Source organism: Catenuloplanes sp. NPDC051500 (assembly GCF_044454585.1).
Classification (GTDB): Bacteria; Actinomycetota; Actinomycetes; order Mycobacteriales; family Micromonosporaceae; genus Catenuloplanes.
In genome coordinates this window covers 55,680-170,702 of record NZ_JBITDX010000010.1, presented here as the reverse complement: position 1 = coordinate 170,702, position 115,023 = coordinate 55,680, and the positions used below count along the sequence as shown (strand labels likewise).

Sequence of the window (115,023 nt, the reverse complement as noted above, 5' to 3'; positions counted from 1 at the left end):
CGGCGGCGGCCTGAACATCGCCAACGCCAAGAACGTGATCATCCAGAACCTGAACTTCCGGAACGCCTCCGACGACTCGATCAACGTCCAGTACTCGACGAACGTCTGGCTCGACCACCTGGACATGGCCAACGGCTACGACGGGCTGCTGGACATCAAGCGGACCAGCAACTTCATCACCGTGTCCTACGTGCACAGTCACGACCACGACAAGAACATGCTGCTCGGGCACAGTGACGACAACGCGAGCGAGGACAACGGCAAGCTGAAGGTGACGTACCACCACAACTGGTTCGACGGCACCAACCAGCGCAACCCGCGGGTCCGCTTCGGCAACCCGGTGCACGTGTTCAACAACTACTACAGCAACGTCGGCTCCTACGGCGTGGCCTCCACCGAGGGTGCGGGCGTGCTCGTCGAGTGCAACTACTTCGAGAACGTCGAGGACCCGTACCACCTGGGTGAGGGCGACTCGGGCCCCGGCACCCTGGTGGCGCGCAACAACCAGCTGGTCAACTCCGGCTCCGGCCAGACCGGCGGCAGCGTCGCCTCGATCCCCTACTCCTACACCTGCGACACCCCGAGCTCGGTGAAGTCCATCGTCACCGCGCAGTCGGGCACCGGCAAGATCTAGAACCCTTCCACGGTACGGGGTGGGCGTCGCCCGGACGCCCACCCCGTCTCCGTGCCGATCCTATCGGCGGCTCACGGCAGCGAGGCGGCGATCTCCGCGATCGAGCGGCGGCGGCCGGTATAGAACGGGACCTCCTCGCGCACATGCCGGCGTGCACCGGACGCCCTCAGGTCACGCATCAGGTCGACGATCCGGTACAGCTCGTCCGCCTCGAACGCCAGCATCCACTCGTAGTCACCAAGCGCGAACGACGCGACCGTGTTGGCCCGCACGTCCGGGTAGTCGCGCGCCATCTGCCCGTGCTCCTTGAGCAGCGCCCGCCGCTCCTCGTCCGGCAGCAGGTACCACTCGTAGGACCGCACGAACGGATAGACGCACAGGTAGGGACGCGGCTCCTCCCCCGCCAGGAACGCCGGAATGTGGCTGCGGTTGAACTCCGCCGGCCGGTGCAGCGCCATCTGCGACCACACCCCGCTGAAGTGCCGCCCGAACGCGGTGCGCCGGAACAGCGAATACGCCTCCTGCAGCGCGTCGCTCGACTCCGCATGCCACCAGATCATCAGGTCGGCGTCCGCACGCAGCCCGGACACGTCGTACGTGCCCCGAACCACCACACCCTTCGCCTCCAGCTGCGCGAACAGCTCGTCCGTCTCCGCGATCAGATCGTCGCGCAGCGCCGGGAGCGGCGAGTCGGCCTTGAAGACCGACCACATCGTGTACCGGATCGAGGCGTTCAACTCCTTGATCCGCCCCGCGTTCGTCTGCTCGCTCATGCGTTCTCCCTGCTCATCATGCTTTCCTGCACATCCGTCCGCACCAACCCCACCGCCGCACTGCCCCACCGCCGCACTGCCCCACCACCCCGCGCCGGTCCCGCTGCCCTGCCTCGGGTCGCTGCCCTGCCTCGGGTCGCTGCCCGGCCTCAGGCTGCTGCCCGTGCTGGACCCGCTATCAGCACCGGCCCGTTGCCGCACCGAATCTCGTTGCCCGCGCCGGGCTTGCTCGCTACACCTGGCGCCTTCGCCGCACCTCGTCCGCCACCTCGTCGCCCGCGGTCTCCCCGGACCGGACGCAGAGCGGAATGCCGACCCCGTCGAAGCCCGCCCCCGCCAGCACAAGAGTCGGGTGCGAGGCCCGCAACAGTTCCCGGGCCGACGCGATCCGCTGCCGGTGCCCCGGCGTGTACTGGGGCAACGCCCCACCCCACCGCTGCACGATCGTGTCGACCGGCCGGGGCAGAGGCGTCCCCAGCAGTGCCGAAAGTTCCGCGTGCGCGGCGCCCGCCAGTTCCACGTCGTCACGGTGGAGCAGGTGCTCCTCGCGGTACCGCCCGATTGACGCCCGCACGTGCACCACGCCGTCCGCCCGCCGCAGGTGCGGCCACTTCACGCCGAAGAACGTGGCCGCCTTGATCAACAGCCCTTCGACCGGCGGGACCAGCAGCCCGGAAAGGCCTGGCAGCTCGGCAGCGGGCAGCGCCAGGTTGACAAGCGCGAGACTGGCGTAGTCCAGCCCGCCGATCACCTGGGCCACCCCCGGTTCCACCTCTTTGAGCAGCCGCGCCGCCGGTTTCGCAGGCAACGCCAGCACCACCGCGTCGAACCGGAGCCGCTCTCCCGCATCTGCCGCGTTCGCCGCCCCGACGGTCAGGATCCAGCCGTGATCACCGGCGCGCTCCAGCGCCCGCACCGGCAGACCCAGCCGCACCTCGGCCCCCGCCGCGGCCGCCACCGCTTCCACAAGCCGACTCAGCCCACCATCGATCGTCGCGAAGACCGGCGGCGCTCCCGCCGCCCGCGCACCCGGCCCACCCTGCTCCCGGCCACCGCCCCCGGCTCCAGCTCCGCCCCCGGCTCCAGTTCCGGCTCCGCCCCCGGTTCCGGCTCCAGCTCCGGCTCCAGCTCCGCCCCCGGTTCCGGCTCCGGCGCCGTTCTGACCGTGCGGCCCCGGCCCGGACTCTGCCTGGCCGCCGCCGATAGGGCCGGAGGACTGTGCCGACCCGGCCGACGCCTGTGCGGCGCGGGCGCGGGCGGAGGCGGCCTTCGCCGCCGTGACCGCGCGGGCCAGCGTCGGCTCGGTGCGGGCGGTCCGGGCGAGGGCCGGGACGGTCATCTCCAGGGACAGTTCGTCGGCGCGGCCTGCATAGACGCCGCCAAGGAGCGGGTCGACCAGGCGGTCCACCACCTCGTCGCCGAAGCGGAGGCGGGTCAGCGCGCCGATCGCCACGTCCTCGTCGTCGCCCAGCAGCGGGCGGCCGGAGTCGGCGTCGCGGCCCGCTGTCACGCGTGCCACCGAGGCCACCCGGGCCGGGTCGTCGGGCACGCCCATCAGCGTCCCGGCCGGAATGTCCGTCAGCGACCCGCCGATGACGAGCGCGGCCTGTGTCGTGCCGGGGTGCACCAGGCGGCCGCCGAGCCCGACCCGCCGGGCCAGTGACATCGCCGCGGACTCCCCGCCGGCCGGATCTCCGGCCAGGAACGTCTCCGCACCCAACTCCTGCGGCGCGCCGGCCAGCTCGCCGGTCCGCAGCTTGCCGCCGAGCGCGGCGCCCTGCTCGAAGACGGTGATCGTCGCGCCCGGCCCAAGCCGCTCCCGCAGGCGCAGCGCCGCCGCGAGCCCCGCGATGCCGCCCCCGACCACCGCAACCCGCTCGTCGCCCATGCTCCACAGCTTTTCACCTCGTCCGGCCCACCCGCCGGGCCGGGTGACCCATCTCCCCCGTGGCTTTCGGCCCGCGACCGTCCGGACGACCCCGCCCCGAACGCCCACGGACCAGTCCGGCCGGACAGCTCCCAGCCGGCTCACCAGCACGACCAGCGCGCTCAGGACCGGGACCCAGGCCAGCCGTCCCATGCCTACCGAAAGGACCGTGCCGACCACCGGCCCGGCCACGATCCGGACCGCTCGCCGCCGCCTCCAAAGGACCGTGCTGGCCACCGGCCCGACCAAGATCCGGACCGCTCGCCGCCGCCTCCACCCGCTTCGTTCATCGACCACGACTCATACCCTGCCGGGCGCGGCCGGTGTGTCGCCATCCCTGTGGACAACCGCGAAACACCGTGACCGATCGCGCCGCTCCGCACGCCGCCGAACGGCGTGACACATGTCGTTCCTGCCACGGCGGGACCGGCTCCGGAGCGACGTGCGGAGCGCCAGCGGAGCCCGGCGCTCCGGTTGGCCCGCGGGAGCATGCGGGCCGGACCACCGCGGGAGCGGGAAGACCGGTTCCTGGTTGGCAGTGGAAACGGGACGACGAAACGGTCAGGCGAGCCGGTGGTACCCGCTGGCGTGGAAGACCAGCGGCGGCCGCTCCGGTGCGGTCGCGACCGCGTGCAGCCGCAGCACGACGATCTCATGGTCCCCGGCCGGCACCCGCTGGACGACCTCGCATTCCAGCCACGCGGTCGCGCCCTCGACGAAGACCGCCCCGCTCGCCGACGCCTCCCAGGGCACGCCCGCGAACCGGTCGGCGAGTCCGCGGGTGGCGAGGCGGCGGCAGATGCCGGCCTGGTCCTCGCTGAGCACGCTGAGACCGAGGCGTGGCAGGCCGGCCAGGCGCGCCCAGGTAGCGGACCTGACGTGCGCGTTGACCGAGACGAGCGGCGGGTCGAGCGAGACGGACGTGAACGAGCTGGCGGACATGCCGACCGGGCGGCCGTCGGCGAGCGCGGCCACGGCCACGACGCCGCTGGGGAAGCGGGAGTAGGCGGCGCGCAGCTCAGGCTCGTCGCCGGGCACCCGCGGCAACTCGACCATGGCCGTGGCTACCGGCCGGAGGCGGTGTGGACCAGCTCGACGACGCGGGTGAGCACGTCCGGATCGGTGTCCGGCAGCACGCCGTGGCCGAGGTTGAACACGTGCCCGGGCGCGGCGCGGCCTTCGTCGAGGATGCGGCGCACGTGCTGCTCGACGACCGGCCACGGTGCGAAGAGGACGGCCGGGTCGAGGTTGCCCTGCACGGGCTTGCCGGGGCCGATCTGGGTGAGCGCCTGGTCCAGCGGGGTACGCCAGTCGACGCCGACCACGTCCGCCCCGGCTTCGCCCATCGCGCCGAGCAGCAGCGACGTGCCGACGCCGAAGTGGATGCGGGGGACGCCCGCGGACGCGAGCCCGTCCAGCACCTTGCGGGAGTTGGGCAGCACGTAGTGGCGGTAATCGGCCTCGGAGAGCGCGCCGGCCCACGAGTCGAAGAGCTGCACCGCGGAGACGCCGGCCGCGATCTGCACGCGGAGGAACTCGAGCGTGATGTCCGCCAGCCGGTCGAGCAGCGCGTTCCATAGCGCGGGCGCGCCGTACATCATGGCCTTGGTCTTCGCGTAGGTCCGGGACGGCCCACCCTCGACCAGGTAGCTGGCCAGCGTGAACGGTGCCCCGGCGAAGCCGATCAGCGGCGTCGCGCCCAGTTCGGCGGTGAGCAGCCGGACGGCCTGGTCCACGAACGAGACGTCGTCCGGCGTGATCGGCCGCAGTCGCTCCAGGTCGTCTGCGGTACGGATCGGCTCCGCGATCACCGGACCGGTGCCGGCGACGATCTCCAGGTCGATGCCGGCGGCCGCGATCGGGACCACGATGTCGCTGAAGAAGATGGCCGCGTCCACGTCGTGCCGGCGGACCGGTTGCAGCGTGATCTCCGCCACCAGCTCGGGGCGGCGGCAGGACTCCAGCATCGGGATGCCGGCCCGGACCTTGCGGTATTCGGGGAGCGAGCGGCCGGCCTGGCGCATGAACCACACAGGCGTGTGCGGCACCGGCCCGCCCCGGCACGCGCGCACGAAAGCGGAGTCTGCGGTGGCCGGGACCTGGGAGGAGGCGTGGGCGGCGCCCGATGCTGTGGTCGTCATCCCCTCCATGCTCGCACGCCCCGGTGACCGGCCCGGCCACGCCCGGCGTTTCCCAGTGGACGGCCGCGGGGATCGGACCGGCGGTGCGCCGACCGCGTACAACGGACTCGTGCGACGTGATCGACGCCGATGGCCCCGGCGCGCCGGACCGCAAAGCGGTAAGGCCCGCGCTTAGGCTGCGGGCATGGCACCCTCGACCGTTCTCCCGGAGACGTTCGCGCGTGCCGTAGCCGGCCTGCGCGCCCCCACCCCCCGCCCGGAGATCCTGCTGGAGGAGGTCACCGCTCCACAGCGGCTGGCTCCTTACGCGTTCGCGGTGAGCGCCACCGTGCTGCGCGACGGCGACGAGGTGGCGACCGGGCGCCTGGTGCTGCTGTACGACCCGGCCGGCCACGAGGCATGGCAGGGCAGGCTGCGGCTGGTCAGCTACGTCACCGCGGAACTCGAACCGGAGCTGGCCGCCGATCCGCTGCTGCCGGCCGTGGCCTGGACCTGGCTGACGGACGCGCTTGAGACGCAGGGCGCCGGGCATGCGGCGCTGGCCGGCACGGTCACGCAGACCACGTCCACCCGGTTCGGCGACCTGGCCGGGCCACCGGCCACGGCCGACATCGAGCTGCGGGCGTCCTGGACTCCGCTCGACGATTCCGCTCACGACCTCTCCGTTCATCTCTACGCCTGGTGCGCGCTGCTGTCCTCAACTGCCGGTCTGCCGCCGCCCGGTGTGACCGCTATCGCCCCCTTCAACCGCTGATCCGCCGCTTCCGGGAGCGTTTTCGACGCGCCGACGCAGAGGCAGAGGCGGGTTAACGTCCGGCAACCCGTAGGGTTACAAGGTGACCGACGAATCACCCCTGCACCGTCGGGACGCTCCACGCCAAGCAGGGGACGGACCGCACAACCCAGCCGACGACCGCCCGGTGGCGGAGTCAGACGTGAGGCCCGACCCCTCCAGCGGCGGGGCGGTCCCCTTGCTCGTGCCCCGCGACGGCACGCCCAAGCCCGTGGAAAGCGGTAAGGAGCTGGACGACGCCGTCGCCCGGTTCGCCGCCGGCACCGGGCCCGTGGCTGTCGACGCCGAACGCGCGTCCGGATATCGCTACAGCCAGCGGGCCTACCTGGTGCAGTTGCGCCGGGCCGGCGCGGGAACCGTGCTGATCGATCCACTGCCGCTCGGCGACCTGCGCACCCTGGACACCGCGATCGCCGACGCGGAGTGGGTGCTGCATGCCGCCAATCAGGACCTGCCATGCCTTGCCGAGCTGGGGATGCGTCCTCGCCGGCTGTTCGACACCGAGCTTGCGGCGCGCCTCGGCGGGTACGAGCGGGTCGGCCTGGCCGCGCTCACCGAATCGCTGCTCGGCTACTCGCTGGAGAAGCACCACTCCGCGGCGGACTGGTCCAGCCGGCCGCTGCCGGAGTCGTGGCTGACCTACGCGGCGCTCGACGTGGAGATGCTCACCGATCTGCGCGACGTCCTCGCGGACGAGTTGCAGCGGCAGGGCAAGGCGGAGTGGGCGGCGGAGGAGTTCGCCGCACTTGTCGCGTCCGGCGGGCAGCCGCCGAAGGTGCGCACCGATCCGTGGCGGCGCACCTCGGGCATCCACCGGATCCGTGGTCAGCGGGCGCAGGGACGGGTGCGGGCGCTCTGGTACGCCCGGGACGCCGTCGCCTCCCGCCGGGACTCCGCACCGGGCCGGGTGCTGCCGGACGCCGCGATCGTTGCCGCGGCCGAGTTGGACCCGCAGGACGAGCGCACGCTGCTCACCGTGCCCGGCTTCGGTGGCCGTTCGGTACGCCGGCTGGCGAAGACCTGGCTGGACGCGCTGCGTGAGGCGCGCGAGCTGCCGGAGGCGGAGTTGCCGGTGGCGCCGCCGATCGAGGGCCCCCCGCCGCCGCACCGCTGGGCGGATCGGGACCCGGCCGCCGCCTCCCGGCTGGCCCGCTGCCGTGAGGTGGTGCTTCAGGTGGCCGGTGAGCACAACCTGCCGCCGGAGAACCTGATCTCGCCGGACTCGATCCGCCGGCTCGCCTGGACGCCGCCGGAGGAGGTCACCATCGCGACTGTCGGTGACACGCTGCGCGGCTACAACGCGCGGAACTGGCAGGTCGGCCTGCTGGCGGCCGGTCTGGCGGAGGCGTTGCCCCCACAGGAGTGACGGGTGCGCCGGCGGCGGGAGTCCGCCGCCGGCGCCATCGTTGCGAGGTGTGGGCTTGACCATAGGAGAGTTGGCCTGCGAGCCTTCGTTACCGGCGAGTAGCATTGCCGCACACGTTGTGATTTCGCGAGGAGGCCCGCTGTGCCCCGTCAAGTTCGGGACGTCGTCTTTGTCGACGGTGTCCGCACTCCGTTCGGCAAGGCGGGTGGCATGTACGCCGACACCCGCGCCGACGACCTCGTGATCCGCTGCATCCGGGAGTTGCTGGCCCGCAACCCGCAGCTGCCGCCGGAGCGCGTCGAGGAGGTCGCGATCGCGGCCACCACCCAGATCGGCGACCAGGGTCTCACCATCGGCCGCACCGCCGCGCTCCTCTCCGGCCTGCCGAAGAGCGTGCCCGGCTACTCCATCGACCGGATGTGCGCCGGCGCGATGACCGCGGTGACGTCCGTGGCCGGCGGCATCGCGATGGGAGCCTTCGACATCGCGATCGCGGGCGGCGTCGAGCACATGGGCCGGCACCCGATGGGCGAGGGCGTCGACCCGAACCCGCGGATCCTGGCGGAGAAGCTTGTCGACCCGTCCGCGCTGGTCATGGGCGCGACCGCGGAGAACCTGCACGACCGCGCGCCGCAGATCACCAAGGAGCGGGTGGACGCGTTCGGCCTGGCGTCGCAGGAACGGACCGCGAAGGCTTATGCGAACGGCAAGCTGCAGCCCGACCTGGTCACCGTGGCGGTCCGCAACCCGGAGACCGGCTGGGGCCTGGCAAGCGTCGACGAGGCGCCGCGGGAGACCAGCCTGGAGAAGCTCGCCACGCTGAAGACGCCGTTCCGCCCGCACGGCAAGGTCACCGCCGGTAACGCGGCCGGCCTTAACGACGGCGCCACCGCCAGCCTGATCGCGGCCGAGGACGTGGCCCGCGAGTTGGGCCTGCCGGTCGGCATGCGGCTGGTCTCCTACGCGTACGTCGGCGTGGAGCCCGAGGTGATGGGCGTCGGCCCGATCCCGGCCACGGAGAAGGCGCTGCGCATCGCCGGCCTGGACATCGCGGACATCGGCCTGTTCGAGCTGAACGAGGCGTTCGCGGTGCAGGTGCTGGCGTTCCTCGACCACTTCGGCATCGCGGACGACGACCCGCGGGTCAACCAGTGGGGCGGCGCGATCGCGATCGGGCACCCGCTCGCCTCGTCCGGCGTCCGGCTGATGACCCAGCTGTCCCGCCAGTTCGCCGAGAACCCGCAGGTCCGGTACGGCCTCACCGCCATGTGCATCGGCATCGGCATGGGTGGATCGGTTATCTGGGAGAACCCCGCCTGGGAAGGTGGCAAGTAGATGACAGCCCTCTCCTTTCCGAACGAGGTCGTGACGAAGTCGCTGCTGCGGCTGATCCGGGTGCCGGGCGTCGACCGCCAGGTCGCGCTGATCACGCTCGACAACGGCTTCGACCACAAGAAACCAAACACCTTCGGTCCCGGCGGCCTGGCGTCGCTGGAGACCGCGATCGACGAGGCGCTCGCGGCGGACCCGGCGTTCATCGCGGTCACCGGCAAGCCCTACGTCTTCTGCGTCGGCGCCGACCTCACCGGCGTGCCGCTGCTGGAATCGCACTCGCAGGCTCTGGAGCTGGGCCGTTTCGGCCACCGCGTCTTCGCGAAGCTCAAGGACAGCACGGTCCCGACGTTCGCGTTCGTGAACGGCGCGGCGATGGGCGGCGGCCTGGAGCTGGCGCTGCACTGTCACTACCGGACGCTCTCCTCCGGCGCGGCCGCGCTGGCGCTGCCCGAGGTCTCGCTCGGCCTGATCCCCGGCTGGGGCGGCACCCAGCTGCTGCCGAACCTGATCGGCCCGGCCAACGCGGCCACGGTGATCATCCAGAACCCGCTGATGCAGAACCGCATGCTCAAGCCGAAGCAGGCGGCCGAGATGGGCATCGCGGACCTGCTGCTGGAGCCGGCCGACTTCCTGGAGCGCTCGCTTGCCTGGGCGGCCGGCGTGGTGAACGGGGCGGTGAAGGTCGAGCGTCCCGAGGTCGACCGTGACTCGTGGGACGGCGTGCTCTACTTCGCCAAGGCGATGCTTGACAAGCGGCTGCACGGCGCCGTCCCGTCCGCGAACCGTGCGCTTGAGCTGATCGGGCTCGCGAAGAGCGCCACGTTCGCGGAGGGCACCGCGATCGAGGACCAGGCGCTCGCCGACCTGATCTTCAGCGAGGAGCTGCGCAGCGGCCTCTACGCCTTCGATCTGGTGCAGCGCCGGGCGAAGAAGCCGGTCGGCGCGCCGTCGTCCGCGCTGGCGAAGAACGTCACCAAGGTGGGCGTGGTCGGCGCCGGCCTGATGGCTTCCCAGCTGGCGCTGCTCTTCGCGCGCCGGCTGCAGGTGCCGGTGATGCTGACCGACCTGGACCAGGAGCGCGTCGACAAGGGCGTCGCCTACGTCCACGCGGAGATCGAGAAGGCGGTCGGCAAGGGCAGGATGGACGCCGGCACCGCGGCGAAGCTGCGCGCGCTGGTCACCGGCTCGGTCGACAGGTCCGTCTTCGCGGACGCGGACTTCGTCATCGAGGCGGTCTTCGAGGAGCTGTCGGTCAAAAAGCAGGTCTGGGCCGAGCTGGAGAAGATCGTCGCCCCGGACGCGGTGCTGGCCACGAACACGTCCTCGCTGTCGGTCTCCGAGATGGCCGCGGAGCTTGAGCACCCGGAGCGGGTGGTCGGCTTCCACTTCTTCAACCCGGTCGCGGTGCTGCCGCTGCTGGAGATCATCCGCGGGGAGCGGACCTCGGACGCCGCGCTCGCCACCGCGTTCGCGGTCGGCAAGCAGCTGCGCAAGAGCTGCGTGCTGGTCAAGGACGCGCCCGCGTTCGTCGCCAACCGGGTGCTGGTCCGTTTCCTCTCGGAGATCCAGTCCGCGATCGACGCGGGCACGCCGCTGGAGGTCGCGGACGCCGCGCTCGACCCGCTGGGCCTGCCGATGCGACCGCTGGCGCTGCTGCAGCTGGTCGGGCCCGCGATCGCGCACCACGTCACGGAGACGCTTCACGCGGCGTTCCCGGAGCGGTTCCCGCTCAGCGCGAACCTGAAGGCGCTCGCGGACGCGCGGCTGCCGCTGCTTGTGGATGACGAGATCAACCCGGAGGTCACCGCGCTGCTGACCGTGGGTGACGCGCCGCTCTCCGCCGACCAGCTGCGCCAGAAGGTCCTCGACGGACTCGCCCAGGAGATCCGCACGCTGCTCGACGAGGGTGTGGTCGCGGAGGCACAGGACGTCGACCTGTGCATGCTGCTCGGTGCGGGCTGGCCGTTCCACCTCGGCGGCATCACGCCCTACCTGGACCGCACCGGCACGTCCGAGGCGGTCACCGGCCGGCGGTTCCTGCCGAAGGGCACGGCCTCGCTGGTCTGACGCCTCATCCGGCCGCCCGTTCCCACGCCCTCGGCGCGGGCACGGGCGGTTGCCGTTCGGCGACCGGTACAAGCCTCCACGGTGGAACGGAGGGTGACTTTTTCCGGTTTCGTCAAGAGCGACACGCCGAACGACGTGGAGGTACTTCGCTCGGAAACAATCCCGGTCCAGGATGTCTCCGACATAATGACGGATCTTGTCGCCGACGAACGGAGCGAACCCGGTGACCCTCTCCCAGCTTCTCCGCATCCGCTGGGCGGTCCGCGCCACGCTGCTGCTGGGTGTCGCCGCCTCGGTGGTCGCCAACGTCCTGCACGCGGTCGACAACCCGATCAGCCAGGTCATCGCGGCCTGGCCGCCCTTCGCGTTGCTGCTCACGGTCGAGCTCATCTCACGCGTCCCGGTCCATCGGAAGTCCCTCGCGTTCATCCGGGTGCTCGCCACCGCGGCCATCGCCGGCATCGCGGCCTGGATCTCCTACTGGCACATGGCCGGCGTCGCCGCGAAGTACGGCGAGACCGGCGCCAGCGCCTACCTGCTCCCGATCTCGGTCGACGGCCTGATCCTGGTCGCCTCGATCTGCCTGATCGAGCTGGGCGGCCGGATCGCCCTGGAGCAGGCCGCGAAACGGGCGGCCGCCGAGACCCCGGCCACGCCGGCGCCGGCACCCGCCGCCCCGGCCCCGCAGCGCGCGGAGGACCAGTTCTTCGACGACAAGGTGCCGGGCATCGCGGCGCTGGTTCCACGCCCGCTCCAGGCCGGTGCCGGGAACCTCGACGCATATCCGCAGTTCACCGCCGCGGAAGATGAGTACGACGCCGGCCGTTCGCTCGCGGACCGCACGGCGGCGGCCGGGGCGATGGCCGTCGCCGCCGGGGAGCGCCGCGACCGGGACCCGCTCACCTCCACCGGCTCCCAGCCGATGATCACCTCGGACGTGGCCGCGGCGATCGAGGCCGCGCTCAGCGGCCGGGAGGTCAACCGTGGCGTGCGTGGCGGCGCCAGCCCACGCAACCGGGGCGGCATCTCCGCCGCCAGCGGTTCGCTCGCCGGTCGCCCGGCCGGGCAGGAGGGCCCCGAACCGGACCAGGTGCCGGACGCGGCCCCGGAGATCGCGCTGACGCCCGTCCCGGCCCAGCGCACCGGAGCCGGTGACAGCGCCGCCCGCCGGCCCGCGCGCACGTCCGCCGCCACCTCCACCACCCGCCGCACCACCACCGGCCGTGTCACCGCCCCGGCCGGCGCCGCCCGGCCCGCCACGACAGAGACCAGCACCCGGGAGACCAGCGGCGCCGAGGAGACAAGCGGTGCCGGGGAGGCCGGCGGCGTGACGCGCACCCGCCGGTCCGCGACCGAGACCGCCACGCTGGCCGCCGCGATCGAAGCCCGCAACCCCGGGATCTCCGAGGCCGCGGTCGCCGACGAGCTGGGCATCACGGCCCGCCGGCTGCGCGACATCCGCCGCGCCACGGACACGCTCCCCGCCTGACGCACCGCCCCGGCCGGGCAGTAACCGCCCGGCCGGGGGCTCAGGGTGTGCGGGCGCGGCAGGACGGCGAACAGCTGCGCGGATGTCGCCGCCAGCCCTGCCGGTGCAGTGCCACTGCCACCTCATCGGCCACCTCGCACGGATGCCGGAACACGTCGGCGCCGTCATAGCGCAACACCCTTCCCCGTAACGTCCCGGGCGTCGGCGCGGTACCGATCGCCACCCGTTCCCTCAGCTCACCCAAGGCGCGTGCGGACGCGCCCGGATAGACCGGCCGCGCGCCGAGGTGCACGCTGGTGCCGAACGCGGGGTACAGCACCACGCCCTCGCCCCAGTCCGCCTCGCGCTCCGACGGCGGCCCGCACGGCCACCGCTCCCCTTCCGGCAGCCCGTGGGCCCGCTCCACGTCACGCAGGTAGCGCAGCTCCAGCACGGACCGGCAGCCGGTCTCCACGTCCCGCAGGACGGCGAGCAGCTCCGGCCGGCGCCGCACCCGCCCCCGCTGCCCCAGCGCCAGCACCAGCCGGTCCGGAGAGGTCAGCGAACGCCCGCAGGCGGCCGCGACCCAGCCGAGCGCCTCGTCCAGGTCGTCGGACGCCTCCCACAGGTCGAGGACCGTCTCCTCGACGCGGGTCTGTGGCAGCGCCCGGTGCGGGCGGCGGATCCAGGGGGCGCGGCGGGAACGGTGGACCACGACGCCGGGCATCCGCTGCGGGTGCCGGCCGGCCGGCACCGTGACGTGGATCGGGCCGCCGACCGCGGCGAGCCCGGCCACCTCGGCCGCGGACTGGTGGCTGAGCATGGCGCCGGAGCCGGCCGCGAGCACCGCGGCCCACAACTCCGCCATCCGGCTGAGCGGGCCGGGGGAGACGGCATAGACGCCGGAGGAGAGGCGGCGCCACCGGCCGGTGGCCAGCCGCCGCTCGATCGCCGACCTGGTGTAGCCGCCGGCCAGCGCCTGCCAGCGCGCGACCACGCCGCGCTGCCGCCTACTCCATTCATCGAACACGCCTCATACGCTGCCGGTCCCGCCGGGCGTGTCACCAGCCCTGTGGATAACCGCGAAACAGCGTGACGGATCAGGCCGCCGGCAGCGTGACCGTCACCTCGAGGCCGCCACCGGGCCGGGCCACTGCCGCCACGGTCCCGCCGTGCGCCTCGCACACGGCCTGCACGATCGACAGCCCCAGCCCGGAGCCCCGGGCCCCGGTACGCTCCCGCCCGCCCCGCCGGAACGGCTCGAACAGGCCCGGCACGTCCACCTGGTCGACCTCGAACCCGGTGTTCCCCACGACAAGCCGCACCACGCCGCCGCCGGGTGATTCAGTGCGCGCCCACAGCCGCCCGTGCAGGTGGTTGTAGCGGACCGCGTTCTCAATCAGGTTGCCGGCCAGTCGCTCAAGCAGTCCGGGGTCGCCCAGCACCACCGCCGGGCGCAGCTCCGTGTCGACGTCCAGCTTCAGCCGCCCGACCTCGTTCTTCTGCGCGGACAGCGCCGCGTGCACCCCGTCTGCCAGGTCGGCCTGCACCCGACGGGCCAGCCGCCGGTCGGTCTGCGCCTCGCTTCGCGCCATCACCAGCAACGCGTCGACAAGGCCGTTCGCCCGCTCCGACGCGTCACGCACCACGCCCGCCATCCGGCGGAACTCCTCGAGATCGGCCTCGTCGTCGCTCAGCGTCACGTCGATCTCGGTCCGCATCACCGCGAGCGGCGTCCGCAGCTCGTGCGACGCGTTCGCCACGAACCGTTTCTGCGCCTCGAACGACTCGGCCAGCCGGTCCAGCATCGCGTCGAACGTGGCCGCCAGCTCCGCTACCTCGTCGTTCGCACCGGCGTACCGGATGCGCTGGTCCAGTGTCTCCTCACCGAGCCGCTGCGCCATCGCGGTGACCTGGTGCAGCGGCCGCAGCGCACGCCCGGCCACCACGTAGGCAGCGGCGGCGCCGAACAGGCCGATGACGACCAGCGCGACCAGCCCCTTGGCCAGCAGTTCCGCCCGGGACGCGGCGACGAGCAGGTCCTGCCAGTCGCTCACCGGCAGCCGGGTGCCGTCGCTCAGCTCCACCTCGGTGCCGGGCAGCAGCGAGCCGGTCGGGTGCAGCACGTTGTCGATGCTCAGCCATGCGACGGCCAGCATGATCGCGCCGGCACCGATCAGCAGGATCCCGTTCAGCAGCGTCAGCCGCAGCCGCAGCGTCGGCCGCATCGACCGCGGGAACCCGCTCATGACGCGGCCGGCGCGTGCAGGACGCGGTACCCGGCGCCGACCACGGTCTCGATCAGCGGCGGGTCGCCGAGCTTGCGGCGCAACGTGTTCATGGTGACCCGCACGGTGGTGGTGAACGGGTCGGTGTTCGCGTCCCAGACGCGCTCCAGCAGCTCCTCCGCGGAGACCACGGCGCCGCGCGCCTTGAGCAGCTCCTCAAGCACGCCGAACTCCTTGTTGGTCAGCTCCAGCAGCGTGCCGGCCCGGGTGACGACCCGGCGGGCCTGGTCGAGCACCAGGTCGGCGACGCTGAGCACGGGCGGGGCCGGTGGCGTGGCGCGACGGCCGAGCGCCTGCACGCGCGCGACAAGCTCGTCGAAGGCGAACGGCTTGGGCAGATAATCGTCCGCGCCGAGCTGCAGGCCCTCGACCCGGTCCGCGACGGTGACGCTTGCGGTGAGCATCAGCACCCGGGTGAGCGCGCCGGAGCGGGCCAGGTCGGCGCAGATCTGATCGCCGTGGATGCCGGGCAGGTCACGGTCGAGCACCACCACGTCGTAGCGGGTCACGAACGCCATCTCGTGCCCGGCCGACCCGTCGTAGGCGACGTCGACGGCCATACCCTTGCGGCGCAGGCCACGCACGATCGCGTCGGCCAGGTTCCGCTCATCCTCGACGACCAGAACCCGCATGATCCTCCGCCAATCACTGAAGTCGCGCCGATCCGCAGCCAATCAGGCCCGGTGTTAAACCACGGTGAGGTTCAGGAGGTCACCGGCAGCCGCCGCATCAAGGCCGCGCCGTCCGGCGTGCGGCAGAACAGCACCGTACCCTCGGCGTGGCAGCTGTCCTTCACGGCGTCGACCTGCCCGATCACCCGCAGCGTAAGCGCCCGCAGGTCCAGTTCCGCCACGAGTACGGCGGTGCGCTCCGCGTCGACGGACGTGACCACCGTGTACGCCGGATCGGGCTCGGGTTCGTAACGGGCAAGCGTCCACGGCCCGAAGTCCCGCAACGTCTGCCCGGTCCGCGGGTCGACGGCGGCCAGTCCGTCACGCTGGTCCGGGCTCCACCGCCCGTCGGTGAGCAGCACCGGGCCCCACTGCTCGAAATACTCGTACGTCCGGTTCTCCCAGAGCACGTCCCCGGTCGCCGGGTCGAGCGCGGACACCACCGCCGGCTCGCCGGTGCGGAGGCAGACCAGGCCGGCACCGCAGCGGCCCACGATGTCGACAATGCTGCCGAACTCGCGCGTCCACGTCTTCCGCAGGTCCGGCATCGAGTACCCGATCAGCGTGGTGCCCGTGGCCGTCGCGTCCGAGGCCAGCCCGACCGTCTCGAAAACGGAGAGTGGTGTCTCCAGGGACAGGTCGGCGGTGCTCAGCATCCGGTTGGTGGCCGTGTCCCAGATCTCGGTCCGGCCGCCCGGCAGCGTTGCCAGCATCCGCTGGTCCCCGGTGTCCCACACGTTCATCGGCTGCGACGACGTGGCGGGCGGGAACTCGCGCCGCCACAGCCGCTCGCCTGTCGACGTGCGCACCCGCTCCCAGACGACCGGGGCGCTGTCGACGCCGGGCTCCGCGACGAACAGTACGGAGTCGTCGTCGATCAACTGTGGCGAGGCGCCGGCGCGTTCCCAGAGCGGCTTGGCGGTCCGGCTGTCCAGCGCGACGACCTTCTGGTCGTCCGGCCGGGCGCCGGTTGTCGCAAGCAGCACGTCGCCGGCCGCGGTGAGCCACATCACCGGGGCGGAGGTGTCCAGCGGGTGCTGCCACTGCCGCTCGCCGCCGGGCACTGTGAACGCCGTGATCGTCCTCGGCAGTGTCGTGTAGGAGTCCGCCTCCGGCCCCACCACGTACAGCGTGTCGCCGGCGACGAAGAGCGCGTCGTGCGGGCCCATCGGCACCCGTGCCTCGACGGGCCGCTCGTGCACCGGCGCACCGGACGCGCCGAGCAGTCCTCCGGCCAGCAGCAGGGCGGCGGCCGACGCTACGGTGCGCCAGATCCCCGGTCCGGGCCGGGAGGACGGCGGCGCCGGCTGCTCGTCGGAGATCACACCGAGATCGATAGAGACCGTCACGCTCTCAGCGTGCCGTGTCCCCCGGCAGAAAGCCACCGGATCAGCGGGCCGCCGCCAGGTCCCACATCCCGATCGCGCCGTCCGTGAATCGGCAGACCAGCACGTCGCCCACCGCGCTGCAGTCCTGGTCGGTGTCGCGGACCTGCATCAGCACCCGCACCGTCAGCGCACGCGGATCCAGCTCGGCGATGATCGCGCCGGTCCGGGCGCGGTCGTAGCTCGCCACCATGATCGATTCCCCCGCGCTGTCCGAGGTCTCGAAGTCGATCATCTGCCAGCGCCCGAAGTCCTTCAGCGCCCGCCCGGTCCGTGGATCGACAGCGGTAAGCGGGCTGAGGGTGAGCCCCGCGCTGACCGGGTCCGCCCCGACCCCGAGGAGCACCGGCCCGGCGCGGAACACCCAGGAGTACGCGTCCGACTCCCACATCAGGTCGCCGGTGTCCGGGTCAAGCAGCCGGACCATGTCCTGCCCGTCCGTCCCGGTACAGAGCACCTCCGGACCGCACAGCGAGTTCAGCTGCAGCCCGGGCGGGAACTCGCGCTGCCACAGCGGTTCCAGGCCGGGCAGCGTGTATCCGGTCACGACGACGCGCCCGAGCTCGGTCTTCACCGCGAGCGCCCGGTCCGCGTCGACGCTGATGCCGGTGTCCTCCGGGAGCCGGGCCGAGGAGAGCATCCGGTTCGCCATCACGTCCCAGAGCTGGACCTGCTGATCCGGAAGCGTCAACAGCGCCCGGCCGGGCCTGCCCGGCAGCCCCGCCCCGTACGACAGCGGCGGGAACTCGCGCCGCCACACCGGCTCGCCGTCCGAGGTCCGGACCGCCTCCCAGACGACAGGCGTCCGCTCGTCTCCGTTCTCCGCGCTGAGCACGACGATCCCGTCGCCCTTGGACATCGGCCACCCGGATGTGCGGGTCCACCGGGTCTCGCCCGTTGCCGGGTCGACCGCCATCGCCTGCTGCCCGTTGGATCCGTCCTGCATCATCAGCAGCAGGACGTCGCCGAGATCCTCCACCCACATGACGCCGCGACGGGGATCAAGCACTCGCTGCCATAGTTGTCCACCGCCCGGCACGGAGTACGCCGTGAGCGTCTGCGACTCGGCCGGCGACGCCAGCACCAGGAGGCTCTTTCCGGCCCGGAAGTACTGGTCGGAGCCGGTCACCGACAGCCGCACGCCCGGCACCGCGCCGCCCGCCACCCGGTCGGACGCACTGAGCAGCCCGCCGGTCAGCGCGAGGCAGGCCACGATCGCGGCGGTGCGCCACGACCTCGGCGAAGAACGCGGAGGTTCCCGGGGCTGCTCCTCGGACATCACGCCGAGGTCGATGGTGACCATCAGGCCGCCTCGGCCGGGGAGATCCAGTGCATCAGCGCCCGCGCCGCCTCCAGCACCAGTTCACGGTCGTGGGTGAGCGCGTACTCGAAGCGCCGCTCCGGCTCGGTCCCGCCGGTGCCGAGGTCGCGCGCGGTGAGCGCGGCCGAGAAGTAGGGCCCGACCACGATCACGTTCCACTCGCCGCGCAGTGGGTCGTCCTCGCTCAGCCGCGCGCCGCGCACGCCGGTCGCCGGCCGCTCGTCCAGCCCGACGCCGAGCACCGCGACGAACGCGGCGGTGCCTGCGGTTGCCGCGAACCGCTCCGCCACGGCCGAGGTGAAGAACCGGGCCTCCTGGAAGCAGGCGAGCAGCACCGGCGGCTCGATCTCGTCGCGCGCCTTGGACTCCAGGAACCGGCTGATCGGCGCGAGCCGCGCCTTGGTGGTCTGCAGCACCGGCCGCGACGCCGCGACAATCTCAAAGGGCGTCTTCGGGGGTACGGACACCGGCCCGATCCCGTCCGGTGAGAGCAGCGGCACCCCGCCGGCGCACACCGAGGACGGCATCGGCAGCGGTGCCGGCGCGCCGAAGAGCAGGCCCTGCCCGAGCGTGGCCCCCATGGTCCGGGCCATCTCCAGGTGTTCCTCGGTCTCGATCCCCTCCGCGAGGATCACCGCGCCGGTGCGCTCCGCATACGCTATGGCCGCGTTGACCACGTGTGCGACCTCGGCCCGGTGCGGGTTGTGCAGCAGTCCCATGTCCAGCTTGACCACGTCCGGCCGGACCAGCGGCATCAGCGCCAGCGAGGCCGGGTCGCTGCCCACGTCGTCGAACGCCACGCCCCACCCGATCGCCCGGCAGGCCGCGGCCGTGCTGAGCAGCGCGGACGGGTCGTCCGCGATGGCCCGCTCGGTGATCTCGGTGACCACCCGCAGCCGGCCCTGCGCCGCGACCGTGACCGGGAACAGGTCGTCCGGGCAGGGCGTACGCAGCGCCATCGGCTCGATGTTCACGAACAGCGTCATCGAGTCGTCGAGCCCGGCGGCGAGCGCGGCCTGGTAGGCGCGGACCCGGCAGATCCAGTCCAGCTCGGCGGCGCGGCCGAGCTCCCGGGCCGCCTCGAACAGCGCCATCGGGGCCTGCCAGGGTGTGCCGGCCGGGCCGCGGCTGAGCGCCTCGTAGCCGACCGGCTCGCGACGGTCAAGGTCGACGAGCGGCTGGAAGAGCGTGGTCACCGCGCGCGTGTCGATGATCTCGTCGACGGTGCGGGCACGGGAGCCGGTGACGGTCACGGCCGCACCCCCTCCAGCTGCCAGATCCTGATCTCCCCCACCGCGGTACGGCACGCGATCATGCCGACAGTGGACTGACAGTCGAGCACCGCCGGCGCGAGGCTGCCCAGTTCCCGCGGCCCGCCGGAGCCGGACAGCGCGGCCAGCCAGACCCGGCCGTCACCGGCCCGGGTGAGCAGCACCGGCGCGGCCGTGCGATCGGCGACGGCGGGACTGGCCGGCACAAGCGTCCAGCCGGGCAGCGCCTCGGGCGTGCCGCCGGGGGCGGGCGCGATGCTCAGGTCCTCGACGCCTGAGTACGGCACGAGCAGCGTGCGGCCGCCCTGCCGGTACACCGAGCCGGCGTTCACCTCGTAGGAGACCGCGCCGGTCGCCGGGTCCAGCATGCGCAGCTCGGAGACCTCTGTCGCGCACGGCACGTCGGCACAGCCGGTGACGACCATGTTCCCCGGCATCCGGACGTGCCAGGCCTCGGCGAGCGTGTCCGGCCGGTACGCGTACGTCTGCCCGCCCCGTCGCCCGGACTGTTGCGCGATTATCAGCTCGTCGGAGACCGAGAACCCCTCGATGGCGAACCCGCCGGTGAGCGCGACCGATCGCAGCACGCCGCCGGTCCGCCCGTCCAGCACGCGCACGCCGGCCTGGTCCGCGACCACCACCTCGGTGGTGCCGGGCCGGGCCGCCTGCCGCGCGCTGCCGCCGAACTCCTGGGTCCAGAGCGTGTCGCCACCGGCCAGGTCGACCGCGCTGAGCGTGGTGGAGTCCGGCGCGGGGAAGAACCTGTTGCCGTTGGAGTCAAGGAACTCAGGCGCGTTCTCGACAGCGGTGCCGGTGAAGGATGTCGTGGTGATCAGCCCGGTGCGGCCGTCGGCCAGCGGCTGGACCTGGGCCCCGAGTGACCAGCGCTCGTCGCCGGTGAGCGCGTCGACGCCGATCGTCTGTGCGGTGCCGGACCGGTTCACGTTGATCAGCAGCGTGTCGCCGGCCTCCTGCAGGTACGCGCCCTCGCGGAACCGGGACGCGGTCTGCCAGAGCCGCTGCCCGGTCAGCGTGTAGGCGGCAAGCGTGGGCGCGTCACCACCGGTGATCACATAGAGCCGGCGGTCGCTGAGCGTCATCGAGGCGCCGGCCGGCACCTGCAGCACCGCGGTCCGGCTCAGGTGCCGGACGATCGCCACCGAGCCGGCCAGGCCGAGCAGTAGACATAGAGTGACGGCAGTTGCAACCCAGCGTGACCCACGTATCACGTCTCGTGGAGCCGGCATCTGCTCCTCGTGCAGATCCAGCTCGATCATGCCGGCGCCCCCACGCCCAGCACACGCTCAGTCAAGCGCCCACACCCCCAAGATCCCGCCCCCCTGACGGCAGGCCAGCACACCGCCGCCGGCGCGACAACCACCCGACGCCGCGGGGATCGCGCCGAGGACACGCACCGACCGCCGATCGGAGGCCACCGTGGCGACGAGCGTATCGCCGCGAGCCGGATCAGGGTGAGCCAACACGACGGCATCGGTCACACTGGTTACCTGCTGCCACTCGCTGAGGTCGAGCAGTGACCCACCGGTCATCGGTTCGACGAGTGCGAGCTGCGCGTCCACCCCGGTCGGGCGTCCATACGCGACCGTCACGTCACCCCAGGTGAGCGCGCGCCGCCAGGACTGGCTGACCCAGGCGTTGGTGCCGTCGCCGGGGCGGAGCGCACGTACGCCGATCGTGGTGCCCAGGCAGATCAGGCCGCCGCACTCGTCCACGCTCTGCAGGCCGCCGACCGTACGGGACCACAGGCGTTCCAGCGTGCCCAGGTCGTACCCGCTGATCCGGCTGGTGTTGTCGCCGGGGTGCCGCAGCACGATCATGCCGCCGACGAGCAGCGGATTGTCAGGCGCGTACGCGGCGGGCGGGAACTCACCGGCCACCAGCACCCCGGCCCCGGACGCCTCCCGAACCTCCACCGTGCCGTCGTCGCGCACCAGGAGGAACCGCCCGGCCCGCAGGAACCGCCCGTCCGGCAGGATCGGCCCGTCCCGCAGCGGCATCGCGACAGCCGTCGAGGGAAGCGGAATCGACCAGCGGCGCATCCCGAACCCGTCCAGGCCGTCGATGCGCCCGGTGACCCGCTGGCCGGCCGCGGAGACGCTCGCCACGTCCGTGACGGCAAGCAGCACGTCCGAGCCGGGCACAGGTATCAGCCGCCCGTCGTAGCGCCACCGGATCCGCCCGGTCGGGGCGTGCACCACTGTGCTTTCCAGCGCGCGGCCGATTCCGTTGAGCGTGCCGATCACCAGCAGGTCGCCGATGCGGGCCAGCGAGTGCCCCTCGGCGTGCGCCACCGGCAGCGTCCAGACCGGATCCAGGTCCGGCAGCCGGTACGCCGTGACCGACGACGTCTCGGCCACCACAAGCAGGTCTTCGGCAAGCGCGAAGTCGTCCCCGGCCGCGATCGTCAGCTGGCCCGCGCGCCACCCGGTGGAGCGGACCGGACCGGAACCCGCAACGGTGAGCAAGACCAGCACCGCGAGCAGTAACGCCAGCATCCCGCGAGACGGCCGCGGTGACTCGCCGGCGCCGCCGGGGCCGTCCGGCTCGTCGATGGGAAAGCCCAGGTCAATGGTCACCGCAGCCGGCACGAGGCGAATGTACCGCCCGCAGATGACAACACATCGAAATTAGTGGATGTGAACGTTACGAAGGTACAGAAAAGGCCCCGCTCCAGCGGAGCGGGGCCGAGAAAAACTCAGTGGGTGCGTGCCGGAACCACCCGCGACGCCCAGCCCACCACGTCCCGCGTGACGTCCTGCGCGGTGATGCCCAGGTCGGCCAGGATCTGCGCGCGGGTGCCGAAGGAGTGCCAGTCGTTCGGCACGCCGATGTCACGCAGCGGCACATCCACCTCCGCGTCGCGCAGCGCCTTGGCCACCGCGTCGCCGACGCCGCCGTTGCGCACGCCGTCCTCGAGCGTGACCACCAGGCGGTGCTCGCGGGCCAGCGCGACCAGCTCGATCGGCACCGGCCGGACCCAGCGCGGGTCCACCACTGTGACGCTGTAGCCCTGCTCGGCCGCGCGCGCCGCCACCTCGACGCCGAGGTGCGCGAACGCGCCCACCGCGACGATCAGCACGTCCTTGCGGCCGTCGTCGGCGGTGCCGTGCTCGGCCAGGATGTCGACACCGCCGGCCGAGCCGTCCGCGCCACCGACCCGGCGCAGCGCCGGGAGGTCGGCCGGGACCGAGCCGGTCGGGAAGCGCAGGATGGTCGGGCCGTCGTCCACCGCGACCGCCTCACGCAGCTCCTCGCGAAGCGTCGCCGCGTCGCGCGGGGCGGCGATCCGCAGGCCGGGGACCACGCCGAACACGGACATGTCCCAGACGCCGTAGTGACTCGGCCCGTCCGGCCCGGTGATGCCGGCCCGGTCCAGCACGAACGTGACAGGCAGCCGGTGCATCGCCACGTCCAGCAGGACCTGGTCGAACGCGCGGTTGAGGAACGTGGCGTAGACCGCGACCACCGGGTGCAGGCCGGCCAGCGCCAGCCCGGCCGCGGACGTCGCCGCGTGCTGCTCCGCGATGCCCACGTCGTACACCCGCTCGGGGTGCTTCTTCGCAAGCTTCGCGATGCCTGTCGGCTCGGCCATGGCCGCGGTGATGCCGACCACGTCCGGCCGCTCGTCCGCGACCGCCACCAGCTCGTCCGCGAAGACGCCGGTCCACTTGACGGACGAGGAGGCGAGCATCTTGCCGCTCTCCGCGTCGAACGCGCCCGGGCTGTGCAGGCAGTCCGCCTCGTCCTCCTCGGCCGGGCGGTAGCCGAAGCCCTTCTTGGTCACCGCGTGCACGATCACCGGGCCGTTGAAGCCCTTGGCGCGGCGCAGCGCGGTCTCGACGGCGGCCTGGTCGTGCCCGTCGATCGGGCCGACGTACTTCAGGCCGAGGTCCTCGAACATGGACTGCGGCGCGACCGCGTCCTTGATGCCGCGCTTGACCGCGTGAAGCACCTCGTAGACCGGCTTGCCGACCAGCGGCGTGGCGCCGAGCGAGTCCTTGACCAGGTCGAGAACCTTCTCGTACCCGGGGTTCAGCCGCAGCGTGGCCAGGTGGTCGGAGAAGCCGCCGATCGTCGGCGCGTAGGAGCGGCCGTTGTCGTTGACGATGATGACCAGCCGGTTCGTGGTGGCGGCGATGTTGTTCAGCGCCTCCCAGCACATGCCGCCGGTGAGCGCGCCGTCGCCGACCATCGCGACCACGTGCCGGTCCTCGCCCCGCAGCGTGTACGCCTTCGCCATGCCGTCCGCGTAGGAGAGCGCGGTCGAGGCGTGCGAGTTCTCGACGAGGTCGTGCTCGCTCTCCTCCTGCGACGGGTAGCCGGAGAGGCCACCGCGCTGCCGCAGCAGGTCGAACCCGTCCTGACGCCCGGTCAGTATCTTGTGCACATAGGCCTGGTGGCCGGTGTCGAAGAGGAACCGGTCACGCGGCGAGTCGAACACCCGGTGCATGCCGAGCGTGAGCTCCACGACCCCGAGGTTCGGCCCGAGGTGCCCTCCGGTGCGGGAAACCTTGGCCACCAGGAAGTCCCGGATCTCCGCGGCCAGCACCGACAGCTCTTCGGCCGTCAGGCGCTTGAGATCCTGCGGCCCTGCGATCGTGCCGAGAAGCCGACCGTTCGTGACCTGATCCTCTTCAACGCTCATGACGTGCCAGTCTACTGGCGGACGCCAGCGGTCCCGTCATCCGAGACCATCGCGTGATCAACGAACACGGCGAGACGCATCACCCGGCCGGATGACCAAAACCCCACAAAACACCCACGGGGGTACGATGAGACGAGCTTTTTATCCAGAAGGTCGGTTTCATGAACGCTCAGTCGTCCGCACAACCTTCACCGAACCTCCCACTTCCCAACCGCCGGCCGACCACGCCACGCACCTTCGACGAGACGCGTTCCATGTCTGATCAGAAGCCCGGCTGGGACCCGCACCCGGCCCCCCGCGACCTGCGCGGCGCACCCGCGGCCGCCCACCTTCTCGGCATGATCGCGATCGGCGTGCTGTGCGTCGTCCTCGCGCCGATCGCGATCCCGGTCGTGCTCTGGATCCGTTACCGCGACCGGCGCCGCTGACCTCACCGCTCCGGCGGGACCAGCAGCCCGACGCACTCCACGTGGTGCGTCATCGGGAACAGGTCGAACGCACGCAACCCCGCCAGCCGCCAGCCCGCCGCCCGGAACGTGGCCACGTCCCGGGCGAACGCGGCCGGATCGCACGCCACGTAGGCCACGGCCCGCGCCGGCGTCCGGGTGATCGCCTTGACCACCGCGGCGCCCGCGCCCGAGCGGGGCGGGTCCAGCACGATCAGGTCGACCGGGCGCGGCAGCCGGTTCTGGCGCAGCGCGGTCTCCACCTTCGCCGCGACCACCGCGACGCCGGGCAGGTCGGCCAGGTTGCGCCGGGCCGCGGCCACGCCCTGCGGCGCGGACTCGACAACTGTCACCGGGCCGGTCGGGCCGACCGCCTCGGCCAGCGCGGCGGCGAACAGCCCGGCGCCACCGTAGAGGTCCCAGGCGGCCTCGCCGGGCTGCGGGGCCAGGAACTCAAGCACGGCCGCGGCAAGCGTGTCCGCGGCGGCCGGGTGCACCTGCCAGAAAGCGTCGCCCGGGATCATCCACTCGCGGCCGGCCGCCTTCTCGCGGACCTCGCCGGAGGCGGCAGCGCCGTCCAGCACGTCCGTCTCCTCGCTGAGGGACACCGCGCGGCGCGGGGTGATCAGCAGGTCGCCGCCGGCGGACGCGACCACGTGCACCTCGTCCGCGTCCGGCCAGGTCCGGGAGGTGACCGGCGCGGCCTGGATCGCCGGGTGCGCGATCAGGCACCTGTCGATCGGGACCACCTCGTGCGAGCGGTGTTTGAGCAGGCCGGCCTGGTCGCGGCCGTCGACGGCGTACCGGACGCGGGTGCGCCAGCCCAGGCCGTCGCCGGGGAGCGGCTCCACCCGTACCCCCAGAGCCTTGATCTGGTCTTCCGGCATGCCGCCGAGGCGGAGCAGCTGTTCCGCGACGACCGACGCCTTCCAGTCCAGCTGGGCCGGCGGCGCCACGTGCTGCAGGTCACAGCCGCCACAGCCGTTCGGGTGGGCGAACGCGCAGGGCGCCGTGACCCGGTCCGCGGACGGCGACAGGATCTCCACCGCGTCCGCGCGCGCGAAACCCCGGTGTACCTCGGTGACAAGCGCGACCACCCGCTCGCCGGGCAGCGCGTGCCTGACGAACAGCACCGGGCCGCCGTCGCCGCCGACCCGGGCCACGCAGTGCCCGCCGTGCGCCACCGCGCCGACCGACACCTCGACGCGCTCGCCCTCGCCGGGCATCTCCACCTGCTGTGTCACTGCGTGTTCTCCGGATCCGATGACGATGTCGTGGCGCCGGCCCGCGGGCCGCGTGCGGGACCGCGGGACAGCGCCTGGTCCAGCCGGTTGAGGTCGCGGCCGGCGCTTGACTGCAGCTGCCACGGCACGCTCGTGACCATCACGCCGGGCTCGAAGAGCAGCCGGGTCTTCAGGCGCAGCGCACTCTGATTGTGCAGCAGGTTCTCCCACCACTTGCCGACCACGTACTCCGGGATGAAGACCGTGACCACGTCGCGCGGCGAGTTCCGGCGCACGCCCTTCACGTAGTCGATGATCGGCCGGGTGATCTCCCGGTACGGCGAGTCGACAACCGTGAGCGCGATCGGGATCTCCCGGGCGTCCCACTCCTCCTGGATCTGCCGGGTGTCGTCCGGGTCCACGCCCACGGTCACCGCGGTAAGCGTGTCCGGCCGGGTCGCCTGCGCGTAGGCCAGCGCCCGCAGTGTCGGCATGTGCACCTTGCTGACCAGCACGATCGCGTGGTTGCGGGACGGCAGCACGTATCGTTCCGCGGTCGGCGCCAGCTCGGCCGCGACCCGGTCGTAGTGCTTCCGGATGCCCAGCATGAGCACGAAGATGAACGCCATCGCCGCGATCGCGATCCACGCGCCGAGCAGGAACTTCGTGATCAGCACGATGATCAGCACCACACCGGTGAGCACCATGCCGAACGTGTTGATCGCCTTGGACCTGTGCATCCGCCGGCGCGCGGCCGGGTCGCGCTCGGTCAGCAGATGGCGCTTCCAGTGCCGGATCATGCCGGCCTGGGAGAGCGTGAACGACACGAACACGCCCACGATGTAGAGCTGGATCAGCCGGGTCACCTCGGCCTGGAGCGCCACGATCAGCACCACGGCCGCGACCGCCAGGAACACGATGCCGTTGGAGAACGCCAGCCGGTCGCCGCGGGTGTGCAGCTGGCGGGGCAGGTACCGGTCCTGGGCCAGGATCGAGCCGAGCACCGGGAAGCCGTTGTACGCCGTGTTCGCGGCCAGGAATAGGATGAGCGCGGTCGCGCCGGCCACCACGTACAGCAGGACCGACCCGGAACCGAAGATCGTCTCGGCCAGCTGGGTGGTCACCGTCTTCTGCACGTAGTTCGACGGGCCGCTGACGATCTGCCGCGTCGGGTCCTCCACGTACTGCAACCCGGTCGCCTGGGCCAGCCAGATGATGCCGACAAGCATCACGATCGCCATCGACCCGAGCAGCAGCAGCGTGGTCGCCGCGTTCTTGCTCTTCGGCTCCTTGAACGCGGGCACGCCGTTGGAGATCGCCTCCACGCCGGTCAGCGCCGCACAGCCGGACGAGAACGTGCGCAGCAGCAGGAACACCAGGAACACGTTGGAGAGGTGCTCCTCCTCCGCAACGATGGTCAGCGACGCGCTCGGCGCCTCGAGCGGCTGTCCGAGCACGACGATCCGGACCAGTCCGGTGAGGATCATCCCGACGATAATGATCATGAAGCCGTAGGTGGGGACCGCGAACGCGTTCCCCGACTCGCGGATGCCGCGAAGGTTCAGCGCGGTCAGTACCGCCACCGCGATCAGCGCGATCGCGACCTTGTGCGTGTCCACGTACGGCACGACCGAGCCCAGGTTCGCCACGCCGGACGAGACGGACACCGCCACCGTCAGCACATAGTCGACAAGCAGTGCACTCGCCACCGCCACGCCGTACTTCGGCCCGAGGTTGACCGTCGCCACCTCGTAGTCGCCGCCGCCGGACGGATAGGCGTGCACGTTCTGCCGGTAACTGGCCACCACCGTCAGCATCACGACCACTACCGCAAGCGCCACCCACGGCGAGTACAGGTACGCCGCCGCGCCCGCGATCGACAGCGTCAGCAGGATCTCGTCCGGCGCGTAGGCCACGCTTGACAGCGCGTCGGAGGCGAACACCGGCAGCGCGATCCGCTTGGGCAGCAGCGTGTGCTGCAACCGGTCGGACCGGAACGGACGCCCCAGCAACAGGCGCTTCACGAGGGAGGTGGGACGGGCCACAACGGGTAAGGGTACGGCCACCGGATCATCGCGGCGACGGGCGCGCCCGATGCGCCCGCGCAGACCGCCCATGGCACGCTTCCACTCGGACGCGTCACTGATAGGGGGCCTCGGTGCACATCGTGATCATGGGTTGCGGGCGGGTCGGTTCGACCCTTGCTCACAACCTGGAGGAGCGCGGCCACTCGGTCGCCGTCATCGACCAGAATGCGGACGCGTTCCGCAGGCTCGGCCCGGAGTTCGGCGGCGTGATCGTCACCGGCGCCGGCTTCGACCGGGACGTGCTCCGCGAGGCCGGCATCGAGCGCGCGGACGGCTTCGCGGCCGTCTCCAGCGGCGACAACTCCAACATCATCTCGGCCCGGCTTGCCCGCGAGACGTTCGGCGTACCCCGGGTCGCCGCGCGCATCTACGACCAGAAGCGCGCGGAGGTCTACGAACGGCTCGGCATCCCGACCGTCGCCACCGTGCGCTGGACCGCGGACCGCATCCTGCGCCAGGTGCTCGCCACCGGCGACCTGGAGGTGTTCCGCGACCCGACAAGCACCGTCTCGATCATCGAGGTGCCGGTGCACAAGGGCTGGATCGGCCGCAAACTCACGTCGCTTGAGACAGCGGCGGGCGCGCGCACCGCGTACCTGATGCGCTTCGGCCTCGGCCACCTGCCCACCGCGTCCACCATGGTCCAGGACGGCGACCAGGTGTTCATGCTTGTCACCGACGAGATCGCCGCTGACGTCCGCCGCCGCACCGGCGCCGCCCCGGAAGGAGCGCACTGACATGCGCGTCGCCATCGCCGGAGCCGGCAACGTCGGCCGGTCCATCGCCCAGGAGTTGATCGGCAACGGCCACGAGGTCATGCTGCTCGAACGGGACCCGAAGATGCTCCGCCCCGAGCGCGTACCGCAGGCCGAGTGGGTGCTCGCGGACGCCTGCGAGGTCGCCAGCCTGGAGGAGGCCGAGATCGCCCAGTGCGACGTGGTCGTGGCCGCCACCGGCGACGACAAGGTCAACCTGGTCGTCTCGCTGCTCGCCAAGACCGAGTTCGCGGTCGGCCGCGTCGTCGCGCGGATCAACCGCGCCGAGAACGAGTGGCTCTTCACCGATCAGTGGGGCGTCGACGTCGCGGTCTCCACGCCGCGCCTGATGGCCGCGCTTGTCGAGGAGGCGGTCACTGTCGGCGACCTGGTCCGGCTGATGACGTTCCGCCAGGGCGAGGCGAACCTTGTCGAGATCACGCTCCCGCCGGACGCGCCGTTCGTCGGCCGCCCGGTCCACTCGGTCCCGCTCCCCCGCGACTCCGCGCTCACCGCGATCCTGCGCGGCAAGCGCGTCCTCGTCCCGCGGCCGGACGACCCGCTTGAGGCCGGCGACGAGCTGATCTTCGTCTGCACCGCCGAGGTCGAGGACGCGGTCCGCGCGGTCATCCTCACCCCGGACCCCACCCAAGACCTTTAAACCGATGTTCCCGCTTCCGCCGGGGTCCGGCCCGCACGCTCCCGCGGGCCGCGGCTCCGCGGCGCACGGTCAACACCCGGCCGGCGTGCCGTAGGTGGGCGGTCAGGCGGCCTCGGTGGCGGCCTGTGCCTCTTCCGGATGGGCCCGCATCGTGCGGCGGACCGCCCACACGGTAAGCGCAAGCATGCCCACGTAGATCGGCCAGCTGACCGCCAGCCGCGCCACGCCCAGCAGGTCCGGCTGCTTCGCGATGTACAGCGCCGCCTGCACGCCCGCCCGGACCACGAGCGACGCGGCCCAGGCCAGCGTCAGCCACTGGAACGTGCGGAACAGCGCCGGGTTGTGCCGCCAGTCGTGCTTGCCGCCGGCCGAGATGATCGCCCAGATGTAGCCGATCAGCGGCTTCCGTACGCCGACCGAGATGACAAGCGCCGCGGCCTGCGCGAACGTCAGCAGGATGCCCGGCAGGTAGAAGTCGCGGGCCTCGCCGGAGCGGGCCGCCAGGTACGCGCCGAGCGCGATGCCGAACAGCCCGTTGACCGCGTGCCGGACCGGCTGCTTGCGGATCAGCCGGTAGATCGCGATCCCCACCGCCGTGCCGACCGCTCCGAAGATCGCCGGGTACAGGTCCCACACGAAGTTGAGAAGCACGAACGCGCAGACCGGAATGCTCGTCTCGATCAGCCCGCGGATGCCACCGAGCTGCTCCGACATCTGCTCGGAGATGGTCGGGATGCGCTCCTCGTCCGGCTCCGGCTCCGGCTCGCCCGCGCCCGGCGCCGGTGCGCCCGACACGATCGCCCGGACCGCGTCGGGTGAGTACGGATCGGTGGCCGAGTACCTACCGGCTGCCGCGACGTCCTCGCCTGCGGCCTGCTTGTCGGTTGCTCTGTCAGGACCGGTCATGCTCACCTGGGCGCTTCCAGCTCGTAATGCGGGTTATAAATCACTTTACGGTCATCACGGACGGCGATCCGCCCGCGGGCCGTCAACTGCCGGCCCGGCTCGATCCCGGCGATGTGCCGGCGACCGAGCCAGACCAGCGTGATCACGTCGCTGCCGTCGTAGAGGTCCGCCTCAAGCGTCGGCAGGTTGGTCCGGGGCGTGTAGACCACAGTGCGCAGCCGGCCCGAGACCGCGGCGGTCTGGCCGCGGTGGCAGACCCCGACCGGGGTGGCGCCGCACTCCGCGCTCTCCCGCTGCAGCTCCTCCGCATCCAGCTCCGCCTCCGAGGCCGTGAGCCGCTGAAAGAACCGGCGCAACGTCGACCGTCGTTCATCGATCGTCATGTCGCGGGTGTCACCCCTTCTCCTGGTCAGATGAACCCGCAGCGCGCACGCTGGTCCGACCAGAGTACGCCCCGGAAGCGGCGGCGACAGGGACGCGACCGCGCGGCTACGACCGCGGACGTGGTGACGGCCTCCGGCGCGGCTCCTCGGTGGGCGGCTCCGCCTCTCCGGCCGCCGCCGCGCTCCCCTGGGCCGCTGCCCCCTGTGCGGCGACGTCCTTCGGCAGCCGCAGCGGCAGCGGCTCCTTCACCGGCTTCGCCTCGTTGCCGCGGTCCACCACCAGGCCGCGCAGGCACTCACCGAGCAGTGGCGCGCTTGACGGCGTGATCGCGACCGGCCCCTGGAAGACGGCCTGCACCATCCAGCGGGGCCCGTCGATGCCGGCGATCCGCAGGTCGACCGGCCCGTTCGGAGTGGGCACCCGGGCCAGCAGCTCCACCCCGTACGGCCCCTCGGTCTCCTGCAGCTGCCCGCCCTGCGACGTCAGCGACGCGCCGACCTCCTCCCGGACCTCGTCCCAGATGCCCTCGCTGCGCGGCGCCGCGACCACGATCAGCTGGAGCGTGCTCGGCCCCTCGCCGAGCACGACCTGCTGCACCACGCCCTCGTTGCCGGCCTGGACGCGCACCTCGACGCCGGGCACTGCCGGAATCTGCATGCTGCCCAGGTCCAGGCGCTGCACACCGTCCGGCGCGTCGCTCACGTCGTACGGCCCGCTGGTCGCGGCCGACTCCACGGCGGTCGGAATCGGGGTTTCCTCGGCACGCGCGTGACGCCCGCCCCGCGAGAAGATCGCCATGATCACCTTTCCGGATGAACCGATTGTCGAAAAAACCTAGAGAGCCGCGTGCCCGCCGGTCGACCCGTGCCCGCCGGCCCCGCGCACGGAGTCCGGCAGCTCGTCGACGACCTCGAAGACGGCCCGCGACACCCGCTGCACGACCAGCTGCGCGATCCGGTCGCCCCGCGCGATCTTCGCGGTCTGCTCCGGGTCGTGGTTGATCAGATTCACCAGGATCTCGCCCCGGTAACCGGCGTCGACCGTACCGGGCGCGTTCAGCAGCGTCACGCCCAGCCGGGCGGCCAGTCCGGACCGCGGATGCACAAGCCCCACGAAGCCCTCCGGCAGCGCCAGCGCCACGCCGGTCTTCACAAGCGCACGGTGGCCCGGCAGCAGTTCCACGTCCTCCGCGGCGTACAGGTCGGCGCCCGCGTCCCCCGGGTGCGAGTAGGCGGGCATCGGCAGATCCGGGTCGAGCCGCCGCAGCGGCACGGGCACGGTGTCGGTCACGGGTTCGGGTCCTCATCGTCGGCGGCACTGCACGGGCCCCCTCATCCTGCCGTGCCGCCCCGCGCGAAGCACTCGTACCCTGGCTGGCGTGGCACCCCCCGGCACCCGCACCCCGCAGACAGTCCTCCATCGTGAGCGCCTGAGCGTCACCTGGTGGCTCTGGATCCCCGCGCTCGCGGCCGCGGCCGCGCTGGCCACCGAGGTCTGGATGGGCGCGTCAGGCATCCGCGCCTGGCTGCCGTTCGCCGTGCTCCTGCCGCTGACCGCGCTCGGCCTGTGGGCGATGGGCCGGATCCCGATCGCTGTCGCCCCCGGCCCGGACGGTGCCCCTGAGCTGCAGGTCGACGACGCACGCCTGCCGGTCCGGTTCATCTCCGAGGTGGTCCCGCTGGACGCGGAGGGCCGCCGCGAGATCCTCGGCGTGGCCGCCGACCCGCTGGCGTTCGTGGTGCAGCGCCCCTGGATCCCGGGCGCGGTGCAGGTCCTGCTTGACGACCCGGCAGACCCGACCCCCTACTGGGTGGTCAGCACGCGTCACCCAATCGCACTGGCGCAGGCCCTGCTCGACGCCAAAGAACAACCAAAGCACTGACCACCATCCGGGGTACGGGTCAGGAGCGCTTCTTCCCGTCCGTACCCTCGATCGACCTGGGCCTGCCCTTGATCTCCGGGCGGTGGCGGCGCAGATCCTCGCGGAGGCGGTCGCCGAGCCCACGGGTGGCCCGCCGGTTCAGATAGCTGGCCACGGCCGCGCCGGTGAGCAGCGGCCCAAGCGTGGTCAGGTTCCGGCCGAAGCGCTTGAGCAGCGTCTCGCGCAGTTCGCGGCGCGCGGCAGTGCCGAGCACCGCGCCGACACCGGCGCCGGGCAGCAGCGGGTTCACGCCACGCTGGGTGGACCAGGAGTGCAACATCGAGACCGCGCGCTCGCTGGCGCTCCCGGCGACCGGCTGCCCGTAGATCTCGTGCAGCTCGCCGATCAGCTTCAACTCCACCGACACCACAGCGACCGTCTCGGTGGCCAGCAGCACGGGCGTGGTGAGCAGCGTGGGCGGCACGGCCCACTCGATCGCGGAGACGCCACCCCCCGCCGCGCCGATGCTCGCCGTGGCCCGGGACGCGTTGCGCACCAGGCGGTCGGCAAGCTCCTCGTCGTCCAGGCCCGGGTGATGCCGGCGCAGCGTCTCCAGGTCGCGGACCGGCACGTACGGCGCAATCTGCCCGACCGTGTCGATCATCCACTGGATCGCAACCTTGGGCCTGATCATCCGGCCGGCGCCGCCGGTACGCACCTGCTGGACGAGGCGGCCGAGCAGCCGGCGGCGGACCGTCGGCGGCAGCTCCTCCTCGGCCAACTCCGCCAGGGCCTGACTCAGCCGTTCCGGGTCGCCGGTCTCGGCCGGCGGCACGCCCGGCTCGGTCACCGGCTCAAGATCGTCGGTGTCCCTGCGCTGCTGGTGGCTGGCGTCCGTCATCTCGCCTCCTGCCTCGATCCGTCGACCGGTACTACCCACGCGGAGCGCGCGGCAACCGGCCACGGCGGTGGATCGAGTGAAACAGATCCGCGCCACAGATCCCTCTGAGTCCCCGCCCCACGGCCGGAACCGAGGACTCGCCGCCTCACGGACCGCCACCCCTCAAAACCCGCCCCACACCGCGGAGTCGCAAAACCCTGCCCCGCACCGCGAGGCCGAAGAAGCGAAGGACTCGCCGCGTCGCGGACCGCCACCCTCGGCCCGCAACGCGGTGTGTGCCCTATTCGGTTGTGCTGTTGATGGTCCAATCCCCCGCTGAGGGGATCAGGCGCACTCGTGGCAGATCAGCTCGCCGTTTCGCTCAATGGCAAGCTGGCTGCGGTGATGCACCAGGAAGCACCGCGAGCAGCGGAACTCGTCCTGCTGCATCGGCAGCACCTTGACAGTCAGTTCCTCGTCGGCCAGGTCAGCACCGGGCAGCTCGAAATTCTCAGCTACCTCGGCCTCATCCACGTCGACGGCGCCGGACTGCGAGTCGACGCGACGTGCCTTGAGTTCCTCAAGGCTGTCCTCGCCGAGGTCGACCTCGTCGCGACGCGGGGCGTCGTAGTCGGTGGCCATCGGTTGTCACTCTCCCGTATCGATGTGTCGTCCGGCGTCTGTAACGCCGAACGGCGATGTTCGGTTCCCTGGGGACCAACGTTGGCACGAACTGCCACTGTGACGTCACCCTCAGCGACGATGCTGATAGTGACACCACGACGTCAGCTCTCCAAGAAACTCCCCCCAGCGAGCGCGGTACCTTACCGCTCTCGTGCGTTGCTTGTACGCCCCGGCCCGCCCAGATGTTCCCAATGTGATTCAGGCGACACCAAGGTAGGGGGTCGTCCGCGTCGATCATCGTCGGCGCGCCGGGACCGCTCATCACTTTCCCGGGCCGGCCGTGCAGGCGATAACCTCAGCGGGACATCCGGAAACTACCGGGCGCAGACTTTCCGCGGGGAGCCTCCACCAACATGAGCTATGCGCGCATGCGGGCGCTCATCGTCCTGAGCGTGCTGACCGTCGCCGCCGTCGTGTTCGTCGCGGTCGCGTTCGTGCGGGACAGCCAGACCGAGGCCACCGTGGCCGAGGAGTGCCCGGCCGGCTTCGTGCGCGCGAACGTCGCGCTGCCGGAGCCCAAGGACGTGAAGCTGAAGGTGTTCAACGCGGCCGGCACGGACGGTCTGGGCAGCCGGGTCAGCACCGACTTCGCCAACCGCAAATTCCAGGTGGAGAAGCCGGAGAACAGCGACAAGACAAGCGACGCGGTCGCCACGCTGCGGTACGGCCCGAAGACTGTCGGCGCGGCCCACCTGCTCCGGGCGTACTTCCTCGACAACGCCCGCACCGAGTACGACGAAGCCCGCGAGGACGACATCGTCGACGTGGTCATCGGCACCCGCTTCGAGCAACTCGCCACCACCACCGAGGTCAACCAGTCCCTGGTAGAACTCGGCCAGGCCAAGCTTCCGCCCGGCAGCTGCGCTGAGTAGCTGGTCGTCGCTTCGCTCCTCCGGGCTCGGCGCTCGCCTTGTGGTCGTCGCTTCGCTCCTCCGGGCTCGGCGCCACTCCCGGCGATGACGGGCGATTTTCAGACGAAGAGCGTGTCTGAAAATCGCCCATCATCTCTGGTCGAACGCGCCTCACGTGGGCGGTGCCGTTTGTGGGGGGACCGGAGAAACTGCAGCACAACCCTGGGCGGCGGGCCGCGCCCGAGCCCGCGCCCGCGCCGATGTCACTTCCGAGTTCAGACGGAGAGTGTGCCTGCGGTGTTTGGCCGGCTGAGTCTCGGGTGGGTGTGGGGATTGGCCGGCGGCGGGGAGGGTCAGGCTCCGCCGGAGGCGTTGAGGGTTACGAGGTGGGCGTGGAGTGGGGGGAAGAGGGCGGGTGGGGCGGCGATGACCATGGGGAGGCCGGGGGCGGCGCCGTTGAGGCCCTCGACGGTCAGGCCGGCCTCGCGGGCGATGAGGGCGCCGGCGGCGTGGTCCCAGGGGTTCAGGCCCTTTTCGTAGTAGGCGTCGATCAGGCCCTCGGCGGCGAAGCAGAGGTCGAGCGAGGCGGCGCCCCAGCGGCGGATGTCCCGCACGTGCGGCAGCAGGCCGGTGAGCACGCCAGCCTGGTGCAGGCGCCGCGCGGCGTCGTACCCGAAGCCGGTTCCGACAAGGCTCTGGGCCAGATCGGTCTGTGCGGAGCCGCGGATCGGCCGCCCGTCGTGGAACGCGCCGCCGCCGAGCGTGGCGGTCCACTCGTCGCCGGTCGCGGCGTTGCGCACCACGCCTGCCACCACGACGCCGTCTAGTTCCGCCGCGAGCGAGACCGCGTACTGCGGCAGGCCGTAGAGGTAGTTCACGGTGCCGTCGATCGGGTCGACGATCCATCGGACGCCGGAGGCGGCCCCGGCTGCGGAACCCACCGCGTCCGCTGCGTTCTCGCCGTACTCCTCGCCAAGCAGCGCGTCGCCGGGCCGCAGCGTGCGCAGCTCCTCGGCGACCTGGCGCTCCACGGCGCGGTCGGCGGCGGTCACCACGTCGGTCACGGTGCTCTTGGTGTCGATGGTCGAGCTGACCGCCTCGGCCCGCATGCGACTGGCGGTCTCGGCGGCGCGCCGGGCGATCTCGACCGCGGTCTTGAGCAGGTCCCTGAAATCCGGAGAAGTCTGTTGCACGCACTCCATACTGCCGTCCCGGCCGGATCGTGCGGCGGCCCGGCGGGGTAGCATCGCTGGCAAACCCCGTCACCACCTACTTCCTGCCCCTCACGCCGTCGCCGGCGGCGCGGGGCGCAAGCTGTTTGCCTCAGACAGCGTTACAATTCACGCTGCCCACGTGACACGGACGGTCGCCACGCCGACCAGCCCGCGGCACAGGGGCCACAACATCACCGGCCTGCAGTCTGCTCGCGCTGCCCGCCGGATCGGCCGTGCTCGTTCTTCGCCTCCGGAAGGTCATCCGTGTCAGAAGCCCGCCACACCGGCGCCGACGTACGCTCGCTCACCGACACCCTGATCGCCAACGCCGCTAACGCCGGTGGTCAGTTGACGTCGGCCGAGCTCGCGCGGAGCGTCGAGGCTGCCGAGGTGACCCCGGCCCAAGCTAAGAAGCTCTTGCGAGCGCTGGCGGAGGCCGGCGTAACCGTCGTGGTGGACGGCTCGGCCAGCACCCGCCGCCCGCGCGTCGCCGCTGCCCGCTCGGCCACGCCCGCCTCCAAGGCCACCACCGCCAAGACCACCAAGTCAACAGTTGCCAAGAAGGCCGCGCCCGCCGCCACCCCGAAGCAGGCCGCCCCCTCCGCTGCGCCCGCCGACGCGAACGGGCTGACGCCGGCGAAGCGCGCCGCGAAGGCTGCCGCGCCGAAGACCGGCCCGGCCGCTAAGGCGGTGCCGGCGAAGAAGGCCGGTGCGAAGACCGGCGCCAAGGGGCCGGACGGTGAGCCGCTCGAGGATGAGATCGATCCCGAGGAGCTGGCCGCCGAGCTGGAGGACGTCGTCGTCGAGGCGGCGCCGGCCGAGGTCGCGGCCGCCACCGCCGACGCCCAGGCGGACAGCAACGACTTCGAGTGGGACGACGAGGAGTCCGAGGCGCTGAAGCAGGCGCGCCGCGACGCGGAGCTGACCGCGTCCGCCGACTCCGTCCGGGCGTACCTGAAGCAGATCGGCAAGGTTCCGCTGCTCAACGCGGAGCAGGAGGTCGAGCTCGCCAAGCGCATCGAGGCCGGGCTGTATGCGTCGGAGCAGCTGCGCGTCGTCGACGAGGGCGGGGAGAAGCTGGCGTTCCAGCTGTCCCGCGACCTCAAGTGGATCTCCCGCGACGGTGAGCGCGCCAAGAACCACCTCCTTGAGGCGAACCTTCGGCTCGTGGTGAGCCTCGCGAAGCGCTACACCGGCCGCGGCATGGCCTTCCTGGACCTCATCCAGGAAGGCAACCTCGGCCTCATCCGCGCCGTCGAGAAGTTCGACTACACCAAGGGCTACAAGTTCTCCACCTACGCCACCTGGTGGATCCGACAGGCCATCACCCGCGCCATGGCCGACCAGGCCCGCACCATCCGCATCCCGGTGCACATGGTCGAGGTCATCAACAAGCTCGGCCGCATCCAGCGCGAGCTGCTCCAGGACCTGGGCCGTGAGCCCACGCCGGAGGAGCTGGCCAAGGAGATGGACATCACCCCGGAGAAGGTGCTGGAGATCCAGCAGTACGCCCGGGAGCCCATCTCGCTGGACCAGACGATCGGCGACGAGGGCGACAGCCAGCTCGGTGACTTCATCGAGGACTCGGAGGCCGTCGTGGCGGTCGACGCGGTCTCGTTCTCGCTCCTGCAGGATCAGCTGCAGCAGGTCCTGCAGACGCTCTCCGAGCGCGAGGCGGGTGTGGTGCGGCTGCGGTTCGGCCTGACCGACGGCCAGCCGCGCACGCTCGACGAGATCGGCCAGGTCTACGGCGTGACCCGCGAGCGGATCCGCCAGATCGAGTCGAAGACGATGTCGAAGCTGCGTCACCCGTCGCGGTCGCAGGTCCTCCGCGACTACCTGGACTGACCTGCCCGACCGTTTCAGCCGACGGCCGTGCCCCGCGGGGTACGGCCGTCGTCCGTTTTCCGCCTATTTTCGGGGGACACCCGAACGGGCGATTTCATCTGGCCGAACCGGCGAAGGACCCGAATGCGACAAACGGACCATCGGGCGCATAAGATGCCGGAGTACCGTAAAAATCGCCCGGTCCAGCTGTGCGCCCAACGATCAATTATCCGGATGCTGACTTCAGAGTCAACTTTCTGTGCCTGTTTGACCACCACCCGTACATCCTTCGGTGGTGATCGAAGAGTTGTGGGGTTGTGATCGTTGACGTGGCACCCTTGGGGCACGGCACACTGTCCATACCAGGTGTGACCTCGGTCCCCCGAGGGCACCATGGGAAGGCCGCATCCGACGAGGGTGTTGGACAATGGGTGAAGCACAACCGAAGAACCTGTTCATCGGTGACGACCCGAGGAGGTAGGCGATGACCCCGACCCTCACGCCGCCGCCAGAAACGGCGGCGCCCCCAGCCGCCGATGAACGCTGCGATCGTTGCAGCGCGGCGGGCAAGTTGCGGGTGACCATTGCCGGCGGCAGTGAGCTGGTGTTCTGCGGACACCACGCGAACCGTTACGCCGACGATCTCGTCAAGATCGCAGTGCAGTACGTGGCCGAGCCGGAATTCACCTGGCGCGGCGCGGACATGATGCGCCGCTAGGACTGGCGAGGTCACACCGGTCCCGCCGCCCCCGGCGGTGCCCGGCACAACCGAACGAGTCGACCCGATGACGGGGGCGCCCAGGTGTGGGGCGTCCCCGTTACCACTTCCGGCTCCAGGCGTCACACCGACAGCGCCTGGACCCGTGCGGGTCGTCAGTTACGCGGGCCTTGACATCGGCCCCGGCGCGTCGGCGGCGCCCAGCGCGGCCGACACGTCCCGCGCGGCGGCGATCACCTCGGGCGCGCGCATCTCGAGCGAGCTCATGGTGCTGTCCATCGCCAGCGTGGAGATGGAGATGCCGCCGAGCACCTGCCCGGTGTGGTCGAAGACGGCCGCGCCGACGCAGCGGATGCCGGGCTCGTTCTCCTCGTCGTCGACGGCATATCCCAGCGCCCGTACCCGGGCCAGGTGTTTCAGCAGATCTTCCTCACCGGTCAGTGTGTGCCGGGTGCGCTGGACCAGGCCGGTGCGCCGGCAGATCGCCAGCACGTCCTCGTCGCCCAGCTGGGCCAGTACGGCCTTGCCGATCGCGGTCGTGTGCAGCGCCACGCCCATCCCGATCCGGGACGGCATCTGGTACGGCCGCCGCCCCTCCTGCTTGTCCACGTAGACCGCCTCGTCCGCACTGCGGATCGCGAAATGCGTGGTGTACCCGGTGGCCTCACTTAGTGCCCGCAGCGCGCCGGACGCCTGCCGGGCCGGGTCGAAGCGGTGCATCACCCTGCCGGCCAGCGTCAGGATGCGCGGCCCGGGCTCGTAGCTGCCGAGGCCGTCCGGCCGGGCGAATCCCCACAGCACAAGCGCCTGCAGGATCCGGTGCACGGTCGACTTCGAGACGCCGGTCGCCGCGGCGATGTCGGTGACGCGGTGATGCTCGGCGAGCGCCTCCAGCACCGCAAGCGTCTTGTCGATGGAACTGCCTTCCCTGGCCATGAGATTCAGCTTAGGTCCTGTATCGAGGTGGACGGTCGGCGCGAGACGCGGTCCAGGTGGCATCCGGGTGTACGGCACGAGCGCCCGAATCTGGCGTCTGCGGCGCGTCGCAGCCCGGCCGTGCACCTCGATCCAGGACCGGATGGTGGTTACCGTGCCAGCCAGCCTCCGTCCACCGCGAGCACGTGGCCGTTGACGTAGTCGGACGCGTCCGAGGCGAGGAAGACGGCCGCGCCGGCAACGTCCTCCGGGCGGCCCCAGCGACCGGCCGGGATGCGTGCTCTGATCTCGGCCTCCCGTGCCGGGTCCGCACGCAGCGCCTCGGTGTTGCCGGTCTCGATGTAGCCGGGCGCGATCGCGTTGACCTGGACACCACCGGCGGCCCACTCGCAGGCCAGCGCCTTGGTCAGCCCGGCGATCGCGTGCTTGGCCGCGGTGTAGCCGGGGACCCGCATGCCGCCCTGGAAGGACAGCATCGAGGCCACCGAGATGATCTTCCCGTGTCCCCGGGCCAGCATGCCCGCGCCCACCGCGCGGCTGAGCAGGAACACCGCGTCCAGGTCGACGTCGAGCACCGCGCGCCAGTCCGCCCAGCTGTGCGACGCCGCCGGGGCCCGCCGGATGATGCCCGCGTTGTTGACCAGGATGTCCACCTCCGGCAGCCCGGCCACCGCGTCCGGGATGACGGCGGTGTCGGCGAGGTCGAGGACCCACCGGGTGCTTCGGCGGCCGGCCGCACGGACGTCCTTCTCGGTGTCGCCGAGATCGTCCGTGCGGCCGTGCAGCACCAGGTCCGCGCCGGCCTGTGCGAGCGCCACCGCGATCGCCCGTCCCATGCCGGTACGGGCGCCGGTGACAAGCGCGGTCCTGCCGTGCAGCGCGAAGGGTGTGGTCACCGCAGCGCGCCGATCGGGACCGGCTCCACGTCCTCGTACGCCTGGTTCTCCCCGCCCATCGCCCACACGAACGCGTAGCTGCGGGTGCCGAAGCCGCAGTGCACCGACCAGGACGGCGAGATGACCGCCTGTTCCGGCGCGACGATCAGGTTGCGGGTCGCGTCCGGGCGGCCCATCAGGTGTACCACCCGGTCGGCCTCGGGCAGGTCGAAGTAGAAGTAGACCTCGGTCCGCCGCTCGTGGGTGTGGCAGGGCATCGTGTTCCACATGCTGCCCGGCGCGAGGACCGTGACGCCGAGGACGAGCTGGCAGCTCCGGATGCCCTTGACGTGGATGTACTTGTAGATCGTCCGCTCGTTGGACCCCTCGGGTGTGCCGAGCCGGACCGGTTCGGCGTCGTCACGCGTGGCCTTCACGGTCGGATGGCTCTCGTGCGCGGGCGTGGAGACCAGGTAGAACCGCCCGTCGAAGCGGACCTCGCGGGCGCCGCGGCCGACGTACAGCACCTCCTTCGCGGTCAGCTCGTGCCGGACGCCGTCGACAGTCACCGCGCCGGCCTCGCCGATGTTCACCACGCCCAGTTCGCGGCGCTCCAGGAAGTGTTCCGCGCGCAGCTCGTCCGGGCAGGGCAGTTCCGTCGCGCCGTCCGTGCCGCCGACGATGATCCGGTCCTCGTGCGTATAGGTCAGCCGCACCTCGCCGGGCGCGAACAGATCCTCCACCAGGAACCGCCGTCGCAGCTGCGCGGTGTCCATGCCCGGCAGCTGGTCCGGGGCGGTGGCGTGGCGTGAATCCATGAAACCCTCCTCAAACGGCGCGAACCGGCTCCGGGTCGTCCTCAAGCGAGTCGATCAGGTCGTCGCGGTCCGGCGTCCGCTCCGGCCGGAGCAGGCCGATCGCCACGTAGAGCACGAGCGAGGTGACCAGCGGGACGCCGACCACCATGGTCTGGCTGGTCTCCTCCAGGACCCACTTGACCACCACCCAGACGCTCAGCCCGGCGGCCCAGGAGACGAGCGCGGCGGTCGGGCCGCTGCGCCGGAACCAGGGCAGCAGGCCGAGCATCAGCGGGATCGAGATCGGCCCCATGGTCGCGGCGACCAGATCGATGACAATCTTGAGGACCACGCCCTGGCCCTTCGTGCTGATCGCGATGACCATGCTGATCACCACGAACAGGAACGTGGTGACCCGGGCGAAGGTCAGCTCCGCCTGCTCGCTGAGGGTGCGCACCGCGCGGACCAGCACCGGCGCGATGTCCCGGGTGATCACGGACGAGATCACGTTGGCGTCCGAGGACACCATCGCCATCGTGTGCGAGAAGAAGCCGGCCAGCACCAGCCCGATCAGGCCGGGCGGCAGCAGCACCTTCGCCAGCTCGACGTACGCCTGTTCCGGCTCGGCCAGGCCGGGGACGATCAGCGGCGCGGCGAACATCGGCAGGAACAGGAACAGCGGCCAGACCAGCCAGAGCCCGCTGGACAGCAGCGCGGACCGCCGGGCCGCGGAGCCGGACGGCGCGGCCATGTACCGCTGGGCGAGGTTCCACATGCCGCCGTTGTACTCGAACGTCTTGATGAACAGCAGCGCCAGGAAGAACGTCAGCGTGTACGGCCCGCTGAACCAGTCGCCGTGCCCCGGTGGCAGCTCGTCCCACATGGTCCACAGCGTGGAGACGCCGCCGAGGTGGGACAGGAACGCGACGAACATCGCGACACCTGCCACGCCTTGGATCACGAACTGCCCGAAGTCGGTGAGCACGTCCGCCCAGAGCCCGCCAAGCGTGATGTAGACGAGCGTGACCGCGCCGGTGAGCAGGATGCCCCAGACGATCGGCACTCCGGCGAAGCCGCGCAGCAGCACCGCGATCGCCACCCACTTGGCCGCGATGTCGACCACCTTGAGCAGCGCGCCGCTGTAGGCCAGCGCCTGCTGGGTGGGCAGGTTGTAGCGGCGGGCCAGGTATTCGAGCGGGGACGCCACGCCGTGCTTGGAGCGCAGCCGGTTCCACCGGGCGGCGAAGACGAACGCGCCGATCCCGACGCCGAGCCCGATGGTCAGCGCCCACCAGACGTACATCGCGAGGCCGACGTTGTAGGCCACCGCGGCGAACGCGACGAACATGACGGCGCTGTATCCGGACATGTGGTGCGAAATCCCCGACAGCCACCAGGGGATCATGCCTCGTGCGGTGAAGAAGTCGGCGACGCTGTGGACGCGTCCCTTGGCCCACAGGCCGATGCCGACCATCACCAGGAAGTACCCACCGAGAATCATCCAATCGAGCGTGGTCATGTGCGCGCTCCCTCCGGCGCTGTAACGCGGGCGTTACACGATGTTCCGTTACACGGAACAGGCTGTCAATACATGAAACACATCGGAGTTCATGCATGCAGCGGTCACCCAACATGGGCAGCATGGAGACGCACAGCAGTCGGCAACGAGCCAACCTGTGCAGGTTTTAAAGATCTAGATCAATACCCAACACATCGACGTGGGTACGGATGAGAGCCCTCTTGACGGCGTTCCGTTGTACGGGACAATGTTCTCGCCAACGAAACAGGGAGGGTCCATGCCCAACATCACGGTGGAGCTGCTGTCCGGCCGGACGCTTGATCAACGGCGCGAGTTCGCCGAGGCCGTCACCGCGGCCGCGGTCGAGATCCTCAAGGCGCGTCGGGCCTCGGTGCGCATCCGCTTCGACGAGATCGAGCGCGAGGACGTGGCGAACGGCGGCACCCTGGAGTCCGACCGCACCGAGTGAGAGACGGGCCCGCCGGGCGCCAAAGGTCGCCCGGATGCGCGGACGCCCTCACAGAGTGGGCGTCCGCGCCTCAGCGCCGCCCCGATGACAGACCTTTACATCGTCTGGATGGTCGCGATGCGCTCTTCGAGCTGCTCGATCGTCGCCTGGGCGCTGGGCGGGCCGCCGCAGAGGCGCCGCAGCTCAGCGTGGATTTTGCCGTGCGGCAGGCCGGTCCGGTGGTGGTGCGAGGCGACAAGCGTGTTGAGCTTCCGGCGCAGCCCGACCCGGCGCTCCCCGGCTGTGAGCGGCACGACCGGGGCCGGGGCCGCGGGTGCGTCGTCCTTCTGCGCGGCCTTCCGGCGCTTCTGCGCGGCCAACTGATCGGCCTGGCGCTTGTTGAGCAGCGTGGAGACCTGCTCCGGGCTGAGCAGGCCCGGCAGCCCGAGGTACTCCTCCTCCTCAGGCGTGCCCGCCTGGGCGCCGGTGCCGAAGGACGCGCCGTCGTAGATGACCTGGTCCAGCTCGGCCGTGGCGGAGAGCGCCTGGAAGCGCTTCTCCAGCTCGCCGGACGCGTCCTCCTTCTTCTGCGCCCGCTCCAGCGCGTCGTCGTCGAACCCGTCGTCCTCCTTCGGCGCGCCGAGGACGTGGTTCCGCTGGGCCTCCATCTCGCTGGCCAGCCCGAGCAGGTGCGGCACGCTGGGCAGGAAGACGCTCGCGGTCTCGCCCTGCTTCCGGGCGCGCACGAACCGGCCGATCGCCTGCGCGAAGTAGAGCGGCGTGGACGCGCTGGTCGCGTAGACGCCGACGGACAGGCGCGGGATGTCGACGCCCTCGGACACCATCCGGACCGCGACCATCCAGCGCTGGTCGCCGTCGGAGAAGGTGGCGATCCGCTTCGAGGAGTCCGGGTCGTCGGAGAGGACCACCACGGCCCGCTCGCCGGTGATCTTCTCCAGCACCTTCGCGTACGACCGGGCGGTCTGCTGGTCGCTCGCGATGACCAACCCGCCGGCGTCAGTGATGCCGTGCCTGCGGATCACCGTGAGCCGGTTGTCCGCCGCGCGCAGCACCTGCGGCATCCAGTCGCCGGCCGGGTCAAGCGCGGTCCGCCAGGCCTGCGCGACCAGATCCTTCGTCATCGGCTCACCGAGGCGCGCCGCCAGCTCGTCGCCCGCGTTCGTCCGCCACCGCGTCTCGCCGGAGTAGGCGAGGAAGATGACCGGCCGGACCACGCCGTCGCGCAGCGCGTCCGAGTAGCCGTACGACGAGTCGAACTTGGACTGCTGCAGGCCGCTGTCGTTGCGCTCGTAGAGCACGAACGGGATCGGGTTCTCGTCCGACCGGAACGGCGTACCGGTGAGCGCCAGCCGCCGCACCGCGGGCTCGAACGCGGCCTTCACGCCGTCGCCCCAGGTGCGCGAGTCGCCCGCGTGGTGGATCTCGTCCAGGATGACGAGCGTGCGGCGGGTCATGGTGCGCCGCCGGTGCACGTGCGGGGCCATGCCGACCTGCGCGTAGGTGACGACGGCGCCGTGGAAGTCGGCGGCGGAGTGCAGGTCCGCGTTGCGGAACGCGGCGTCCAGCTGGATGCCGACCCGGGCCGCGGCATTCGCCCACTGCGTCTTCAGGTGCTCGGTCGGCGCGACCACCGTGACCGCGTCGATCGTGCCGTCGACGAGCAGCTCCGCCGCGATGCGAAGCGCGAACGTGGTCTTGCCGGCGCCCGGCGTAGCGACCGCCAGGAAGTCCTCGGAACCCTGCCGGAGGTATTTGACAAGTGCCTTGCGCTGCCAGGCTCGCAGCGGGGGGAAGGTCTCCAGCACCGGCGCCTTCGGACTCAACCCGCTCGCTCCCCCACCTGACACTGACGCTCAGCAAACGTCTGATTACACAAAAATGCCCCCGCGTCAACCGGCGCGGCGGCCCGGACCAGCATAGCCCTGAGCGAGGTCCTCGGGCTGGCCGGAAGGAGACAGATCACCGCCGTGCCGCGCGACGGTCAGGCCAGTGTCGGCGGGACCGGCGCGGACCAGGACCGCAGCAGCGCCACCACCCGGATCACGAAGATCAGCACCGCGGGTACGGCGAGTGTGAAGCCGTCGTGCTGCCCGGTCCGGACCAGCACCGCCACCAGCACCGCGCCGGCCAGCGCGGCCACCGCGTAGATCTCCCGCCGGAGCACCACCGGGATCTCGCCGAGAAGCAGGTCGCGGCCCACGCCGCCGCCGATGCCGGTGATCATGCCGGCCAGACAGGCGCCGACCGCCGGCAACCCGGCGTTAAGCGCCTTGAGCGTGCCGGCCACAGTGATCAGCCCGAGCCCGGCCGCGTCGAGCAGCAGCACGCTCCACCGGAGCCGGGAGAACTGCGGGTGCAGCCAGAACGTGGCGCCTGAGGCGATCGCGGCGGTGATCGCGTACCGCCAGTCCGCGAATGCGAGTGGCGGCGCGGCGCCGATGATCAGGTCACGGACTATGCCGCCACCGAGCGCGGCCACGAAGCCGACGAAGATCACGCCGAAGAGGTCGAGGCGTTTCGCCACCGCAGCCGAAGCCCCGGACGCGGCGAAGACGGCCACGCCGGCCAGGTCGGCGATCAACAGGGCGCTGGGGGTGCTCACCGCCGCAGAGTAGATCAACTCAAAGGCGGTGCCAGAGAACCGCGCCGGTCACGTGACCGTCCCCCGGCGATCCGGCGCGGATCAACTCGATCTTCCTGTCAATCCTGCAGCGACTCGTAGATCTCTTTACATGCGGGGCACACGGGTGAGCCCGGCTTCGGAGTCTTGGTGACCGGGAACTTCTCACCGCAGAGCGCGATCACGTAGGTGCCCATCACGGCACTCTCCGCAATCTTCTCTTTCCGGACATAGTGAAACATCTCCGGACCGGTATCGGCTTCCTTGATCTCTGGGCGCTCAAGGATCTGGGTCGTCATTTTGCCTCACACCTCCAAAGGTCCCAGTCTGACAGCTCACTCGGGCCCGGTCCACCGGACTACGCGCAACCGCAGGTCCGTACCGTGGTGATCGTGAAAAACTCATCACTTCGCCACGGTGCCGAGGTGGCTGACGCGCTCCGCGACGGCCGCCCGGTGGTGGCTCTGGAGAGCACGATCATCTCGCACGGGCTGCCGCATCCGGACAACATCCGGGTGGCGGGCGAGATCGAGGACGCGGTCCGGGCCACCGGTGCGGTGCCGGCGACCATCGGCATGATCGGCGGTGAGCTGGTCGTCGGCCTGGACGCCGCGCAGATCAGCCACCTGGCGAGCGCCGAGGGCGTGGCGAAGCTCTCGGTCCGGGACCTGGCCGTCGCTGCCGCCCGCCGCGCGGACGGCGCCACCACTGTCGCGGCCACCAGCGCGATTGCGGCCGCGGCCGGAATCGGCGTGTTCGCCACCGGCGGCCTGGGCGGCGTGCACCGCGAGGCGAACATCACGTTCGACGAGTCCGCGGATCTGACCACGCTCGCCCGTACCCCCATCGTCGTGGTCTGTGCGGGTGTGAAGTCGATCCTCGACGTGCCCGCGACGCTTGAGCGGATGGAGACGCTCGGCGTGACAGTGGTCGGCTACCAGAGCCGCCGGTTCCCCGGCTTCTTCATCACCGACAGCGGGTACGAGCTGGACTGGGCCGTCGACTCGCCGGAACAGATCGCCGAGATGATGGCCGCGCAGTCCGCGCTCGGGGCCACCAGCGGCGCCACTGTCGTCGCGAACCCGCTCCCCGCCGACGAGCAGCTGGACACCGCGCTTCACGACCGGACGCTTGCGGACGGTCTCGCGCTGCTGGAGCAGAACAAGGTCACCGGCAAGGCCGTGACGCCGTTCCTGCTCTCCTACTTCCACTCCGCGACCGACGGCGCCAGCCTGGCCACCAACGTCCGGATCATCCTGCGCAACGCGGACCTGGCCGGCCGGATCGCGGTCGCCGCCGCCACCCGGTCCTGACCGTGGGCCGCGTCCTCGTCGTCGGCGACGTGATCACCGACGTCGTGGCCGTGCTCGACGGCCCGCTCGCGGCCGGCTCCGACACCTCGGCGGCCGTGCGCGTCGCCGGGGGCGGGCAGGCCGCGAACACCGCCGCCTGGCTGGCCGCCACCGGCACCCCGGTCACGCTGGCCGGTGTGGCCGGCGACGACCCGGCCGGCGACGCGCGGCTGGCCGAGCTGACCGCCGCGGGCGTGACAAGCGCGGTGCGCCGGGCGGCCGGCGCGGTCACCGGCACCATCATCGTGCTCAGCACCGGCGCGGACCGCTCGATGATCAGCGACCGGGGCGCGAACCTGCTGCTCCGGCCCGCGGACGTGGACGCGGCGCTCAGCGCGGACGTCGTACACCTTCATCTGTCTGGTTATGCCCTGCTTGACGCCGCGTCGCGGCCGGCCGCGGCACACGCGCTCCGCACCGGCGTCCCGGCCAGCGTGGACGCGGCCTCCGCCGCGCCGCTCCGGGAGATCGGGGCGACAACCTTCCTGCAGTGGGTACGCGGATGCGCGCTCCTGCTTGCGAACGCGGACGAGGCGTCGGTGCTGGCCGGCCCCGGCCACCCGGCCGATCAGGCCCGGACCATCGCGGCCGCGACCGGCGGCACCGCAGTGGTCAAGCGCGGACCGGCGGGCGCGGTCTGGGCGGCGGCGGACGGCACCGTGGTCGAGTTGCCGCCCGCACTCGCGGTCGAGGTCGATCCGGTGGACCCGACCGGCGCCGGCGACGCGTTCGCCGCCGGGCTGATCGCGGCGCTTCTCCGCGGCGCATCCCCGCTGGACGCGCTGGCCGCCGCCCACGCGCTCGGCGCCCGCGCGGTCACCACTATCGGCGCCCGCCCACCCCGATAGCGCCCCCGATCGGCGCGATATGGGTTCCGGCCACGCACGGGTCCGGAAGGGAGGAGCGTCAGCGACGACCGTTGCCCGCGGGAGCGTGCGGGCAGCACCACCCGCAGAATGGGTAAAAGGTTTGAAACTCGTGCCCTTCGGGAATTGCCTTTCGATTTCGGAACCGTCAGGGCTCGTAGTCGATCGTGCGGGGGGCCTGCTCGGCGGGCAGCGCGGTCTGGCTTGGCTCGACGCGGTCGGTGGGGCGCCGCATGCGGTGCTTCTCCTTGGGCGGGCCGTCATTCGCGAGGATCACCGCGAGCCAGGGCAGGATGACCATGCCAGCCGCGCAGAGCGAGAGCCAGAGCGGCAGCCACGGCGCCTGCACGCTGATCAGGACCCCGCCCACCACCAGGCATAACGTGCGGATCAACATCATCACGACGTAGCGGATCTGGCGGCGGCGCAGGTCGTCCGCGGGGTTCGGCGGTGCGTCGGTGATCAGGCTGGGCCTGCGCTCGTAGCGTCCCACCGAAACCCTCGATTCCGCGGGCGATCATCTCCCGCGATCCCATCCTTGCACTTCTGCCGGGCGGTCACCGCCTGGGCCGCCGCCGTGAAACTTTTCTCCATTCCATGCCACATTCCAGCGTTTGCGAACACGATTCTTTTTGCATGTATAAAACACGACTCACCCGATTTAGGACCGTTTCTGGGTTCCGATCATGGGGGCCCATGGGCATTAATTGGACGCAGCGGCCAATCGGTTCGCTATCGCCTAAACCGGGAGAAATACATGCGTATCTCGAAGATCGTCGCTGGCGTCGCTCTGGCCGGTGTCACCACCTTCGGTGGCTTCGCTCTGGCCGCTCCGGCCATGGCCACCGGCGGCAGCGGCGGCGGCGGCTCGACCAGCACCTCGCTTGTCGACATCTCCGGCATCAACATCCTGAACGGCAACGAGGTGACCCTGCTGCAGAACGTGTCGGTGCCCGTCGCGGCCGGCCTGTGCGGGATCAACGTCAACGTGCTCTCGCAGCTCATCGACAACAACCAGATCTCGGACTGCTCGCCGTCCTCCAGCAGCACCATCCTCAACAACGCGCTGTTCAAGAACTTCAAGATCAAGAAGCACTGATCACGCACTTTCCCCCCGCGTGATCAACGCATCCCCCACCGAGGGCCCGGCACTCCCAGTGCCGGGCCCTCGGCCCATTCCCACCCCGAAAGTGGCACGGGGCGGCCGAAACAGGGAATCATCGGTAGCGTGCACGGCGAAACGGAGGCCCACATGAGCGCAGCGACTGTCGGCGCCCAGATGCCACCCGACATCACGCTCGCCCACGTCGCCGCGATGGCGGACGCTGACGAGCACCACCGCTATGAGCTCAGCCGTGAGGGGGTTCTGTCGATCATGCCGCCCGCATCACCGGAGCATGCACTGATCGTTTCCCGGCTCGTGCACTGGCTCTACCTGCACGGCTTCGGACCCGAGGAGATCACCTCCGACTGCGGCATCGACGTCGGCGGCGGCGGCCAGCCAGACCTGACGATCTGGGCAAAGGGCAAACCACCACGCCGCGCCCGCTCCAGCTACGCCGGAATCGACGGGCTACTCGTCGCCATCGAGGTGATCTCGCCGGACAGCGAGATCATCGACCGCGTGATCAAGCGCGGGGAGTACGCGGCCGCGGGCATCCCGCGTTACTGGCTGGTCGAGCGCGACGAGGCCACCACGGTGCAGATGCTTCGCCTGTCCAGCGGCGGATACGAACCGGAGCAGGAGCCACGTCCGCTGACCTGGCTGCTCAACGGCCCGATGATCGAGCTGATCTAGGGACCACGGGAGTCAGGGCTTCGCGGCGGCCTTCACCGACTGCTTGTACTCGCGGACCTGCGCCAGCGACACCTGGTCGACGATGTCCGCGACCGAGCGGCGGGAGCCGTCCTCGCCGTAGACGCCGGCCGCCTCGCGCCAGCCCTCCGGCGTGACGCCGAACTGCTTGCCGAGCAGCGCCGCGAAGATCTGCGACTTCTGCTTGCCGAAACCGGGCAGTTCCGCGATCCGCTTGACCAGGTCCTTGCCGGTCGCCGCCTCGTTCCACAGCCGCGCCGGGTCGCCGTCGTAGCGCTCGACAAGCATCGCGCACACCTCCTGCACGCGGGCGGCCATCGCCTTCGGGAAGCGGTGCAGCGCGGGCGTCCGGCCGAAGATCTCGGCCAGCGCCTCCGGCTCGAAGCCGGCCAACTCCGCCGCGGTCGGCTCGTGCCCGAGCCGCTCCACAAGCACCCACGGCGACGAGAACGCTTTCTCCAGCGGGATCTGCTGGTCCAGCACCATCGCAGTCAAAAGCATCAAGCCATTTCGATTTAAAAGCTTGTTCGCCTCAGGGGCAATGGGCAGCGAGAGGGCCATGACGTCATTCTGCCAGCCAGCTCCCTCACACCAAGATCGATAGGTCAATGAGCACCGCTTACCGGTGAGTACTTGACGTACTTGACGTACTTCGCGCAACAGGGGCAGACTTGAGGCGAAGGAAGGTGGCGAGATGCCGACGGTTCACTACGAGAGCTACACGCAAGCCCGGACCCACCTCAAGGCCCTGCTGGATGCCGCCGAGCGCGGGCGTGTCGCGACGGTCCGGCGAGATTCGCGGACGACCGCCATTGTCGATCAGGAACGACTCCGCTTCTTTCTCGCGTCCGTGGCACCCGCACGGGCCGAGATTGTGGCCGAGGATGGAGGCTGGTCGGTTCTCATGCCCGACCTGCCCGTGGCCGCCGACGGATCGACAATCGACGAGGCTCTCGACGAGACGATCACCGCCCTGCGCGAGTACGCCGAGGATTGGCAGGATCACCTGCTGGACGCACCCAACCACGCCGCCAACTGGGGTCTGGTCCAGCTGATCTGCCTCAGCAACGACGAGCAGCTGCGACATTGGCTGGTAGGAACGGGACAATGACCTGGCCCCAGCCGACACGCCAGTTGCACGAGACGTTCTGCGAGACCGAGGGCTGGGATCGCGTCCGCGACGCCCGCGGACGGACCGGCACTCATCACATCACGTACGAGTTGCGACTTCGGGACGCCCGCATCCTGCGCACCAGAATCTCTCACCCGGCCGATCGGACCACCTACGGACCGCGCATCTGGAACCACATCCTGCGCGACCAGTTGGAAGTGAAGGCTGCCGAGTTCTGGCAATGCGTCCAGGACGGCGTAAAACCCGCCCGCGGCGCCCCGGAGACTCCAGCCGAGTCCCTTCCCCTCGAACTCGTCTATCTCCTCATCAACCGTGTCGGCCTCACCGAAGCGGAGGTGGCCGCCATGACGAAGGATGAAGCCGTCGCCCGCCTGGGCCGGTTCTGGGCCGAGGGCTCCTGACCCGCTGGATCGCCTCGGCGGCAGGTGGTATCAACTGCGCGCAGCCCCGAGAACGGGAAGAATGATGGAATGAGCAGGTCGTCGATCGTTGCGGAGCTGGATCTGTCGCCGCATCCGGAGGGTGGCTGGTACCGGCAGACCTGGCGCAGCGGGCACGAGTTCACGCCGGCCGGCTATCCGGGTCCGCGCGCGTCCGCGACCGCCATCTACTTCCTGCTGCACCCGGGCGAGGAGGCGCGCTGGCACCAGGTGCGCTCGGACGAGCTGTGGCTGTGGCACTCGGGCGGGCCGATGACGCTGCGGATGGGCGGTACCGGCGACGGGCCGAGCGAGTTCGTCAGGTCGCTCGTGCTGGGCTCGGACCTGGTCGCCGGCCAGCGGCCACAGGGCCTCGTGCCGGCCGGAACATGGCAGGCGGCGTCGCCGGCCGGGCACGAGCCCGCGCTTGTCACCTGCATCGTCGCGCCCGGTTTCGAGTTCGACGACTGGCGGCTCGCCTAAGCGATCACGCCGATGAGGAACAATGAGCGCCGTGACCGACATGCTCCTTTCCGACGACGGCGTCCAGCAGCTCCGCGAGGCGCTCACCCGCACCGGCTACACCTCCAGTGGCATCGCGGACCGGCTTGGGCCGGACGCGACCGCGGCGGTGGGGCGCAACGACTTCCGGGCCGCGTTGCGCGTGACGGAGGACCGCGACCCGCTGGCCACGCTGATCCGGCTGTTCGTGTGCGGGCAGACCGAGTCGGAGCAGGACGTGGCCCGGGTGCTGCCGCCCGAGGCACTGCGGGCCGGCTTCGTCGAGAAGGACGGCGACGGTCTCCGCCAGGGGATCGACCTCGAGCCGTACGGCGACGACTACTGGATCGTCGCGGACGTGCCGGCGCGCCTGGGCCGCCCGCTACCGGCCGATCACGTGCTCGGCGTCGGCGGCGCCTCGACCACACTTGCGGCCGCGACCATGCGCCGCCGGGTCGGCACCGCGCTTGATCTCGGCACCGGCTGCGGCATCCAGTCGCTGCACCTGCATGAGCACGCGGAGCACGTCACGGCGACGGACCTGAGCGAGCGAGCGCTGCGGTTCGCCGCGACCACCGCGGCGCTCAGCGGCCAGAGCTGGGAGCTGCTCCGCGGCGACATGCTCGAGCCGGTCAAGGGCCGGAGATTCGACCTGGTCGTCAGCAATCCGCCGTTCGTTGTCGGGCCGGGCGTGGCCACCCACACGTACCGCGACTCCGGCCGTCCTGGCGACGCGATCTGCCGGGAGCTTGCCGAGAAAGCTCCGAGCCTGCTCAACGAGGGCGGCACCATGCAGTTCCTGGCGAACTGGGAGCACATCGCGGGCGAGGAGTGGGAGGACCGGGTCGCGGGCTGGCTGGCCGGCACCGGGCTGGACGCGTGGGTGATCCAGCGCGAGGTAGCGGACCCGGTGGCGTACGTGGACCTGTGGCTGGCCGACGCGTCCGACGGCGGCGACCCGCACCGCAAGGCCGCCTGGCTGGACTGGTTCGACGCACAGCGGATCGAGGCGGTCGGGTTCGGCCTGATCAGCCTGCGGCACACCGGCGCGGCAGTTCCCGCGGTCCGGATCGAGGATCTCCGCCAGCAGGTCGAGGGCACGCTCGGCGAGCGGGTACGCGAGTGGTTCGGCCGTCAAGACTGGCTGCGCGACCACGACCGCGCCGGGCTGCTCGCCGCCCGCTACCGGCTGGCCGAGGGCACCCAGCTGCTCCAGGAGGCGACCATGGGCGACGAGGGCTGGCTGGTGGACCGCCAGGTGCTGCGCTTGACCCAGGGCGCGCGCTGGTCCGAGGAGGTGGACCCGCTGGTGTTGGCGCTGGTCAGCGGCGCGGACGGCCGGGTGCCGCTCCGCGAACAGCTGTCCGTGCTGGCGCTCGCGCACGAGGCCCCGGAAGAGGATCTCGTCGATGCCGTGCTGCCACTGATCGGTCACCTGGTGGAGCGCGGCATCGTGGTGCCCGAGTCGTAGCGAGCGAAAGCCTTGCGACCGGCGGATACTGTGCCTGACGGAGCCAGCCCGGGGACACCCCGGACCCCGCCAGACACAGATCCTACGGAGGACGTCGTGGTCTTCAAGCGGTTCATGCAGGCCCTCGGTGTGGGCGGCCCATCGGTCGAGACGGTGCTTGCCAACCCGAACGCCCGTCCCGGCGGTCACCTCGAGGGCCAGGTGCACGTCCAGGGCGGCGATCACGCCGCCGACATCGAGTACGTCTCGCTCGGCCTGGTCACCCGGGTCGAGGTGGAGAGCGGCGACAGCGAGTACGACACCACGCAGGAGTTCCACAGGCAGCGGCTGACCGGCCCGTTCCGGCTGGAGGCAGGCCAGCGGTACGACATCCCGTTCCGCTTCGACGTCCCCTGGGAGACGCCGATCACGCACGTCTACCACCAGTACCTGCACGGCATGACCATGGGCCTGCGCACGGAGCTGGAGGTGGCCCGCGCGGTCGACAAGGGCGACCTGGACCAGGTGGCGGTCTTCCCGCTGCCCGCCCAGGAACGCATCCTGGACGCGTTGCAGCAGCTCGGTTTCCGCTTCACCCGGGCGGACGTGGAGCGGGGCCGCATCCACGGCGTCGAGCAGACTCTGCCGTTCTACCAGGAGATCGAGTTCTACCCGCCGCCGCAGTACGCGTCCGGCATCAACCAGCTGGAGCTGACATTCGTGGCCACCGCCCGGCAGCTCCAGGTGGTGCTGGAGATCGACAAGCGGGGCGGGCTCTTCACCGAGGGTCACGACGCGTTCGGCCGGTTCACCGTCGACTGGGCCACCGCGGACCAGACGAACTGGGCCGCGCAGTTGGACAACTGGCTGCGTCAGTCCGCCCAGCGCCGCGGCCTGTTCTTCTAAACAAGATCAAAATCTTGCCACGGTACGGCCCGAGCGCCCACGATCCCGTCAGAGGTCGAGGATCAGGGTGTTCGGGCCGGCGTTGACTGACTCGACCATCATCTGCGTCCGGAACCGCCCGGTCTCCACCTTGGCACCCCGGTCGCGCAGCGCTTCCACCACAGCGGTGAAGATCGGCTCCGCGACCTCGGCCGGAGCCGCCGCCGACCAGGTGGGCCGCCGCCCCTTCCGAGCATCGCCGTAGAGGGTGAACTGGCTGACCACGAGGATCCCCGCTCCCAGGTCGGCCGCGGACCTCTCGCCGGGCAGCAGCCGTACCTCATGGATCTTCCGGGCCATCGCCTGTGCGACCGCCGGCGTGTCCGTGTGGGTCACCCCCACCAGGACCAGCAGCCCCTCCCCGATGGCGCCTATCACCTCTCCACCCACAGTCACGCTGGCCCTACTCACCGTCTGAATCACCGCTCGCATGGCCGCCACCCTGCCATAAAGCCGACTGAGGACTCCTCATCTACGGCGAACGCAGGGAAGCTCTCCCGGATTAGTGCCACAAGGGGTTCGCCTTACCTCCGCTTAACGGGGTTTGGAGAAAGCTGTCTCTCACCGGCACGACGTGTTGGTAACGCGCCACTTGTTGGAAGCGGGGAGGGGACTCACAGTGGTCCTGCAGATGATGACGGAGAACACGATCAGCCCGGTCTTCACGGCCGGTGAGAAAATCACCGCGGCGGAGGACGTCGTGGACATGGTCGTCGACCTGGACGCCACCGACGAGCGCGGCGTCTCGGCCGACCTGGTGCGCGCCTACCTGAACGGGATCGGCCGCACGAAGCTGCTCACCGCCGTGCAGGAGGTCCAGCTCGCGAAGCGCATCGAGGCCGGGCTATACGCCGAGGAGCTGCTCGGCGCCACCGCCGGGCACGCGCAGGCCGCGGAGCTGACCGTCATCGTGGCCGAGGGCCGCAAGGCCAAGGACCACCTGCTTGAGGCGAACCTCCGGCTGGTCGTGAGCATCGCGAAGCGCTACACCGGCCGCGGCATGGCCTTCCTGGACCTCATCCAGGAAGGCAACCTCGGCCTCATCCGCGCCGTCGAGAAGTTCGACTACACCAAGGGCTACAAGTTCTCCACCTACGCCACCTGGTGGATCCGACAGGCCATCACCCGCGCCATGGCCGACCAGGCCCGCACCATCCGCATCCCGGTGCACATGGTCGAGCAGGTCAACCGCATGGTCCGGGCCCGCCGCGAGCTGTCCGTGTCGCTGGGCCGCGAGCCGTCGGTCGCCGAGATCGCCGTTGCGATGGGCGTGCAGGAGTTCCAGGTCATCGAGCTGATCTCGTACGACCGGGAGCCGGTCAGCCTGGACCAGGCGGTCGGCGAGGACGGCGAGAGCGCGCTCGGCGACTTCGTGGCTGCGGCAAGCGTCCAGCCCGGCGAGAGCTCGTCTCCCGGCGAGCTGCGCAACGAGGTGGAGATCGTGCTCTCCTCGCTGTCCCAGCGCGAGCAGGCCGTGATCCGGCTGCGCTTCGGCCTGGACGACGGCCGGCAGCGCACGCTTGACGAGGTGGGCCGCGAGTTCGGCCTGTCCCGCGAGCGGATCCGCCAGATCGAGAAGGTCACACTGCTCAAGCTGCGCGACCCCAGCCGTGCCTCCCGCCTGGAGGCCTACGCCTGCTGAGCGGGCCGAAGACGGCGGCAGGCCGGTGGATGAGGGGGCTCGGTCCACCGGCCTCGCCGCTGATGCGCGTCGGCCGCCGGTCCGATCGGGGGGAGTGATCGGGCCGGCGGCCGCCGCGAGGTGCGGCTCCCGGGTGAGGTCGCGGGGGGAGGCGAGTCGCCCGGGGCCGCGGTTGCGGGGAGTGTGGACTGTGGATCAACCGGTCGGCGCCGGGCCGGGGACACGGACGCCGCGGACCAGTTCCGCGCGGACCAGAACGTTGCGGACCTCGCCCTCCGCGCCGGACGGATCGAGCTCGACGCCGGTCAGACCGAGCCACTCCAACGCCGGATACGCCGCCGGGTCCGCGCCGAGCCGCGTGATGCGCAGCGTCAGCGGCCCGTTGCCGTAGCAGTAGTCCGTCTGCTTGATGCGCAGGACGTCACCCATGCCGATCAGATGATCGGCGGCCGGCAGGCGCAGCTCCAACTCGATCCGGACATCATGGTCAATCATCGCGTCGTCCTTCAGGCAGGCCGATGCAGCTGATGCAGTCGTGGACTTCAGACCCGGGCGGGCCGGGATTGCCGGTTTGCGCCACACGTCACAACGCGACGGGGGTCTCTCCGTCCACTATTTACTGACTATCCCGCGTAAACAAGTGGTCACGATGAGTCGATCAATGCGACTTTGAGCGCGTGGTGCACACAAAACGTGGAAGTTGCAAATTGCACCTCGTCCGGGTGTCAAGATCCGTCGCGGAGACGTCTCGGACCCGGATCACCGCGCTCCGACGGGCTGCCGACCTGCACCGACGCGTGCAGCACGGCGCAGCCGTCCGGGCGGGCGAGCACCGGATTGAGTGACAGCGAGCGGATCTCCGGGTGCTCGTCGACAAGCCGGCCGACGCGCACCAGCAGATCGGCAAGCGCGGCCCGGTCCACCGGCGCGGCCCCCCGGAAACCACGCAGCAAGGGTGCGCTGCGCGGCTCGTCGACAAGCGCGGCCGCGTCCAGATCGGTGAGCGGCGCGGCACGCCAGGCCCGGTCACCGAGCAGCTCCATCGCCACGCCACCAAGTCCGAAGCCGACGATCGGGCCGAACTGCGGGTCCTCCACCACCTCGACCACGCACGCGACCCCGGGCGCCACCATCGGCTGCACGATCACCTCCGTGCCGAACGGGGACAGCTCGCGGTAGGCGCGGTCCACGTCGGCCGCGGAGCCCAGGTCCAGCCGGACCGCGCCGAGGTCGATGCGGTGCCGCATCCCGCCGCCGGCCGCCTTCAGCGCCACCGGGTACCCGTGCAGGCCCGCGGCCGCGACCGCGTCAGCCGCCGAACGCGCGGTGACGGACGGCACCAGCGGGATGCCGTACGCCGCGAGCAGGTCGCGCACGCTCGGCGTACCCCCGGCGATCATCTCTGTTGCCTTGGAGCGGTCGATGTCGTGCAGTTCGGGGAGCACGCCTGGCGGGCGGCGCAGCCAGTCCGCGTAGGTGACGACGCGGGACAGCGCGCGCACCGCCTCCTCCACGGACGGGTAGGACGGGACGCGGGCCGGCAGCGTGCCGGCGAGGAACATCGCGACCGTGGGCTTCTCCCCCGCGAGTGCCACGCTCGCGACCGCGGAGGCGAAGTCCGCGTCCTCGTCCGCGTGCTGGCCGGGCAGCGGCGGCGCGAACACCGCGACCAGCGCGTCGACCCGGTCGTCAGTGGCCGCGTCGGCAAGCGTGTCCGCGAACTCGTGCGCGCCGGCGACCGGCGGCACGTCGTGCGGGTAGCTCTCCGCGAGCGTCAGCCCGGACGTGTGCACCGCCGCGGCCGCGAGCGCGGTCAGCGCGGACGAGTTGCCGACCACGCCGATCCGCCGGCCGGCCGGCAGCGGCTGGTGGGCGAGCAGCACGCCCACGTCGAACATCTCCGCGACTGTGTCCACCCGGATCACGCCGGAGCGGGCGAACAGTGCGGTGACCGCGGCCGGGTCCAGGCCCGGCACGTCCGGCGCGAGCGCGGGCGGGCGCCGCGACGACGCGACCGCCACCACCGGCTTGGTACGGCCGGTACGGCGCGCCAGCCGGGCGAACTTGCGCGGGTTACCGAACGTCTCCAGGTAGAGCAGGATGACGTCGGTCGCGGGGTCGTCCTGCCAGTACTGCAGCAGGTCGTTGCCGGAGACGTCGGCCCGGTTCCCGGCCGAGACGAAGCTTGACAGCCCGAGCCCGCGCCGGTCCGCCGCGTCAAGCAGCGCCACGCCGAGCGCGCCGGACTGGCTGAAGAAGCCGACCCGGCCCGCGGTCGGCAGGTGCGGCGCGAGCGTGGCGTTCAGCCGGACCTCTGATGACGTGTTCGCGATGCCGAGACAGTTCGGCCCGATCAGGCGCATGCCGGCGTCCCGGGCCGCGCGCAGCAGGTCCCGTTGCGCGGCGGCGCCGTCCGGGCCGGTCTCCGCGAAGCCTGCCGAGACCACCACAAGTCCCCGCACGCCGGCCCGTGCCGCGTCCGCGACCACCGCGGCGACCGACTGTGGTGGCACCGCGACCAGCGCGAGGTCGATCTCGGTGGCCGCGTCCACCGCGCTGCGCAGCGCGGGCAGCCCGGCCACCTTCGCGGCGGTCGGATGGATCGGCAGCACCGGGCCGGTGAAGCCGCCGTCGCGCAGGTGGGCCAGGAGCGCGGCACCGATGCCCTGGCCGCTGGCGCTGGCGCCGTAGACGGCTACCGCGCGCGGGGCGAGCAGCGGGACGATCGAGCGGGCCTCGGTACGGTGCTCGCGCCGCTCCTGCACCTCGACGGAGAGTTCGGTGGGCGCGATCGGGAACGTCAGGTGGACCACGCCGTCTTCGTACTTGCGCGCGATCGAGTAGCCGGCGTCCGCGAAGACGCGGAGCATCGCGCCGTTGGCCGGCAGCACCTCCGCGACGAACCTGGTGATGCGCTCCTGCCGGGCGGCCGCGGCCAGGTGTTCAAGCAGCACCGAGCCGATGCCGCGGCCCTGGTGCGCGTCCTCCACCACGAACGCGACCTCGGCCTCCGGGGAGTCGGCGCCGAGGCGCTCGTACCGGCCGACCGCGAAGATCTGATCGCCCTGCGTCATCACCAGCGCCTCGCGGTCGTGATGGTCCACGGTGACGAAGCGGCGCAGATCCCGCTCGGGAATCCGGGGGTACGGGCTGAAGTAACGCAGATAGCGGGTGCGCTCGGAGAAGCGGGAGTGCATGGCCACGATGGCCGGCCCGTCCTCCGGCCTGATCTGCCGCAGGCGGGCGGTGCTGCCGTCGCTGAGCAGCACATCCGCATCGCGGGCCGGGTCGGTCATCAGTCCCTCGGGTCGTGCGGGTCCAGGCCGTGCAGCGGGAACACGGCGCGGCGGGTGGCCATCACGGCCCGGTCCACCGCGTCCGGCTCGCCCTCCGGCTCCCAGGGCACGTAACCCGGATCGATGTCGTCGGTCATGGTCTCCGGGATCTCCGCGTCACCCAGGTGGCCCTGCGCGATGCGCTGCCGGGCGAACGCGCGCCACTCCGGCGGTGTGGGCGAGGACGGGTCAAGCGGCGCGCCGGTCGCGATCGCCAGCAGGTGCGTCCAGGCACGCGGGACCACCTCGACAAGCGCGTATCCGCCGCCGCCGGTGGCCAGCCAGCGTCCGCCGCACAGTTCGTCGGCGAGCCGGCGGAACGATTGATAGGTGGCCCGCTGGCCGTCCACGGACAGGCGCAGGTCGGCCAGCGGGTCCAGCCGGTGCGCGTCCGCACCGCACTGGGTGACCAGGATCTGCGGGCGGAACGCACGCAGCAGACCGGGGACGACCGCGTGGAACGCGCGCTGCCAGCCGGGATCCGTGGTGCCGGGCGGGAGCGCGACGTTGACCGCGTAGCCCTCCGCCCCGGGCGCGCCGGTCTCGTCCGGGAAGCCGGTGTTCGGGAAGAGCGCGAGCGGCGTCTCGTGCAGGCTGATCGTGAGCACCCGAGGGTCGTCGTAGAACGCGGCCTGCACGCCGTCGCCGTGATGCACGTCCGCGTCCACGTAGGCGATCCGCTCCGCGCCCAGGTCCAGCAGGCGGGCGATCGCGATGGCCGGGTCGTTGTAGACGCAGAAACCGGCCGCGCGGCCGGGCATCGCGTGGTGCAGGCCGCCGGCCACGTTGACCGCGCGGGTCGCCTCGCCCTTCCAGATCGCCTCGGCAGCCGCGACGGTGGCGCCGGCGATGCGCGCGCTGGCCTCGTGCATGTTCTCGAAGACCGGGTTGTCCGGGCTGTTCAGCCCGTACCCGGAGAAGAACGGGTCGTGGATGGCGGTGCGGACCGCCTCGATGTAGTCCTTGGTGTGCACGCGCTCGATAAGCGCGTCGTCCGCGATGCCCGGCGCGATGATCCGCACGCCGGGGCGGCGCAGGATGCCCAGCTCGCGGGCGAGCGCCATGGTCAGCTCCACCCGGACCGGGTTGAGCGGGTGGTCGCCCAGGTCGTACTGGAGAAGGGACTCGTCCCAGACGACGGCCGTGCCGGCTGAACCTGATGTCGGGCTCTCCATGCGGCAATCGTCGCACGGGGAAAAGCTGAGCGCCGGACCAGCTGTGAGCTTTCCGCCGGGCAGTTCTCCCCCGGCGGGCGTGTCGACTCCTTCGATGGGTCCACTGTCACGGGCCGGGCGGCCCGATTCACAGACCCCGATGACCGGCGGCCCGGAGCGCGCCGTCGAGCGCGCCGAGCGCCTGCCCGGTGATCACGGCGCGGTCCTGCTCGGGATAGCCGCGCTCGGCCCAGCGCAGGCAGGCAGTGTCCAGGAAGCCGAGGTAGCCGTGCAGCGCGTAGTCGAGCCGGTCACCGTCGGTCTCGAGCATCGCGCGCATCAACCGGACGTAGTAGGCCCGGCTCTCCGCGCGCAGCTCGGTGGCGACCGGGGGCTCGCCGCCCGGCGACAGCAGCGGCGTCACCCAGCCGACCGCCCAGGTGGTGACCGTGTCCAGGTAGACGCGGATGCTCTCGGCCAGGCGCTCGCGTGGGGTGGCGTCCTCCGCGAGGGCGGCGTCCGCCACGCGCTGGCGGTCGAGCAGCAGCCGGACCGCCTCGCGCACGGTGGCCAGGTAGAGGCCGCTCTTGCTGCCGAAGTAGCGGTGGACCAGGGCCTCGGAGGCGCCGGCCGTGTCGGCGACCCGGGCCACGGCGACCTGGTCGTACGGATGGGCGGCGAAGGCCTGGCCGGCGGCCGTGAGGATGGCCTCGCGGCGGGCCGCCTCGCCGAGCCGCTGCCGGGGACGGCGATCGGTGCGGGTCACGGTACCCACCGTACCGCGTTATTGAGTTAGGCTCAGTAGGATCGTGAATCTTTCTTCGGTACATCTGAGAGGGCGCCATGGGCTGGGTCGAGCACGCGATCTTCTGGCACGTCTATCCGCTCGGCTTCACCGGCGCACCCCGCGCGGCCGGGCCGGGCGAACAGGTCGTGCACCGGCTGCGGCACCTGGAGGGCTGGCTGGACTACCTGATCGAGCTGGGCTGCAACGGCCTGCAGCTGGGTCCGGTCTTCGCGTCGTCCACGCACGGATACGACACGGTCAATCATCTCCTGATAGATCCCCGCTTAGGCGATGATTCCGATTTCGACGGGTTGATCGCCGCCTGCCGGGATCGCGGCATCTCCGTGCTGCTCGACGGCGTCTTCAATCACGTCGGGCGGGACTTTCCGCTGTTCCAGGCCGCGCTGACGGGGTCGGCGGGCGCGGCGGACTGGTTCCGGCGCGACGGGAACGGGTGGGCCACGTTCGAGGGGCACGACGCGCTTGTCGCGCTGAACCACGAGTCGGAGGCGGTCCGCGGCCATGTGACAAAGGTGATGAACCACTGGCTCGACCGGGGCGCGGCCGGGTGGCGGCTGGACGCTGCCTACGCGGTACCCCCGGAGTTCTGGCGCGCCGTGCTCCCGGCCGTGCGCGACCGGCACCCGGACGCCTGGATCGTCGGCGAGGTGATCCACGGACTTGAGGAGTACCGGGAGAAGGCCGGCCTGGACGCGGTCACCCAGTACGAGCTGTGGAAGTCGATCTGGAGCTCGCTCAACGACCGGAACATGTTCGAGCTGTCCTGGACGCTTGAACGGCACATCCCGGACACGCTCACGTTCGTCGGCAACCATGACGTGACCCGGCTCGCGTCCCGGCTGCAGAATCCCGCGCACATCGGGCACGCGCTTGCGGTGCTGTTCACAGTTGCGGGCGTGCCGAGCGTCTACTACGGGGACGAGCAGGCGTTCCGTGGCGTCAAGGAGGAGCGGGCCGGCGGGGATGACGAGATCCGGCCCGCCTTCCCGTCGACGCCGGACGAGCTGGCGCCGTTCGGGGCGGAGGTGCTGCGCACGCATCAGCGGCTGATCGGGCTGCGGCGGCGGCATCCGTGGCTGGCCCGTGCGCGGACGACGGTGGCCCACCTGACGAACCGGCAGATCGCGCTGCGCGCCACAGACGGGCGGTCGGTGGTGGTGACGCTGCTGAACACCGATGACGCGCCCTACCGGTTCCCGGGCGTGGACGGCGGGCTGAGCGTGGCCGAGTCCTCCGGGGCACACGCGGATCCGCATCTGGTGCCGGGGCATGGGTGGACGGTGCTCAACTCCTGAACGAGGACGGGCTCCGAGCGGGCGGTCGGGCGCGCTGCCGTACCGATGACGGATCTTGATTTTGATCTTTTGCCTGGTAGAACGGGCCGTCCGGTGGGTTAGCGGAGCCGGGCGGCCCGGGTAGCGTCGCCCGGGACCTGTTTTCGGCGCGAGGAGCGGCATGGCCGGGTATGTGGTGATCGGGGCGGGGATCGTCGGGCTGGCGACCGCGCACCGGCTGACGATCGAGTACCCGGACGCCACGGTGACCGTGATCGACAAGGAGCCCCGGGTCGCGGCGCACCAGACCGGGCACAACTCCGGCGTGATCCACGCGGGCGTGTACTACAAACCGGGCAGCCTGAAGGCGACGCTGTGCCGGGCGGGCAGCGCGTCGATGGTCGCGTTCGCGGAGGAGCACGGGATTCCCGTGGAGACCTGCGGGAAGCTGATCGTCGCCACGGAGGCGGGCGAGCTGCCACGGCTGCGGGCGCTGTTCACCAGGGCGACCGAGAACGGGCTGCCGGTGCGGATGCTGTCCGGCGAGGAGGCCCGGGAGTTCGAGCCGCACGTCTCCGCGGTCGCGGCGATGCGCGTGGCGTCGACCGGGATCATCGATTACACCGCCGTCTGCGAGACGCTGGCACAGTTGATCACCGCGAACGGTGGGCGGATCCTGCTCGGCGCCACGGTCACAGGTGTATCGCGCGGCACAGTCACCACCGACAAGGGCGACATCGCCGCGGATTTCGTCGTCAACTGTGCGGGGCTGCAGTCCGACCGGATCGCCCGGCTCGCCGGGATCCGGCCCGCCGCGCGGATCGTGCCGTTCCGGGGCGAGTACTACGAGCTGCGCGAAGACCGCCGGCACCTGGTCAACGGCCTGATCTACCCGGTGCCCGACCCGCGCTTCCCGTTCCTCGGCGTCCACCTCACCCGGATGATCGACGGCAGCGTGCACGCCGGGCCGAACGCGGTGCTCGCCACCGCGCGCGAGGGCTATTCGTGGAGCAGGATCAACGCGCGCGACCTGGCCGAGGTGGCGGCGTTCCCCGGCATGTGGCGGCTCGCGCGCCGGCACCTCAGGTACGGCCTGACCGAGGTGCGGCGGTCACTGTCGAAGCCGCTGTTCGCGCGCAGCCTGGCCCGGCTCGTCCCGGAGATCACCGAGGCGGACCTGGTGCCGTCCGAGGCCGGCGTCCGGGCGCAGGCGATCCTGCCCAGCGGCGAGCTTGTCGACGACTTCCTGATCGAGTCGCGCGGCGGGCAGGTCCACGTGCTGAACGCGCCGTCGCCCGCCGCGACAAGTTCACTTGAGATCGCAAAACACATTGTTTCGCAGCTCGCGGCCGTTTCGCCGAATTAGCGGAGTGGCGGGACTTTCGTCCGGGCCGCGCACCCCGTACGGTTTCCGCGACAACCGTGATTGTGAGGAGTGGACGTGCGCAACCGGTTCACGGCGGCGACGCTGGGCCTATTGCTGACCACCGCACTGCTCACCGGCTGCAATCAGTCCGAAGAGGGCACGGACGCGGGCCCGCCGGTGCGGGCGCGGGTGGACGACTCCCAGGCGGAGATCGCGGGTGGCGCCTGCGAGCTGCTCAACTTCGGCGTCGTGCACGACTTCCTGGACGTCGAGTTCAATGTGTCCGCGGCCGGTGAGCAGAAGGAGACGATCACCTGTGTGCTCCAGCAGGGTGACGCTCCGTGGCCGGACCTGAGACTCGCCGTCAGTGAGACATCGGCCGATGCGGACGTCTTCGCGTCCGATGTGAAGCCGGACGGTGCGGCGGTGGTGAAGGGCCTCGGAAAGACCGCCTATCAGATCGTCGCGGACCCGTCCGGTGAGCACGGCCCGTCCGCGGAGATCGGCTGGCTGTCCAGCAACGGTCGCATTCTGATGCTGCGATACACCTTCGCGAAAGATCAGCAGAAGGCCGCGGCCACCGAAATCGCGCCGGTCCTGGTCGACATGGCGAAAGACCTCGACGCCACGCTGACCACCGATTGATCCGGTCAATGCGAAACCCCCGGCGCGTCACCGCAACCGGGGGTTCTCACTGTCATGCAGCGACTCAATTACGCAGCGGCGACGAAAACGCGCGACGCCACCTCGCGCGGAAGCTTGATCTTGTCGCCGGAACGGTCGATGGTAACCGCGTCCCGTTCCTGTGCCACTGTCACGACCGCGCCCGGATCGACGCCCGCGGCGTGCAACTGACGCAACACATCCGCATTCGTCTGGACGCTCTCGCAGATGCGCGAGACCACGACGTCGCCGGTCAGCCCCGGGAACGCGAGGTTGCGCTCGCCCGGCCGCGCCACCTCGTCGGACGGCCCGTCACCAAGCGCCTCCAGGCCCGGGATCGGGTTACCGTACGGCGAGCGGCTCGGACGGTTGAGCAGCTCGAAGACCCGCTTCTCCACGGCGTCGCTCATCACGTGCTCCCAGCGGCAGGCCTCCTCGTGGGCCTCCTCGTAGGGCATGCCGATGATGTTGACCAGCAGAAGCTCGGCCAGCCGGTGCTTACGCATGACCGACACGGCGTGGTGACGCCCCGCGTCCGTCAGGTGCAGATGACGGTCGTTCTCCACCCGCAGCAGCCCGTCCCGCTCCATGCGGGCGACGGTCTGACTGACTGTGGGGCCGCTCTGGTGCAGGCGCTCCGCGATTCGCGCACGAAGCGCGGGCACCCCCTCCTCTTCGAGCTCGAGGATGGTCTTCAAATACATTTCGGTGGTGTCGACTAGGTCGTTCACGACGGCAGCCCTCCCTGGGTGGCGATTCTACCTTGCGAACCCGGCACCGGACTTGGCCGAAGAATGGTAAGGGCAAGTGCCGAAGGGTGGTGTTGACTAAGGACTTGTGACCCTACCGGACGATCTTCTTATCGATGCCCGAGCGCTCTCCGCCCTGCTGCGCTCCGACACCCCGCCGACGCTGCTCGACGTGCGCTGGAGCCTGACCGGTCCACCCGGCCGCAACGCCTACCAGGCCGGACACCTTCCCGGCGCGGTCTTCATCGATCTGGACGCCTCGCTCACCGGCCCGCCCGGCACCCGCGGCCGGCACCCGCTCCCCGCCCCCGGCGCGCTCCAGGACGTGCTGCGCGCCGCCGGGGTGTCCGACTCCCGCTCTGTTGTCGTCTATGACGTGGGCGACCAGTGGGCCGCGGCACGCACCTGGTGGACGCTCCGCTGGGCCGGCCACCCGGACGTGCGCGTGCTTGACGGCGGCATCGCGGCCTGGACCGCGGCCGGCCTGGACACGACAGCCGGCATTCCCGCCCCCGAGCCCGGCGACTTCACTGTGCGCCCCGGCGGCCTGCCCGTGCTCGACGCGGCCGGCGCTGCCACCACGGCGTCCGGCGGTGTGCTTATCGACGCCCGCGCGCCCGAACGCTACCGCGGCGAGGTCGAGCCGATCGACACGGCCGCAGGCCACATCCCCGGCGCGGTGAACGTGCCGACCGCGGGCAACACCGGCCCGGACGGCCGCTTCCGGCCCGCCGCCGACCTGCGCGCGCGGTTCGCCGAGGCCGGCGTCACCCCGTCGGCCGGCCCAGTCGGCGCCTACTGCGGCAGCGGCGTCACCGGCGCGCACACGGTGCTGGCGCTGCACCTCGCGGGCCGGCAGGACGCGGCGCTGTATGTCGGCTCCTGGAGCGAATGGATCACCGACGAGACCCGCCCCCGGGCGACAGGCACAGACTAAGAACTGGATCTTCCCGCTCCCGCGGTGCTCGCGGCCCGCACGCTCCCGCGGGCCGCGGCGCCGTCGCTGGTCACCGAAAACCCGCCCGCCCGACGCCACGTCATCGTGGCGGCGGGCGGGGGGTGTGTTCGCTCGTGGCGTGTGCTCGCTCGCGGCGCGTGCTCACTCGCGGGCGTGCTCACTCGCGAGCGGGCGTGAGCGGGAGCGGGCGGGAGCGGGCGGGAGCGGGCGGGAGCGGGCGGGAGCGGGCGGGAGCGGGAGCGGGCGTGACCTTGGCGTTGCAGGCGGCCTCGGCCCGCTCCAGGCGCTGTTCGGGAGACGTCTGGTCGCGGCGGGTTCTGACGAGGTGATCAGCGACGGTTGGGGCGGGTCAGCCCAGCTACCGCTCCGAGCAGCAGAAGCATGCCGATGAGCACGGCGGCGGTGAGATGCTCGCCGAGGAAGACGATCGCCAGCAACGCGGCGGCCACCGGTTCGAGGAGGGTGACGATCGAGGCGGTGGTGGCGTTGACGTGCGCGAGGCCGGCGAAGAAGAGCCCGTAGGCGAGCGCGCTCGTCACCACGCCGAGGTAGAGCAGCCAGCCGATCGTGGCGGGCAGCCCGGCGGTCACCGGCAGCACGCCCTCGGCCAGCGCGAACGGGGTGAGCACCACGCCACCCACCAGGAACCCGGCGAGCGCGGTCCGGAACGGGTCGCCGGCCGGGTTCGCGGCCCGCCCGATCAGCGTGACAACGGCATATCCAAGCGCGGAGAGCAGCGCGAACACGAGGCCGCGCACCGGGTCAGGACCGGCGGCACCGCTGTCAAGCGAGAGCGCGACCAGCCCGGAGAGCGCGAGCGTGATGGCGACAGCGCCGGCCCGGCCGAGGCGTTCGGCAAGGACGACCCGCGCACCGACCGCGATCAGGATCGGACCCGCGCCGAGCGTGACGACGGTCCCCACGGCCAGACCGGCGTCGGCGATCGCTGCATAGAACGCGGACTGATAAACCGCGAGCCCCACCCCGGACGCGAGCATCAAGACCGCCCGGCGAACGGCCGTTCCGGAGCCCTGAGCAGCGGCGCGACGATCAGAGCCGCGAGCGGCGGCGCGACGGCCGGAGCCATGAGCGGTCGTGAGACTGCCGGAGCCACGAGTGCCGGCGCGACGGCCGGAGCTACGGGCGTCCGTGAGACGGCCGGAGTCACGAGATGCGGTGCGGCGACGGGATCGGGCGTCGCGGAGGGCCAGGTAGACGGCGAGCGTGAGCGCGCCGATGACGAAGCGCCAGTAGGAGACCGCGATCGGGCCGAGGCCGCTGGTCCGGTAGAGCACGGCGGCGACGGCGCCTCCGGTGCCCCAGGCGACGGCGGCGACGGCGATGAGGGCCATCCCGCGCCAGGCCGGACCAGAACCGACGGTGGCCTCCCGCGCTGTCGCGGCGGACGACGGCGCCGGACGGTGCGGGGCAGGGGTGATGGACGGGTGTGCGGACATGCGTGCGCTCCAGGCGGATGGTCGGATCAGGGCTGCTGAGGGCAGCGACCACCCGCCGCGCGCACCGGGCGCTTGCGGCAGGGTCGGGGGGCCGCCCGCTTAGCGGACGACCGGCGGGGAAATGACGCGATGACGCACGGGACGGAACGCTAGGCGATCAGGCCCGAGGGGCGCATCCGGATTTCAGGGGGTGGTCAGCGGGTGCGCAGCGGGCGGAGCGCGGCCTCCAGCCGGACCAGCTCGTCGAGCATGACGGTGGCGGACTCGTCGATCGCGGGCGTGGACGTGAAGACGCCGTCCGCGATGTGCTTGGCGACGAACGGGATGATCACCTGCTCGGAGAGCGGGATCATCTTGAGGTACTGCAGCACCGGCTTGAGCGCCTGCGCCGCGCGCACGCCACCCGCGACCGCGCCGTAGCTGACCAGTCCGACCGGCTTGTGCTGCCACTCGCCGTACAGGTAGTCGAGCGCGTTCTTGATCGGCGCGGGGAAGCCGTGGTTGTACTCCGGCGTGACGATCAGGAACGCGTCGGCCGCGGCGACCCGCGCGCTCCACGCCTTGGTGTGGTCGAGGGTGTACTTGCCGAGCCGGGGGTGGTTCGGCTCGTCCATCAGCGGCAGGCCGATCTCCGCGAGGTCCGCGACCTCGACGTCGAAGCCGCCGTGCGCGACCGCGCGCTCCCGGATCCAGTGGCCGACCGGCTCACCGGCCCGGACCGGGCGGGTACTGGCAATAATGATCATGAGCTTGGGCACGCAGGTCAGCCTAGACCTGAATGCGTCGTACAACGGCCGATGCGGTCATCAGCACACGTCCGGTCATGGATGGGTGGTCACCGCGATCGGAAGTCCGTCCGGCGCACGTCTGGCGAATTTCCCGCGGCGGTCTCGGTGGAGAGCTTTACAAAGCCCGATCCCGCAGCGCAAATGTTCGTACGATCAGCTGCAAGGTTGCGATATATCGGATAATTCGGAAAGGCGGCTGGAATGGTTACCAAGGGACTGCTCGTACGGCTTGAGGCGAAGCCGGAGAAGGACGACGAGGTCGAGCGCTTCCTCGAGTCCGCGATTGAGCCGGTGATGGCGGAAACCGGAACCACCGCCTGGTTCGCCCTCAAGATGGGCCACCACGAGTACGGCATCTTCGACGCGTCACCGGACGAGGCCGGCCGCCAGGCTCACCTCTCCGGGCAGGTCGCCGCCGCACTGATGGCCCGTGCCCCGGAGCTGCTGATGTCGCCGCCGAAGATCGAGCAGGTCGACGTGCTTGCCAGCAAACTGCCCGCCTGACGGCGTCCCGGAACCTCGCTGACGGCCCATCGTCCGCAAGCAGGCCCTCGACAGCCCTGAGTCGTATGCGCTCCACGAGAAACGTCCCCCGCCCGGAGCCGGGCGAGGGACGTTTCTCAGCTACTCACCGTCGGGTCAGCTGCAGCCGGAGGTGGAGCCGCAGCCCTCACACACGTAGCAGCTGCCGGCCGGGCGCATCTTGGTGCCGCAGGTGAAGCAGAGCGGCGCGTCCGCGGAGCGGCCCTGGACCAGCTCAAGCAGCTCGGTGTTGGTGCGGGCCTGGACGACCGGCTGCGGCTGCGCCGGAACCTTGGCCTCCGGCTTCGGGACCTCGGCGACGACCGGCTCCGGGGCCTTGGTGGGCACCGGGGCGGACGCGGCCATGCCGGCCAGGTCGACCGCGGCGTCCTGCTCGGCCTGGACCTGGGCCGCACGCTCGCGCGCGGTCAGGATGCCCAGGTCGGAGCGGGACTCGAAGTCCAGGTAGTCCAGCGCCAGACGACGGAAGATGTAGTCCACCATCGAGGACGCCATGCGGATGTCCGGGTCGTCGGTCATGCCGGCCGGCTCGAAGCGCATGTTCGTGAACTTACCGACGAACGTCTCCAGCGGGACGCCGTGCTGAAGCCCTATCGAGATGGCGATCGAGAAGGCGTCCATTACGCCGGCCAGCGTCGAGCCCTGCTTCGACATCTTCAGGAAGACCTCGCCGAGGCCGCCGTCCGGGTAGCCGGACGCGGTGAGGTAGCCCTCCGCGCCGGCGACCGAGAACGACACGGTCTGCGAGGAGCGCTTCTTGGGGAGGCGCTTGCGGACCGGGCGGTACTCGACGACCTTCTCCACGACCGTCTCGACGGTCTTCTCGACCGGCGCGGCGGCGGGGGCCTTCTTCATGACCGAGAGCGGCTGGCCGACCTTGCAGTTGTCGCGGTAGATCGCGAGCGCCTTGAGGCCGAGCTTCCAGCCCTGGAAGTAGACCTCCTCGACCTCTTCGACCGTCGCCTCTTCCGGCATGTTGACCGTCTTGGAGATCGCGCCGGAGATGAACGGCTGGACGCCGGCCATCATCCGCACGTGGCCCATCGGGGAGATGGACCGCGCGCCCATCGCGCAGTCGAAGATCGAGTAGTGCTCCGGCTTGAGGCCGGGCGCGTCGATCACGTGGCCGTGCTCGCCGATGTGCTCGACGATCGCCTCGACCTGCTCCTCCTGGTAGCCGATGCTGCGCAGCGCGCGCGGGACCGTCTGGTTGACGATCTGCATCGAGCCGCCGCCGACAAGCTTCTTGAACTTGACGAGCGCCAGGTCCGGCTCGATGCCCGTGGTGTCGCAGTCCATCATCAGGCCGATGGTGCCGGTCGGTGCGAGCACTGAGGCCTGCGCGTTGCGCCAGCCGTTCTTCTCGCCGATCCGGTTGCCGAGCGTCCACTGCTCGCCGGCCTCGGCCACGATGGCGTCGGAGACGGTGCTGAACGCGCGGATGTCGTCGTTCGCCGCGGCGTGCTTGCGCATGACCCGCTGGTGCGCCTTGGCGTTGCGGGCGTAGCCCTCGTAGGCGCCGACGATGCCGGCCAGCTCGGCCGAGCGGCGGTACGCCGTGCCGGTCATCAGCGAGGTGATCGCGCCGGCGACGGTACGGCCACCGTCCGAGTCGTAGGGCAGGCCGGACGCCATCAGCAGCGCGCCGAGGTTGGCGTAGCCGATGCCAAGCTGCCGGTACGCGCGGGTGGTGGCGCCGATCCGCTCGGTCGGGAAGTCGGCGAAGCAGATCGAGATGTCCATCGCGGTGATGATGAACTCGACAGACTTGACGAACTTCTCGATCTCGAAGCCGCCGTCGTCCTTGAGGAACTTCATCAGGTTGAGCGAGGCCAGGTTGCAGGACGAGTCGTCAAGCGACATGTACTCCGAGCACGGGTTCGAGGCGGTGATCCGCCCGGTCTCCGGGTTCGTGTGCCAGTCGTTGATCACGTCGTCGTACTGGATGCCCGGGTCGGCGCACTCCCACGCGGCGAGCGCGACCTTGCGGAACAGGCTCTTCGCGTCGACCGTGGAGATCACCGAGTTGTCGGACCGGCTGCGCAGGCCGAACTCGGTGCCGTTCTCCACCGCGGACATGAAGTCGTCCGAGACGCGGACCGAGTTGTTCGCGTTCTGGTACTGGACGCTGACGATGTCGGCGCCGCCCAGGTCCATGTCGAAGCCGGCGTCCCGCAGCGCGCGGATCTTGTCTTCCTCGCGCGCCTTGGTCTCGACGAACTCCTCGATGTCCGGGTGGTCGATGTCGAGGATGACCATCTTGGCCGCGCGCCGGGTGGCGCCACCGGACTTGATCGTTCCGGCGGACGCGTCGGCGCCGCGCATGAAGCTGACCGGGCCGGAGGCGGTGCCGCCGCTGGAGAGCAGCTCCTTGGAGGAGCGGATCCGGGAGAGGTTCACACCGGAGCCGGAGCCTCCCTTGAAGATCAGGCCCTCCTCCTTGTACCAGTCCAGGATCGAGTCCATCGAGTCGTCGACGGAGAGGATGAAGCACGCGCTGACCTGCTGCGGCGACGAGGTGCCGACGTTGAACCAGACCGGCGAGTTGAAGCTGAACACCTGGTGCAGCAGCATCCAGGTCAGCTCGTGCTCGAAGATCTCGGCGTCCGCGGTCGTCGCGAAGTAGCCGTACTTCTCGCCCGCGGCGCGGTACGTCTTCGCGACCCGGTCGATGAGCTGCTTGAGCGACCACTCACGCGCCGGGGTCCCCACCGCGCCCCGGAAGTACTTCGTGGTGACGATGTTCGCGGCGTTGACACTCCACGTCGTCGGGTACTCCACCCCGCGCTGCTCGAAGTTGATCGAGCCGTCGCGCCAGTTCGTCATGACGACGTCGCGGCGCTCCCACTCGACCTCGTCGTACGGGTGAACACCCTCCGTGGTCCAGACCCGCTCGACGGACAGACCCTTGAGGTCTGCCGGGTCCTTGGGCGCGGAGCCGTTGCTCTGCGTCGCCCGGACCCGCCCCTTACCCGTCGTCGCGTTGCCTGTGGACGCGTTGTCCCCGGCCAATGTGTTCCCCCTCGGCTAACCGCGGCTCGACGCCGCGTTTCACATCAAATCCCTGAACCTAGAACCGTCAGGCGGTACGGCTGCCGGCCGCCGCCTCCGGTTCCTCGACGGTGGCTGTGCCGCCGCCCTGCCCGCGCGCGGCCTCGCGCGCGAGCGCCTCTTCACGCAACGTCTCGATCTCCCGCTCGAAGTCCCCCAGCGAGTCGAAGGAGCGGTAGACACTTGCGAACCGCAGGTAAGCGACGACGTCGAGCTCCCGCAACGGACCGAGGATCGCAAGACCGACCTCGTTGCTCGGAATCTCGGCCGCACCGCGCGACCGGACCGCGTCCTCCACCCGCTGCGCCAGCAAGGCCAGCGCGTCCTCGGTGACCGGGCGGCCCTGGCAGGCCTTGCGCACACCGTTGGCGATCTTCGTCCGGCTGAACGGCTCGGTCACGCCGCTGCGCTTCACGACCGCGAGAACGGCCTCCTCGACCGTCGTGAACCGCTTACCGCACTCCGGGCAGGAGCGCCGCCGGCGGATCAGCTGGCCGTCATCGGCCTCACGGGAATCGACCACCCGGGAGTCGGCGTGCCGGCAATATGGACAGCGCATGTCGGCGCCCCCTTTCCCCAAGCGGTCGGGCGCTTCCCCGCCAGCCTTCCCCCGCGCACGCCGAACCGCAGCGAAAACGCCCGGTTACGCCGGGCGGCCGCTGTGGTGAACAGGCTGGGAAGGTGGAGGTGAGGACCCCTACCAGTTGATGACTTACACCCGTGTCACTACTAGATGTTGTGACCGTAGGCCCCACACGCCACAGATGCAAGCTCACCCGCCGCGTTCGTCACGTGCCTGCGGTCTCAACACGTGCAGTGCGATTTCGGTTACCGGCCGCGGGGAAGTCGGAGCTCCTGACCCGGCTGAATCGTGTAGCCGGAGAGGCCGTTCAGCTCACGAATCTCCTCGACCATGGCGAATGGGTCACGACTCGGGCGATAGCGGGCCGCGATGTCCCAGAGCGTGTCGTTCTTCTGGACCACTGCGGTGGGCAGCGGTCCGGTCTCGCCGTCCGCGTGCGAGGCGGTCGCGGCGAACAGGCCGACCGCGAGCCAGGCGAGCACGATCAACACGACCATGCGGACGATCCGGCCGCGCCGGGTGAGGCGCAGCGGACGCTTCCCGGACTCGTGCGGGTGGGCGGTGCGATCGGTCCCCCAACCGATCGCGGCCCTGGTGGGGGCGCTCACCGCTTCCGCGATGAGCGCCGAGGTGACAGCCGTCCCAGCCACGGGACCCCCCAGAAAATGATCTCACTCGAACACAGGTTCGATAGAACGGACGTACGAAGGTCTACCAGAACATGCGTACGGATGTCGAGGCTCGAAAGCACGACACGCCGCTCCAATCTCGTACAGATGTTTGAAGAAGTGGGATTTCACCATTACCGTTTGCGCACAGAGGGGTCACTGCGCGGACCGGCTTCCCCAATCCGGACCGAGCGTGTCCATCCCGTACCAATTGGTGGTGTTTTGCGCACTTCCCCACCGCGCAGCGCGACCACGGTGCCCACGCGGCACTCACCGATCAGGGAGGACGGACGTGTCAACCGACGACCGGAGCAAGCATCCGGAGCAGGAGCAGCAGGGCAGGAGCGCGCCCGCCGCGGGCAAGCGCGGCGCCGGGCGGCAACGGGCCGCGGCCCCGCACCTGCGGCCGGTGCAGCCGGTCAGCAGCTTCCCCGACCTGGTCTCCACGGACCTCACCGCGCGGCAGCGCCGGATCCTCGAGTTCATCCGCGAGTGGGTCGAGAAGTACGGGTACCCGCCGAGCGTCCGGGAGATCGGCGAGGCGGTCGGCCTCGTCTCCCCGTCAAGCGTCGCGTACCAGCTGAAGGAGCTGGAGCGGAAGGGCTTCCTGCGCCGCGACCCGAACCGGCCGCGCGCCGTGGACGTCCGCCCGCCGGCCGACATGGTCGACGACGAGGCGGCCCGTGCACAGCGGCCCAAGCCGGCGTACGTGCCGATGCTGGGCCGGATCGCGGCCGGTGGCCCGATCCTCGCCGAGCAGGCCGTCGAGGAGGTCTTCCCGCTGCCGCGCGAGCTGGTCGGCGAGGGCGAGGTCTTCATGCTGAAGGTCAAGGGCGACTCGATGATCGACGCCGCGATCTGCGACGGTGACTGGGTGGTGGTCCGGCAGCAGCCGACGGCCGACTCCGGTGAGATCGTCGCCGCCATGCTTGACGGCGAGGCGACGGTGAAGACCTACCGCCGTCGTGACGGGCACGTGTGGCTGATGCCTGCGAACCCGGCGTTCGACCCGATCGCGGGCGACGACGCGTCGATCCTCGGCCGCGTCGTGGCCGTGCTCCGCCGCATCTGAGAGACCGCTGACGACCGGGTGTGGGCTCCGTTGGCCTGGAGACCACACCCCGGTACCTCAGTCGTTGTCAGCGCCGCCGGTCGTCGTACGGCGGGTTCTGCGGGTAGTCGCCGCGCTGGCCGTCGCCCCGGCGGTCGTAACCGCCGCTCTGCTCGCCACCGTCGCCGCGGACCGCGCCCGAACCGCCGCTGTTCATGCCTTCCGGGCCACCGCCGTAGACGCCGCCGCCCTGCTGGCGCGGGGGGCGTCCGCCGCCCTGCTGCGGGCCGCGTCCCTGCTGGGGATTGCCGCCGCTCTGCTGCGGGCCACGTGGACGACCGCCCTGCTGCGGGTTGCCGCCGCCCTGCTGGGGGCCGCCACGCGGGCCGTGCCCCCGGCCGCCGCCCTGCGGGGGGTTGCCGCCACCGCCCGGGCCGGCCGGGCCGCGTGCGCCGCCGTAGACCGCGCCGGAGCCACCGCCGTTCAGGCCACCGGGGCCGCCGGCGTAGACGCCGCCACTCTGCTGCGGATCCTGCGTGCCACGACCACCGCGGCCCTGACCGCCCGGAGCACCGCCACTCGGAGCAACGCCGGGAGCACCGCCGCGCGGAGCACCGCCGCGCGGAGCACCGCCGCGGGGTCCGCCGTCGCCGCGCGGGGGCTGTCCGCCCCGGCCGCCGGCACCGCCCTGGCCACCGGCGCCGCCCTGGCCACCGGCGCCGTAGACCGCACCGGACCCGCCGCCGTTGATGCCGCCCGGCCCGCCGCCGTACGCCGCGCCGGGCTTGACGCCGCCGGGCTTGACGGCGCCCGGCTTACCGCCCGCGCCGTACACCGCGCCGGACCCGCCGCCGTTCATCCCGCCGGGGCCGCCGCCGTACACCCCGGCACCGGCCGCACCGGCCACGGCCGCGCCGCCACGCACGGCGCCGGAGTTCCCCGCGCCGTAGACCGCGCCGGAGCCGCCGCCGTTCAGGCCGGCCGGGCCGCCGCCGTAGACCGCGCCCGCGGCCGCCGGCTCCCGCCGGTTCGCCCCGGAGGCCTCAGGTCCACGGCCGCGCTCCGCGTCGCCGGACTCGCCGCGGCCCTTGACCGGCTCGTCGTCGAGCGGCGCCGGGTTGCGGCGGCGGAACAGCACGATGCCTGCGATACCGGCGATCAGCAGGATCAGGCCGATCAGGCCGACCGAGACGATCGCGGCCGTGATCTGGCCGAGTGAGACCCGCTCGAGCAGGGAACGGTTGTCGCCCTGGGCGTTGCCACCGGACTCGGCCTGGGTCGCGTTGTGCTGCGGCGTGTACTTCAGGAGCGTGGGTGGGTCGGACTTGAACGAGGAGCCCACGGGCATCTCGGAGACGGTGACGTAGGACGAGCCGTCCGCGCTGTAGGTGATCGCCTCACCGAACGGTTCGTCGGGCAGCCCGGTGATCCGCGGCTCCCCCTTGGTGACGGCCGCGATCACGTCTCCGTTCGTCACGTCCCACTCGAAGGCATCCGCATACGTCCGGAGCGCGACCTTTGCGCCACCGGGCGCGACCGCGCCGCCGGTGACCGCCATCCGGCCCGCCACACCGAGGTACGTGCTGGTGGTGGTCAGCGGGATCTTCCACTCGCCGGCCTGCTTCAGCTCGATGCCGTCCTCGGACTCCTCAAGCGGCACGCTGGGGATCCACAGGTGGGCGACGGCCGCCTCCTTGGTCACCACGATCGGCGTGCCGGAGCCGTCGATAAGCAGCGCCTCGGCGTTGAACTTGTCGTCACCCGGGTAACGCAGCCGGTAGTAGACCGGCTTCGGCGTCTCGGCGGTCAGGTCGATCTTGTAAACGCCGACCGTCTCGCGGGCCTTGTCGTTGTCGCCGATGTTGCCGACCCACAGCGTCTGGCCGTCCGGGGCGAGCACGACGTCTTCGGTGTCCGGCGGCGTACCCGGATAGCTGATCGTATTCTTGATCTTGCATTTGCCGTCGAGAAAGAAGACTTTCCGCGCCGCGTCGTCGTCCGTGCTGTCATTGATGACGTAGTAGCCGTCCTTGTAGGCGGCGATGCCTGACAACTCGGAGAGCAGCTGGTCGGAGATCTTGCAGACTGTCTCGCCCTTCGCGGGCTCGGCGACCGCCGCCGCAAGGGCGTTTCCGGGCATGGCAGCGACCAGCCCGAACGCCATAACAATCGATGAAACTGCACGCCGCATCGGGCTAGTCTCGCACGTCATCCTCGGACCTTGGTTACACGCCGATCAAAGCCGGCTGACAGACACCGGGTGCGATGCCGCCCGGACGAGCCGCACCGCACCCACTAGATCCTACAAACCGGGCAAAAGCCAGAATCAGCCAGTAACCCAGGGTGACAGCTCGGCTGCGAGCGCCTCGTCGACCCGCACGTGGATCTCGGTGCCCTCCGCGGTGTGCATCGTGCTGAGCACCTCGCCACGGCTGTGCACCTGCGCGACCAGATCACCGCGGTTGTAGGGCACTGTCGCCCGCACCTCCACGGCCGGACGCGGCAGGCGCGACTCGATCGCGGCCCGCAGCTCCTCGAAGCCCCGGCCGGTGTGCGCGGAGACGAAGATCGCATCCGGCCACTCGTGCTTGAGCCGGAGCAGCGTCTCCTCGTCGGCCGCGTCGGTCTTGTTGACCACAAGCAGCTCGGGCAGCCGGTCCGCGCCGACCTCGGCAAGCACCTCGCGCACGGCGCGCAGCTGCTCCTCCGGGTCCGCGTGTGAACCGTCCACCACGTGCACGACGATGTCCGCCTCCGCGACCTCCTCGAGCGTGGAGCGGAACGCCTCCACGATCTGGTGCGGCAGGTGCCGGACGAAGCCGACCGTGTCGGAGAGCGTGTAGACCCGGCCGTCGGACGCGTACGCCCGGCGGGTGGTCGGGTCGAGCGTCGCGAACAACGCGTTCTCCACCAGGACGCCCGCGTTGGTCAGCCGGTTGAGCAGGCTGGACTTGCCGGCGTTTGTGTAGCCGGCGATCGCCACGGCCGGAACCGCGCGCCGCGACCGGCGGGCCCGCTTGGTGTCACGCACCGTCTTCATGCCCTTGATCTCACGCCGCAGCCGCGCGATCCGGGTACGGATGCGCCGGCGGTCGATCTCCAGCTTCGTCTCACCGGGACCGCGGAGGCCGACACCGCCGCCGCCCGCGCTGCCGCCCGCGCCGCCCGTCTGCCGGGACAGCGCCTCACCCCAGCCCCGCAGCCGCGGAACCAGGTACTCCAGCTGCGCCAGCTCGACCTGCGCCTTACCTTCCTTGCTCTTCGCGTGCTGGGCGAAGATGTCCAGGATCAGCGCGGTGCGGTCGACGACCTTGACCTTGACCTTCTGCTCCAGATTGCGCAGCTGGGACGGGGACAGCTCGCCGTCGCAGATCACGGTGTCCGCCCCGGTCTCCCGGACGACCGCGCCCAGCTCCTCGACCTTTCCCCGGCCGATGAACGTGGCCGCGTCGGGCCGGCTGCGCCGCTGGATCAGACCCTCGAGGATCTGCGAGCCCGCGGTCTCGGCCAGCGCGGCCAGCTCGGTAAGCGAGTTCTCCGCCTCGGTGACGGACCCGCCGGTCCAGACACCGACAAGCACGACACGCTCAAGGCGCAGCTGGCGGTACTCGACCTCGGTGACGTCGGTGAGCTCGGTGCTGAGACCTGCCACGCGGCGCAGGGCGTGCCTGTCCTCCAGCTCCAGCTCACCGGTCGTCACGTTGTCGTCGGTGTTCTGATCCTCGTCGTCCCACAGATCGATCTCCTCGAAGTCGGGAGACTCGTCCACTTTCGGGGACGCCGATGATGCTGCACGGTTACTAGGCAAGTATTTCCCTCCTCAGACCTCGATGGTTGCACGCGCGCCGCCGGGACGCACTCATAAATCGCCTGGGCGCGTCTACCCGCGAGTACGACCCCGAAACGACCACCTTCCGGTAGAGGACAAGAATCAGGAGCGGTACATCGCCGTACAACCTGGGAGGACCGTTGTCCCCGACCCGCCTGCCGAGCGCAGGGTTCTCGATCACCATCCGGGTTAGCGTCGTCGCAGACGCCTCCGCGATCGGCCGCCTGACCACGTGTGTGGGCGAGGCCGGCGCGATCGTTACCGCACTGGACGTGGTGGACTCCGACCCCACAAGCGTCACCGTCGACCTCACCTGCGACACCGCCGACACCGGCCACGCCGACCAGGTCGTCAAGAGCCTCGAGGAGCTGGACGGCGTCGAGGTCAGGAAGGTCTCCGACCGCACGTTCCTGCTGCACCTCGGCGGCAAGATCGAGGTCACGTCAAAGGTCGCGCTGCGCAACCGTGACGAGCTGTCCCGGGCGTACACGCCCGGCGTGGCCCGGGTCTGCCTCGCGATCGCGGAAAACCCCGAGGACGCCCGCCGCCTCACCATCAAGCGCAACACGGTCGCGGTCGTCACGGACGGCTCGGCCGTGCTCGGCCTCGGCAACATCGGGCCGGCCGCCGCACTCCCGGTCATGGAGGGCAAGGCCGCGCTGTTCAAGCGCTTCGGTGGCGTCGACGCGTGGCCGGTCGTGCTCGACACGCAGGACACCGACGAGATCGTCAACATCGTGCGGGCCATCGCGCCCGGCTATGGCGGCATCAACCTTGAGGACATCGCGGCCCCGCGCTGCTTCGAGATCGAGGCCCGCCTGCGTGAGCTGCTGGACATCCCGGTCTTCCACGACGACCAGCACGGCACCGCGATCTGCGTGCTCGCCGCGCTTACCAACGCGCTTCGCGTGGTCGGCAAGAACCTGCAGGACGTGCGCGTGGTCGTCTCCGGCGCGGGCGCCGCCGGCACCGCGATCATGAAGCTGCTGCTTCGCCAGGGTGTGGGCGACATCATCGCGTACGACCGGCCGGGTGCGCTGCACCGCGGCCTGCCCAACCTGAACAGCACGTGGCAGTGGCTGGCGGAGCACACAAACAAGTCCGGCTACCAGGGCGACCTCAAGGGTGCGATCCGCGGCGCCGACGTCTTCATCGGCGTCTCCGCCCCGAACCTGCTCACCGGCGACGACATCGCCACCATGGCGGACAAGTCGATCGTGTTCGCACTTGCCAACCCGGACCCCGAGGTCGACCCGCGCGCGGCCCGCGAGCACGCCGCGATCGTCGCCACCGGCCGCAGCGACCAGCCCAACCAGATCAACAATGTGCTTGCCTTCCCCGGCGTCTTCCGCGGCATGCTCGACGCCCACGCCCGCAACTTCACCGAGGAGATGGCGCTCGCCGCCGCTCAGGCCATCGCGGACGTCGTCGGCGAGGACAAGATCAACCCCACCGTGATCGTTCCCAGCGTCTTCGACAGCCGCGTGTCTCCCGCGGTCGCCGCCGCCGTCCGCCGCGCCGCGGCCGCCAGCGCCGGGACCAGTGCGGACTTCGGCGGCCTGGAGTCCGGCGAGGACACCAGCTTCGGCGCACCGGAACCCGCGTAACCAACGCGATCGTGCGCGGCCGCTTCCTCCGGCCGCGCCCGATCACGTCAAGGACTCAATTCCTGATCTACCCGCTTCCGCGGTGGTGGCGACCCGCATGCTCCCGCGGGCCGCCGGTTCCGCCGTGGTCACCGAACACCAGTGCGCTCTCCCATAATCTGGCACCGCCCGGTCATGCCGATGCCGGATCGGCGACCATCGACGCGGCCCTCCCGACGCCTGACGCGTCACGGCACGATCTCCCGACGCGCCACGATCGTCCGCCACCCGGGCACGTCACGACCTGCTCGCCGACACCGGACACGTCACGGCACGATCTCCCGAGACCCGGGCAGCTTGCCGACACCGGATGCATCACCGCACCCGGCCGGGGCCGGGCATGTCACGACGTGGGGGTGGGGCTCGGGTCGAGGGTGCGCATCAGATCCTCGATGTGCCGCTCGCCCTCGCGGGTCTGCGCGCCGGCCGCGAGCACCGCACGCAGCAGCCGCTCGGCGACCGGCCGGGCGAACTGGCCGGCCCACGCCTCGTGCTCGCGCAGCATGCCCGCGGCAAGATCGGCCGGTGGGAGCGCATGTTTGACCGCGGCGACCGTACCCTCGGGAAGATCTGCGATGTTGCGGGCGAGCCGGTCCACGAACGCGTCGAGCTCGTCGGCCGGGAGCGCGCGGTTGATCCAGCCGTAGCGTTCCGCGGTCTCCGCGTCGAACAGGCCGGCCCCGAGCACAATCTCCAGCGCACGGTTCCGGCCGGTCCGGTGCAGGAGATACTGCGTGCCGCCGCCACCGGGGACGATGCCGCCCAGCACCTCCAACTGACCGAGCCCGGCCCGGCCGACCGCCGCGAAGGTCAGATCGGCCGCGGCGACGAACTCGGCGCCACCGCCGCGCGCCAGCCCGGCCAGTTTGACGATCGAGACCTGCGGCAGGGTACGCAGCGCCTCGCCGACCGCCTGGAAGGGGTTGAGCCCGTCCGGCGCGCCGGCGAGCGCGGCGGCGACAAGCTCCGGCTCGTCGGCAAGCGTCATGTCGACGTGGGCGATGAAGAACTCCGGGTCGGCGCTCTCGAACACCACCACCCGGGCCGTGTCGTCGTCGCGCAGCGCGGCGAAGAGCGCCGTCAGCTCGTTCATCAGCGCCAGGCTGAGCACGTTGACCGGTGGATTGTCGATGACGACCGTGACGACGCCGCGGTCCCGGCTCACCCGCAGCCCGCTCACGCCGGCGACTCCGCTCCCGGCGCCCCCGGCCATGGCGGCACCCGACGGCGCAGCCCTCGTAGCACCCGACGCCGAGGTCTCGGCTGCGCTCGGGGCCGAGACCGCGGCTGCGCCCGACGCCGAGGCCGCGGCTGCGCTCGGGGCCGAGGTCGCAGCTGTGCTCGGTGCCGAGGCCGAGGCTGCGCTCGGTGCCAAGGTCTCGGCTGCGCCCGGGGCCGAGACCACGGCGGCGCCCGCTTCCGGAACCGCGGCGGCCTCCGGCTGCGGACCCGTCACGACGACGATCTTGCCAAGCGGATGTGCGCGGGCGTAGTCGGCGATCGCCCGCACGCCGTCGTCGAGCGGATACCGGCCGGCGATCACGGCCTCCAGCTCTCCGGTCGCCGCGGCCTCCGCGACCCGTCGCATGCCGCCGTGCACGCCCGCCACGTCCCAGACGAAGTGCAGCTCCACGTCGTCCCGGCCCACCTGCTCCGCGGTCGGCGGCGGATAGATGATCGAGACGAGCCGGCCGCCGGAGCGCAGCGCACGGGCCGCGGCCGGCAGCTGGTCGGCGAAGAGTGCCAGGTTGAACACGACGTCGACGCCGGACGGGTACTCCGCCGGGTCGTGCTCGATGATCTCGTGCGCACCGAGTCGGCGCAGCAGCGTGGCACCTGCCTCCCGCGCGGCGGTAGCGGTGATCCTGGCTCCGGCGGCGGCAAGCGGCGGCATCGCGGTGAGACCGACCGCGCCGGTGGCGCCGATGACCAGCACCGACTCGCCCGGCTTGATCGCGGCGAGGTCGAGCATCGCCTGCACTGTCGATCCGGCGATCGCCAGCGACGCCGCCTGTTCCGCGGGGACTCCGGCCGGGCGGTGTGCCACGAGCGGCGTGTCGGCCTCGACGACCACGTACTCGGCGAGCGCGCCGGTGCTCAGCGACGGGCGGGGCACGTCCGCGAGGATCGGCGCGAACGGGCGGGGCAGCGCGGTGCCGAACACCTCGTCGCCCACCTCGTATCCGGTCACGCCCGCGCCGGTGGCGGTGACATTCCCGGCGAACTCAGTGCCGGGGATGTACGGGAACTCGAGCTGCAACGCCTCGCCGAAGGCGCCGGAGATCGCGCGGGTGTCGGTCGGGTTGATCGTCGCGGCGGCGACCCGCACCTGGATCTGCCCCGGCCCGGGACGCGGAATCGGAAGGTCGGCGATGGTGAGCCGCTCCGGCTCTCCGTACCCGGTGGCGACGAGCGCCCGCATCGTTGAATCGGTCATGACACGTACCGTATGAAGATCGGATGCGGCAGTCGATGTTCATCTGCTGCAGGAAGCTATCCTTCTGCCTCATGGACGTGGTGACGGACGTGATGCAGATATCGGGCGTCCGCGGCTCGCTCGGCGCGCGGATGGAGGCCGGCGGGCACTGGGCGGTCGGCATCGACGAGGAGGACGCGGCGCTTCACGCGGTCACCGCGGGCGGCGCCTGGCTGACCCGCGCCGGGCACCCGCCGATCCGGCTGGCCGCCGGCGACGTCGTGCTTGTCGCATCCCGCGTCCCGCACACGCTCACCGACTCCCCCGGCACCCGGAACGGCGGCTGCGACCGGGCCGCCGCCGAGCGGGCCCGGCGGACCGGCGAAACGGTCCGCGTCGGCACCGCGCCCGGCGACGACCGGATGGTCACCATCCAGTACACCTGCGATCACACGGTCCGGACCCAGCTGCTCTTCGCGCTCCCCGACGTCGTCCACGTGCGCGCCGGCTCGGGCGCGGAGTGCCTCGACGACACCGTGCGCATGTTCGGCCGCGAGCTGGCCCACCCGCAGCTCGCCACCACCGCAGTGCTGAACAGCCTTGTCGACATCATGCTCATCCAGCTGCTGCGCGCCTGGCTGCCTACTCGCGCCCACGAGCACCGCGGCACCTGGCTCGGCATGCTCGGCGACCCGGTCGTACGGCGCGCGCTCGAACACATCCACGCCGACCCGGCACGGGACTGGACGACCGGCACGCTCGCGGCCGCCACCGCGGTCTCCCGCGCGACGCTCAGCCGCCGTTTCCCCGCCGCGATCGGCCAGAGCCCCGGCTCCTATCTGACCCAGTGGCGGATGGACCTCGCCGCCGCCCGCCTGCACGCCACCGACCAGTCAGTCGAGGCTATCGCAGCAGGCGTCGGATACCACTCGGTGCCGGCGTTCAGCCGCGCGTTCAGTCGCGCCCACGGCAGCGCCCCGGGCCGCTACCGTGCGGCCGCCCGCTCCTGACGCCGCAGGCCCGGGAGAGAGCGCGCTCGCCTCTCCCGGGCCGGGTTGACTCAGCCGGTGCAGGACGCGCCGTTGAGCGCGACCGAGGCCGGTACGGCGGAGGTGCCGTTTGCGGTGAAGCCGATGGCGACCGACGCGCCCGAGGCCAGCGACGGGCTCCAGGCCGGGCCGGCGGCCGTGACGGTGGTGCCGGACTGGGTGACTGTGGCGTTCCAGGCGCTGGCGACTGTGACGCCGGCCGGCCAGGTCCAGGTGGCACGCCACGGGTTGACCGCGGACGTTCCGGTGTTACGTACCGTGAGCGTGCCCTGGAAGCCGCCCTGCCACGCGTTGTCCTGCGTGTACGTGACCGCACAGGCGCCTGTGGCCGGCAGAGGCGAGGAGGTGCCGCCGGTCGGGGTGGGTGAGGAGGTGCCGGTCGGGGTGGGCGTCGAGGTGCCGCCGCCCACCGGTGCGATCAGATAGGGCGACAGGATCGCCTGCTTCGGCGCGTTGATCGTGGTCCAGTCGTCGTTCGCGATGCCGCCGGTGTCGCCCGAGTTCGGGTTCCACGACCAGTACGTGAACGACATGCCTGTCACGCCGGTGCCGGTGTAGGCCATCAGCGACTGCAACCACACCCGGTCGATGTCGTTCGCGAGCGTGGTGCCGAACTCGCCCATCATGATCGGTGCGATGTTCTGCTTGTAGAGGTAGCCGAAGTAGTGGTCCCAGATCGCCGGCATGTTCGCCGGGTAGGACGGGTCGTCGAACCATTTCTGGTGGTAGACCGACGTCGCGTACTCGTGCGGGGAGTAGACCAGCCGGTTCGCCACGCTCAGCCGCACCGGGAACACGCCGGCCTTCGACAGGTTGCCGCCCCACCAGCCGCAGTCCTCGTCGTTTGTGGGATCGCCGTCCCAGACGTCGGACAGGCCGCCGCTCGGGCAGGAGACGCCCTCCACGAAGATCAACCAGTTGGGCTGCACCGCGAGGATCGCGTTGCCGGCCCGCTCGGCCGCCAGCCGCCAGTCGCGGGTGGTGTCGCCGCAGCCCCAGCAGGCGCCTGTGGCGTTCGGGTTCGTACCCTCGGCGTGCGGCTCGTTGTGCAGGTCAGCGCCGATCACCGTGGTGTTCCCGGCGTAGCGGCGGGCAAGCATCAGCCAGTCGTCGATCCAGGTCTGCTCGGAGACGGTGGGCGTGTACCAGAGCGGTGACTGGCCGGCCGCGGTCGGCCGGTGCCGGTCCAGGATCACGCGCATGCCCTTGGACCCGGAGTACTGGATCACCTTGTCCAGGATCTGCAGCGGGCTCAGCCCGACCAGGTCGGGGTTGACGAAGTCGTTCACGCCGCTCGCGGTCGCGCCCGCCTTGAGCGCATCGTTGGAGAAGGGAATGCGCAGCGTGTTGTAGCCGAGCCGGGCCATCGTGTCGACCTGGCTCTTCCATGGATTGTTCGACCACAGCCCGTGGAACGTCTTGTTGTCCGTCTCCATCCCGAACCAGTTGATGCCGGTGATCCGCACCGTGGCGCCGGTCGCGTCGACGATCTGGTTGCCGCTGGTGTGGAGATAGCCGGTGCCGGTGCCGCCGGCGGCCGCGCTCGCGGTGGGCGCGTTGACCAGGGCGACGAGCAGCCCGGCGGCGGTGAGGACGGCCGCGCCGAGCGCGGTGAACCGTCTGCGTGACATGTGCAGGAGCTCCATTCATGAGGATGCCCGGAATCAACGGGGCTGCCCTCGGCTCCGAGATCGATTCTCATCGAAGACCCACACAAAATCAAACAGACAAAAAAATCCTGCGAGGGTACGCGCACGGCGTACCCTCGCAGGATTTTGTTCGTGCTGTCAGCCGGCCTGCTCGGCGAGCTTGAGGAACTGCTGCTTGCCCTCGAGCGCCTTCTCCGCCTCGCGGACGCGCTTGGCGTCGCCGGCGGCCCTGGCCCGCTCCAGGCGCTGCTCGGCCTCGGCGACCTGCTCCCGCATCTGGGCGAGCAGCGGGTTGGCCGACGGCTCGGTGCGGCGCCACGCGGAGTCCATCGCCTGGCGGAGCTTGTCCTCGATCGCGCGCATGCGGCGGTCGAGACTCGCCATGTTCTCCCGGGGGACGCGGCCGATGTCGTGCCACTGACCCTGGATCTCGCGCAGCTTGTTCTGCGCGCCCTTCGGGTCGGCGTCGACGTCGACGCTCTCGGCCTCGGCAAGCAGCGCCTGCTTGAGCTCCAGGTTGCCCTTGAGCTCGGCGTCACGGGCGGAGAAGACCTCGCTCCGGCGGGCGAAGAACGCGTCCTGCGCGGCCCGGAACCGGTCCCAGAGCTTCTGCTCCGCCTCCTTCGAGGCGCGGGGCGCGGCCTTCCACTGGGTCATCAGGTCCTTCAGCCGGGCGGCCGTGTCGGCCCAGTCCTCGGACGCGGAGAGCGACTCCGCCTCCTTGACCAGGTCTTCCTTCGCACCCTGGGCCTGCTTGCGCTGGCCGTCGAGGGTGGCGAAATGTGCGCCCCGGCGCCTGGTGAACCCGTCGCGGGCGGCCGCGAACCGCTTCCACAGCTCGCCGTCCGTCTTCTTGTCGATCCCGCGAATGGTCTTCCACTCGTCGAGGATCTCCTTGAGGCGGTCGCCCGCGGCCTTCCACCCGGTCGACTCGGCGGCGATCTTCTCCGCCTCCTCGACGAGCGCGACCTTGCGGGCCTGCGCCTCGGTGCGGGCGGTCTCCTTCGCGGCCTTCGCCGCGGTCGCGCTCTCCTCGGCCAGCGTGGTAAGCCGGTCGAGGCGGGCGGCGAGGCCGTCCACGTCGCCGACCACGTGGGCGTCGGACAGCTCGGCCCGAAGCCTCTTGACGCTGGTCAGGGAGGCTGCCGCATCGGCCGCGCCGGACTTCAGCCGCGCCTCGATGAGGTCGACCTCGGTCACCTTGTCCGCAAAGCGGCGCGCGAAGTGGGCGAGGCCCTCCTCGGGCGTTCCCGCCTGCCAGGATCCGACCACGCGCTCGCCGTCGGCGGTCTTGCAGTAGACCGTGCCGTCGGCGTCCACCCGACCGTAGGCGGTCCAGTCGCTCATCTGCCCATCCTCGTTCTTCCCGGCGTCCGGGGAAAGTACGTTTTCCTCCGGCCGCCGCCACCGCGCAGTAGGTTTCCTAAGAACTTCTCCCGGCATTGTCACAGGTACTCCCCCGTGTCCGTCGAGTGCCTGTTGACGACCGTGACCATACGGTGTTCTAGGTCGGCCGTGTGGCGGTTCCACACGCCCGTGCAGTTACCGTAGGTCGCGTGTCGTCACCCCCCGCATCCAGGGTCTTCCCCCGTTCGGGTCGCGTCGTGGCCGTCATCGGCCCGACCGCGGCCGGAAAGTCGGATTTGAGCATCGCGCTCGCCGAGGCGCTCGGCGGCGAGGTCGTCAACGCCGACTCCATGCAGTTGTATCGAGGCATGGACATCGGCACCGCCAAGCTGCCGGCCGCCGAGCGGCGTGGTGTGCCGCACCACCTGCTTGACGTCTGGGACGTGAGCGAGCCTGCCGCGGTCGCCGAATATCAGGTGCTGGCCCGCGCCGCGATCGACGACGTGGTGGCCCGCGGGCGGGTGCCGCTGCTGGTCGGCGGCTCCGGCCTCTACGTGCAGGCGGTTCTCACCGACCTCTCCTTCCCGGGTACGTCGCCGGAGTTGCGCGCCTCGCTGGAGTCCGAGCTGGCCGTGGCGGGTCCGGCCGCGCTGCACGAGCGACTCCGCGGGCTCGACCCGGCCGCGGCGGAGGCGATCCTGCCCAGCAACGGCCGGCGGATAGTCCGGGCGCTTGAGGTGATCGAGCTGACCGGACAGCCGTTCACCGCGTCGCTGCCGTCCACGCCCCGGCCGTTCTACGACAGCGTGAGCATCGGCATCGACAGGGAGACCGCCGCACTCGATGCCCGCATCGCCCGCCGGGTGGACCTGATGTGGCAGCAGGGCCTGGTCGATGAGGTCGCCGGGCTGCTCCCACTCGGCCTCCGCGACGGCCGGACCGCCGGGCGCGCGCTCGGCTACCAGCAGGCGATCGACCAGCTGGACGGCGTCTGCACCGAGGCCGTCGCCCGGGAGCGGACCACTGCGGCGACCCGCCGTTTCGTCCGGCGCCAGCGGTCCTGGTTCCGCCGGGACGCCTCGGTGCACTGGCTGGACGGCGGCGACGAGGACCTGGTCGGGTCGGCGCTGCGGTTGGTCGATCTCCCGGTCGGTGCGGAATGATGGTCAGGTGCAGTTCACCAAGGGCCACGGCGCCGGCAACGACTTCGTCATCCTCGAGGACCCGGACGGCGGGCTCGCGCTGACGCCGGCGCTTGTCGCCGCGCTCTGCGACCGTCATCGGGGGATCGGTGCGGACGGCGTGCTCCGGGTGGTGCGAAGCGCCAAGCATCCCGAGGCGGCCGACGGGGCAGCCGAGGCCGAGTGGTTCATGGACTACTGGAACGCGGACGGCACGATCGCGGAGATGTGCGGCAACGGCGTCCGCGTCTTCGCCCGCTACCTGGCCGCGGCCGGTCTGGTGGACGGCGACTCGTTCCCGATCCTCACCCGGGCCGGCCTGGTCCGGGCCGTGATCGACGGCGACGTCATCGCGGTGGACATGCCCGCGCCCCGGCTCGGCGTCGCAAGCACCGCAACGATCTCGCCGCTCGCGATCCCCGGCACCGCTGTCGACGTCGGCAACCCGCACCTGGTCGGCGTGCTCCCGGAGGGCGTCGACCTGGACGGCCTGGACCTGACCCGCGAGCCAGGCTTCGACCCGGCGGTCTTCCCGGCCGGTGTGAACGTGGAGTTCGTGACGCCGCTCGGGCCGCTGGACGGCTTCGACGCACACGTGCGCATGCGGGTCCACGAGCGTGGCTCCGGTGAGACGCTCGCCTGCGGGTCCGGCGCGCTCGCGGTCGCGGCCGTCACGCTTCACGATGCGGGCCTCACCACCGGCGCGGTCGCGGTCGACCTGCCCGGCGGCCGGCTCGTCGCCACGCGCGGCGACTCCGGGTGGACGCTCGCCGGCCCGGCGGTCCTGGTCGCCAGCGGCGAGACCACGCTGCGAGCGTGAACCGAGGCCGGCGCCGGTCTCCTGTGTGAGGATCCGGCGACGCGCGGGTTAACGTCCGGCTCGGTGCTTTAAACCGCCCTGACCTGCATGTTAGCGTCCGCGGCGTGGAGACCAGGCCTCTCATCGTCGCCCACCGCGGCTACTCGGCGATCGCGCCGGAGAACACGATTGCGGCGCTGCGCGCGGGCGTGCACGCCCAGGCTGCCTACCTGGAGATCGACGTGCACGCCAGCGCGGACGGCGTGCCGGTGGTCATCCACGACTACACGCTTGAGCGCACCACGAACGGCACCGGCCACGTCGCCGCGCACACCGCCGCCGAGCTGGCCGCGCTTGACGCCGGCACCTGGCACTCGCCGGAGTTCCGCGGCGAGCCGGTCCCGACGCTGGCACAGGTGCTCGACCTGATCGCCGACGAGCGGATCGGACTGCTGCTGGAGGTCAAGCCGTTCCTGCCCCGCGACCGCACCGCCGCGATCATCGACGAGATCGTCTCCCGTGACCTGACCGGCCGCGTACTGCTGCAGAGCTTCGACGAGACGGTGCTCCGCGACGCCCGCGACCTGGCCCCGGCCGCGCTCCGCCTCGGCCTGCTCCGCGAGGAGCTGGACCAGGACCCGGTCGCGGCGGCCCGCGCGCTCGGCTGCACCGCCTACAACCCGGGCGTCGACGCGCTGCTGGCCGCGCCGGAGGCCGCCGCGGACCTGCGCGCCGCCGGCCTGCTCGTCATGGTCTGGACCACCGACGACGTGCGGCAGTGGTCGGCGCTGACCGGCCTGGGGGTCAGCGCCATCATCACCAACCGCCCGGCCGAGCTGCTCGCCTGGCAGGGCGCGGCGGCAACGCATCGAACGGCAGCGCCGACGCCGGCCCGCTAGCCCATCGGTCTTTGTTCGTGCGAGCCCGGATCACGCCTCGGGATTCAATTGGTCTGGCAGGCCGCGGCCTGGACCGGCAGCGGCGCCGGGACACCGATCGTCGGCAGGCCGAGGTTGACGCCGGGTGTGCGTGCGGTACGGCCCGCTGCCCAGGCGTCGCCCGCGCGGGTGGTGCGGTGGGCCAGCGGCGCGCCGTCCGCGTTCAGGTGGTGCGGGGCGGCGTAGGTGATCTCGGTGTGCACGATGTCGCCGGGCCGGATCACACCGGCCAGGTCACCGGTGTTGAAGTGCACCAACCGGCCGTCCCGGGCCCGGCCGGTCATCCTGCCGGTGCGCTCGTCCTTGCGGCCCTCGCCGACCGCCACGAGCAACTCGACCTCGCGGCCGACGAGCGTGCGGTTCTCCGCCCAGGTGACCTCTTCGACGACCTCCATCAGGCGTCCGTAGCGGTCCTTGACCACGTCCTTCGGGATCTGGCCGTCCATGGTGGCGGCCGGGGTGCCGGGACGCTTCGAGTACTGAAACGTGAACGCGTTGGCGAACCGGGCCTCACGGACCACGTCGAGCGTGGCCTGGAAGTCGGCCTCGGTCTCGCCGGGGAAGCCGACGATGATGTCAGTGGTGATCGCGGCGTCCGGCATGGCGGCGCGCACCTTCTCGATGATGCCGAGGTAGCGGTCCTGCCGGTACGACCGGCGCATCGCCTTGAGCATGGTGTCCGAGCCGGACTGCAGTGGCATGTGCAGCTGGTGGCAGACGGACGGCGTCTCGGCCATCGCGGCGATCACATCGTCGGTGAAGTCCTTCGGGTGCGGGCTGGTGAAACGGATCCGCTCCAGGCCCTCGATCTCGCCGGTGGCGCGCAGCAGCTTGCCGAACGCGAACCGGTCGCCGAACTCGACGCCGTAGGAGTTGACGTTCTGCCCGAGCAGGGTCACCTCGAGCACGCCCTCGGCGACAAGCGCGCGCACCTCGGCCAGCACGTCGCCGGGGCGGCGGTCCTTCTCCTTGCCGCGCAGCGACGGCACGATGCAGAACGTGCAGGTGTTGTTGCAGCCCACCGAGACAGACACCCAGCCGGCGTAGGTCGACTCGCGGCGCGTCGGAAGCGTGGAGGGGAAGACCTCGAGCGACTCCAGGATCTCGACCTCGGCGTCCGCGTTGTGGCGGGCGCGTTCCAGCAGCGCCGGAAGCGAGCCGATGTTGTGCGTACCGAAGACGACGTCGACCCAGGGCGCCTTGGCGACGATGTCACCGCGGTCCTTCTGGGCGAGGCAGCCGCCGACCGCGATCTGCATGCCCGGGTGTGAGTCCTTCACCGGGCGCAGGTGGCCGAGGTTGCCGTAGAGGCGGTTGTCGGCATTCTCCCGGACGGCGCAGGTGTTGAAGACGACCACGTCGGGGTCGCCGTCCTGCGGCGCGCGCACGTAACCGGCCGCTTCGAGCAGGCCGGATATGCGCTCGGAATCATGCACGTTCATCTGGCAGCCGTAGGTGCGCACCTCGTACGTGCGGGCCTCGGACGGCGCGGGAATCGCTGCGGTAGTCATGGCGATGACCAGCGTATCCGGCGCGCCCGCCGACAGGTGAATCCGGTCCGGCCTCGATGCGTGCACCGGACGGTTACCATCGGTGCCGCCTTCGGGGGACCGGGGTCAAGTGTTGCCTCTCCGTGACCAACAAGGGTGCTTCCCGACACAAGGGCACCCTTACAGTTTGGCGCACAAGACATGGCGTGGCAGACAAGCCACGCAAATCTGAGGGTACGAGGAAGACGGTGACAAGCGTGTCAGAGGGCGAGCCGCTCATCGTGCTGGACCGGGTGAACAAGCACTACGGGCCCTTGCACGTGTTGCAGGACGTCAGCCTCTCGATCGACCGCGGCGAGGTTGTCGTGGTCATCGGCCCGTCGGGCTCCGGGAAGTCGACGCTGTGCCGGTCGATCAACCGGCTGGAGCCGATCAACGGAGGCACCATCACGTTCGACGGACAGCCGCTCCCGGCGGAGGGTAAGGCCCTGGCCCGTCTCCGCAGCGATGTGGGCATGGTGTTCCAGTCGTTCAACCTCTTCGCCCACAAGACGATCCTGGAGAACGTGACCCTCGGGCCGATCAAGGTCCGCAAGGAGAAGCCGGCGGCGGCCAAGGAGAGCGCGATGGCGCTGCTCGACCGCGTCGGCATCGCGAACCAGGCCGACAAGTACCCCGCGATGCTCTCCGGTGGGCAGCAGCAGCGGGCCGCGATCGCCAGGGCACTGGCCATGCGCCCGAAGGCGATGCTCTTCGACGAGCCGACAAGCGCGCTCGACCCGGAGATGGTCGGCGAGGTGCTCGACGTGATGACGTCGCTCGCCGCCGAGGGCATGACCATGGTCGTGGTCACGCACGAGATGGGTTTCGCCCGTCACGCGGCGAAGCGTGTCGTGTTCATGGCCGACGGCCAGCTGGTCGAGCAGGCGGCACCGGCGGAGTTCTTCGCCAACCCGCAGAGCGACCGGGCCAAGGACTTCCTGTCGAAGATCCTCACCCACTGATCCTGCACGCCCACCTCATCTGAACGTCACATTGCGGAGTTGTCGCCTTCACGGCAGTCCGCGACCTTAGAAGGAGAACAAGAATGCGTATTTCGCGCATGGCGGCGATCGCCACTGCGGCGGTCCTCGCGATGTCCGCCGCTGCGTGCGGCGACGGCAGCGACAACGCCGGTGGCGGCGGCTCCGCTGACGGCATCGTCGGCAAGGCGGCCTCCGGCAAGCTGGTCATCGGCGTCAAGTCCGACCAGCCGGGCCTGGGCCTGCAGACGGGTACCACGTACGAGGGCTTCGACATCGAGGTCGGCAAGATCGTGGCGAAGGGCCTCGGCCTGGACCCGGCGAAGGTCGAGTGGAAGACCACCGTGTCGGCCAACCGTGAGCCGTTCATCGAGCAGGGCCAGGTCGACCTCGTGATCGCCACCTACACGATCAACGACGACCGGAAGAAGAAGGTCGCGTTCGGCGGTCCGTACTACGTCGCCGGCCAGGACCTGCTTGTCGCGACCGCCTCCACGATCACCGGCCCGGCCGACCTGGACGGCAAGAAGGTCTGTTCCGTCGCGGGTTCCACCCCGGCGAAGCGGATCAAGGAGGAGTACCCGAAGATCGGCCTGCAGGAGTTCGACTCGTACTCCAAGTGCGTGCAGGCGCTCGGCACCGGCCAGGTGGACGCGGTGACCACTGACGACATCATCCTGGCGGGGTACGCGGCGCAGGCCGAGTACGCCGGCAAGTTCAAGGTCGTCGGCAAGCCGTTCAGCAAGGAGCCGTACGGCATCGGCCTGAAGAAGACCGACACCGCCGGCTGCAAGAAGATCAACGAGATCCTCGTGGCTGCGGTCGCGGACGGCACCTACAAGGCCGCCTGGGACTCCACGCTCGGCAAGGGCGGCACCCCGGCGCCCGCCGGCCCGACGGCCGCCGACCTGGCCAACTGCCCCGCCTGATCTCTCTCCCCCATTCGTCACCCCGCGGGGCCGGCCCTTCTTCCTGGCCGGCCCTGCGTCGTACCCGGCTAGGAAGCGATACATGGATCTCCTGAGCGATCCCGACAACCTGGATCTCTATCTCACCGGCTTCAGCTGGATCCTCCGCCTGACCGGCGCGGGTGCGCTCGGTGCGCTCGTGCTCGGCGTGATCCTGGCCGGATTCCGGGTCTCCCCCGTTCCGGTCCTGCGCGGCTTCGGTGCCGCCTGGGTGAACACGTTCCGGAACACCCCGCTGACACTGATCATCTTCTTCTGCTACTTCGGCCTGTACTCCACGCTCGGCCTGGAGATCGTCGAAGACATCGCGTTGAACAACTTCTGGCTGGGCGTCATCGGACTCTCCGTCTACACCGGAGCGTTCGTCTGCGAGGCGATCCGCTCCGGCATCAACACGGTGTCCGCGGGCCAGGCCGAGGCAGCACGTGCGCTGGGGCTGTCGTTCTTCCAGGTCCTCCGCATGATCATCCTGCCGCAGGCGGCCCGCGCGGTGATCGCGCCGCTCGGCAGCGTCTTCATCGCACTGGCGAAGAACTCGACGATCGTCGGCACGATCGGCCTCGCGGAGTCGTCGAACGCGATGAAGTCGCTGATCAACGACTACGGCAGCCAGACCATCCTGATCTTCTTCCTCTTCGCCGGCACGTTCGCGGCGGCTCTCATCCCCACCGGCTACCTCTTCGGCTGGATGGCGAACCGACTGGCGGTGAAGCGCTGACATGAGCACCAACGCGGTCCTCTACGACCACCCCGGCCCTCGCGCCCTGGTCCGCAACCGGATCCTCACCGTCATCTTCGGTATCGGGCTGCTCGCGCTGTTCTACTGGATCTACCTCAAGTTCGACGAGAAGGGCCAGTGGGCGCCCGCGCTCTGGAAGCCGTTCCTGGAGTCGAACACCTGGGTCAACTTCATCATTCCCGGCCTGGTCCAGACGCTCAGCGCCGCGCTTGTCGCAATGGTGCTGTCGCTGACGTTCGGCATGCTGTTCGCGGTGGGCAGGCTCTCCGACCACGTGTGGGTGCGGATTCCGGCCGGCGCGGTGGTGGAGTTCTTCCGGTCCGTGCCGCTGCTGCTGATGATCTTCTTCATCTTCTACGGCCTGCCGTACGTCAACGGCGGCGTGCCGATCACCGCGTTCTGGGCGGTCGTCATCGGCCTCACGCTCTACAACGGCTCCGTGCTGGCCGAGGCGTTCCGCGCCGGCGTCAACTCGGTGCCGCGTGGTCAGGGCGAGGCCGCGTTCGGCATCGGCATGCGCAAGAACCAGGTCATGCGGCACATCCTGATCCCGCAGGCCGCCCGCGCCATGCTCCCGGTAATCGTCAGCCAGCTTGTCGTCCTGGTGAAGGACACCGCGCTCGGCTACATCGTGGCGTTCCCCGAGCTCATGCAGCGCGGCGTCAACGACCTCGGTGCCAACCGGGCGAACGTGGTCGCCGCCGCCATCGTGGTCGCCGCGATCTACATCGTGGTCAACTCACTGCTCACGGCGCTTGCAAACTACATTGACCGGCGCACCAGCCGACGCGGAATCCGCGTCCCTCGCGGCGCGGCCAACCCGATCAGGGCCGCGCTGGAGCAGCCGACAGTTCCGGCCGGCACCAGCGTCTGAACCGCAGCACATCACCAGAAAGGGGCGCCCCTCGGGGCGCCCCTTTCTGGTGCTCCACACAACGTCCGGGAATCCGAGGACGGCCCGACCCGGCAATCGCCGACCTCCCGCGCCTACCAACATCCCTGCCCGGCACCACCCCACCAGCACGGAGCCAGCCGAGCTCCGCGACGGCATCGTGCGCCGGTGGCCTGCCGTCAGCTCTTCGGCGTGCGAGTCCGCCCGGGAGGCCTGGTTCTGTGGTCTGAGCCCGGCCGCCCGCGGGCTGGAAGCCCGCGGGAGCAAACGGGCCGGACCCCCGCGGGCGTGGGAAAATCAAGGTCTTAGCGGGCGATCTCGGTGACGCGGGACTCGCGGACGACGGTGACGCGGATCTGGCCCGGGTAGGTCAGCTCCTCCTCGATCTGCTTGGCCACGTCGCGGGCCAGCACCGCCGCGGAGATGTCGTCGACGTCCTCCGGGCGGACCATGACCCGGATCTCGCGGCCGGCCTGCATCGCGAAGACCTTGTCGACGCCGGATTTCCCACCGGCGATCTCCTCGATGCGTTCGAGGCGCTTGACGTAGGCCTCAAGGCTCTCCCGCCGGGCGCCGGGACGGCCGCCGGAGCAGGCGTCCGAGGCCTGGGTGAGGACCGCCTCGATGGTCTGCGGCGCGACCTCGTTGTGGTGCGCCTCGATCGCGTGCACCACGTCCTCGGACTCGCCGTACTTGCGGGCCAGGTCCGCGCCGATCAGCGCGTGACTGCCCTCGACCTCGTGGGTGAGCGCCTTGCCGATGTCGTGCAGGAACGCGCAGCGCTTGATCGTGGGTACGTCCAGGCGCAGTTCGGCTGCCATCACGCCGGCGATGTGCGCGGTCTCGACCAGGTGCTTGAGCACGTTCTGCCCGTAGCTGGTCCGGTACCGCAGCCGGCCCAGGTAGGTGACCAGCTCCGGGTGGATGTCGGTGATGCCGACCTCGACAAGCGCGTCCTCGGCCGCGCGCAGGCAGAGGCGCTCGACCTCGGACTTGGCGGTCTCGAAGACCTCCTCGATGCGGTGCGGGTGGATGCGCCCGTCGAGGACCAGTTTGTCGAGCGTGAGGCGGCCGATCTCGCGGCGCACCGGGTCGAAGCAGGAGAGGAGCACGGCCTCGGGGGTGTCGTCGATGATCAGGTTGACACCGGTGACCGACTCGAACGCGCGGATGTTGCGGCCCTCGCGGCCGATGATCCGGCCCTTCATCTCGTCGCTGGGCAGGTGCAGCACGCTTACCACGCTCTCCGCGGTCTGCTCGCTCGCGACCCGCTGGATCGCGTCGACTACCAGGTGGCGGGCGCGGTCCTCGGCGGTGTTGCGGGCGTCGCTCTCGATGTCGCGGATCAGGATCGCGGCCTCGCGCTTCGCCTGCGCCTCGATGCTCTCCACCACCTCGGTCTTGGCCGCGTCAGCGGTGATGCCGGCGATCCGCTCCAGCTCGCGCTGCTGCACCTCCTCGGCCGCGGCGACCGCGATCTCCCGCTCGGCGAGCGACGCCTCCCGGGCGCTGAGATCGCTCTCCCGGTCGGCCAGCCGACGCTCACGCTCGATCAGCCGGTCCAGCTCCTCGGCGTGCTGGCGCTCCCGCTCGTCGATCCTGGCCGCACGTCGCTCGACCTCGGCGCCCTGTTCCTTGACTGTCGCGTTGAGCAGCGCGACCTCGCGCTCGCCGCTGCGCCGGGCCGCGGCGCGGACCTGCTCGGCGTCGGACTCGGCCTGGCGGTGCGCCCGGTCCAGAATGGTGTCGGCCTCCGCGTGCGCGGCGTCCAGGACGCGGCGCGCCTCGGCACGGGCGGAGCCGGCCTCGGCACGGGCGGCGGCTGATTCGGTACGCGCGGCGGCGGTCTCGTTCTTCGCCTCCTCGACCGCGGAGGTGGCCTCGGCGGCGGCGGTCTGCAGCTTGGCGAGCGAGCGCTCCTGCTTGTCCTTCTGCGCGAGGAACTCGGGGTCGTCACCGGCCGGGACCGCTGGGGTAACCGGTTGCAGACGGCGCAGGACTCGGACACCGTAGGCGAGGCCACCCGCCACCAGCAGTACGAGCACCAGCACGAGCACGACGCTGATCAGCGCCACGGTCTGTGCCGTCATCGTCGAACCGGCTTTCCGGACCCGTCGGCGCCCTCTTCGGCGTGCGCGTCCGTGTGCGTCTCGATCGTCACCGCCGCCTCCCCTCCACCGTGTCGCCCGCATGGGACGCTCTTTGCAGCGACTCATGCGCCGTCTTGCGGCTCACGGACTTGCCCGACCGGGGCGGCTTGACCGTGGGTACGACCCACCGGCCGTACCCGTTCGGGCACGCTCCGGCAGGCCGCGGTATGTCGTGCCACCGTCAGCACGGCCGGGCCGGCGGTGGAAGGCATCATGGCGGCACACGCAGCTCAAATGATGCCATGTTGTTACGCGATCTATGTTGTGCGCTTAGCCTGCATGGTCGGGCAATCCTCTTTGTACGCGAGGCTAGGTCGCAGAGGGCCGTTCGGTCAAGGAGACCTCATCCGGAAGCAGGTGGGACGCACGGCACACGTGTGCTTACACCCAGCTCATACTAACCACGGGTCAGCAGCGTCACTCATCGGGGGTTTCCGCCGATCATGGACAAATCGGCCGAGCTGGATCGGGGCTCGGTCACCATTCCCGCGGGGCGGAACGGCCGCCTTGCGCGCGACCCTCGCTCAGAGCACGTCCGGATCCCCGCGGACCGCATCGGCCAGCGCGTCCGGGTCGATCTGGTCGACGACCTCCGCGTAATCGCCGTCCAACTCTTCGGCCTCGGCCGCCTGGGCCTCCATCGCGGCCTTGACCGCGCGGATCGCGATGCCGGCCGGGTAACCCTTGCGCGCCAGCATTCCCACCACGCGCCGGAAGACCGCGTCCGGTTCGCCCCGGGCCACCCGGACCTTGCGCTCGGCGAGCGCGTAGGCCGTGGCCTCCTCGGTCTCCGGGTCCAGCTCGTCGAGCGCGGCCCCGGCCGTCTCCTTGTCCACGCCCTTGCGGCGCAACTCGTCGGCAAGCGCGCGGCGGGACAGGCCGCGGCCGCGGTGCCGGGTGGCGACCCACTCCCGGGCGAACGCCGCGTCGTCGATCATGCCGACCTCGTCGTAGCGGGCGAGGACGGACTCGATCACCTCGGCGGAGATCTCCCGCTTGGTCAACGCGGTGGCCAGCTCAGCACGGGTGCGTGGGCGGGTGGAGAGCTGCCTCAGGCAGATCTCCCGGGCCAGCTCGGCTTCGTCGCGCGGCTTGGGCGCGGGCTTCGCCTCGGGCTCGCCGATCCCGGCCGGGGAGCCCTGTGCCGGAGAGCGCTGTGCCGGGGAGCCCTGTGCCGGAGCGAAGCCCCCGACGCCGGCCAGGAATCCCTCGACCGAGCCGAAGCCCTCAAGGCCGGCCGCATCAGCAAGGCCGGCACCATCGCGGCCTCCGTGAGCCCGGCCGACGCCACCCTGGCCGGCCTCAGCCCGGCCGCGTTTCCACCGCCCGGCTCCGGCCGCACCTTCGACACCGGCTTCAGGTTCGCCTTCGGGTTCGGCCTCCGCCTCGGGCTCGACTCCGGAAGAGCCGGAGGCCCCGAAGACCTCGTAGATCTCCTCGCCCGGCTGTGCGCGGGACGATGAGCGTCGCGCCCGGGGCGGTGCGGCATCCCAGCCCCGCCCCGAACGCGCTCCGCGTCGGCCTGCCATGAGCTAACGATCCTCGGATCAGAAGTCGACCGGCGGCAGCTCCGGGCCACCAGCGGCATCACCGGTGGTCACGCCCACGCCGAGCTTCTCCAGGATCTTCTTCTCGATCTCGGCGGCAACGTCCGGGTTCTCCTTGAGGAACTCGCGCGCCTTCTCCTTGCCCTGGCCGAGCTGGTCGCCGTCGTACGTGTACCACGCACCCGACTTCCGGATGATGCTCTGCTCCACGCCGACATCGATGAGCGAGCCCTCGCGGGAGATGCCCTTGCCGTACATGATGTCGAACTCGGCCTGCTTGAACGGCGCCGCGACCTTGTTCTTCACGACCTTGACGCGGGTGCGGTTGCCCACCACGTCGGTGCCGTCCTTGAGGCTCTCGATGCGGCGCACGTCGAGCCGGACCGAGGCGTAGAACTTCAGCGCGCGACCACCTGTCGTGGTCTCCGGCGAGCCGAACATGACGCCGATCTTCTCGCGGAGCTGGTTGATGAAGATCGCCGTGGTGTTCGAGTTGTTGAGAATACCGGTGATCTTGCGGAGCGCCTGGCTCATCAGGCGGGCCTGCAGACCGACGTGGCTGTCGCCCATCTCGCCCTCGATCTCGGCGCGGGGCACAAGAGCCGCCACGGAGTCGATGACGATGACGTCGAGCGCGCCGGAGCGGACCAGCATGTCGACGATCTCGAGGGCCTGCTCACCCGTGTCGGGCTGGGAGACCAGCAGCGCGTCGGTGTCGACACCGAGCGCCTTCGCGTACTCCGGGTCGAGCGCGTGCTCGGCGTCGATGAACGCCGCGATGCCGCCGGCCCGCTGCACGTTGGCGACCGCGTGGAGCGCCACGGTGGTCTTACCCGACGACTCCGGGCCGTAGACCTCGACGACCCGGCCGCGCGGCAGACCGCCCACGCCGAGCGCCACGTCGAGCGCGATGGAACCGGTAGGGATGATCTCCATCTGGACATGCGGCTTCTCGCCGAGCCGCATCACGGAGCCCTTGCCGAACTGCTTGTCGATCTGCGCCAGAGCAAGCTCGAGCGCCTTTTCGCGGTCAGGACCTGCCGCCATTGAACCCACCCCTACATTCGCCGACTTCGCGGGCGTCTTCGAAGAACCTTTCGTCACGCGCAACACGCTAGGCGCTGGGTATGACAAAAACAGCCTCCGGGGGCCGCCGATGCCGAACCCTTACCCGGAAACGCACGATAGCCGAACACATGTACGAGATCCACGCGACACGCCCCGAACGGGTGTTCTATTCGCAATACTTACTTACCGTAGCGTCGCCGGCACGCGATCGGGATATGCCGCGCAGACCGCGCGCCAGATGGTGACGGTCGCGACACCCGAGTCCAGCGCCTCGCGCACGGTCTTGCCACCAAGCGTGGTCAGCACCTGGTCCGTTGCGATGCTCGGCGCGTAACCCGCCCCGAACACCGCGTCCATCCGCTGCCAGAAATCGGTCAGCCGCACCTGGAAATCCTCTCGGCAGTAGCCAGCCTGAACCGCAACGCTAGCGCCAGCACCGGCAACGCGGCCATCGCGGCCACCACTGTCAGCGTGCCATAACCGGCCAGTGCCACCACCACGCCGCTGAACGCGCCCGCACTCGCGCCGGCAACGCCCATGACCAGGTCGGACAACCCTTGCACGGCGGGCCGGGAGCCGGGCGGAACCGACTCGGAGAGCAGTGTCGAGCCGCCGACCATCGTGCCGGACCAGCCGAGCCCGAGCAGCGCCAGGCCGAGCGTCAGCCGTGGGGTGTCGTGCCCGGCCGTGCCCGCGATCACACAGGCCGCAAGCAGCAGCGCCAGCCCGCCGATGATGACCGCGCGGCGCCCGTACCAGTCGGCGAGCCAGCCGGTGACCGGCGACAGCCCGTACATGCCGGCGATGTGCACGCTGAGCACGATCCCGACCACGCGCAGCAGGTCCGCGTCGGAGTGCCCCTCACCGAGGTGCACAGGTGTCATGGACATCACCGCGACCATCACCGCGTGCCCGGTGGCGACGGCCGCGATCGCGAGCCGCGCCGCGGGCAGCCGGGCCACCACCCGGGCGCCCGCGCGTACCCCCACCACCTGAGGAGCTGACGAACCCACAGAGCCGTCGCGGGTACGGGCGAGAAGGAGCGGATCCGGGCGCAGCAGGACGAGGAGCACAAGGGCCGCGAGCGCGAACGCCACGCCGCTGACCACGAACGCGCCGCTGAGCACCGGCAGCCGCAGCCCGGCCACGGCGCGGTCCGCCAGGTCGGCCAGGTTCGGCGCGGCAACGGATCCGATCGTGGCGGACCACACCACGAGCGACAGGTCCCGCCCACGGCGACCGGGCTCGGCCAGGTCCACCGCGACGTACCGTGCCTGCAGGTTCGCCGCGGTGCCGCCACCGAACAGGAACATGCCGAGGAAGAGCAGCGGCACCGAGCCGGCCACGGCCGCGAGCACCACGAGCACCGCACCGAGCGCGCCCACCAGGTAGGCCAGCACCAGGCCCGGCCGCCGCCCGCGCGCCTGCACCAGCCGGGTGACGGGCACCGCGAGCAGCGCGCTTCCGATCACCGCGCCGCTGCCGGGCAGGCCGGACAGGCCGACGCCGGCCATCCGCGCGGAGAGCAGCGCGCCGACGGTGATCCCGATCGCCACACCGATCCCGCCGATGATCTGGGTAACGGCAAGCAGCGCGAGCGTGCGCCGCTGCACCCCCGTGACGCTCATGAGAACCCCCGACCACCGTGAGAGACATTCACGGTAGTCGGGGAATCGATCATGTAAACGCGGCGGCCGCCACCGTCAGGTCCGCGACGAGCCCGTTGTAGGCCGCGTCCCGGTCGTCCGCCCGCAGCACCGCGGACGGGTGGATGGTGGCCAGCGCCTTCGCCTCGTGGTCGGCCGGGAAGTCCTGCGGGCGCTGCGCCGAGGCGGGCCACGGCATGAGCTGCCCGCGCTGCCGGGTGACCCGGAACGACGGGCCGAGCACCGCCTTGGCCGCGGTCGCGCCGAGCAGCACCACCAGGTCCGGCCGGAGCAGCGCGAACTCGCCCATCAGCCACGGGTGGCAGGCCGTGATGTGCTCCTGCTCCGGCGTCTTGTGGATGCGCCGCGCGCCGCGCCGCTCGAACCGGAAGTGCTTCACCGAGTTCGTGATGTAGAGGCTCGATACCGGCAGGCCCGCGTCGTCGACCGCGCGCCGGAGCAGGTGCCCGGCCGGGCCGATGAACGGCAGGCCGTGCTGGTCCTCCATGTCGCCGGGCTGCTCGCCGACGAAGATCACCCGGGCGTGCTCGTCGCCGCGGCCGAAGACCACCTGGGTGGCGGGCTCCCACAGCTCGCAGCCGCGGCAGGCGGGGGCGGCGGCGCGCAGTTCCGCGATCGAGGACACGTCCGGGGGTACGAATGGGGCAGCCGTCTGCATAGCAGCATGTTCTACCGCAGCGGTACGACAGAATCCGTCATGCCGTCAGCGCCACCGAGGAGCGTGCCGGGACCGCATCGAGCGCGGCCGCCGCGGCCACCGCGTCCGCCAGGGGTGCGATGTCGTCCTCGCCCAGTGGGCTGACCGTGATCCGGATGGCGGGCGGCGACGCGAGCCGGAACAACGCGCCCGGCGCCACCACGTATCCGGCGTCGCGAAGCGCGGCGACCGCGCGCGTCTCGTCCGGCACGCGGACCCACACGTTGAGCCCGGTGCGGCCGCGCGCGTCGAGCCCGTGTGCGGACAGCGCGGCCCGCAGTGCGAGACGCCGGGTGACGTAGCTGTCCCGCGCCCGGATCACCCCGTTGATCACCTCGTCGTCCCGCCACAGGTAGAGCACCACGTGTTGAAGCAGCGTGGACACCCACCCGGCACCGACCCGCATCCGGCCCACCACGCGCGCGATCGTCACCTCGTCGCCGGCCACCACGGCGAGCCGCAGGTCCGGCCCGTAGGGCTTGGAGACCGACCGCACGAACGCCCACGCCCCGGCGGCCCCGGCCAGCGTGTGCAGCGTGACCGGCGCCAGCTCGGCCGCGTGGTCGTCCTCGATGAGCAGCACCGTCGGGAACTCGGCAAGCACGGCCCGCAGCTCCGCCGCCCGGTAGGCGCTGACCGCCGCGCCGGTCGGGTTCTGCGCACGGGTGGTGACGATCACCGCGCCCGCGCCGGACGCGAGCGCGGCGCGCATGCCTTCCGCGGTCGGGCCCTCGTCGTCGACAGGCATCGGCACCGCGGTCAGGCCGAGCGCCGCGATCAGGTCGAGCGCGTTAGCCCAGCCCGGGTCCTCGACCGCGACCTTGTCGCCGGGCCGCAGGTGCGCGGAGAGCAGCCGCTCCATCGCATCGAGCGCGCCGCTGGTGACAGTGAAGCCGGCCCGCTCGACCGGGATGCCGTCGCCGGCGAACCGGTCCCGGGCCAGCTCGACCAGCTCGGGCAGTGCGCCGCCGTCCGTGTAGTTGGTCGGCGAGTACTCCGCGGCGGCGAGCCGGGCCAGCCGGGGGGCGAGCGCGGGCATCAGCGAGAGGTCCGGCTCGCCGGTGGAGAGGTCGAGCGCGCCGGGCGGCGACGGCAGCCGCAGCGCGGACCGGCCGGAGCTGGCGATCGGCGGGCGCTCCCGGACCCGGGTGCCGTTACGGCCGGCGGTCTCGATCAGCCCGCGCTGCCGGAGCTGCTGATACGCCTTGGCCACGGTCGCCGGGCTGCAGCTCAGCGCCTTGGCCAGCGCGCGCACGGGCGGGAGCCCCGCGCCGGGGCCGAGGTCGCCGGTGCGCACGCCGGTCTCCACGCTCTCCGAGATCTCGGCGGCCGTGGACCCTACGATCTGATAATGTGCTGCCACAGTTTTCCTACTGTACTAGAACAAAGCTGAGGTGGCCACCCGTGGGAGACGACTTCTCACCTACTCATCGCACCACGGCACTGCGCGACAAGGGGCGGATTCGCTACGACCGGGCCATGGCCCACGAGATCCTGGACGAGTGCTTCGAGGGGCACCTCGGGTTCGTTGTCGACGGCGAGCCGCGCGTGCTGCCCACCCTGATCGTGCGCGTCGGCGACACGCTCTACCTGCACGGCTCCACCGGCAGCCGGCCGATGCTCGCGGCGCGCGGCGACGGGCTGCGCGTCTGCGTCGAGGCCACGGTCCTGGACGCGCTGGTGCTGGCACGCTCCCAGTTCAACCACAGCGCGAACTACCGGTCCGTGATCGTCCACGGCACGGCCGTGCCGGTCACCGACCCGGCGGAGAAGGCGCGTGCGCTCACCGCGCTGGTCGACAAGATCGCTGTGGGCCGTGCCGCCGACTCCCGGCCCAGCACGAAAAAGGAGCTGAGCCAGACCACCCTGCTGGCGCTGCCGCTGACCGAGGTGTCGACGAAGGTCCGGGCGCACGGCGTGGGCGAGGAGGAGCCGGGCGACGAGACGCTGCCGCACTGGGCCGGGCTGCTGCCGCTGAGCCGGGTACGCGGCCTCCCGCAGCCGGACGAGGGCGTCACCACACCCGTACCCCCGTATCTGAAGCCTGTGACCAGTCCGTGGATGACCGCGGAGTCGCTGGCCGGCGAGCACGTCACGCTTGAGCCGCTCGACCTGGCGCACGCGGAAGGGCTGCTGGCGAGCTGCGGCGACCCGGCCGTGTGGCAGCACATGCTGGTCACGGCGCCTGCGGACGTGGGAGAGATGCGCGCCTACCTGCGGGCCCGGCTGGCGGCGGCGCACGCGATGTGGGTGCAGAAGGACGCGCGGACCGGCGAGATCATCGGCTCCACGTCGTACTACGACATCAACGAGACGCACCGCACGCTCGCGATCGGCCATACGTTCGTCGCGCCGAGCCACTGGCGGACAGGCGTCAACACCGAGTCCAAGCTGCTGCTGCTCACCCGCGCGTTCGAGCAGCTCGGCGCGGTCCGGGTGGAGTGGCACACAGATCTGCGGAACGTACGGTCACAGGCCGCGATCGAGCGACTCGGCGCGGTCCGGGAGGGTGTGCTGCGCCGGCACCGGCGACGGGCCGACGGCACCTGGCGGGACACAGTGCTCTACGCGATGACCGACGACAGGTGGCCGGACTCACGTGACGCTCTGCGGGAACGGCTTCGCGCGCACGCCGCCGGAGGCTCATGATGCAGGGCGTGCTGGGAGTGACAGACCTCTGGACCTACGTGATCGGCACGGTGGCGATCATCCTGCTGCCGGGCCCGAACTCGCTGTACGTGCTCTCCGTCGCCGCCCGCCGGGGCATCGGCGTGGGCTACCGGGCCGCGTGCGGCGTGTTCCTCGGCGACGCGCTGCTGATGATCCTCTCCGCGGCCGGGGTGGCGTCGCTGCTGCGCGCGTACCCGCCGCTGTTCCTCGTCATCAAGTACGCGGGCGCCGCCTACCTGTGCTGGGTCGGCTTCAGTATGCTCCGCGCGGCCTGGCGCCGCCGCCGTGCGGAGGAGACGGTGGCGGAGGAGGCGCCGATCGGGCGGCCGTTCCGCAAGGCGCTGGTGATCAGCCTGATGAACCCGAAGGCGATCCTGTTCTTCGTCTCGTTCTTCATCCAGTTCGTGGACCCGTCCTACGCCCACCCCGAACTGACGTTCCTGCTGCTCGGCGCGATCGTGCAGGTCTGCAGCGCGCTCTACCTGACCGCGCTGATCCTCTCCGGCAGCTACCTGGCCGCGCAGTTCCGCCGCCGGCACCTGCTGGCCCGGGCCGGCACCACTGCGGTCGGCGCGCTCTTCCTCGCCTTCGGCGCCAAGCTCGCCACCGCAAGCCTTTAACAGCATGCGGGGGTACGGGGCGCGCGCCCCGTACCCCCGCATGCTTGTGATCTTCGGTCTTGCCGGCGTTGACCTACTCTTCGTCGCCGCCCTCGAACATGTCCTCCATGGCCTCACCGAGGATCATGCCGCCGATCAGGCCACCGGCCGCGCCCGCGACGACGCCGCCCATGCCGCCGCCGTGGCCGCGGTGCCGCTGGTGGCCGTGGTAGCCACCGTGACCGCCGTGCCCGTAGCCCTGACCGTAACCGGGTGCCTGACCGTAACCGGGTGCCTGGCCGTAGCCGCCGGACGCGGGGTAGCCGGGCGGCGGGTAGCCGCCAGGAGCGCCGTAGCCCGGGGCGCCGTGGCCGTAACCGCCGCCGTGGCTGGACCGCATCGACGAGTAGCCGCCGACCGCCTGCTGCATCCAGCCGTCGACGACCTGCGCCCAGTCCGTGTTGTCCGCCTGCGCGTGCGAGACCTGGTACCGCCCGTAGGTGTCCCGGCCCTCGGTGAAGAAGCCGCCGCGCTTGTCGAACTCGAGCACGATGTCCATGCCCTGCGGGTTGGTCACGAAGGTCAGCTCGACCTCGTTGATCGTGCCCTGGTACTGCGCGGGCGGGTAGAACTCGATCTCCTGGTAGAACGGCAGCTGCTGGTTGACGCCGGTGATCCGGCCGCGCTCCAGGTCCGCCGTCTTGAAGTGGAATCCGAGCCGCATGAACGCGTCAAGGATCTTCTCCTGGATCGGCAGCGGGTGCACGTAGATCGGGTCGAGATCGCCCTTGTCCACCGCGCGCGCGACGGACAGCTCGGTGCGCAGGCCCATCGTCATGCCGCGCAGCCGCTGGCCGTAGACGTCGGTGATCGGCGTCTCCCAGGGAATCGGGAAGCGGACCGGCAGCTGCCGCCGCTCGTTCGCCTCAAGCCGGAACGCGCCGGCCACGACCACCCGGTGGAACTCCATCACCGAGTCCCACTCGGTGTCGTGGCCCTCGACCTCGACGCGGGTGACCAGGCCGAGCGCGACGTGCTCGATGTCGACGGCCGTGGTGCCGCCGAGGATGTTCACCTGCCCGTCGAGCATCAGCCCGGGGCGGGTGTTCGGGTTGGCGAGCACCGTGTCGATGGACGGCCCGCCCACGCCGAGGGCGCTGAGCATCTTCTTGAAGACCATGATCCTCGTCCTCCTTGACCTAAAAGTCCGTTATATCCGTATAAATCTGGGCGTTAGCTGTGCGGTGGAGCTTCCCACTGTCGCTCAGCGCATGCGCCGGCCGCGCGGCACCTCGTCGGTCTCGTCGTCGAACTCGCCGATGACCTCCTCAAGGAGATCCTCGAGCGCGACGAAACCAACAGTCGCCTCCGCGTCCGCCACAAGCGCGAACTGTGCCCGCTCGGCCCGCATCCGGCCGACCGCCTGCATCAGCGTGTCGGCCGCGCTCAGCGTGAACGGCGCCGACATCAGCTCCGACGCGGTCGCGCCGCCGAGGCCGGCCGTGGCCCGCACCGCGTCCCGCACGTGGACCATGCCCAGCACGCCCGGCGTGGCCGGATCGATCACGGCCAGCCGGGACCTGCCGGTCGCGTGCGAGACCTCCTCGATCCGGAACGCCGTGTCGCCCGGTGCCACGCTCACCATCTCCGCGGCCGGCGTGGCGATCTCCGCCACAGTCGTCCGCTGCAAGGCGAGCATGCTCGTCAACAGCGCGTGCTGATCCACCGGAAGTGTGCCGTGCGCGCGCGACTGCTCCAGCAGCATGCGCAACTCCTCCGGGTCGTGCACCTGCGCGAGCTCGGTCTGCGGCTCGATCCGGAAAAGCCGCAGGATCGCGTTCGCGGACGCGTTCAGCGCGATCAGGATCGGGCGCACCGCGCGGGCGAACCCGCGGAACGGCAGCGCCAACAACCGGGCCGAGTTCTCCGGGTGGGAGATCGCCCACGACTTCGGCATCATCTCACCCAGCACCAGGTGCAGGAACGTGACAAGCAGCAGCGCGAACAGGAACGCCACCACGTGACTCGGCGCGTCCGGCAGGTGCGCCTTGTGCAGCAGCGGGGCCACCAGATTCTCGATCGCGGGCTCGGCGAGCGCACCGAGAGCAAGCGAGCAGAGCGTGATGCCGAGCTGCGCGCCGGCAAGCATGACCGTCAGCTCACGGCTGCCGGCAAGCGCGGCCCGGTCCGCAGCGTCGCCGCCGACCGCCGCGTGCTCCAGCCGGTACCGCTTGCTGGCGATCAGCGCGAACTCGGCGGCCACGAAGAACGCGTTCCCGAGCAGCAGCGCCAGCGAGAAGACTATGGCCCAGGTGGTGCTCATGAGTTCCTCGCCCGACCGCTCATTGGACCTTCACCCGCACGGTGCCCGCCACGTGCCGGTCCACCGAGATCACGCTGACCAGGGCCCGCTCCTCGGCGTCGAGACCCGGGAGCGTCAGCTCAAGCGCGTCACCGACCTCCGGGACGCGGCCCAGCTGGCGCATGATCAGGCCGGACACCGTGTCGTACTCGTCCGCCTCGGGCAGCGCGATGCCTGTCGCATCCGCAACCTCGTCGATCCGCCAGCGGGCCGGGACCAGCCACGAGCCGTCGTCCTGCCGGACCGGGGAGGCCTCGGGCAGGTCGTCCTCATCGCGGATCGGGCCGACCAACTCCTCGGCGATGTCCTCAAGCGTGATCACGCCGGCGAAGCCGCCGTACTCGTCGACCACGAGCGCCAACTGCCGGTGCCCGGCCCGCAGCCGGTCCAGCACCGCCGGGACCGGCAGCGACTCCGGCACCATCAGCGGCGGCGACGCGATCTCACTCACCGGCACCTCGGACCGGCGCGCCGGCGGAATCGCCAGCACGTCGTTGATCCCGACCACGCCGATCACGTCGTCGACGCCGTCCGCACCGCGCACCGGGAACCGGGAGTGACCTGACGCCAGCAGCTCGACCACCCGGCTGACCGGATCGTCCGCGCGCACGCTTGCCACGTCCACCCGCGGCACCATCACCTCACCCGCCGTCAGCCGGCGGAAGTCCAGACCGCGGTCGAGCAGCGCGGACGTCTCGGCGTCCAGGTGCCCTTCCTTCTGCGCCTCCGCGATGATCTGCGTCAGATCCTCCGCAGTGGCGCCCTCCGGCAGCTCCTCGACCGGCTCAATGCCGATCCGGCGCAACAGCCGGCTGGCCGCGATGTCGAACAGCTTGATCACCGGCCCGAACACGGCGAGATAGATCAACGTCGACCGGCTCAGCGCCTTGGCCAGCACCTCCGGCCGCGCGATCGCCAGGTTCTTGGGAGCGAGCTCACCAAAAATCATCTGAACGACCGTGGCGAACGTCAGCGCCAGCGCCATCGAGATCGGGTAACTCACCCCCGCCGGCACGCCCGCGCCACCGATCAGCGCATCAAGCCCGCCACCCAGAAAGGGCTCCGCGACGTAACCGACGAGCAGCGCCGTCACGGTGATGCCCAACTGCGCGCCGGAAAGGACGAAGGAGAGCCGCTCGGTGACCTTCAGCGCCCTGGCAGCGGCGGCGTCGCCCGCCTCCGCCTCCTGGCGCAGCTTGCCACGGTCCACGGCTACGTAACCGAACTCCTGGGCCACGAAGTAGCCGGTAGCAACGGTCACCACGAAAATCAGAAGCAGCCCGACCGCGATCAACACGGTGAATCACCTGTGGTGCGGGAAGCGTCAAGGCTGTCTTGCAGAGGCCGGGGCTCACCCGGCTGGGGACTACAGCCCTCTGGGCTGGGGTCGATCATGCAGGCACCTTACCAGCGCATGCTGGAGAGCCGCTGTGAGACAAATTCAAGATCACCCCCCGCCGGTACGGAATAATCGCGTCCCACCCTCCCCAACCACAGATCAAACCTCCCAAGCGGACTTCCCCCACAACCCGCCAGCGCGACCCGCCAGCGCGAGCAGGCCTGCGCGACCCGCCAGCGCGAGCAGCCTGCGCGACCCGCCAGCGCGAGCAGCCGTGCGCGAGCCGCCGGCGCGAGCAGCCGTGCGCGACCCGCCGGCGCGAGCAGCCCTGCGCGACCCGCCAGCGCGAGCAGCCCTGCGCGACCCGCCAGCGCGAGCAGCCCTGCGCGACCCGCCAGCGCGAGCGCGCACCGAGCTGGCAGCGCGCCCGAAATTTCGTGATATAGCGCCTGTGTGATCAATCAGTGGAGCGAAAGATAGATCCAATAGCGAAGTTGACCTATCTTTTGCTCCACTGATTGATCACACAGCGGGCGGTCCGGAGCGGCGCGGACCTCGGCGCCCGAAATATCAGGACAAGGTGATCGTGTGGAGCGCCGTTTACCGACCTTCCAAGGTCAGGGGGAGCGCGCGTCAGAGGCTTCTATATAACGAAAATTCGGGCGGGGAGTGCCCCGACTCGCACCTCGACCGGGAATCCTCAGTGGGCGATCTCAGGCGCGAAGGCGCAAGCCGCGAGGGGTGGCGCGGAAGCCGGCCGCGGAGAGCGCGTCGCGCAGGGGTGACGGCCGCAGCGTGTCGCCGTCCGCGCGTTCCAACGACAGCGAGCCGAGCGCACCTGAGTGCACGGCGTCGGCCAGCGCCTTCGCGGCGGCGGCAAGTATGTCCGGCTCCTCGGTGAAGGAGAGCAGCGTCCGGCCGCCGCGCTCCACGTAGAGGACCAATTCGCCGCCGACAAGCGCGACCAGCGCCCCGGCCTTCCGACCGGCGCGATGCCCGGTGCCGGCGGCGCGCCCTGCCGAGACCGGTTCCTCTCCCCCGCCGCGCACCGTACTCCCGCCACCGGACGACGCGGATCTACCGCCGGACGACGCCGATCCACCGCCGGACGACGCGGATCTACCGCCAGAGAACGCAGATCCACCGCCGGAGAACGCGGACCCACCGCTGGAGGACGTGGATCCGCCGCCGGACACTGCGCTTCCGCTGCCGGACCTAGCGGCACCTGACTCGGCAGACCCGCTCCCGCGTGCCGAGACAGCGATGCCGCCATCGCCTGCACCGGTGGCCGCAGCCGTGCCGGTGCCGTCGCCCGAGTCGACCGCGCGATCCGGCCACGGCAGCGCCGCGCCGAACGGATTCGCCGGGTCGGTCGAGGCCAGGATCAGCGCGGGCCCGGCCGTACCCCGGCGGCTTGGATCGTCTGTTTTGTCGGCGAGCGCCCGCAGCCGGTCGACCGCGCCCGGCACCGCGAACTGCGCCGCCCCCAGCCCTTCCACGAAGTAGCCGCGCCGCGCGGCCCCGCGCTCCTCCATCGCCGCGAGCACCGGGTAGACGCCGGCGAAGCCGCCGGGCGGGCCCTCGGCCGCGACCGCGCCACGGGTCACCACGCCGTGCCGTTCCAGCAGCAGGTCCGCGGTGGCGGCGGCGCGCTGGGTCGGGTCCAGCTCCCGGTCCGGCAGCAGCGACCAGCGTCCTGCCATGGTCGGCGGCCCGCTTCTGCCGGGCAGCGCCAACCGGCCCGGCCGCCGGTACCGGCTGCGCGAGGCGACCTGTTTCGTCTTGTGCGCGCCGCCGGAGCCGAGTAGTGCCCGGACCGGGGCGAGCGTGTCATTCGTCAGGTACCCGGCCCAGACCAGATCCCAGATCGCCGCCGCCATCTCGGCATCATCGACGATCGCGCTCTTCGGCCTCGGCTGCTCCGCCCAGGTCGTTCCCGTGTCCGGCGTGACGGTCCGGCCCGCACGCCCACCGGCCACCGCCCCGGAACCGCGACCGCGGACCGACCCGACAGCAGGTCCACCGGCCGACCCGACTGCAGGTCCAGCAGCCGGTCCGGTCTCCGCTCCACCAGCAGGTTCACCGGCCGGCCCGACTGCAGGTCCAGCAGCCGGTCTGGTCTCCGCTCCACCAGCAGATTCACCGGCCGGCTCGGAAACCGACCCGGACGAATCGGCCGCGGCCGGCTCAACGGTCGCGTCGGATGACTGTGCGACCGCCCGCCCACGCCCACGCCGCCCCACTCCCTTGCCGCCGCCACCGACCCCGGCCGGCGCCTCCGTTACGGGCGTCTCAGACGCGGGGGCCACCACCACGGCGGCCGCCAACCTCTGAATCGCGCGGTCCGACAGCGCCCTGAAGAACAACGCCTGCCCGTCCCCGAGCGTCTCCAGGATCGCGCGGTGCAGCGGCGTCAGCGGCAGCGCATCATCCGGCGGGGGCAGGACCAGCGGCGCCGCGTCCGCGTAAGCAAGGGTCACCCAGCCGTCGTGGCCGGGAAGCGTGCCGGCGCCGGACCAGACCACCTCACCTGTCGCGCACAGCTCGTCGAGGTGGCCCGGCGTGTAGTCGCTCACCCGCGCGGGCAGCACCAGGCGCTCCAGCGCGGACGCCGGAAGCACCGCCCCCTGCAGCTGGTCGATCGCCGCGGCCACCGCCTCCACCCCGCGCGCCGCCCCGCCCACCTGCTGCCAGCGCGGCAGGAACGCGGCAAGCGCGCGCCCGGGGACCGGCTCGATCTCGCGGCGCAGCGCGGCCAGGGAACGGCGGCGCAGCAGGCGCAGCACCTCCGCGTCGCACCACTCGCTCGTCCCGGCCGCGCCGCCGGCCACCGGGGAGAACTCGCCGGCGACCACGCGACCGGCGGACGCGAGCCGGCGTAGCGCCTGCTCGACCACGAACACGCCGAGGCCGAACCGGGCCGCGCAGGTCGCGGCCGAGAACGGCCCGTGGGTACGCGCATATCGCGCCACCAGGTCGCCGAGCGGGTCCGCGGCCGGTGCGAGGAACGCCTCCGGCAGCCCGACCGGCAGCGCCACACCGAGTGCGTCCCGTACCCGCCCGGCGTCCTCGATGCCGATCCACCGCTCCTCCCCGGCGATCCGCACGAGCACCGCGCGCCGCGACGACTCGAGCGAGGAGGCCCACGCGCCTGGAGCCCCGCGGAGCGCCAGTTCGGCCGGGGACAGGTCGCCGAGCAGGCGTAGCAGCTCGGCGACGTCCTCCGCGTCGCGCGGGGTGCGGTCCTCGGTGAGCCATTGCAGGCGCGCCTCCGTCTCCCCAACCACTGAGGGGTCGAGGAGTTCGCGCAGGTCGACCCGGCCGAGCAGTTCGCCGAGGAGGGTGGCGTCGAGCGCGAGCGCGGCGGCCCGGCGCTCGGCAAGTGGCGCGTCGCCCTCGTAGAGGAACGCGCCGACGTACCCGAAGAGCAGTGATCTGGCGAACGGGGACGGCCGGGGCGTCTCCACCTCGACCACGCGGACCTTGCGCCCGGCCAGGTCACGGGCGAGCCCGACCAGGCCGGGCAGGTCGAACACGTCCTGCAGACACTCGCGGGCGGCCTCAAGCGTGACCGGGAAGTCGGCGTACTCGCGGGCGACGTCGAGCAGTTGGGCGGCGCGCTGCCGTTGCTGCCAGAGCGGCTGGCGGCGGCGCGGGTCACGGCGCGGGAGCAGCAGCGCGCGGGCGGCGCACTCGCGGAACCGGGATGCGAACAGCGCGGACGTGCCGACCGACTCCTCGACCAACTGGGTCAGCTCGTCCGGCTCGAAGATGATCAGGTCGGCGCCGGGCGGCGTGTCCATGGTGTCCGGCAGCCGGACCACGATGCCGTCGTCGGATGGTACGACCTGCGCGTCCACCCCGTACCGCTCGGTGAGCCGGCGGCCGATCGCGAGCGCCCACGGTGCGTTGACCTTGGCGCCGAGCACGCAGTGGACGGCCATCCGCCAGTCGCCCAGCTCGTCGCGGAACCGCTCGACCACGACGGTGCGGTCGTCCGGGAGCGAACGGACCGCCTCCCGCTGCTCGCGCAGGTAGGCGACCAGGTTGTCAGCGGCCCAGTCGTCCAGGCCTTCGGAGCGCAGCGCCTCGCCGGCCGCGGTGTCACCGGCCTTGACAAGCGTGCGCAGCCGGGCGCCGATGGCCCGGCCCAGCTCGATCGGGCGGCCGGGCGAGTCGCCCTTCCAGAACGGCATGCGGGCCGCCTGGCCGGGCGCGGGCGAGACCAGCACCCGGTCCGGCGTGATGTCCTCGATCCGCCAGGAGGACGAGCCGAGCAGGAACACGTCGCCGACGCGGGACTCGTAGACCATCTCCTCGTCGAGCTCGCCGACCCGGGCGCCGGGTGCGCCGCCGGCCAGGAACACGCCGAACAGCCCGCGGTCCGGGATGGTGCCGCCGCTTGTGACCGCGAGCCGCTGGGCGCCGGGCCGGCCGGTGAGCACGTCGCCGGTCCGGTCCCAGACCAGGCGCGGGCGCAGCTCCGCGAACGCGGTGGACGGGTACCGCCCGGAGAGCATGTCGAGCGTGGCGTGCAGCGCGGACGTGGGCAGCTCCGCGAACGGCGCGGCCCGGCGCAGCAGGTCGGTGAGGTCCGCGACGGTCCACGAGTCCATCGAGACCATGGCCACGATCTGCTGGGCGAGCACGTCGAGCGGGTTGCGCGGGTAGCGCATCTCCTCGATCGCGCCCGCGGTCATCCGCTCCGCGACCACGGCGCAGGAGACCAGGTCGCCGCGGTGCTTGGGGAAGACGATGCCGCGGGAGACCGCGCCGACCTGGTGCCCGGCCCTGCCCACGCGCTGCAGCCCGGCCGCGACCGTGGGCGGCGCCTCGATCTGCACGACCAGGTCGACCGCGCCCATGTCGATGCCCAGCTCAAGCGAGGAGGTGGCGACGACCGCGGGCAGGTCGCCGGATTTCAGCGACTCCTCGATCTGCTTCCGCTCGGTGCGGGAGACGCTGCCGTGGTGGGCGCGCGCGATCACCGTGGGCGCGCCGTGCGACTGTCCCGACTGCGCCATAATCTCCGCAGGCAGCTTCGCCGGCCCTGATGCATCAGGGCCGGCACCCTCCGCCGGCACCTCGTGCTCGGCAGCGATCTCGTTGAGCCGCGCGCACAGCCGCTCCGCCCCGCGCCGCGAGTTGGTGAACACGATCGTCGACCGGTGCTCGGTGATCAGCTGGTAGACCCGCTCCTCGACCGCGGGCCAGATCGACGGCCGCGACCGCCCGGGCTCCGGCGGCCCGCCGTCCGGCTCCGGGCCGGCCGCGAAGTCCTCGCCGAGCGCGGTCATGTCCTCCACCGGAACCTGCACACTGACCTCGATGGTCTTCGTGGAGGGCGGCTGCACGACCTCGACCGCGGCGGCGCCGCCGAGGAACCGGGCGACCTCGTCGATCGGCCGGACCGTGGCGGAGAGCCCGATCCGCTGTGCGGGTTTCGGCAGCAGCGCGTCGAGCCGCTCAAGCGAGAGCGCGAGGTGGGCGCCGCGCTTGGTGGCCGCGACCGCGTGCACCTCGTCGATGATCACGGTCTCCACGCCGCGCAGCGACTCCCGCGCGGCGGAGGTGAGCAGCAGGAACAGCGACTCGGGCGTGGTGATCAGAATGTCCGGCGGGGTACGCGCGAAGCTCCGGCGCTCGTCCGCCGGGGTGTCGCCGGTGCGCATGCCGACAGTGATGTCCGGCGGCGGCAACCCGAGGCGGGACGCGGCGTGCCGGATGCCGGTGAGCGGCGCGCGCAGGTTGCGCTCGACGTCGACAGCGAGCGCCTTGAGCGGGCTGATGTAGAGCACCCGGCAGCGCTGTTTCGCGTCGGCCGGCACCGGCTCGCGGGAGAGGCGGTCGAGCGAGGCGAGGAACGCGGCAAGCGTCTTGCCGGAGCCGGTCGGTGCCACCACGAGGGCGTGCCGCCCGGCCGCGATCGCGCGCCAGGCGCCGTCCTGCGCGGGAGTGGGCGCGGCGAACGCGGCGGCGAACCACTCCCTGGTCGCCGTGCCGAACTCCGCAAGTGCCGTCTCCATGGCCCCCATCCTGCCCGCCCGGTACGACATTTCCCGAGGGCGCCGCCTGAAACCACCCCTACACCAAAAATAGACCGATTTTTCGGGATATGCCGGAGCGGCTACGACCGACCACATCGATGCGTCACAGTGGACGTCGGTCCGCCGAACGGGCGCCCGGAATCAGCAGCTAAAGCGCGAAACCGACACTATCCACACCAGACTGACATCTCCCGTACTGCCTGCCTGGCAACGGTTTGGTGGCATTGCGTGCTGGATCGCTTACCGATCATCCGGTACGGTGTCGCGTTGGCGCTGATCGATGCAGTGGTCCGGGCTGTTTTGTTCACCTCGCGGCCGACTTCTCCCGACAATCGATGGTAGGGAATGAAGTGGCATCACATTTTTCGTCCGACCTGGGGGGGCGATGCTTGACTCAAGGGGCCGCAAGGTGCCCACGCTACGCGCGCAATGGCTCGGCCGGGAGCTGCGCGACCTGCGTGAACGGCGCAATCTGACGCTTCGTCAGGTGGCCGAGCACCTGAAACGCAACTTCTCCGCGCT

101 protein-coding genes (2 of these 101 running past the window's edge) are annotated in these 115,023 nt (G+C 71.1%); 42 read left to right on the top strand and 59 right to left on the bottom strand.

Features of this window, described 5'->3' with window-relative positions; genetic code table 11:
• Positions 1-634 carry the 3' portion of a polysaccharide lyase family 1 protein gene (locus ACIA8K_RS21825; protein ID WP_396061979.1) on the top strand. 419 nt of this gene lie to the left of the window's left edge, so 634 of the gene's 1,053 nt are visible here — the last part of the coding sequence; its start codon lies beyond the left edge, outside the window; its stop codon occupies positions 632-634.
• A gap of 71 nt (positions 635-705) precedes the next feature.
• Here ACIA8K_RS21825 and hemQ read toward each other — a convergent pair whose 3' ends face one another.
• The 4 genes from hemQ to hemE all read right to left on the bottom strand — a co-directional run bounded on the left by hemQ (position 706) and on the right by hemE (position 5,475).
• Positions 706-1,407: a hydrogen peroxide-dependent heme synthase gene (gene hemQ / locus ACIA8K_RS21820; protein WP_396061977.1), complete on the bottom strand. Its 702-nt coding sequence runs from the start codon at positions 1,405-1,407 to the stop codon at positions 706-708.
• Between the two features lie 232 nt (positions 1,408-1,639).
• Positions 1,640-3,295 (bottom strand): protoporphyrinogen oxidase, encoded by a 1,656-nt coding sequence (gene hemG, locus ACIA8K_RS21815; protein WP_396061975.1) that lies wholly within the window; start codon positions 3,293-3,295, stop codon positions 1,640-1,642.
• Positions 3,296-3,895: 600 nt separating this feature from the next.
• Positions 3,896-4,390 (bottom strand): flavin reductase family protein, encoded by a 495-nt coding sequence (locus ACIA8K_RS21810; RefSeq protein WP_396061973.1) that lies wholly within the window; start codon positions 4,388-4,390, stop codon positions 3,896-3,898.
• Positions 4,391-4,398: 8 nt separating this feature from the next.
• Positions 4,399-5,475: a uroporphyrinogen decarboxylase gene (gene hemE / locus ACIA8K_RS21805; protein WP_396061971.1), complete on the bottom strand. Its 1,077-nt coding sequence runs from the start codon at positions 5,473-5,475 to the stop codon at positions 4,399-4,401.
• 184 nt (positions 5,476-5,659) lie between these two features.
• On the opposite strand from hemE, the gene ACIA8K_RS21800 reads away from it, so the two are divergent.
• From ACIA8K_RS21800 to ACIA8K_RS21780, 5 genes are all read left to right on the top strand, one after another.
• Positions 5,660-6,229 (top strand): DUF3000 domain-containing protein, encoded by a 570-nt coding sequence (locus tag ACIA8K_RS21800; RefSeq protein ID WP_396061969.1) that lies wholly within the window; start codon positions 5,660-5,662, stop codon positions 6,227-6,229.
• An 82-nt stretch (positions 6,230-6,311) separates the two neighbouring features.
• Positions 6,312-7,634, top strand: coding sequence for an HRDC domain-containing protein (locus ACIA8K_RS21795; protein ID WP_396061967.1), 1,323 nt, complete (start codon positions 6,312-6,314; stop codon positions 7,632-7,634).
• A gap of 141 nt (positions 7,635-7,775) precedes the next feature.
• Complete coding sequence (locus ACIA8K_RS21790) at positions 7,776-8,969, top strand: thiolase family protein (RefSeq protein ID WP_396061965.1); 1,194 nt, start codon at positions 7,776-7,778, stop codon at positions 8,967-8,969.
• Complete coding sequence (locus ACIA8K_RS21785) at positions 8,970-11,036, top strand: 3-hydroxyacyl-CoA dehydrogenase NAD-binding domain-containing protein (RefSeq protein WP_396061963.1); 2,067 nt, start codon at positions 8,970-8,972, stop codon at positions 11,034-11,036.
• Positions 11,037-11,259: 223 nt separating this feature from the next.
• The gene (locus ACIA8K_RS21780) at positions 11,260-12,525 is read left to right on the top strand and encodes a DUF2637 domain-containing protein (protein WP_396061961.1); all 1,266 of its coding nucleotides are present in this window, start codon (positions 11,260-11,262) and stop codon (positions 12,523-12,525) included.
• 40 nt (positions 12,526-12,565) lie between these two features.
• Here ACIA8K_RS21780 and ACIA8K_RS21775 read toward each other — a convergent pair whose 3' ends face one another.
• The 9 genes from ACIA8K_RS21775 to dxs all read right to left on the bottom strand — a co-directional run bounded on the left by ACIA8K_RS21775 (position 12,566) and on the right by dxs (position 24,106).
• Positions 12,566-13,534: a hypothetical protein gene (locus ACIA8K_RS21775; RefSeq protein ID WP_396061959.1), complete on the bottom strand. Its 969-nt coding sequence runs from the start codon at positions 13,532-13,534 to the stop codon at positions 12,566-12,568.
• A 70-nt stretch (positions 13,535-13,604) separates the two neighbouring features.
• Complete coding sequence (locus tag ACIA8K_RS21770) at positions 13,605-14,732, bottom strand: sensor histidine kinase (RefSeq protein WP_396061957.1); 1,128 nt, start codon at positions 14,730-14,732, stop codon at positions 13,605-13,607.
• A 17-nt stretch (positions 14,733-14,749) separates the two neighbouring features.
• The gene (locus ACIA8K_RS21765; protein WP_396061955.1) at positions 14,750-15,424 is read right to left on the bottom strand and encodes a response regulator transcription factor; all 675 of its coding nucleotides are present in this window, start codon (positions 15,422-15,424) and stop codon (positions 14,750-14,752) included.
• Positions 15,425-15,495: 71 nt separating this feature from the next.
• Positions 15,496-16,812 (bottom strand): PQQ-binding-like beta-propeller repeat protein, encoded by a 1,317-nt coding sequence (locus ACIA8K_RS21760; protein WP_396061953.1) that lies wholly within the window; start codon positions 16,810-16,812, stop codon positions 15,496-15,498.
• A gap of 40 nt (positions 16,813-16,852) precedes the next feature.
• Positions 16,853-18,151: a hypothetical protein gene (locus tag ACIA8K_RS21755; RefSeq protein ID WP_396061951.1), complete on the bottom strand. Its 1,299-nt coding sequence runs from the start codon at positions 18,149-18,151 to the stop codon at positions 16,853-16,855.
• The gene (locus ACIA8K_RS21750) at positions 18,151-19,422 is read right to left on the bottom strand and encodes an EAL domain-containing protein (protein WP_396061949.1); all 1,272 of its coding nucleotides are present in this window, start codon (positions 19,420-19,422) and stop codon (positions 18,151-18,153) included. Before ACIA8K_RS21750 ends, ACIA8K_RS21755 begins: the two co-directional genes overlap by 1 nt.
• On the bottom strand, positions 19,419-20,717 hold the full coding sequence (locus ACIA8K_RS21745; RefSeq protein ID WP_396061947.1) for a PQQ-binding-like beta-propeller repeat protein: 1,299 nt from the start codon (positions 20,715-20,717) through the stop codon (positions 19,419-19,421). The genes ACIA8K_RS21750 and ACIA8K_RS21745 overlap by 4 nt, the downstream gene beginning before the upstream one ends.
• A gap of 27 nt (positions 20,718-20,744) precedes the next feature.
• Positions 20,745-22,049, bottom strand: a complete 1,305-nt coding sequence (locus ACIA8K_RS21740) for a hypothetical protein (RefSeq protein WP_396061945.1) — start codon at positions 22,047-22,049, stop codon at positions 20,745-20,747.
• A gap of 107 nt (positions 22,050-22,156) precedes the next feature.
• Positions 22,157-24,106 carry a 1-deoxy-D-xylulose-5-phosphate synthase gene (dxs, locus tag ACIA8K_RS21735; RefSeq protein WP_396061943.1) on the bottom strand — a complete coding sequence of 650 codons (1,950 nt, stop codon included), beginning with the start codon at positions 24,104-24,106 and terminating at the stop codon, positions 22,157-22,159.
• 254 nt (positions 24,107-24,360) lie between these two features.
• Here dxs and ACIA8K_RS21730 point away from each other — a divergent pair, with 254 nt between their 5' ends.
• Positions 24,361-24,534, top strand: a complete 174-nt coding sequence (locus tag ACIA8K_RS21730; protein WP_396061941.1) for a hypothetical protein — start codon at positions 24,361-24,363, stop codon at positions 24,532-24,534.
• Positions 24,535-24,536: 2 nt separating this feature from the next.
• On the opposite strand, the gene ACIA8K_RS21725 is transcribed toward ACIA8K_RS21730, so the two are convergent.
• The gene (locus ACIA8K_RS21725) at positions 24,537-25,778 is read right to left on the bottom strand and encodes a class I SAM-dependent RNA methyltransferase (RefSeq protein ID WP_396062235.1); all 1,242 of its coding nucleotides are present in this window, start codon (positions 25,776-25,778) and stop codon (positions 24,537-24,539) included.
• Positions 25,779-25,792: 14 nt separating this feature from the next.
• Positions 25,793-27,820: an APC family permease gene (locus ACIA8K_RS21720; protein ID WP_396061939.1), complete on the bottom strand. Its 2,028-nt coding sequence runs from the start codon at positions 27,818-27,820 to the stop codon at positions 25,793-25,795.
• A gap of 113 nt (positions 27,821-27,933) precedes the next feature.
• Between ACIA8K_RS21720 and ACIA8K_RS21715 the strand changes: the two genes are divergently transcribed.
• Positions 27,934-28,599, top strand: a complete 666-nt coding sequence (locus tag ACIA8K_RS21715; protein ID WP_396061937.1) for a potassium channel family protein — start codon at positions 27,934-27,936, stop codon at positions 28,597-28,599.
• 1 nt (position 28,600) lies between these two features.
• The gene (locus ACIA8K_RS21710; protein WP_396061935.1) at positions 28,601-29,278 is read left to right on the top strand and encodes a potassium channel family protein; all 678 of its coding nucleotides are present in this window, start codon (positions 28,601-28,603) and stop codon (positions 29,276-29,278) included.
• A 102-nt stretch (positions 29,279-29,380) separates the two neighbouring features.
• Here ACIA8K_RS21710 and ACIA8K_RS21705 read toward each other — a convergent pair whose 3' ends face one another.
• From ACIA8K_RS21705 to dut, 4 genes are all read right to left on the bottom strand, one after another.
• On the bottom strand, positions 29,381-30,184 hold the full coding sequence (locus ACIA8K_RS21705; protein ID WP_396061933.1) for a DUF3159 domain-containing protein: 804 nt from the start codon (positions 30,182-30,184) through the stop codon (positions 29,381-29,383).
• Between the two features lie 2 nt (positions 30,185-30,186).
• Positions 30,187-30,567, bottom strand: a complete 381-nt coding sequence (locus ACIA8K_RS21700) for an OB-fold nucleic acid binding domain-containing protein (protein WP_396061931.1) — start codon at positions 30,565-30,567, stop codon at positions 30,187-30,189.
• Positions 30,568-30,673: 106 nt separating this feature from the next.
• Positions 30,674-31,366: a DUF3710 domain-containing protein gene (locus tag ACIA8K_RS21695; RefSeq protein ID WP_396061929.1), complete on the bottom strand. Its 693-nt coding sequence runs from the start codon at positions 31,364-31,366 to the stop codon at positions 30,674-30,676.
• A gap of 36 nt (positions 31,367-31,402) precedes the next feature.
• On the bottom strand, positions 31,403-31,858 hold the full coding sequence (gene dut / locus ACIA8K_RS21690) for a dUTP diphosphatase (RefSeq protein WP_396061927.1): 456 nt from the start codon (positions 31,856-31,858) through the stop codon (positions 31,403-31,405).
• An 88-nt stretch (positions 31,859-31,946) separates the two neighbouring features.
• Between dut and ACIA8K_RS21685 the strand changes: the two genes are divergently transcribed.
• On the top strand, positions 31,947-32,450 hold the full coding sequence (locus ACIA8K_RS21685; RefSeq protein ID WP_396061925.1) for a DUF3093 domain-containing protein: 504 nt from the start codon (positions 31,947-31,949) through the stop codon (positions 32,448-32,450).
• 19 nt (positions 32,451-32,469) lie between these two features.
• Here ACIA8K_RS21685 and ACIA8K_RS21680 read toward each other — a convergent pair whose 3' ends face one another.
• Both ACIA8K_RS21680 and ACIA8K_RS21675 read right to left on the bottom strand, forming a co-directional pair.
• Complete coding sequence (locus ACIA8K_RS21680) at positions 32,470-33,330, bottom strand: hypothetical protein (protein ID WP_396061923.1); 861 nt, start codon at positions 33,328-33,330, stop codon at positions 32,470-32,472.
• A 324-nt stretch (positions 33,331-33,654) separates the two neighbouring features.
• The gene (locus ACIA8K_RS21675) at positions 33,655-33,951 is read right to left on the bottom strand and encodes a DUF4193 domain-containing protein (RefSeq protein ID WP_396061921.1); all 297 of its coding nucleotides are present in this window, start codon (positions 33,949-33,951) and stop codon (positions 33,655-33,657) included.
• 410 nt (positions 33,952-34,361) lie between these two features.
• On the opposite strand from ACIA8K_RS21675, the gene ACIA8K_RS21670 reads away from it, so the two are divergent.
• Complete coding sequence (locus ACIA8K_RS21670; protein ID WP_396062233.1) at positions 34,362-34,865, top strand: LytR C-terminal domain-containing protein; 504 nt, start codon at positions 34,362-34,364, stop codon at positions 34,863-34,865.
• A 332-nt stretch (positions 34,866-35,197) separates the two neighbouring features.
• Here the strand turns inward: ACIA8K_RS21670 and ACIA8K_RS21665 are convergent, their stop codons facing one another.
• Entirely contained in the window at positions 35,198-36,037 is an 840-nt protein-coding gene (locus ACIA8K_RS21665) for an inositol monophosphatase family protein (protein ID WP_396061919.1), read from the bottom strand.
• Between the two features lie 285 nt (positions 36,038-36,322).
• Between ACIA8K_RS21665 and ACIA8K_RS21660 the strand changes: the two genes are divergently transcribed.
• Positions 36,323-37,906: an RNA polymerase sigma factor gene (locus ACIA8K_RS21660; RefSeq protein WP_396061917.1), complete on the top strand. Its 1,584-nt coding sequence runs from the start codon at positions 36,323-36,325 to the stop codon at positions 37,904-37,906.
• A gap of 463 nt (positions 37,907-38,369) precedes the next feature.
• A complete protein-coding gene (locus ACIA8K_RS21655; protein WP_396061915.1) occupies positions 38,370-38,603 on the top strand; it encodes a hypothetical protein in 234 nt (77 codons plus the stop codon).
• Between the two features lie 159 nt (positions 38,604-38,762).
• Here ACIA8K_RS21655 and ACIA8K_RS21650 read toward each other — a convergent pair whose 3' ends face one another.
• The 4 genes from ACIA8K_RS21650 to ACIA8K_RS21635 all read right to left on the bottom strand — a co-directional run bounded on the left by ACIA8K_RS21650 (position 38,763) and on the right by ACIA8K_RS21635 (position 42,730).
• Positions 38,763-39,539 carry an IclR family transcriptional regulator gene (locus tag ACIA8K_RS21650; RefSeq protein WP_396061913.1) on the bottom strand — a complete coding sequence of 259 codons (777 nt, stop codon included), beginning with the start codon at positions 39,537-39,539 and terminating at the stop codon, positions 38,763-38,765.
• 149 nt (positions 39,540-39,688) lie between these two features.
• Positions 39,689-40,435, bottom strand: a complete 747-nt coding sequence (locus ACIA8K_RS21645; RefSeq protein ID WP_396061911.1) for an SDR family oxidoreductase — start codon at positions 40,433-40,435, stop codon at positions 39,689-39,691.
• On the bottom strand, positions 40,432-41,232 hold the full coding sequence (kduI, locus tag ACIA8K_RS21640; protein ID WP_396061909.1) for a 5-dehydro-4-deoxy-D-glucuronate isomerase: 801 nt from the start codon (positions 41,230-41,232) through the stop codon (positions 40,432-40,434). Before kduI ends, ACIA8K_RS21645 begins: the two co-directional genes overlap by 4 nt.
• A gap of 10 nt (positions 41,233-41,242) precedes the next feature.
• Positions 41,243-42,730 (bottom strand): sodium:solute symporter family protein, encoded by a 1,488-nt coding sequence (locus ACIA8K_RS21635; protein ID WP_396061907.1) that lies wholly within the window; start codon positions 42,728-42,730, stop codon positions 41,243-41,245.
• Positions 42,731-43,007: 277 nt separating this feature from the next.
• Between ACIA8K_RS21635 and ACIA8K_RS21630 the strand changes: the two genes are divergently transcribed.
• Complete coding sequence (locus tag ACIA8K_RS21630; RefSeq protein WP_396061905.1) at positions 43,008-43,199, top strand: tautomerase family protein; 192 nt, start codon at positions 43,008-43,010, stop codon at positions 43,197-43,199.
• Positions 43,200-43,294: 95 nt separating this feature from the next.
• Here ACIA8K_RS21630 and ACIA8K_RS21625 read toward each other — a convergent pair whose 3' ends face one another.
• The 3 genes from ACIA8K_RS21625 to ACIA8K_RS21615 form a co-directional block, all read right to left on the bottom strand.
• Positions 43,295-45,022, bottom strand: a complete 1,728-nt coding sequence (locus ACIA8K_RS21625) for a DEAD/DEAH box helicase (protein ID WP_396061903.1) — start codon at positions 45,020-45,022, stop codon at positions 43,295-43,297.
• Between the two features lie 158 nt (positions 45,023-45,180).
• The gene (locus ACIA8K_RS21620) at positions 45,181-45,801 is read right to left on the bottom strand and encodes a trimeric intracellular cation channel family protein (protein WP_396061901.1); all 621 of its coding nucleotides are present in this window, start codon (positions 45,799-45,801) and stop codon (positions 45,181-45,183) included.
• Positions 45,802-45,899: 98 nt separating this feature from the next.
• Positions 45,900-46,118, bottom strand: coding sequence for a DUF3039 domain-containing protein (locus ACIA8K_RS21615; RefSeq protein ID WP_396061899.1), 219 nt, complete (start codon positions 46,116-46,118; stop codon positions 45,900-45,902).
• Positions 46,119-46,211: 93 nt separating this feature from the next.
• Between ACIA8K_RS21615 and ACIA8K_RS21610 the strand changes: the two genes are divergently transcribed.
• Both ACIA8K_RS21610 and ACIA8K_RS21605 read left to right on the top strand, forming a co-directional pair.
• Positions 46,212-47,132, top strand: a complete 921-nt coding sequence (locus tag ACIA8K_RS21610) for a pseudouridine-5'-phosphate glycosidase (protein WP_396061897.1) — start codon at positions 46,212-46,214, stop codon at positions 47,130-47,132.
• A complete protein-coding gene (locus tag ACIA8K_RS21605) occupies positions 47,129-48,019 on the top strand; it encodes a carbohydrate kinase family protein (protein WP_396062231.1) in 891 nt (296 codons plus the stop codon). The genes ACIA8K_RS21610 and ACIA8K_RS21605 overlap by 4 nt, the downstream gene beginning before the upstream one ends.
• Before the next feature lie 166 nt (positions 48,020-48,185).
• Here the strand turns inward: ACIA8K_RS21605 and ACIA8K_RS21600 are convergent, their stop codons facing one another.
• Positions 48,186-48,530, bottom strand: a complete 345-nt coding sequence (locus ACIA8K_RS21600; RefSeq protein WP_396061895.1) for a DUF3099 domain-containing protein — start codon at positions 48,528-48,530, stop codon at positions 48,186-48,188.
• Positions 48,531-48,794: 264 nt separating this feature from the next.
• Here ACIA8K_RS21600 and ACIA8K_RS21595 point away from each other — a divergent pair, with 264 nt between their 5' ends.
• Positions 48,795-49,136: a hypothetical protein gene (locus ACIA8K_RS21595; RefSeq protein ID WP_396061893.1), complete on the top strand. Its 342-nt coding sequence runs from the start codon at positions 48,795-48,797 to the stop codon at positions 49,134-49,136.
• Between the two features lie 153 nt (positions 49,137-49,289).
• Complete coding sequence (locus ACIA8K_RS21590; RefSeq protein WP_396061891.1) at positions 49,290-49,835, top strand: Uma2 family endonuclease; 546 nt, start codon at positions 49,290-49,292, stop codon at positions 49,833-49,835.
• Positions 49,836-49,847: 12 nt separating this feature from the next.
• On the opposite strand, the gene ACIA8K_RS21585 is transcribed toward ACIA8K_RS21590, so the two are convergent.
• Positions 49,848-50,414: an HhH-GPD-type base excision DNA repair protein gene (locus tag ACIA8K_RS21585; RefSeq protein ID WP_396061889.1), complete on the bottom strand. Its 567-nt coding sequence runs from the start codon at positions 50,412-50,414 to the stop codon at positions 49,848-49,850.
• Positions 50,415-50,547: 133 nt separating this feature from the next.
• On the opposite strand from ACIA8K_RS21585, the gene ACIA8K_RS21580 reads away from it, so the two are divergent.
• From ACIA8K_RS21580 to ACIA8K_RS21560, 5 genes are all read left to right on the top strand, one after another.
• Entirely contained in the window at positions 50,548-50,964 is a 417-nt protein-coding gene (locus ACIA8K_RS21580) for a type II toxin-antitoxin system HicB family antitoxin (RefSeq protein ID WP_396061887.1), read from the top strand.
• Positions 50,961-51,386, top strand: coding sequence for a hypothetical protein (locus ACIA8K_RS21575; protein ID WP_396061885.1), 426 nt, complete (start codon positions 50,961-50,963; stop codon positions 51,384-51,386). Before ACIA8K_RS21580 ends, ACIA8K_RS21575 begins: the two co-directional genes overlap by 4 nt.
• Before the next feature lie 69 nt (positions 51,387-51,455).
• Positions 51,456-51,887 (top strand): cupin domain-containing protein, encoded by a 432-nt coding sequence (locus ACIA8K_RS21570; protein WP_396061883.1) that lies wholly within the window; start codon positions 51,456-51,458, stop codon positions 51,885-51,887.
• A 40-nt stretch (positions 51,888-51,927) separates the two neighbouring features.
• Positions 51,928-53,376, top strand: a complete 1,449-nt coding sequence (locus ACIA8K_RS21565; protein ID WP_396062229.1) for a methyltransferase — start codon at positions 51,928-51,930, stop codon at positions 53,374-53,376.
• Between the two features lie 96 nt (positions 53,377-53,472).
• A complete protein-coding gene (locus ACIA8K_RS21560; RefSeq protein ID WP_396061881.1) occupies positions 53,473-54,261 on the top strand; it encodes a sporulation protein in 789 nt (262 codons plus the stop codon).
• Positions 54,262-54,309: 48 nt separating this feature from the next.
• Here the strand turns inward: ACIA8K_RS21560 and dtd are convergent, their stop codons facing one another.
• Complete coding sequence (dtd, locus tag ACIA8K_RS21555) at positions 54,310-54,732, bottom strand: D-aminoacyl-tRNA deacylase (RefSeq protein WP_396061879.1); 423 nt, start codon at positions 54,730-54,732, stop codon at positions 54,310-54,312.
• A 274-nt stretch (positions 54,733-55,006) separates the two neighbouring features.
• On the opposite strand from dtd, the gene sigB reads away from it, so the two are divergent.
• Complete coding sequence (sigB, locus tag ACIA8K_RS21550; protein ID WP_396062227.1) at positions 55,007-55,942, top strand: RNA polymerase sigma factor SigB; 936 nt, start codon at positions 55,007-55,009, stop codon at positions 55,940-55,942.
• Positions 55,943-56,137: 195 nt separating this feature from the next.
• On the opposite strand, the gene ACIA8K_RS21545 is transcribed toward sigB, so the two are convergent.
• From ACIA8K_RS21545 to ACIA8K_RS21530, 4 genes are all read right to left on the bottom strand, one after another.
• Positions 56,138-56,437 (bottom strand): hypothetical protein, encoded by a 300-nt coding sequence (locus ACIA8K_RS21545; RefSeq protein ID WP_396061877.1) that lies wholly within the window; start codon positions 56,435-56,437, stop codon positions 56,138-56,140.
• Between the two features lie 230 nt (positions 56,438-56,667).
• Positions 56,668-59,238 carry a GNAT family N-acetyltransferase gene (locus tag ACIA8K_RS21540; protein WP_396061875.1) on the bottom strand — a complete coding sequence of 857 codons (2,571 nt, stop codon included), beginning with the start codon at positions 59,236-59,238 and terminating at the stop codon, positions 56,668-56,670.
• Positions 59,238-60,452 carry an acetoin utilization protein AcuC gene (locus ACIA8K_RS21535; RefSeq protein ID WP_396061873.1) on the bottom strand — a complete coding sequence of 405 codons (1,215 nt, stop codon included), beginning with the start codon at positions 60,450-60,452 and terminating at the stop codon, positions 59,238-59,240. The genes ACIA8K_RS21540 and ACIA8K_RS21535 overlap by 1 nt, the downstream gene beginning before the upstream one ends.
• Positions 60,453-60,579: 127 nt before the next feature.
• Complete coding sequence (locus tag ACIA8K_RS21530) at positions 60,580-61,197, bottom strand: TetR/AcrR family transcriptional regulator (protein ID WP_396061871.1); 618 nt, start codon at positions 61,195-61,197, stop codon at positions 60,580-60,582.
• 77 nt (positions 61,198-61,274) lie between these two features.
• On the opposite strand from ACIA8K_RS21530, the gene ACIA8K_RS21525 reads away from it, so the two are divergent.
• The 3 genes from ACIA8K_RS21525 to ACIA8K_RS21515 all read left to right on the top strand — a co-directional run bounded on the left by ACIA8K_RS21525 (position 61,275) and on the right by ACIA8K_RS21515 (position 64,524).
• Positions 61,275-62,534 carry an alpha-amylase family protein gene (locus tag ACIA8K_RS21525; RefSeq protein WP_396061869.1) on the top strand — a complete coding sequence of 420 codons (1,260 nt, stop codon included), beginning with the start codon at positions 61,275-61,277 and terminating at the stop codon, positions 62,532-62,534.
• A 160-nt stretch (positions 62,535-62,694) separates the two neighbouring features.
• Positions 62,695-63,879, top strand: coding sequence for an L-2-hydroxyglutarate oxidase (lhgO, locus tag ACIA8K_RS21520; RefSeq protein WP_396061867.1), 1,185 nt, complete (start codon positions 62,695-62,697; stop codon positions 63,877-63,879).
• Between the two features lie 75 nt (positions 63,880-63,954).
• Positions 63,955-64,524, top strand: a complete 570-nt coding sequence (locus ACIA8K_RS21515) for a hypothetical protein (RefSeq protein ID WP_396061865.1) — start codon at positions 63,955-63,957, stop codon at positions 64,522-64,524.
• A 68-nt stretch (positions 64,525-64,592) separates the two neighbouring features.
• On the opposite strand, the gene ACIA8K_RS21510 is transcribed toward ACIA8K_RS21515, so the two are convergent.
• A complete protein-coding gene (locus ACIA8K_RS21510; protein WP_396061863.1) occupies positions 64,593-65,273 on the bottom strand; it encodes a metal-dependent transcriptional regulator in 681 nt (226 codons plus the stop codon).
• Between the two features lie 106 nt (positions 65,274-65,379).
• Here ACIA8K_RS21510 and ACIA8K_RS21505 point away from each other — a divergent pair, with 106 nt between their 5' ends.
• A complete protein-coding gene (locus ACIA8K_RS21505) occupies positions 65,380-66,228 on the top strand; it encodes a sulfurtransferase (protein WP_396061861.1) in 849 nt (282 codons plus the stop codon).
• 350 nt (positions 66,229-66,578) lie between these two features.
• On the opposite strand, the gene ACIA8K_RS21500 is transcribed toward ACIA8K_RS21505, so the two are convergent.
• Both ACIA8K_RS21500 and ACIA8K_RS21495 read right to left on the bottom strand, forming a co-directional pair.
• Entirely contained in the window at positions 66,579-67,706 is a 1,128-nt protein-coding gene (locus ACIA8K_RS21500) for a DMT family transporter (protein ID WP_396061859.1), read from the bottom strand.
• 194 nt (positions 67,707-67,900) lie between these two features.
• Entirely contained in the window at positions 67,901-68,464 is a 564-nt protein-coding gene (locus ACIA8K_RS21495; RefSeq protein ID WP_396061857.1) for an NADPH-dependent FMN reductase, read from the bottom strand.
• 231 nt (positions 68,465-68,695) lie between these two features.
• On the opposite strand from ACIA8K_RS21495, the gene ACIA8K_RS21490 reads away from it, so the two are divergent.
• A complete protein-coding gene (locus ACIA8K_RS21490) occupies positions 68,696-68,998 on the top strand; it encodes a putative quinol monooxygenase (RefSeq protein WP_396061855.1) in 303 nt (100 codons plus the stop codon).
• 135 nt (positions 68,999-69,133) lie between these two features.
• Here ACIA8K_RS21490 and ACIA8K_RS21485 read toward each other — a convergent pair whose 3' ends face one another.
• From ACIA8K_RS21485 to ACIA8K_RS21475, 3 genes are all read right to left on the bottom strand, one after another.
• Positions 69,134-71,941: a vitamin B12-dependent ribonucleotide reductase gene (locus tag ACIA8K_RS21485; protein ID WP_396062225.1), complete on the bottom strand. Its 2,808-nt coding sequence runs from the start codon at positions 71,939-71,941 to the stop codon at positions 69,134-69,136.
• Between the two features lie 175 nt (positions 71,942-72,116).
• On the bottom strand, positions 72,117-72,647 hold the full coding sequence (gene nrdR, locus ACIA8K_RS21480) for a transcriptional regulator NrdR (protein WP_396061853.1): 531 nt from the start codon (positions 72,645-72,647) through the stop codon (positions 72,117-72,119).
• Between the two features lie 269 nt (positions 72,648-72,916).
• On the bottom strand, positions 72,917-73,321 hold the full coding sequence (locus ACIA8K_RS21475; protein WP_396061851.1) for a LysM peptidoglycan-binding domain-containing protein: 405 nt from the start codon (positions 73,319-73,321) through the stop codon (positions 72,917-72,919).
• Between the two features lie 310 nt (positions 73,322-73,631).
• Between ACIA8K_RS21475 and lexA the strand changes: the two genes are divergently transcribed.
• The gene (gene lexA / locus ACIA8K_RS21470) at positions 73,632-74,411 is read left to right on the top strand and encodes a transcriptional repressor LexA (protein ID WP_396061849.1); all 780 of its coding nucleotides are present in this window, start codon (positions 73,632-73,634) and stop codon (positions 74,409-74,411) included.
• Positions 74,412-74,478: 67 nt separating this feature from the next.
• Here the strand turns inward: lexA and ACIA8K_RS21465 are convergent, their stop codons facing one another.
• Positions 74,479-76,530: a hypothetical protein gene (locus ACIA8K_RS21465; RefSeq protein WP_396061848.1), complete on the bottom strand. Its 2,052-nt coding sequence runs from the start codon at positions 76,528-76,530 to the stop codon at positions 74,479-74,481.
• A 186-nt stretch (positions 76,531-76,716) separates the two neighbouring features.
• Positions 76,717-78,132, bottom strand: coding sequence for a GTPase HflX (gene hflX, locus ACIA8K_RS21460; protein WP_396062223.1), 1,416 nt, complete (start codon positions 78,130-78,132; stop codon positions 76,717-76,719).
• 227 nt (positions 78,133-78,359) lie between these two features.
• Here hflX and ACIA8K_RS21455 point away from each other — a divergent pair, with 227 nt between their 5' ends.
• Positions 78,360-79,826, top strand: a complete 1,467-nt coding sequence (locus ACIA8K_RS21455; protein WP_396061846.1) for an NAD-dependent malic enzyme — start codon at positions 78,360-78,362, stop codon at positions 79,824-79,826.
• Positions 79,827-80,208: 382 nt separating this feature from the next.
• On the opposite strand, the gene ACIA8K_RS21450 is transcribed toward ACIA8K_RS21455, so the two are convergent.
• Positions 80,209-82,302: an enoyl-CoA hydratase-related protein gene (locus ACIA8K_RS21450; protein WP_396061844.1), complete on the bottom strand. Its 2,094-nt coding sequence runs from the start codon at positions 82,300-82,302 to the stop codon at positions 80,209-80,211.
• A gap of 71 nt (positions 82,303-82,373) precedes the next feature.
• On the opposite strand from ACIA8K_RS21450, the gene ACIA8K_RS21445 reads away from it, so the two are divergent.
• Positions 82,374-83,291: a cupin domain-containing protein gene (locus ACIA8K_RS21445; RefSeq protein ID WP_396061842.1), complete on the top strand. Its 918-nt coding sequence runs from the start codon at positions 82,374-82,376 to the stop codon at positions 83,289-83,291.
• 50 nt (positions 83,292-83,341) lie between these two features.
• Here ACIA8K_RS21445 and ACIA8K_RS21440 read toward each other — a convergent pair whose 3' ends face one another.
• Positions 83,342-84,961 carry a cellulase family glycosylhydrolase gene (locus ACIA8K_RS21440; protein ID WP_396061840.1) on the bottom strand — a complete coding sequence of 540 codons (1,620 nt, stop codon included), beginning with the start codon at positions 84,959-84,961 and terminating at the stop codon, positions 83,342-83,344.
• A 156-nt stretch (positions 84,962-85,117) separates the two neighbouring features.
• The gene (locus ACIA8K_RS21435; protein WP_396061838.1) at positions 85,118-86,326 is read right to left on the bottom strand and encodes a DUF349 domain-containing protein; all 1,209 of its coding nucleotides are present in this window, start codon (positions 86,324-86,326) and stop codon (positions 85,118-85,120) included.
• Between the two features lie 209 nt (positions 86,327-86,535).
• Here ACIA8K_RS21435 and miaA point away from each other — a divergent pair, with 209 nt between their 5' ends.
• The 3 genes from miaA (at position 86,536) to ACIA8K_RS21420 (ending at position 89,205) form a co-directional block, all read left to right on the top strand.
• Positions 86,536-87,489 (top strand): tRNA (adenosine(37)-N6)-dimethylallyltransferase MiaA, encoded by a 954-nt coding sequence (gene miaA / locus ACIA8K_RS21430; protein WP_396061836.1) that lies wholly within the window; start codon positions 86,536-86,538, stop codon positions 87,487-87,489.
• A gap of 7 nt (positions 87,490-87,496) precedes the next feature.
• Positions 87,497-88,327 (top strand): diaminopimelate epimerase, encoded by an 831-nt coding sequence (dapF, locus tag ACIA8K_RS21425; protein ID WP_396061834.1) that lies wholly within the window; start codon positions 87,497-87,499, stop codon positions 88,325-88,327.
• A 104-nt stretch (positions 88,328-88,431) separates the two neighbouring features.
• Positions 88,432-89,205 (top strand): glycerophosphodiester phosphodiesterase, encoded by a 774-nt coding sequence (locus ACIA8K_RS21420; RefSeq protein ID WP_396061832.1) that lies wholly within the window; start codon positions 88,432-88,434, stop codon positions 89,203-89,205.
• 44 nt (positions 89,206-89,249) lie between these two features.
• On the opposite strand, the gene miaB is transcribed toward ACIA8K_RS21420, so the two are convergent.
• Entirely contained in the window at positions 89,250-90,761 is a 1,512-nt protein-coding gene (miaB, locus tag ACIA8K_RS21415; protein WP_396062221.1) for a tRNA (N6-isopentenyl adenosine(37)-C2)-methylthiotransferase MiaB, read from the bottom strand.
• Between the two features lie 230 nt (positions 90,762-90,991).
• Between miaB and ACIA8K_RS21410 the strand changes: the two genes are divergently transcribed.
• The 4 genes from ACIA8K_RS21410 to ACIA8K_RS21395 all read left to right on the top strand — a co-directional run bounded on the left by ACIA8K_RS21410 (position 90,992) and on the right by ACIA8K_RS21395 (position 94,337).
• Positions 90,992-91,738: an amino acid ABC transporter ATP-binding protein gene (locus ACIA8K_RS21410; protein WP_396062219.1), complete on the top strand. Its 747-nt coding sequence runs from the start codon at positions 90,992-90,994 to the stop codon at positions 91,736-91,738.
• 83 nt (positions 91,739-91,821) lie between these two features.
• Positions 91,822-92,685: a glutamate ABC transporter substrate-binding protein gene (locus ACIA8K_RS21405; protein WP_396061830.1), complete on the top strand. Its 864-nt coding sequence runs from the start codon at positions 91,822-91,824 to the stop codon at positions 92,683-92,685.
• Positions 92,686-92,767: 82 nt separating this feature from the next.
• Positions 92,768-93,442 (top strand): amino acid ABC transporter permease, encoded by a 675-nt coding sequence (locus ACIA8K_RS21400; RefSeq protein ID WP_396061828.1) that lies wholly within the window; start codon positions 92,768-92,770, stop codon positions 93,440-93,442.
• Between the two features lies 1 nt (position 93,443).
• Entirely contained in the window at positions 93,444-94,337 is an 894-nt protein-coding gene (locus tag ACIA8K_RS21395; protein WP_396061826.1) for an amino acid ABC transporter permease, read from the top strand.
• 323 nt (positions 94,338-94,660) lie between these two features.
• On the opposite strand, the gene rny is transcribed toward ACIA8K_RS21395, so the two are convergent.
• The 7 genes from rny to ACIA8K_RS21360 all read right to left on the bottom strand — a co-directional run bounded on the left by rny (position 94,661) and on the right by ACIA8K_RS21360 (position 102,847).
• Positions 94,661-96,445, bottom strand: coding sequence for a ribonuclease Y (rny, locus tag ACIA8K_RS21390; protein ID WP_396061824.1), 1,785 nt, complete (start codon positions 96,443-96,445; stop codon positions 94,661-94,663).
• Between the two features lie 584 nt (positions 96,446-97,029).
• Positions 97,030-97,629, bottom strand: a complete 600-nt coding sequence (locus ACIA8K_RS21385) for a regulatory protein RecX (RefSeq protein WP_396062217.1) — start codon at positions 97,627-97,629, stop codon at positions 97,030-97,032.
• A 423-nt stretch (positions 97,630-98,052) separates the two neighbouring features.
• Positions 98,053-99,099 carry a recombinase RecA gene (recA, locus tag ACIA8K_RS21380; protein ID WP_396061822.1) on the bottom strand — a complete coding sequence of 349 codons (1,047 nt, stop codon included), beginning with the start codon at positions 99,097-99,099 and terminating at the stop codon, positions 98,053-98,055.
• Between the two features lie 204 nt (positions 99,100-99,303).
• The gene (locus tag ACIA8K_RS21375; protein WP_396061820.1) at positions 99,304-99,504 is read right to left on the bottom strand and encodes a DUF3046 domain-containing protein; all 201 of its coding nucleotides are present in this window, start codon (positions 99,502-99,504) and stop codon (positions 99,304-99,306) included.
• Entirely contained in the window at positions 99,495-100,748 is a 1,254-nt protein-coding gene (locus tag ACIA8K_RS21370) for an MFS transporter (protein WP_396061818.1), read from the bottom strand. Before ACIA8K_RS21370 ends, ACIA8K_RS21375 begins: the two co-directional genes overlap by 10 nt.
• 49 nt (positions 100,749-100,797) lie before the next feature.
• Positions 100,798-101,445 (bottom strand): UdgX family uracil-DNA binding protein, encoded by a 648-nt coding sequence (locus ACIA8K_RS21365; RefSeq protein ID WP_396061816.1) that lies wholly within the window; start codon positions 101,443-101,445, stop codon positions 100,798-100,800.
• A gap of 37 nt (positions 101,446-101,482) precedes the next feature.
• A complete protein-coding gene (locus tag ACIA8K_RS21360; protein WP_396061814.1) occupies positions 101,483-102,847 on the bottom strand; it encodes an aminotransferase class I/II-fold pyridoxal phosphate-dependent enzyme in 1,365 nt (454 codons plus the stop codon).
• Between the two features lie 41 nt (positions 102,848-102,888).
• Between ACIA8K_RS21360 and ACIA8K_RS21355 the strand changes: the two genes are divergently transcribed.
• Both ACIA8K_RS21355 and leuE read left to right on the top strand, forming a co-directional pair.
• Positions 102,889-104,133 carry a bifunctional pyridoxamine 5'-phosphate oxidase family protein/GNAT family N-acetyltransferase gene (locus tag ACIA8K_RS21355; protein ID WP_396061812.1) on the top strand — a complete coding sequence of 415 codons (1,245 nt, stop codon included), beginning with the start codon at positions 102,889-102,891 and terminating at the stop codon, positions 104,131-104,133.
• Positions 104,130-104,774, top strand: coding sequence for a leucine efflux protein LeuE (gene leuE, locus ACIA8K_RS21350; RefSeq protein WP_396061810.1), 645 nt, complete (start codon positions 104,130-104,132; stop codon positions 104,772-104,774). Before ACIA8K_RS21355 ends, leuE begins: the two co-directional genes overlap by 4 nt.
• A 73-nt stretch (positions 104,775-104,847) precedes the next feature.
• Here the strand turns inward: leuE and ACIA8K_RS21345 are convergent, their stop codons facing one another.
• From ACIA8K_RS21345 to ACIA8K_RS21330, 4 genes are all read right to left on the bottom strand, one after another.
• Positions 104,848-105,933, bottom strand: coding sequence for a sporulation protein (locus ACIA8K_RS21345; protein WP_396061808.1), 1,086 nt, complete (start codon positions 105,931-105,933; stop codon positions 104,848-104,850).
• An 84-nt stretch (positions 105,934-106,017) separates the two neighbouring features.
• Positions 106,018-107,076: a hemolysin family protein gene (locus ACIA8K_RS21340; protein ID WP_396061806.1), complete on the bottom strand. Its 1,059-nt coding sequence runs from the start codon at positions 107,074-107,076 to the stop codon at positions 106,018-106,020.
• 19 nt (positions 107,077-107,095) lie between these two features.
• Positions 107,096-108,412, bottom strand: coding sequence for a hemolysin family protein (locus ACIA8K_RS21335; protein ID WP_396061804.1), 1,317 nt, complete (start codon positions 108,410-108,412; stop codon positions 107,096-107,098).
• A 755-nt stretch (positions 108,413-109,167) separates the two neighbouring features.
• Entirely contained in the window at positions 109,168-114,480 is a 5,313-nt protein-coding gene (locus ACIA8K_RS21330; protein ID WP_396061802.1) for a DEAD/DEAH box helicase, read from the bottom strand.
• Between the two features lie 406 nt (positions 114,481-114,886).
• Here ACIA8K_RS21330 and ACIA8K_RS21325 point away from each other — a divergent pair, with 406 nt between their 5' ends.
• Positions 114,887-115,023, top strand: the 5' end (the start) of a protein-coding gene (locus ACIA8K_RS21325; RefSeq protein ID WP_396061800.1) for a DUF5753 domain-containing protein. The gene runs 739 nt beyond the window's last position; the window shows 137 of its 876 coding nt (coding positions 1-137); its start codon is at positions 114,887-114,889; the stop codon falls past the right edge of the window.

Excerpts from the sequence above, each read along its gene's own strand:
- hemQ (WP_396061977.1), bottom strand. The coding sequence starts at position 1,407 with ATGAGCGAGCAGACGAACGCGGGGCGGATCAAGGAGTTGAACGCCTCG.
- hemG (WP_396061975.1), bottom strand. The coding sequence starts at position 3,295 with ATGGGCGACGAGCGGGTTGCGGTGGTCGGGGGCGGCATCGCGGGGCTC.
- ACIA8K_RS21810 (WP_396061973.1), bottom strand. The coding sequence starts at position 4,390 with ATGGTCGAGTTGCCGCGGGTGCCCGGCGACGAGCCTGAGCTGCGCGCC.
- hemE (WP_396061971.1), bottom strand. The coding sequence starts at position 5,475 with ATGACGACCACAGCATCGGGCGCCGCCCACGCCTCCTCCCAGGTCCCG.
- ACIA8K_RS21800 (WP_396061969.1), top strand. The coding sequence starts at position 5,660 with ATGGCACCCTCGACCGTTCTCCCGGAGACGTTCGCGCGTGCCGTAGCC.
- ACIA8K_RS21785 (WP_396061963.1), top strand. The coding sequence starts at position 8,970 with ATGACAGCCCTCTCCTTTCCGAACGAGGTCGTGACGAAGTCGCTGCTG.
- ACIA8K_RS21770 (WP_396061957.1), bottom strand. The coding sequence starts at position 14,732 with ATGCGGCCGACGCTGCGGCTGCGGCTGACGCTGCTGAACGGGATCCTG.
- ACIA8K_RS21765 (WP_396061955.1), bottom strand. The coding sequence starts at position 15,424 with ATGCGGGTTCTGGTCGTCGAGGATGAGCGGAACCTGGCCGACGCGATC.
- ACIA8K_RS21755 (WP_396061951.1), bottom strand. The coding sequence starts at position 18,151 with ATGGTCACCATCGACCTCGGCGTGATGTCCGAGGAGCAGCCCCGGGAA.
- ACIA8K_RS21745 (WP_396061947.1), bottom strand. The coding sequence starts at position 20,717 with ATGATCGAGCTGGATCTGCACGAGGAGCAGATGCCGGCTCCACGAGAC.
- dxs (WP_396061943.1), bottom strand. The coding sequence starts at position 24,106 with ATGAGCGTTGAAGAGGATCAGGTCACGAACGGTCGGCTTCTCGGCACG.
- ACIA8K_RS21730 (WP_396061941.1), top strand. The coding sequence starts at position 24,361 with ATGTCTGATCAGAAGCCCGGCTGGGACCCGCACCCGGCCCCCCGCGAC.
- ACIA8K_RS21725 (WP_396062235.1), bottom strand. The coding sequence starts at position 25,778 with ATGCCCGGCGAGGGCGAGCGCGTCGAGGTGTCGGTCGGCGCGGTGGCG.
- ACIA8K_RS21710 (WP_396061935.1), top strand. The coding sequence starts at position 28,601 with ATGCGCGTCGCCATCGCCGGAGCCGGCAACGTCGGCCGGTCCATCGCC.
- ACIA8K_RS21705 (WP_396061933.1), bottom strand. The coding sequence starts at position 30,184 with ATGACCGGTCCTGACAGAGCAACCGACAAGCAGGCCGCAGGCGAGGAC.
- ACIA8K_RS21700 (WP_396061931.1), bottom strand. The coding sequence starts at position 30,567 with ATGACGATCGATGAACGACGGTCGACGTTGCGCCGGTTCTTTCAGCGG.
- ACIA8K_RS21695 (WP_396061929.1), bottom strand. The coding sequence starts at position 31,366 with ATGGCGATCTTCTCGCGGGGCGGGCGTCACGCGCGTGCCGAGGAAACC.
- ACIA8K_RS21680 (WP_396061923.1), bottom strand. The coding sequence starts at position 33,330 with ATGACGGACGCCAGCCACCAGCAGCGCAGGGACACCGACGATCTTGAG.
- ACIA8K_RS21675 (WP_396061921.1), bottom strand. The coding sequence starts at position 33,951 with ATGGCCACCGACTACGACGCCCCGCGTCGCGACGAGGTCGACCTCGGC.
- ACIA8K_RS21670 (WP_396062233.1), top strand. The coding sequence starts at position 34,362 with ATGCGGGCGCTCATCGTCCTGAGCGTGCTGACCGTCGCCGCCGTCGTG.
- ACIA8K_RS21655 (WP_396061915.1), top strand. The coding sequence starts at position 38,370 with ATGACCCCGACCCTCACGCCGCCGCCAGAAACGGCGGCGCCCCCAGCC.
- ACIA8K_RS21650 (WP_396061913.1), bottom strand. The coding sequence starts at position 39,539 with ATGGCCAGGGAAGGCAGTTCCATCGACAAGACGCTTGCGGTGCTGGAG.
- kduI (WP_396061909.1), bottom strand. The coding sequence starts at position 41,232 with ATGGATTCACGCCACGCCACCGCCCCGGACCAGCTGCCGGGCATGGAC.
- ACIA8K_RS21635 (WP_396061907.1), bottom strand. The coding sequence starts at position 42,730 with ATGACCACGCTCGATTGGATGATTCTCGGTGGGTACTTCCTGGTGATG.
- ACIA8K_RS21630 (WP_396061905.1), top strand. The coding sequence starts at position 43,008 with ATGCCCAACATCACGGTGGAGCTGCTGTCCGGCCGGACGCTTGATCAA.
- ACIA8K_RS21615 (WP_396061899.1), bottom strand. The coding sequence starts at position 46,118 with ATGACGACCCAGATCCTTGAGCGCCCAGAGATCAAGGAAGCCGATACC.
- ACIA8K_RS21595 (WP_396061893.1), top strand. The coding sequence starts at position 48,795 with ATGCGTATCTCGAAGATCGTCGCTGGCGTCGCTCTGGCCGGTGTCACC.
- ACIA8K_RS21590 (WP_396061891.1), top strand. The coding sequence starts at position 49,290 with ATGAGCGCAGCGACTGTCGGCGCCCAGATGCCACCCGACATCACGCTC.
- ACIA8K_RS21585 (WP_396061889.1), bottom strand. The coding sequence starts at position 50,414 with ATGGCCCTCTCGCTGCCCATTGCCCCTGAGGCGAACAAGCTTTTAAAT.
- ACIA8K_RS21580 (WP_396061887.1), top strand. The coding sequence starts at position 50,548 with ATGCCGACGGTTCACTACGAGAGCTACACGCAAGCCCGGACCCACCTC.
- ACIA8K_RS21575 (WP_396061885.1), top strand. The coding sequence starts at position 50,961 with ATGACCTGGCCCCAGCCGACACGCCAGTTGCACGAGACGTTCTGCGAG.
- ACIA8K_RS21570 (WP_396061883.1), top strand. The coding sequence starts at position 51,456 with ATGAGCAGGTCGTCGATCGTTGCGGAGCTGGATCTGTCGCCGCATCCG.
- ACIA8K_RS21565 (WP_396062229.1), top strand. The coding sequence starts at position 51,928 with ATGCTCCTTTCCGACGACGGCGTCCAGCAGCTCCGCGAGGCGCTCACC.
- dtd (WP_396061879.1), bottom strand. The coding sequence starts at position 54,732 with ATGCGAGCGGTGATTCAGACGGTGAGTAGGGCCAGCGTGACTGTGGGT.
- sigB (WP_396062227.1), top strand. The coding sequence starts at position 55,007 with ATGGTCGTCGACCTGGACGCCACCGACGAGCGCGGCGTCTCGGCCGAC.
- ACIA8K_RS21545 (WP_396061877.1), bottom strand. The coding sequence starts at position 56,437 with ATGATTGACCATGATGTCCGGATCGAGTTGGAGCTGCGCCTGCCGGCC.
- ACIA8K_RS21540 (WP_396061875.1), bottom strand. The coding sequence starts at position 59,238 with ATGACCGACCCGGCCCGCGATGCGGATGTGCTGCTCAGCGACGGCAGC.
- ACIA8K_RS21535 (WP_396061873.1), bottom strand. The coding sequence starts at position 60,452 with ATGGAGAGCCCGACATCAGGTTCAGCCGGCACGGCCGTCGTCTGGGAC.
- ACIA8K_RS21525 (WP_396061869.1), top strand. The coding sequence starts at position 61,275 with ATGGGCTGGGTCGAGCACGCGATCTTCTGGCACGTCTATCCGCTCGGC.
- lhgO (WP_396061867.1), top strand. The coding sequence starts at position 62,695 with ATGGCCGGGTATGTGGTGATCGGGGCGGGGATCGTCGGGCTGGCGACC.
- ACIA8K_RS21500 (WP_396061859.1), bottom strand. The coding sequence starts at position 67,706 with ATGTCCGCACACCCGTCCATCACCCCTGCCCCGCACCGTCCGGCGCCG.
- ACIA8K_RS21490 (WP_396061855.1), top strand. The coding sequence starts at position 68,696 with ATGGTTACCAAGGGACTGCTCGTACGGCTTGAGGCGAAGCCGGAGAAG.
- nrdR (WP_396061853.1), bottom strand. The coding sequence starts at position 72,647 with ATGCGCTGTCCATATTGCCGGCACGCCGACTCCCGGGTGGTCGATTCC.
- ACIA8K_RS21465 (WP_396061848.1), bottom strand. The coding sequence starts at position 76,530 with ATGCCCGGAAACGCCCTTGCGGCGGCGGTCGCCGAGCCCGCGAAGGGC.
- ACIA8K_RS21450 (WP_396061844.1), bottom strand. The coding sequence starts at position 82,302 with ATGACCGATTCAACGATGCGGGCGCTCGTCGCCACCGGGTACGGAGAG.
- ACIA8K_RS21445 (WP_396061842.1), top strand. The coding sequence starts at position 82,374 with ATGGACGTGGTGACGGACGTGATGCAGATATCGGGCGTCCGCGGCTCG.
- ACIA8K_RS21440 (WP_396061840.1), bottom strand. The coding sequence starts at position 84,961 with ATGTCACGCAGACGGTTCACCGCGCTCGGCGCGGCCGTCCTCACCGCC.
- ACIA8K_RS21435 (WP_396061838.1), bottom strand. The coding sequence starts at position 86,326 with ATGAGCGACTGGACCGCCTACGGTCGGGTGGACGCCGACGGCACGGTC.
- ACIA8K_RS21405 (WP_396061830.1), top strand. The coding sequence starts at position 91,822 with ATGCGTATTTCGCGCATGGCGGCGATCGCCACTGCGGCGGTCCTCGCG.
- ACIA8K_RS21400 (WP_396061828.1), top strand. The coding sequence starts at position 92,768 with ATGGATCTCCTGAGCGATCCCGACAACCTGGATCTCTATCTCACCGGC.
- ACIA8K_RS21395 (WP_396061826.1), top strand. The coding sequence starts at position 93,444 with ATGAGCACCAACGCGGTCCTCTACGACCACCCCGGCCCTCGCGCCCTG.
- rny (WP_396061824.1), bottom strand. The coding sequence starts at position 96,445 with ATGACGGCACAGACCGTGGCGCTGATCAGCGTCGTGCTCGTGCTGGTG.
- recA (WP_396061822.1), bottom strand. The coding sequence starts at position 99,099 with ATGGCGGCAGGTCCTGACCGCGAAAAGGCGCTCGAGCTTGCTCTGGCG.
- ACIA8K_RS21370 (WP_396061818.1), bottom strand. The coding sequence starts at position 100,748 with ATGAGCGTCACGGGGGTGCAGCGGCGCACGCTCGCGCTGCTTGCCGTT.
- ACIA8K_RS21365 (WP_396061816.1), bottom strand. The coding sequence starts at position 101,445 with ATGCAGACGGCTGCCCCATTCGTACCCCCGGACGTGTCCTCGATCGCG.
- leuE (WP_396061810.1), top strand. The coding sequence starts at position 104,130 with ATGATGCAGGGCGTGCTGGGAGTGACAGACCTCTGGACCTACGTGATC.
- ACIA8K_RS21345 (WP_396061808.1), bottom strand. The coding sequence starts at position 105,933 with ATGGTCTTCAAGAAGATGCTCAGCGCCCTCGGCGTGGGCGGGCCGTCC.
- ACIA8K_RS21340 (WP_396061806.1), bottom strand. The coding sequence starts at position 107,076 with ATGAGCACCACCTGGGCCATAGTCTTCTCGCTGGCGCTGCTGCTCGGG.
- ACIA8K_RS21330 (WP_396061802.1), bottom strand. The coding sequence starts at position 114,480 with ATGGAGACGGCACTTGCGGAGTTCGGCACGGCGACCAGGGAGTGGTTC.